Source organism: Algoriphagus taiwanensis (assembly GCF_036245645.1).
GTDB classification, from domain to species: Bacteria; Bacteroidota; Bacteroidia; order Cytophagales; family Cyclobacteriaceae; genus Algoriphagus; species Algoriphagus taiwanensis.
Genome location: NZ_BTPE01000007.1, coordinates 1 through 115343 on the forward strand (window position 1 = coordinate 1; position 115343 = coordinate 115343).

General features: G+C 44.7%; 105 protein-coding genes and 1 tRNA gene (1 of these 106 running past the window's edge). 59 read left to right on the forward strand and 47 right to left on the reverse strand.

The window, feature by feature from the left end; translation table 11 throughout:
- Positions 1-179: 179 nt before the first annotated feature.
- Positions 180-1832 carry a hypothetical protein gene (locus tag AAA938_RS10915; RefSeq protein WP_338228764.1) on the reverse strand — a complete coding sequence of 551 codons (1653 nt, stop codon included), beginning with the start codon at positions 1830-1832 and terminating at the stop codon, positions 180-182.
- A gap of 193 nt (positions 1833-2025) precedes the next feature.
- Between AAA938_RS10915 and metK the strand changes: the two genes are divergently transcribed.
- The 5 genes from metK to AAA938_RS10940 all read left to right on the forward strand — a co-directional run bounded on the left by metK (position 2026) and on the right by AAA938_RS10940 (position 7335).
- Entirely contained in the window at positions 2026-3279 is a 1254-nt protein-coding gene (gene metK / locus AAA938_RS10920; protein ID WP_338228765.1) for a methionine adenosyltransferase, read from the forward strand.
- A gap of 92 nt (positions 3280-3371) precedes the next feature.
- On the forward strand, positions 3372-3863 hold the full coding sequence (locus AAA938_RS10925; protein WP_338228766.1) for a hypothetical protein: 492 nt from the start codon (positions 3372-3374) through the stop codon (positions 3861-3863).
- A gap of 65 nt (positions 3864-3928) precedes the next feature.
- On the forward strand, positions 3929-4414 hold the full coding sequence (locus AAA938_RS10930; protein ID WP_338228767.1) for a hypothetical protein: 486 nt from the start codon (positions 3929-3931) through the stop codon (positions 4412-4414).
- A 3-nt stretch (positions 4415-4417) separates the two neighbouring features.
- A complete protein-coding gene (locus tag AAA938_RS10935; RefSeq protein WP_338228768.1) occupies positions 4418-4933 on the forward strand; it encodes a hypothetical protein in 516 nt (171 codons plus the stop codon).
- A 230-nt stretch (positions 4934-5163) separates the two neighbouring features.
- Positions 5164-7335, forward strand: coding sequence for a bifunctional alpha,alpha-trehalose-phosphate synthase (UDP-forming)/trehalose-phosphatase (locus AAA938_RS10940; RefSeq protein WP_338228769.1), 2172 nt, complete (start codon positions 5164-5166; stop codon positions 7333-7335).
- Positions 7336-7375: 40 nt separating this feature from the next.
- Here AAA938_RS10940 and AAA938_RS10945 read toward each other — a convergent pair whose 3' ends face one another.
- The 6 genes from AAA938_RS10945 to AAA938_RS10970 all read right to left on the reverse strand — a co-directional run bounded on the left by AAA938_RS10945 (position 7376) and on the right by AAA938_RS10970 (position 13216).
- Complete coding sequence (locus AAA938_RS10945) at positions 7376-9154, reverse strand: glycoside hydrolase family 15 protein (RefSeq protein WP_338228770.1); 1779 nt, start codon at positions 9152-9154, stop codon at positions 7376-7378.
- A 195-nt stretch (positions 9155-9349) separates the two neighbouring features.
- A complete protein-coding gene (locus tag AAA938_RS10950) occupies positions 9350-10924 on the reverse strand; it encodes a M1 family metallopeptidase (RefSeq protein ID WP_338228771.1) in 1575 nt (524 codons plus the stop codon).
- A gap of 96 nt (positions 10925-11020) precedes the next feature.
- Complete coding sequence (locus AAA938_RS10955) at positions 11021-11512, reverse strand: GNAT family N-acetyltransferase (RefSeq protein ID WP_338228772.1); 492 nt, start codon at positions 11510-11512, stop codon at positions 11021-11023.
- 46 nt (positions 11513-11558) lie between these two features.
- Positions 11559-11996: a UPF0158 family protein gene (locus AAA938_RS10960; protein ID WP_338228773.1), complete on the reverse strand. Its 438-nt coding sequence runs from the start codon at positions 11994-11996 to the stop codon at positions 11559-11561.
- A gap of 88 nt (positions 11997-12084) precedes the next feature.
- Positions 12085-12735: an alpha/beta hydrolase gene (locus tag AAA938_RS10965; RefSeq protein ID WP_338228774.1), complete on the reverse strand. Its 651-nt coding sequence runs from the start codon at positions 12733-12735 to the stop codon at positions 12085-12087.
- A 1-nt stretch (position 12736) separates the two neighbouring features.
- The gene (locus tag AAA938_RS10970; RefSeq protein WP_338228775.1) at positions 12737-13216 is read right to left on the reverse strand and encodes a cytidine deaminase; all 480 of its coding nucleotides are present in this window, start codon (positions 13214-13216) and stop codon (positions 12737-12739) included.
- Between the two features lie 121 nt (positions 13217-13337).
- Between AAA938_RS10970 and AAA938_RS10975 the strand changes: the two genes are divergently transcribed.
- On the forward strand, positions 13338-14672 hold the full coding sequence (locus AAA938_RS10975) for a saccharopine dehydrogenase family protein (protein ID WP_338228776.1): 1335 nt from the start codon (positions 13338-13340) through the stop codon (positions 14670-14672).
- A 22-nt stretch (positions 14673-14694) separates the two neighbouring features.
- Here the strand turns inward: AAA938_RS10975 and AAA938_RS10980 are convergent, their stop codons facing one another.
- The 10 genes from AAA938_RS10980 to AAA938_RS11025 all read right to left on the reverse strand — a co-directional run bounded on the left by AAA938_RS10980 (position 14695) and on the right by AAA938_RS11025 (position 26745).
- Positions 14695-15762 (reverse strand): DUF4249 domain-containing protein, encoded by a 1068-nt coding sequence (locus AAA938_RS10980; protein ID WP_338228777.1) that lies wholly within the window; start codon positions 15760-15762, stop codon positions 14695-14697.
- The gene (locus AAA938_RS10985) at positions 15755-16810 is read right to left on the reverse strand and encodes a DUF4249 domain-containing protein (RefSeq protein WP_338228778.1); all 1056 of its coding nucleotides are present in this window, start codon (positions 16808-16810) and stop codon (positions 15755-15757) included. Before AAA938_RS10985 ends, AAA938_RS10980 begins: the two co-directional genes overlap by 8 nt.
- 4 nt (positions 16811-16814) lie before the next feature.
- Entirely contained in the window at positions 16815-19220 is a 2406-nt protein-coding gene (locus AAA938_RS10990) for a TonB-dependent receptor (RefSeq protein WP_338228779.1), read from the reverse strand.
- 8 nt (positions 19221-19228) lie between these two features.
- On the reverse strand, positions 19229-20689 hold the full coding sequence (locus AAA938_RS10995; RefSeq protein WP_338228780.1) for an IPT/TIG domain-containing protein: 1461 nt from the start codon (positions 20687-20689) through the stop codon (positions 19229-19231).
- A gap of 114 nt (positions 20690-20803) precedes the next feature.
- Positions 20804-21511, reverse strand: coding sequence for a tRNA1(Val) (adenine(37)-N6)-methyltransferase (locus tag AAA938_RS11000; RefSeq protein ID WP_338228781.1), 708 nt, complete (start codon positions 21509-21511; stop codon positions 20804-20806).
- A complete protein-coding gene (locus AAA938_RS11005; RefSeq protein ID WP_338228782.1) occupies positions 21511-22113 on the reverse strand; it encodes a DUF2179 domain-containing protein in 603 nt (200 codons plus the stop codon). The genes AAA938_RS11000 and AAA938_RS11005 overlap by 1 nt, the downstream gene beginning before the upstream one ends.
- A 74-nt stretch (positions 22114-22187) precedes the next feature.
- Positions 22188-23351: a CynX/NimT family MFS transporter gene (locus AAA938_RS11010; RefSeq protein ID WP_338228783.1), complete on the reverse strand. Its 1164-nt coding sequence runs from the start codon at positions 23349-23351 to the stop codon at positions 22188-22190.
- A gap of 194 nt (positions 23352-23545) precedes the next feature.
- Complete coding sequence (gene hemH, locus AAA938_RS11015) at positions 23546-24577, reverse strand: ferrochelatase (RefSeq protein ID WP_338228784.1); 1032 nt, start codon at positions 24575-24577, stop codon at positions 23546-23548.
- Positions 24578-24655: 78 nt separating this feature from the next.
- A complete protein-coding gene (locus AAA938_RS11020) occupies positions 24656-25906 on the reverse strand; it encodes a cation:proton antiporter (protein ID WP_338228785.1) in 1251 nt (416 codons plus the stop codon).
- Between the two features lie 8 nt (positions 25907-25914).
- On the reverse strand, positions 25915-26745 hold the full coding sequence (locus tag AAA938_RS11025) for a universal stress protein (RefSeq protein ID WP_338228786.1): 831 nt from the start codon (positions 26743-26745) through the stop codon (positions 25915-25917).
- A 203-nt stretch (positions 26746-26948) separates the two neighbouring features.
- Between AAA938_RS11025 and AAA938_RS11030 the strand changes: the two genes are divergently transcribed.
- The 4 genes from AAA938_RS11030 to AAA938_RS11045 all read left to right on the forward strand — a co-directional run bounded on the left by AAA938_RS11030 (position 26949) and on the right by AAA938_RS11045 (position 31911).
- The gene (locus tag AAA938_RS11030) at positions 26949-28535 is read left to right on the forward strand and encodes a M14 family metallopeptidase (RefSeq protein ID WP_338228787.1); all 1587 of its coding nucleotides are present in this window, start codon (positions 26949-26951) and stop codon (positions 28533-28535) included.
- A gap of 12 nt (positions 28536-28547) precedes the next feature.
- Complete coding sequence (locus AAA938_RS11035) at positions 28548-30284, forward strand: M14 family metallopeptidase (RefSeq protein WP_338228972.1); 1737 nt, start codon at positions 28548-28550, stop codon at positions 30282-30284.
- Positions 30285-30439: 155 nt separating this feature from the next.
- Complete coding sequence (locus AAA938_RS11040; protein ID WP_338228788.1) at positions 30440-31012, forward strand: flavodoxin family protein; 573 nt, start codon at positions 30440-30442, stop codon at positions 31010-31012.
- Complete coding sequence (locus AAA938_RS11045; protein ID WP_338228789.1) at positions 31009-31911, forward strand: lipid A deacylase LpxR family protein; 903 nt, start codon at positions 31009-31011, stop codon at positions 31909-31911. Before AAA938_RS11040 ends, AAA938_RS11045 begins: the two co-directional genes overlap by 4 nt.
- Before the next feature lie 85 nt (positions 31912-31996).
- Here the strand turns inward: AAA938_RS11045 and AAA938_RS11050 are convergent, their stop codons facing one another.
- From AAA938_RS11050 to AAA938_RS11075, 6 genes are all read right to left on the reverse strand, one after another.
- A complete protein-coding gene (locus AAA938_RS11050) occupies positions 31997-32566 on the reverse strand; it encodes a NanQ anomerase/TabA/YiaL family protein (RefSeq protein ID WP_338228790.1) in 570 nt (189 codons plus the stop codon).
- A gap of 517 nt (positions 32567-33083) precedes the next feature.
- A complete protein-coding gene (locus AAA938_RS11055; RefSeq protein ID WP_338228791.1) occupies positions 33084-33563 on the reverse strand; it encodes a DUF4252 domain-containing protein in 480 nt (159 codons plus the stop codon).
- 23 nt (positions 33564-33586) lie between these two features.
- Positions 33587-34132: a DUF4252 domain-containing protein gene (locus AAA938_RS11060; RefSeq protein WP_338228792.1), complete on the reverse strand. Its 546-nt coding sequence runs from the start codon at positions 34130-34132 to the stop codon at positions 33587-33589.
- Between the two features lie 2 nt (positions 34133-34134).
- Complete coding sequence (locus tag AAA938_RS11065) at positions 34135-34563, reverse strand: hypothetical protein (RefSeq protein WP_338228793.1); 429 nt, start codon at positions 34561-34563, stop codon at positions 34135-34137.
- Complete coding sequence (locus tag AAA938_RS11070) at positions 34560-35051, reverse strand: RNA polymerase sigma factor (RefSeq protein WP_338228794.1); 492 nt, start codon at positions 35049-35051, stop codon at positions 34560-34562. Before AAA938_RS11070 ends, AAA938_RS11065 begins: the two co-directional genes overlap by 4 nt.
- Before the next feature lie 262 nt (positions 35052-35313).
- A tRNA-Phe gene (locus AAA938_RS11075) sits at positions 35314-35386 on the reverse strand.
- 103 nt (positions 35387-35489) lie between these two features.
- Between AAA938_RS11075 and AAA938_RS11080 the strand changes: the two genes are divergently transcribed.
- From AAA938_RS11080 to AAA938_RS11095, 4 genes are all read left to right on the forward strand, one after another.
- Entirely contained in the window at positions 35490-36824 is a 1335-nt protein-coding gene (locus AAA938_RS11080; protein WP_338228795.1) for a 4Fe-4S dicluster domain-containing protein, read from the forward strand.
- 95 nt (positions 36825-36919) lie between these two features.
- Positions 36920-37711 (forward strand): (Fe-S)-binding protein, encoded by a 792-nt coding sequence (locus AAA938_RS11085; protein ID WP_338228796.1) that lies wholly within the window; start codon positions 36920-36922, stop codon positions 37709-37711.
- Positions 37712-37787: 76 nt separating this feature from the next.
- Positions 37788-38276, forward strand: a complete 489-nt coding sequence (locus AAA938_RS11090) for a hypothetical protein (RefSeq protein WP_338228797.1) — start codon at positions 37788-37790, stop codon at positions 38274-38276.
- A gap of 39 nt (positions 38277-38315) precedes the next feature.
- Positions 38316-40247, forward strand: coding sequence for a CHU_0125 family OmpA-like outer membrane integrity protein (locus AAA938_RS11095; protein WP_338228798.1), 1932 nt, complete (start codon positions 38316-38318; stop codon positions 40245-40247).
- A 210-nt stretch (positions 40248-40457) separates the two neighbouring features.
- On the opposite strand, the gene AAA938_RS11100 is transcribed toward AAA938_RS11095, so the two are convergent.
- The gene (locus AAA938_RS11100) at positions 40458-43400 is read right to left on the reverse strand and encodes a serine hydrolase domain-containing protein (RefSeq protein ID WP_338228799.1); all 2943 of its coding nucleotides are present in this window, start codon (positions 43398-43400) and stop codon (positions 40458-40460) included.
- A 434-nt stretch (positions 43401-43834) separates the two neighbouring features.
- Between AAA938_RS11100 and AAA938_RS11105 the strand changes: the two genes are divergently transcribed.
- The 4 genes from AAA938_RS11105 to AAA938_RS11120 are packed head-to-tail and all read left to right on the forward strand — an operon-like array spanning position 43835 to position 47807.
- Positions 43835-44233, forward strand: coding sequence for a hypothetical protein (locus AAA938_RS11105; protein WP_338228800.1), 399 nt, complete (start codon positions 43835-43837; stop codon positions 44231-44233).
- The gene (gene mutL, locus AAA938_RS11110; protein WP_338228801.1) at positions 44230-46074 is read left to right on the forward strand and encodes a DNA mismatch repair endonuclease MutL; all 1845 of its coding nucleotides are present in this window, start codon (positions 44230-44232) and stop codon (positions 46072-46074) included. The genes AAA938_RS11105 and mutL overlap by 4 nt, the downstream gene beginning before the upstream one ends.
- 1 nt (position 46075) lies before the next feature.
- The gene (locus tag AAA938_RS11115) at positions 46076-46867 is read left to right on the forward strand and encodes a rhomboid family intramembrane serine protease (protein ID WP_338228802.1); all 792 of its coding nucleotides are present in this window, start codon (positions 46076-46078) and stop codon (positions 46865-46867) included.
- 1 nt (position 46868) lies between these two features.
- Complete coding sequence (locus AAA938_RS11120; RefSeq protein WP_338228803.1) at positions 46869-47807, forward strand: rhomboid family intramembrane serine protease; 939 nt, start codon at positions 46869-46871, stop codon at positions 47805-47807.
- 189 nt (positions 47808-47996) lie between these two features.
- On the opposite strand, the gene AAA938_RS11125 is transcribed toward AAA938_RS11120, so the two are convergent.
- Positions 47997-48983 carry a D-alanine--D-alanine ligase gene (locus AAA938_RS11125; protein WP_338228804.1) on the reverse strand — a complete coding sequence of 329 codons (987 nt, stop codon included), beginning with the start codon at positions 48981-48983 and terminating at the stop codon, positions 47997-47999.
- Between the two features lie 177 nt (positions 48984-49160).
- On the opposite strand from AAA938_RS11125, the gene AAA938_RS11130 reads away from it, so the two are divergent.
- The gene (locus AAA938_RS11130) at positions 49161-51296 is read left to right on the forward strand and encodes a S9 family peptidase (protein WP_338228973.1); all 2136 of its coding nucleotides are present in this window, start codon (positions 49161-49163) and stop codon (positions 51294-51296) included.
- 121 nt (positions 51297-51417) lie between these two features.
- Complete coding sequence (locus AAA938_RS11135) at positions 51418-52179, forward strand: hypothetical protein (protein ID WP_338228805.1); 762 nt, start codon at positions 51418-51420, stop codon at positions 52177-52179.
- On the opposite strand, the gene AAA938_RS11140 is transcribed toward AAA938_RS11135, so the two are convergent.
- Together AAA938_RS11140 and AAA938_RS11145 are read right to left on the reverse strand one after the other, a co-directional pair.
- Positions 52180-52419: a hypothetical protein gene (locus AAA938_RS11140; protein WP_338228806.1), complete on the reverse strand. Its 240-nt coding sequence runs from the start codon at positions 52417-52419 to the stop codon at positions 52180-52182.
- A gap of 128 nt (positions 52420-52547) precedes the next feature.
- Positions 52548-53897, reverse strand: coding sequence for an MBL fold metallo-hydrolase (locus AAA938_RS11145; RefSeq protein WP_338228807.1), 1350 nt, complete (start codon positions 53895-53897; stop codon positions 52548-52550).
- 158 nt (positions 53898-54055) lie between these two features.
- Between AAA938_RS11145 and AAA938_RS11150 the strand changes: the two genes are divergently transcribed.
- Entirely contained in the window at positions 54056-54544 is a 489-nt protein-coding gene (locus tag AAA938_RS11150; RefSeq protein ID WP_338228808.1) for a C40 family peptidase, read from the forward strand.
- A gap of 54 nt (positions 54545-54598) precedes the next feature.
- Here AAA938_RS11150 and AAA938_RS11155 read toward each other — a convergent pair whose 3' ends face one another.
- The 6 genes from AAA938_RS11155 to AAA938_RS11180 are packed head-to-tail and all read right to left on the reverse strand — an operon-like array spanning position 54599 to position 61341.
- A complete protein-coding gene (locus AAA938_RS11155) occupies positions 54599-55204 on the reverse strand; it encodes an HmuY family protein (RefSeq protein WP_338228809.1) in 606 nt (201 codons plus the stop codon).
- An 18-nt stretch (positions 55205-55222) separates the two neighbouring features.
- Entirely contained in the window at positions 55223-57526 is a 2304-nt protein-coding gene (locus tag AAA938_RS11160) for a TonB-dependent receptor plug domain-containing protein (RefSeq protein WP_338228810.1), read from the reverse strand.
- A gap of 41 nt (positions 57527-57567) precedes the next feature.
- On the reverse strand, positions 57568-58617 hold the full coding sequence (locus AAA938_RS11165) for a hemin-degrading factor (protein WP_338228811.1): 1050 nt from the start codon (positions 58615-58617) through the stop codon (positions 57568-57570).
- Between the two features lies 1 nt (position 58618).
- A complete protein-coding gene (locus tag AAA938_RS11170) occupies positions 58619-59434 on the reverse strand; it encodes a heme ABC transporter ATP-binding protein (protein WP_420915739.1) in 816 nt (271 codons plus the stop codon).
- Positions 59422-60474, reverse strand: coding sequence for a FecCD family ABC transporter permease (locus tag AAA938_RS11175; RefSeq protein ID WP_338228813.1), 1053 nt, complete (start codon positions 60472-60474; stop codon positions 59422-59424). The genes AAA938_RS11170 and AAA938_RS11175 overlap by 13 nt, the downstream gene beginning before the upstream one ends.
- Before the next feature lie 3 nt (positions 60475-60477).
- Complete coding sequence (locus AAA938_RS11180; RefSeq protein WP_338228814.1) at positions 60478-61341, reverse strand: heme/hemin ABC transporter substrate-binding protein; 864 nt, start codon at positions 61339-61341, stop codon at positions 60478-60480.
- A gap of 274 nt (positions 61342-61615) precedes the next feature.
- On the opposite strand from AAA938_RS11180, the gene atpD reads away from it, so the two are divergent.
- The 14 genes from atpD (at position 61616) to AAA938_RS11250 (ending at position 74792) form a co-directional block, all read left to right on the forward strand.
- The gene (atpD, locus tag AAA938_RS11185; RefSeq protein ID WP_338228815.1) at positions 61616-63118 is read left to right on the forward strand and encodes a F0F1 ATP synthase subunit beta; all 1503 of its coding nucleotides are present in this window, start codon (positions 61616-61618) and stop codon (positions 63116-63118) included.
- Positions 63119-63202: 84 nt separating this feature from the next.
- Positions 63203-63451, forward strand: coding sequence for an ATP synthase F1 subunit epsilon (gene atpC / locus AAA938_RS11190; RefSeq protein ID WP_338228816.1), 249 nt, complete (start codon positions 63203-63205; stop codon positions 63449-63451).
- Between the two features lie 122 nt (positions 63452-63573).
- Positions 63574-63768: a 30S ribosomal protein S21 gene (gene rpsU / locus AAA938_RS11195; protein WP_338220684.1), complete on the forward strand. Its 195-nt coding sequence runs from the start codon at positions 63574-63576 to the stop codon at positions 63766-63768.
- 119 nt (positions 63769-63887) lie between these two features.
- Positions 63888-64772, forward strand: coding sequence for a tyrosine-type recombinase/integrase (locus tag AAA938_RS11200; protein ID WP_338228817.1), 885 nt, complete (start codon positions 63888-63890; stop codon positions 64770-64772).
- A gap of 36 nt (positions 64773-64808) precedes the next feature.
- Positions 64809-65114 (forward strand): ribosome hibernation-promoting factor, HPF/YfiA family, encoded by a 306-nt coding sequence (gene hpf, locus AAA938_RS11205; protein WP_338228818.1) that lies wholly within the window; start codon positions 64809-64811, stop codon positions 65112-65114.
- 61 nt (positions 65115-65175) lie between these two features.
- Positions 65176-66693 (forward strand): ArnT family glycosyltransferase, encoded by a 1518-nt coding sequence (locus AAA938_RS11210; protein ID WP_338228819.1) that lies wholly within the window; start codon positions 65176-65178, stop codon positions 66691-66693.
- Between the two features lie 97 nt (positions 66694-66790).
- On the forward strand, positions 66791-67783 hold the full coding sequence (locus tag AAA938_RS11215; protein ID WP_338228820.1) for a glycosyltransferase family 2 protein: 993 nt from the start codon (positions 66791-66793) through the stop codon (positions 67781-67783).
- 10 nt (positions 67784-67793) lie between these two features.
- Positions 67794-68678, forward strand: a complete 885-nt coding sequence (locus AAA938_RS11220; protein ID WP_338228821.1) for a lysylphosphatidylglycerol synthase transmembrane domain-containing protein — start codon at positions 67794-67796, stop codon at positions 68676-68678.
- A 67-nt stretch (positions 68679-68745) separates the two neighbouring features.
- Complete coding sequence (locus tag AAA938_RS11225) at positions 68746-69930, forward strand: ATP-binding protein (protein WP_338228822.1); 1185 nt, start codon at positions 68746-68748, stop codon at positions 69928-69930.
- Positions 69931-69968: 38 nt separating this feature from the next.
- Complete coding sequence (pyrF, locus tag AAA938_RS11230) at positions 69969-70784, forward strand: orotidine-5'-phosphate decarboxylase (RefSeq protein ID WP_338228823.1); 816 nt, start codon at positions 69969-69971, stop codon at positions 70782-70784.
- A 74-nt stretch (positions 70785-70858) separates the two neighbouring features.
- On the forward strand, positions 70859-72154 hold the full coding sequence (locus tag AAA938_RS11235) for a DUF2851 family protein (RefSeq protein WP_338228824.1): 1296 nt from the start codon (positions 70859-70861) through the stop codon (positions 72152-72154).
- Between the two features lie 57 nt (positions 72155-72211).
- A complete protein-coding gene (locus AAA938_RS11240) occupies positions 72212-72847 on the forward strand; it encodes an acetyltransferase (protein WP_338228825.1) in 636 nt (211 codons plus the stop codon).
- A 102-nt stretch (positions 72848-72949) separates the two neighbouring features.
- The gene (gene trhO / locus AAA938_RS11245; protein WP_338228826.1) at positions 72950-73960 is read left to right on the forward strand and encodes an oxygen-dependent tRNA uridine(34) hydroxylase TrhO; all 1011 of its coding nucleotides are present in this window, start codon (positions 72950-72952) and stop codon (positions 73958-73960) included.
- Positions 73932-74792: a nucleoside phosphorylase gene (locus AAA938_RS11250; RefSeq protein WP_338228827.1), complete on the forward strand. Its 861-nt coding sequence runs from the start codon at positions 73932-73934 to the stop codon at positions 74790-74792. Before trhO ends, AAA938_RS11250 begins: the two co-directional genes overlap by 29 nt.
- 13 nt (positions 74793-74805) lie before the next feature.
- On the opposite strand, the gene AAA938_RS11255 is transcribed toward AAA938_RS11250, so the two are convergent.
- From AAA938_RS11255 to AAA938_RS11265, 3 genes are all read right to left on the reverse strand, one after another.
- Positions 74806-75081: a hypothetical protein gene (locus AAA938_RS11255; RefSeq protein ID WP_338228828.1), complete on the reverse strand. Its 276-nt coding sequence runs from the start codon at positions 75079-75081 to the stop codon at positions 74806-74808.
- A gap of 103 nt (positions 75082-75184) precedes the next feature.
- Complete coding sequence (locus AAA938_RS11260; protein ID WP_338228829.1) at positions 75185-75820, reverse strand: response regulator; 636 nt, start codon at positions 75818-75820, stop codon at positions 75185-75187.
- A complete protein-coding gene (locus AAA938_RS11265) occupies positions 75813-77831 on the reverse strand; it encodes an ATP-binding protein (RefSeq protein ID WP_338228830.1) in 2019 nt (672 codons plus the stop codon). Before AAA938_RS11265 ends, AAA938_RS11260 begins: the two co-directional genes overlap by 8 nt.
- Before the next feature lie 122 nt (positions 77832-77953).
- On the opposite strand from AAA938_RS11265, the gene AAA938_RS11270 reads away from it, so the two are divergent.
- Positions 77954-78670, forward strand: coding sequence for a DNA alkylation repair protein (locus AAA938_RS11270; protein ID WP_338228831.1), 717 nt, complete (start codon positions 77954-77956; stop codon positions 78668-78670).
- 144 nt (positions 78671-78814) lie between these two features.
- On the opposite strand, the gene AAA938_RS11275 is transcribed toward AAA938_RS11270, so the two are convergent.
- Positions 78815-80725, reverse strand: coding sequence for an ABC-F family ATP-binding cassette domain-containing protein (locus AAA938_RS11275; protein ID WP_338228832.1), 1911 nt, complete (start codon positions 80723-80725; stop codon positions 78815-78817).
- 175 nt (positions 80726-80900) lie between these two features.
- Here AAA938_RS11275 and AAA938_RS11280 point away from each other — a divergent pair, with 175 nt between their 5' ends.
- On the forward strand, positions 80901-81386 hold the full coding sequence (locus AAA938_RS11280; RefSeq protein WP_338228833.1) for a peptide deformylase: 486 nt from the start codon (positions 80901-80903) through the stop codon (positions 81384-81386).
- Between the two features lie 248 nt (positions 81387-81634).
- Positions 81635-82582, forward strand: coding sequence for a pyridoxal-phosphate dependent enzyme (locus AAA938_RS11285; RefSeq protein ID WP_338228834.1), 948 nt, complete (start codon positions 81635-81637; stop codon positions 82580-82582).
- Positions 82583-82752: 170 nt separating this feature from the next.
- Here AAA938_RS11285 and AAA938_RS11290 read toward each other — a convergent pair whose 3' ends face one another.
- The 5 genes from AAA938_RS11290 to AAA938_RS11310 all read right to left on the reverse strand — a co-directional run bounded on the left by AAA938_RS11290 (position 82753) and on the right by AAA938_RS11310 (position 89439).
- Complete coding sequence (locus tag AAA938_RS11290; RefSeq protein ID WP_338228835.1) at positions 82753-83286, reverse strand: hypothetical protein; 534 nt, start codon at positions 83284-83286, stop codon at positions 82753-82755.
- Entirely contained in the window at positions 83264-84787 is a 1524-nt protein-coding gene (locus AAA938_RS11295) for a hypothetical protein (protein ID WP_338228836.1), read from the reverse strand. The genes AAA938_RS11290 and AAA938_RS11295 overlap by 23 nt, the downstream gene beginning before the upstream one ends.
- 230 nt (positions 84788-85017) lie before the next feature.
- Positions 85018-86727: a GMC oxidoreductase gene (locus AAA938_RS11300; protein ID WP_338228837.1), complete on the reverse strand. Its 1710-nt coding sequence runs from the start codon at positions 86725-86727 to the stop codon at positions 85018-85020.
- Positions 86720-87292 (reverse strand): gluconate 2-dehydrogenase subunit 3 family protein, encoded by a 573-nt coding sequence (locus AAA938_RS11305; RefSeq protein ID WP_338228838.1) that lies wholly within the window; start codon positions 87290-87292, stop codon positions 86720-86722. Before AAA938_RS11305 ends, AAA938_RS11300 begins: the two co-directional genes overlap by 8 nt.
- A 95-nt stretch (positions 87293-87387) precedes the next feature.
- On the reverse strand, positions 87388-89439 hold the full coding sequence (locus AAA938_RS11310) for an alpha-L-fucosidase (protein ID WP_338228839.1): 2052 nt from the start codon (positions 89437-89439) through the stop codon (positions 87388-87390).
- Positions 89440-89572: 133 nt separating this feature from the next.
- Here AAA938_RS11310 and AAA938_RS11315 point away from each other — a divergent pair, with 133 nt between their 5' ends.
- From AAA938_RS11315 to AAA938_RS11345, 7 genes are all read left to right on the forward strand, one after another.
- Positions 89573-91804, forward strand: coding sequence for a TonB-dependent receptor family protein (locus tag AAA938_RS11315; protein ID WP_338228840.1), 2232 nt, complete (start codon positions 89573-89575; stop codon positions 91802-91804).
- Positions 91805-92009: 205 nt separating this feature from the next.
- A complete protein-coding gene (locus AAA938_RS11320; protein WP_338228841.1) occupies positions 92010-93521 on the forward strand; it encodes a S10 family peptidase in 1512 nt (503 codons plus the stop codon).
- A gap of 5 nt (positions 93522-93526) precedes the next feature.
- Positions 93527-93709: a hypothetical protein gene (locus tag AAA938_RS11325; protein WP_338228974.1), complete on the forward strand. Its 183-nt coding sequence runs from the start codon at positions 93527-93529 to the stop codon at positions 93707-93709.
- Positions 93710-93719: 10 nt separating this feature from the next.
- On the forward strand, positions 93720-93938 hold the full coding sequence (locus AAA938_RS11330) for a DUF433 domain-containing protein (protein WP_338228842.1): 219 nt from the start codon (positions 93720-93722) through the stop codon (positions 93936-93938).
- On the forward strand, positions 93931-94563 hold the full coding sequence (locus AAA938_RS11335) for a hypothetical protein (RefSeq protein ID WP_338228843.1): 633 nt from the start codon (positions 93931-93933) through the stop codon (positions 94561-94563). The genes AAA938_RS11330 and AAA938_RS11335 overlap by 8 nt, the downstream gene beginning before the upstream one ends.
- An 81-nt stretch (positions 94564-94644) precedes the next feature.
- Positions 94645-95253: a nitroreductase family protein gene (locus AAA938_RS11340; protein WP_338228844.1), complete on the forward strand. Its 609-nt coding sequence runs from the start codon at positions 94645-94647 to the stop codon at positions 95251-95253.
- A gap of 54 nt (positions 95254-95307) precedes the next feature.
- Positions 95308-95655 (forward strand): hypothetical protein, encoded by a 348-nt coding sequence (locus tag AAA938_RS11345; RefSeq protein WP_338228845.1) that lies wholly within the window; start codon positions 95308-95310, stop codon positions 95653-95655.
- 78 nt (positions 95656-95733) lie between these two features.
- Here AAA938_RS11345 and AAA938_RS11350 read toward each other — a convergent pair whose 3' ends face one another.
- Together AAA938_RS11350 and AAA938_RS11355 are read right to left on the reverse strand one after the other, a co-directional pair.
- Positions 95734-96342 (reverse strand): thiamine pyrophosphokinase, encoded by a 609-nt coding sequence (locus AAA938_RS11350; protein WP_338228846.1) that lies wholly within the window; start codon positions 96340-96342, stop codon positions 95734-95736.
- A complete protein-coding gene (locus tag AAA938_RS11355) occupies positions 96342-97328 on the reverse strand; it encodes a dipeptidase (RefSeq protein WP_338228847.1) in 987 nt (328 codons plus the stop codon). Before AAA938_RS11355 ends, AAA938_RS11350 begins: the two co-directional genes overlap by 1 nt.
- Positions 97329-97540: 212 nt before the next feature.
- Here AAA938_RS11355 and AAA938_RS11360 point away from each other — a divergent pair, with 212 nt between their 5' ends.
- The 4 genes from AAA938_RS11360 (at position 97541) to AAA938_RS11375 (ending at position 101104) form a co-directional block, all read left to right on the forward strand.
- A complete protein-coding gene (locus AAA938_RS11360; RefSeq protein ID WP_338228848.1) occupies positions 97541-98053 on the forward strand; it encodes a 3-hydroxyanthranilate 3,4-dioxygenase in 513 nt (170 codons plus the stop codon).
- 96 nt (positions 98054-98149) lie between these two features.
- Complete coding sequence (gene kynU, locus AAA938_RS11365) at positions 98150-99436, forward strand: kynureninase (RefSeq protein WP_338228849.1); 1287 nt, start codon at positions 98150-98152, stop codon at positions 99434-99436.
- A gap of 24 nt (positions 99437-99460) precedes the next feature.
- A complete protein-coding gene (locus AAA938_RS11370) occupies positions 99461-100813 on the forward strand; it encodes an FAD-dependent oxidoreductase (RefSeq protein ID WP_338228850.1) in 1353 nt (450 codons plus the stop codon).
- 72 nt (positions 100814-100885) lie between these two features.
- Positions 100886-101104, forward strand: coding sequence for a hypothetical protein (locus AAA938_RS11375; protein ID WP_338228851.1), 219 nt, complete (start codon positions 100886-100888; stop codon positions 101102-101104).
- Between the two features lie 14 nt (positions 101105-101118).
- Here the strand turns inward: AAA938_RS11375 and AAA938_RS11380 are convergent, their stop codons facing one another.
- The 3 genes from AAA938_RS11380 to ruvB are packed head-to-tail and all read right to left on the reverse strand — an operon-like array spanning position 101119 to position 103893.
- Positions 101119-102171 carry an RES domain-containing protein gene (locus tag AAA938_RS11380; protein WP_338228852.1) on the reverse strand — a complete coding sequence of 351 codons (1053 nt, stop codon included), beginning with the start codon at positions 102169-102171 and terminating at the stop codon, positions 101119-101121.
- A 3-nt stretch (positions 102172-102174) separates the two neighbouring features.
- Entirely contained in the window at positions 102175-102843 is a 669-nt protein-coding gene (locus AAA938_RS11385; protein ID WP_338228854.1) for a hypothetical protein, read from the reverse strand.
- 18 nt (positions 102844-102861) lie between these two features.
- Positions 102862-103893 carry a Holliday junction branch migration DNA helicase RuvB gene (gene ruvB, locus AAA938_RS11390; RefSeq protein WP_338228855.1) on the reverse strand — a complete coding sequence of 344 codons (1032 nt, stop codon included), beginning with the start codon at positions 103891-103893 and terminating at the stop codon, positions 102862-102864.
- Between the two features lie 108 nt (positions 103894-104001).
- Between ruvB and AAA938_RS11395 the strand changes: the two genes are divergently transcribed.
- From AAA938_RS11395 to acs, 10 genes are all read left to right on the forward strand, one after another.
- The gene (locus tag AAA938_RS11395) at positions 104002-105063 is read left to right on the forward strand and encodes an FAD:protein FMN transferase (RefSeq protein ID WP_338228856.1); all 1062 of its coding nucleotides are present in this window, start codon (positions 104002-104004) and stop codon (positions 105061-105063) included.
- A 90-nt stretch (positions 105064-105153) separates the two neighbouring features.
- Positions 105154-105909: a ZIP family metal transporter gene (locus tag AAA938_RS11400; protein WP_338228857.1), complete on the forward strand. Its 756-nt coding sequence runs from the start codon at positions 105154-105156 to the stop codon at positions 105907-105909.
- A 228-nt stretch (positions 105910-106137) separates the two neighbouring features.
- The gene (locus AAA938_RS11405) at positions 106138-106557 is read left to right on the forward strand and encodes a transposase-like zinc-binding domain-containing protein (RefSeq protein ID WP_338228858.1); all 420 of its coding nucleotides are present in this window, start codon (positions 106138-106140) and stop codon (positions 106555-106557) included.
- 133 nt (positions 106558-106690) lie between these two features.
- Positions 106691-108112: a porin gene (locus AAA938_RS11410; protein ID WP_338228859.1), complete on the forward strand. Its 1422-nt coding sequence runs from the start codon at positions 106691-106693 to the stop codon at positions 108110-108112.
- A gap of 13 nt (positions 108113-108125) precedes the next feature.
- Positions 108126-108389, forward strand: coding sequence for a DUF4212 domain-containing protein (locus tag AAA938_RS11415; RefSeq protein ID WP_338228860.1), 264 nt, complete (start codon positions 108126-108128; stop codon positions 108387-108389).
- Between the two features lie 24 nt (positions 108390-108413).
- The gene (locus AAA938_RS11420) at positions 108414-110099 is read left to right on the forward strand and encodes a sodium:solute symporter family protein (protein ID WP_338228861.1); all 1686 of its coding nucleotides are present in this window, start codon (positions 108414-108416) and stop codon (positions 110097-110099) included.
- An 84-nt stretch (positions 110100-110183) separates the two neighbouring features.
- The gene (locus tag AAA938_RS11425; RefSeq protein WP_338228862.1) at positions 110184-110384 is read left to right on the forward strand and encodes a hypothetical protein; all 201 of its coding nucleotides are present in this window, start codon (positions 110184-110186) and stop codon (positions 110382-110384) included.
- The gene (locus AAA938_RS11430; RefSeq protein WP_338228863.1) at positions 110374-113103 is read left to right on the forward strand and encodes an ATP-binding protein; all 2730 of its coding nucleotides are present in this window, start codon (positions 110374-110376) and stop codon (positions 113101-113103) included. The genes AAA938_RS11425 and AAA938_RS11430 overlap by 11 nt, the downstream gene beginning before the upstream one ends.
- Positions 113096-113452 (forward strand): response regulator transcription factor, encoded by a 357-nt coding sequence (locus AAA938_RS11435; RefSeq protein ID WP_338228864.1) that lies wholly within the window; start codon positions 113096-113098, stop codon positions 113450-113452. The genes AAA938_RS11430 and AAA938_RS11435 overlap by 8 nt, the downstream gene beginning before the upstream one ends.
- Before the next feature lie 24 nt (positions 113453-113476).
- A protein-coding gene (gene acs, locus AAA938_RS11440) for an acetate--CoA ligase (protein WP_338228865.1) crosses the window boundary here: on the forward strand, positions 113477-115343 show its 5' portion. Its footprint extends 26 nt past the window's final position; the window shows 1867 of its 1893 coding nt (coding positions 1-1867); it begins with the start codon at positions 113477-113479; the stop codon falls past the right edge of the window.

Consider the following 115343-nt stretch of genomic DNA (forward strand, 5'->3'; position numbering starts at 1 on the left):
GAAGAATGAAGCATGAAAAAAGGGCTCCGAAAAACGAAGCCCCTTCATTCCACTTGGCAGATTCTATTGCTGGTAAGTTGCTCCTCAGCAGAGCTTATGTCCTCTTCAAACCTGCACGGGATTTTAAGAAATTTTCTAATCAAAGGCACCAACTATTTTTGACCACATTACCGGAAATACTATTTCCCTCCCATCTGATCCACTCCCGTCATTTCCCAATGACCCAAGGCAATCGGAATACTTCCAATTCCATTCAGCTGATCAAAAAAGTCCCGAAGCCGAAACTCCTCTCCTTTTTCTTCTTTGATTCTGGCGTAGTCAGCCAAAGCATTTTCCAAAAGATATTTTCCGGTAATGTAGCTCGAGCCATAGCCAGGCTGACGCATGTAGAGATGTTGCTCAAAAAGCAGAAGCTCTTTCTCCGTCTTCATCCAGCCTCTCGGAGTGTAATTTGAATGAATTCCTCCGGCTTCCACCATCGTCATTTCATTGGCTTGGGCATACAGGGAACCCAGACCCCGAGCTGCCCGCTGAGCAATCATGATGTACACAATCTCCCGAGAGCGAGGCGAGTCTGCATACAATCCCGCATCCATAAACATCTCTTCCACGGCTGTAGCAGTCCCTTCATTTCTGCTGTCGAAAATATTATACAAAAGCGGTCCTCTTCGAATGAGACTTTTGTAAGGTTCGTTGTCCATAATAGCCAGCTCAAACCAATGGTAGAAATGAGAATAAAGTGGAAGCGGATCGATATGCATTCCGATGTAAAAGAAGTTTCGCTTTTCCTCAGGAACAAAGCTGCCTCTGTGCTCCCGCAAAGCCGGTTCGAAATAATCCTTGACGGTCAAAATCTCCTCTTTCTCCAAGAAATCCATCATTTTCTGAATGGACTTTTCGGTCAGTTGCTCAAATTCCTCCGGAGTATTGGCGGCCTTTAAAGGAGGAAGGTTCCGGTTTTGATGTTCTTCCAGTTTTAGTGAATTCCAAGCTCGAGCCAATTCCCTTTTGAGAATCATCACCTCATCCTCCCAAGTCAAAGGCACCAAGTGTACATTTTGGAGGTACCAGGTATAATTCTCTTTCCCGATTCCAGAAGGTCCGTCCTTCTTCGGAGCCTCTTCTTCCAGCCACTTGACCAAGTCCTCCGTGGAGCTAATGGCTTCTTGAATGGCTTGGGCCAATTCTTGATTTTCTTTCACTCCCGGGAAATCCAAAATCTCCTTTAAGTCTAGGACCTGCTGACTGATGGTAGGAATTCCCGCAGCCCAGAGCTCTTTTGCATTTCCAGTCAAGTTCTCTTTAGCCTGGGTATTCAGGGAGGAGACGGCTTTTATTTTTTCCAAAAACTCTCCGCTTTTTTCAGCTTCTAATGGAAAGGAATACTGCCAAACTTCCACTACACCATGATGAGTCGGACCTTCATGGGCAGGCACATCACTTCGCTCCATCCAGATGGACTTATAAAATGCAGGGTCTCGCTCCCAAGGTTTCAAGATTCGATGATTGAAATCAAAGCCGTTCATTTCCGCCCATACAATCCTCCAATCTACCTGTTCGGGAATGCTCCAGCCTGAGGTATCCATTTGAAGAAGCTGGCTTTGCAGGTCTTTAAATTCAGGAATGCGTTGCTCAAAAGTGGATTTTCGATAATCCGGTGCACCTTCAAGCTTCGGAGGATTTTCAAATGTCCGCCATTCCGAAAAGAGAGCCTCTAAGTCTGCGTAGGTAGCCGGAGATTTGATATCTGCGTTTGCAGTGTTGTCTTTTTTCTCACAACTGAACAAAAGCACGGAAAAAAGGAAAAGGGTAAGAAAGGAAAGGTTGCGCATAGAATAGAATGGTGGTAATTGGGAAAAGGAAAGATAAGCCCTGAATTTTCAGGATGCAACCCTCGAACCTTAAAGCAAAAGCCTGCTTTTATCCCTTTGCCAGAAAATCCTGCCCGATTAGAATTCAGGTTTTTTATTTCCCTCAGTTCCTGTAATTTTGGGCTTCCTAAAAATTGAATCAATTATCTAGTTTATGGCATATTTATTTACCTCAGAATCAGTATCTGAGGGGCATCCTGACAAAATCGCTGACCAAATCTCTGACGCGCTGATCGATAATTTTTTGGCTTTCGATCCCAATTCCAAAGTAGCCTGCGAAACCTTGGTGACCACAGGTCAGGTTTTTTTGGCCGGAGAAGTGAAATCTGACATTTATCTGGACGTACAGAAGATCGCACGGGATGTCATCAACCGAATTGGCTATACAAAGAGTGAATACATGTTTGAGGGTAACTCCTGCGGGGTGCTCTCAGCCATCCACGAACAGTCTGCTGATATCAATCAGGGTGTTGAGCGAAAGAATCCCGAGGAGCAAGGTGCAGGTGACCAGGGGATGATGTTTGGCTATGCCACCAACGAGACGGAAAACTACATGCCTTTGGCTTTGGATCTGTCCCACATGATCCTTCGCGAACTGGCTGCTCTCCGAAGAGAAAACAAAGAAATCACTTACCTCAGACCTGACTCCAAGTCTCAGGTGACCATCGAATACAGCGATGACAATGTACCTCAGCGAATCGATGCGATTGTGGTTTCCACGCAGCATGACGACTTCGATACAGAAGAGGCCATGCTGGCAAAAATCAAAGCTGACATCATCAATATTCTCATCCCTAGAGTAAAGGCTAAGCTCAAGCCAGAGTTGCAGAAGCTGTTTACATCCGAGATCAAATATCATATCAATCCCACCGGGAAGTTTGTCATCGGTGGACCTCATGGGGATACCGGCTTGACCGGAAGAAAAATCATCGTGGACACTTACGGAGGAAAAGGAGCTCACGGAGGGGGAGCTTTCTCCGGAAAAGATCCTTCCAAAGTGGACCGCTCTGCGGCCTATGCCACTCGCCACATCGCAAAAAATATGGTTGCGGCAGGTATTGCTGATGAAATGCTCGTGCAGGTATCTTACGCTATCGGAGTGGCAGCCCCTATGGGTATCTATGTCAACACCTACGGCACTGCCAAAGTAGGAATGAGTGACGGAGAAATCGCCAGAAAAGTGGAAGCTATTTTCGATATGCGACCTTACGCAATCGAACAGCGACTGAAGTTGAGAAACCCGATCTATGAAGAGACTGCTGCCTATGGACACATGGGTAGAAAAAACGAGATGGTGGAAAAAACCTTCTACTCACCCTACAGAGAAGCTGTTACCAAAAAAGTTGAACTTTTCACTTGGGAAAAGCTGGATTATGTGGACAAAATCAAGGCTGCATTCGGAATCTAAGCGATTCTCAAATGACTTAAAAAACCTGGCTTTTTGCCGGGTTTTTTGCTTTTTTACTCTAACCTTTTGGACTTACGATTTAGCCCTTGTACATGAAACATCTTTTTCTTTTCAGTTTCTTCCTTGTTCTGGCTTTTAATGGCTTTGCCCAACAATCAATTTTGATTCAGGAGAATTGGATCAATTCCAGAAAATACTATTCCCAGGGAATACATCTGTCCAAAACGGAGGTTGCCGATGTGATGAAGGATTACCCCAAATTGCAGGAGGAGTACATCAAGGGGAATAAAAAACTCAATACGGGTATGTGGTTTATGATCTCCGGGGGAGTAGTAGCCACGAGTGCAATAGTCTGGATCTATTCCTATCCGGATTTTGGGCTGGAGGGACTATTTATACCTATGGGAATAGCTGCCGGACTGCCCTTTTTCCTGATAGGCAGGCAATTCCGGGTAAGTGGTAGATCCAAAATCGATTTTGCCATCTCTACATTTAATGACTCCCAGATGGATTTAAAGAGGAAAAAATCAGAAGTATACTTGAATATCTCCGCTGCGGGTATTGGTCTTGGACTTTCTTTTTAAAAAAACTTTAGTCATCTTAAACTTATCTCAAGTTCATCCCGTAAAAATTGAATTAAAAAGAGTTTATGGGCAAAACAGTTTTTACTCTCCTTTTCCTCTTAGCTGTTTGCGCCAGCGCCCAAGGTCAAAACCCCATTCAGATAAGGGAAAACTTTTTCAACAACCCTAAATTTTTCAGCCGAGGTCAAGAGCTTTCATCAGCACAGGTTTCGGAAATGCTCGTTCCATTCGCCCAAGAAAAGCGGGATTTTGATGAAGGAATCAAGCAAATGAAAACGGGCTCGGGATTGAAGATAGTTTCATTTGCCACTCTTGCTGTAGGATTGGGAGTCCTATTTGCCAATGCAGATGATCCCTATGCCTGGAGAATACCCCTGATTACTTCATTTGCTTCTGTTGGATTGGGATTTACCGGATTTTCTCTCCGAAAAAAAGGATATAACCGGATCAATTCTTCCATTTATCGATACAATTATCAAAATAACATACCTCCTCCCTCCGCCTCTTTGGGATGGACCGGCAATGGTCTTGGGCTTTCCTTTAAATTCTGATCTATGAGGACTTATCTACTCGTCTGTGCATTTTTCTTAGGAATAATCACCACCCAGGCACAAGAAACTCCAATTCTAAGAGTTGACGTGAGACAGAATCTTCTCACCCAAAAGATTGACATTCTGGATGGTCCCAAAATGCTAAGCCAACCTGAAATCAGAACTATTCTTCAGACCAATTCCGATGCCCTTTACATCTATGAAAAATCTTTAAACAAGCAGAGGATTAACAATATTTTATCCTTCGTTGATTTGGGTCTTTTTGTAGGCACCACTGTTTTGGCCTTTGCCCCTCAGCAGCAATCCTCTCAGGTGAGCAACTTATTCTGGCCTTTCTTAGTGGGAAGCTTGGCTGTGGGAATCACTTCGGGTTTTTTCCGAAGGGAAGCCAGAAATCTGGCAAGAGAGGCAGTCGACAGCTATAATTTTGGTTTGACTCCCAATCGTCCATCCCTTTATTTCGAAGAAAATTCAATTCCTCAACAAGCTATTTTTTCGTTTCATATCCCAATCCGGTAAGTCTGTGTCAGTTAAAAGTCCTCCCTTTGACCTTTTTTATGTCGGACTGAAGCTATTTTTTTCTGAAAAAATCAAAGCTGTTCTAAGGGCTCAACCTGCCATCTAAAAAAGAATTGGTTACAAAAAGGCCTAAAATCCTGCGATTTTGGGCTTTTTGATGTATATTAGTTGATCACCTTTTAATACAAAGCAGCTTACATGCTGCATTTCTGTTTTTTATCTATTCCCTTATGGCAAAAACCATCATCGTCTCCAACAGACTTCCTATTTCACTCCGTCACCGAAACGGAAAATTTGAATTCAAACCCTCAGCGGGAGGATTGGCTACCGGCCTTGGCTCCATCTACAAATCCGGAGAAAATATCTGGATAGGATGGCCGGGCAATACCATAGAAGACCCCGAACAGCGAGCCGAGATTATTCTTGAGCTTCACGAGCTAAAAATGGCTCCGGTCTTCCTCTCCAAAGAGGACGTAACCAAGTTTTATGAAGGCTTTAGCAACGAGACCCTTTGGCCTGCCTTTCACTATTTTACGCAATACATCGAGTACAACCCTGATCACTGGGAATCTTACAAGGAAGTCAATCGGAAGTTTTGTGATGCCATTCTGAAAAAAGCCGACCCGGATGACACCATTTGGGTTCATGACTACCAGTTGCTTTTGCTTCCCCAAATGCTCAGGGAAGCTTTGCCGGAGGCTACCATTGCTTTTTTCCAACATATCCCCTTCCCATCCTATGAGATCATGCGAATGATTCCCTGGAGGAAAGAACTTCTCGAAGGAGTCTGCGGGGCGGATTTGATTGGCTTTCACACCTACGATGATATGCGTCACTTCCTTAGTGCAGTAGGAAGAATTACAGGCTTATCCAGCGAGAGTGGCTATATCCAAGCAGAAAACCGGATTATTAATGTAGACTCTTTTCCTATGGGTATTGACTATGGGAAATTTGTCAAGCAGGCAAAAAGCAGAAAGACTCAGAACATAGTCAAAAATTTCAGGAATCAGGTTGGAGATCAAAAACTCATTTTAACCATTGATCGCCTGGACTACTCCAAAGGCATTCCCCAACGAATTCATGCATTTCACGATTTACTGAAAGACCATAAGGAACTCCACGGCAAGGTATCCATGATCATGATCGTGGTGCCGAGTCGTGACAAAGTCAAATCTTACAAAGAGCTTCGGGAAGAAATCGATCTGCTAGTGGGCAGAATCAATGCGGAATATTCCACCCTCAACTGGGTGCCTGTCCATTATTTCTACCGAAGTTTTCCATTTGAAGAGCTCAGTGCCTTTTACAGCATGTCAGATATTGCTTTGGTCACCCCACTTCGGGATGGGATGAACTTGGTATGCAAAGAGTATGTGGCCAGTCGAGGAGATCAGGGGGGTGTTTTGATCCTTTCTGAAATGGCCGGTGCATCCAAGGAGCTCCGAGATGCCATCCTTGTCAATCCCAATGATCGGGAGGGAGTAAAATCAGCCATCTATCAAGGTCTAAAGCTCGATGAATCAGAGCAAAAAACCCGGATGGCTTCCATGCAGGAAGTCCTGCAGCGGTATGACATATTCCAATGGGTCAAAGTATTCATGGACCGACTTGAGCATGTCAAATCCAAACAAAATGAACTCACCTCCAAGGAAGTGGACTCCAAGGTGGAAAGAGAAATTTCGGATAAGTTTCAAAGTGCCAAAAATCCGGTTTTATTCTTGGACTACGATGGTACGCTGACGGGCTTTGTGGGAAATCCACAAGATGCCAAGCCGGACACAGAGCTTCGAAATCTGGTCAAAAAACTCAGCCAAAAGGCTCAGGTCGTGATCATCTCAGGAAGAGACAAGGACACTTTGGGCAAATGGTTTGAAAACCAAACGGTAGACCTCATAGCCGAACATGGGGTATGGGTGAAGAGAAAAGAGGACCCCGCCCAGTGGGAATTGTATGCTGAGGTAGATGATTTTTGGAAAGAGGATATCCGAAAGGTGATGGAGTATTACGTGCAGCGGACTCCAGGCGCATTTATCGAAGAAAAACACCACTCTCTAGTTTGGCATTACCGAAAAGTGGAAAGTGGTCTCGGAGATTTGAGGATGAGAGAACTTTTTTCCCACCTCAAATACATGGCTCGTGGACACAACTTGCAGGTATTGGAAGGCAATATGGTCTTGGAGATCAAGCGCCCGGATATCAATAAAGGACGGGCTGCGAGTGCCTTGATGAAAGGGGAAACTTACGATTTCATCCTGGCAATCGGCGATGATTGGACGGATGAAGACACGTTTAAGGCTATGCCAAAAAATGCCTTTACCATCCGGGTAGGCTATGCCTATACGCAGGCCAATTTCAACATCAAGTCTTTTCAGGAAGTCCGAAACTTGCTGGGAAAGCTGATTTAAGCCTTTTCATCTTCAGCACTAAATCACCAAAAGCCCAATCTTAAAGAAAATTGGGCCGATCCAGCTTTTTCCCAATCCGGAAAGCAGCATTCATCAATCCTACATGGGAATAGGCCTGAGGGAAATTGCCCCACTGACTTCCGGTGGCTTGATCTACATCTTCAGAAAATAGGTTAAGGTGATTGCAATACTTGGTCAGCGTCTCAAACCCTTCAATCGCCTCGTCCAGCCTATTCACACAGGCCAAGGCCTCAATGTACCAAAATGCACAAATCAGGAAGGTAGTCTCCGGTACACCGAAGTCATCCATGTGTTTGTATCGGTAAAATAGGTAATCTTTTGCCAAAAGATCCTCTTCCAAGGCCTTGAGATGGTCATTGGCCCGCTGAATATCTCTTCCAAAATACCCCATCGTGATCAACTGAAGCGTAGATGCATCCATATGCTTGGACCCTATGGCCTGCGCATAGGCCTTACGGTCAGGAAGGTAGCATGCCTCGATTTTTTTCACCGCTTCATCCCTCAGCCGAATTGCCTTGTCGTACATGAGATTGTTTTTCAGGCGAGTGCCGATCTTGGCGGCGGCACAGGCTCCTGCCCAGTGGAAAAGAAAGGTATAGCAGTGCTCCTGAGCCAGATTTCTGAATTCCCAAAGCCCCGCATCCTTCTCGTGCATGGTCTTTTCGATTTTGTCCAAAAGATTCATGATCATCGGTTCGGAATAGCTCTTTTCCTTTGCTGTAAAGCGCTGATCAGAATATAAGGGAAGCAAGGAAACCAAGACCTGACCGTAGAGGTCGTTTTGGATATGGGTGTAGGCCTGATTGCCAAATCTCACCGGCTGATTGCCGAGATACCCCTGAAGATCAGAAATCTCCTCCGTCAGCAAGCTGTCTCCGGTAATCGAATACAAAGGCTGATACCGTCCATCCGCCCCAGTTGGAAGATTCTGGATGTATTCGAAATATTTCTCCAACTCCTCGAAGTGCCCCACGCTGTTAAATGAAGTAAGGGTATAGTAGCTGTCCCTAATCCAGCAATAGCGGTAATCCCAGTTTCGGGTAGATCCCGGAGATTCTGGAAGGGAGGTGGTAGAAGCGGCGATGATAGCACCCGTATCCTCGTATTGGTGGATTTTTAAAATAAGGGCTGACCTCAATACCAGTCTTTGGTGAAAGGTGGAAATACTCGTGGACTTCACCCAAGATTGCCAATATTCAGTGGTGGCTTGCAGGAATCGCTCGCTGGTAGATTCCACAGGAGCCTCAAGGGGTCTTCCATAGGTAAAAACCAGATAAACCGGTCGCTGCAGCACAAAAGCTTTCCCCTCGCAGATATAGCTCAATGGAGCATTGGTGGTCAGGCGAATTTCCTGATCCTGCCCCATGTAGCGAATATGATTGCTGCCCATACTTGGAGTAAGTTGCTTCGCTCCTCTTTCCCATACAGGCTTGCAGGTGATTTTCACTTTTGGCGCTCCTTCGAGAGGCTCTAGCTTTCGGATAAGCATCAGGGGCTTGAAGTATCGGTCAAAATTCTTGAACCGAGGAGCAAAATCAGTCACCCGATAGCTTCCTTGCTTACTCTTAATCGTCGTCTCAAGGATATTGGTGTTTTCCAGATAGTTCTGTGTGGATTCAAAGTCCTCCTCGGGCAAAATGGTAAATTCCCCACCCCGCTCTTTGTCGAGCATACTGCCAAAAACAAAGTCCGAATCAAAACGGGGAAAGCAGAGCCAGGAAACATTCGTATTCTTCTGAATATGGGCGATATAAGAACAGTTTCCGATTAGCCCAGAGTCATAAATATGCGAGTTCATCAATAAATAATTAAAGTGAGAAAATGAAAAAAGGCTACTGGGTATCCGGCAATAAATAAAAATTAAGCCCTGAATCCAAAAGAAACAGGGCTTTTTAGTCTTGCATTACTTTCTTGAAAAAGGATTTTTTCCCAAAAACTCCTAAAGAAAATGGGGGAAGTAACCACCTAAATTCCTTGAAGAAAAGCCAAGAAATTACTTCTCCAGCATCAGCCAACCCCTAGGGTCTACCACTATGGTTGTGCTACTTTTCACTTCCGCACCTTTTTTCCCGACACTCACACGCTGAATTCCCTCGGAGGTCTCCACCTCCACAGGCATTTCAAAATCAATGCCTTGCAAAGAAACCACATAGCCGTCTTTTCCCTTTTTGGACACTTTTACTTTGGGAAGGGAAGTGGTGTAGAGATACAGATCAAAAAATCCGCTTAGGTCTTGACCGGTGAAACTCTGGATGAAATCGGTGAAATCCCGGGTATTGACCAGATTTTGATAAGTAAATCTTTCATCCATGACAAATGCCTTGACCGCAGGAAAAAACATTTCATCTCCTAGCACGCCTCTGAGAGAATGAATCACCATGGCGCCTTTGGTATAGATCTCTGGATGGTAGGCCTGCTCCTCGGTCGAATTGGGTGGACTCACCACCGGCTTGGCATGGGGAATATTCCGGGATTCGGATTTAACCTTAGCAAAGTAGGCTTCTGGGCCTCCATGCTCCCAATAAAACAGCCAATCACCATAGGCAGTCAGTCCCTCGTGAATCCACATATCGGCCCAGTCTCCCACCGATACCTTGTTGCCAAACCACTCGTGACCCAGCTCATGATGAAGCAGCCAATCGTAATTGACCCCTCCCATTTTCACAAACTGAAAATTATTCCCGTATGCATTAATGGTCTGATGCTCCATGCCCAAATAGGGAGTTTCCACGACCGCGATTTTGTCCTTGGGAAAAGGAAAGGGGCCAAAATACTTTTCCTGAGTTGCTGCACTGATTTTCAAAACCTCCAAAAGCTCATCTGCCCTGGCCCGGTTTTCCTGCAGGACCCAAACATGCATGGGAATCCTATCTCCGGAAATGGACTCAAACTCCATTTTTGCCTCCTGAAATACTCCCAGCGTAAAATTGATATTGTAATTATTGATCGGATAGGCAGTAGACCAGTGATAGGAAACCTTATCGCCTTGGTCTTCTGCTTTCGTCAGACGACCATTAGATGCTACAAAATAGGGTTTGGGAGCTGTAAAAATCAGATCAACCCCTTCTCTGGGCTCGCTGGAAGGATGGTCCAAAGCAGGCATAAAGATTTTCGCTCCTTCTCCCTGACTGGAGAGCCCCATCCAGTGATTGTCCAGTTGGTCCTTCTCCCAAGTAAACCCACCTGTCCAAGGCGGGTTTTGTGCAATTGGTGTTTTCCCTCCATAAAAGACCTGTACTTGATCGCAGGTACAATCAACTGGTAGGACATCCAAAATGTCATTTTGATGGAAAAATTTGACCTCTTTTCCATCCATCAACACTTGGCTTACCTGATAGACATCGATCAGCTGAAACCTCAACGTGTCTAATTTTTCTACGGTGGAAAAAGTGATTGTATTGGACCCTTGGATGGATTGACTCTCCGGGATCAGTTCCAATTCCAATCGGTAATGCCTGATTTTCATCTTGGCCTGAATCGGATCAATCGGCCCTCCCCAGTCCCAATTTTGAGAAAAGGAAAAAGGAATAGTTGCAAAAAAGAGGAGGATAGAGAGATACTTTTTCATCTGTTTATACTTGTTTTTCACCTATCAGATTAAATCTCACCTGATTTACTTTCATTGTGGTGGGTGTCGACTCTGATTTATTGATTGGAAAAAGCTTCAAGATAGCCTGAAAAGCATTTCTTTCAAGTGTACCCCGAAATTCTCTGAGTATTTTTCTGACACTTTGCTGAAGCCGAACTTCTCATACAGGTGCACGGCTGGGTCCAGGCCTGAAGTGGTGTAAAGGTAGGCTCCGGTGTATCCTTTTTCCTTATAAAAATCCATCCAAGCCTTCATCAGCTGATTGCCCAACCCCAATCCACGAAATTCTTTTTCCAACACAAAATACCGGAGTTGAGCCTGATGGTCCGGCCTATGCATCAGGCAAAGAAACCCCACCATTTTACCTTCTGCCTCTACGACCCAAGCCCGGTCTTTATCCGGATCATATTGCCCATAAAACTCCACCAAGCTCTCCAGCACATAGGCCTCAAAGCCCAATCCAAAGCCCTGCTCCTGGGAATAGATTTTGGCATGGAGCCAGGCTACCTGACTGAGGTCACCGGGAAGGAGAGTTGTCCGTATTGAATAATTTCTATTGCTAACCATTCCAGTCCAATAAAAAACCGCCTGAGTGAATCAGACGGTTTCGTTTTTAGTCTTCAGCGTAGTTAAAGGAATCGACTTGCTCCTTTACCCAGTCGTGGTATTTGCTTTTGCGGTAAGTGACCCATTCTTCCTTGTACTTGGATCCATCGATCAGAAACTTAAAACCAGTTGCTGCTTTTGGTTTGCTCAGTGCATCGACCAGATCTTCTGCGAGATTTCTTTCTTTGACTTTGCGATCGATGAAATCCTGCATCATCTGATGCTCCTGAGCAGGCTCCATTTTGGTGAATTCCGCAAAATTGTCCGGGTTTTCTTCGATCTCATCCAGGATGTCTTCTTCGTCTTCTGTCAGATCGTAATTGAAATAATCCTCGTCGTCAGGCATCTGATGGACCTTTTTTCTATCGATTTGATAGAAGCAGACCATTCCTTTGAGAAGTTGGGAGGCTATGTAGTCTACCTCCTGATTAGAAAGGGAAAGCATGTATGGTTTTCAATGGTTGTTGAAAAATAATGAAAGTCGAAATTTCATCAAATTGTTTGACTCATTACAATCAGCGGGCCAAAAAAGATCATCCCTCTTTTTTAATGATTTTTTGAAGCAGAGGGATATTCAGTTCGTGTCCGCCTTCAAAGGTAAGCTCGCGGACTTCTTTTTCCAATAGGCCGAAAAAAGCCCTTTGGGATTCTATACTCTCCGCGGTGATCAATTCATCTTGGGTGCCAAAGACCATCTGAATTTCCGTATTTCGGAATTGATCTCTTGCCTGCTCCAAGATCAAATCATGAGCAAATCCTCCTGCCCAAAGAATCATCTGCTTTACGGGCTTGGTCCATCGCCCTGCCCATCGGGTAGCGGTGGCTGCGCCCTGAGAAAAGCCTAGCACGTGGATTTCGGGTGTTTGGGAGAATTTTTCCAAAACTTCCTCCATCAATAGATCCAAAAACCGGTGATTGTTGGCAATGGCTGTTTCACGTTCATATCGGGTCATCCAATTGGCCCCCACCCTCCCTTGAAAGTCTTTCAAATACCCATAATTGGTGCCTTCTGGAGCCAAAATCAGGCGGTTTTCATCAGCGAACGGCAAAAATTTTCGGATAAAAAACTCCGACAGCTGTCCATACCCGTGAAAAACAAGCCAGATTTCCTGCTCTTTTCCTGTAGGTTCATGAGAAATGGAATAAAAAGCCTCGTAGGGAAAAGTCAGTTTCTTTTTGTCCATTTTACTGGTTGAGGTCATCAAATTTTAGGGGCAAAAGATGCGAGATCCCCGGGATTCGCAACACATTTCCATCTGACTTCAGGATCAAAAGCGTAATCGGCTTGCCAAATCGGTTTTCCACTTCATTGATCGTCTGTCGGCAAATGCCACAGGGAGAAACACCCGCCCAATCTTCCTCCCCTCTCCGCTGAGCCACAACGGCAAGCATAACAGGTGCGGAATCGGGAAAATTAGCCCCTGCATAGCCCAAAACCAATCGCTCTGCACAAACACCTGTGGGGAAGCTGACATTTTCCTGATTGGAGGACTGAAGGATTTGCCCATTTTCCAGAAGAACTGCAGAACCCACATGAAAGCCCGAATAAGGCGCGTAAGCCCGCTTGGAAACTGATTTTGCACTTTCCAAAAGTTCTCTCTCAGCAGAGTTTAACTCCTCCGGAAGCAGTTCCTCCAGTTCGGAACTCAAAGTAAATTTTTTCACAAGTACATTTTTGGTTGAGGGAAAACCTAACGATCAAGGTAAGGAAATGTTCAACAATTCTGAGCTGATCCCCTTTTCGGACAGAAAAATTATGCGAATTTTCAGGAGAAATCCAGAATAGATGAAGACCATAGTGATTCTTGGGGCCGGAAAGTCCTCGACCTACCTGATTGATTACCTCGCTGGCACTTGCGGCCCGGAAAGGCAGCTTATCCTGGCTGATCTTGACCTCAGCAATGCTCAGGCTAAAATCCAAAATAAGCCATTCACCAGCGCAGTGGCCATCCATACTTCCGAGGAAAGTCAAAGAAAGGCATTGATTGCTCAAGCGGATGTGGTGATATCCATGCTGCCGGCATTTATGCATCCCATTATAGCCAAGGACTGTCTGGAGCTGGAAAAGCATTTTTTCACCGCCTCCTACGAAAGCGAGGAATTGAGAAAAATGAAGCCGGAAATCGAAAGAAAAGGGCTTCTTTTTCTCAATGAATGCGGCTTGGATCCAGGGATTGACCATATGTCTGCTATGAAGATCATCGACGAGGCGAAAAGCCGTGGAGAGGAAATTTTATCCTTCAAGTCCTATTGCGGAGGTCTCTTGGCCCCCGAATCGGAGGACAATCCCTGGAAATACAAATTCACCTGGAATCCTAGAAATGTGGTCTTGGCAGGTCAAGGTACTTCCCGCTACATTGAGAAAGGAGACTACAAATATGTTCCCTACCATCGCCTTTTCGGACGAAATGAAACATTAAGCTTTCCTGGTCTAGGAAACTTTGATGGATATCCCAACAGAGATTCGCTAAGCTATCGATCAATATATGGCTTGGAAAACATCCCGACTTTGCTCAGAGGCACTTTGAGAAGAGAGGGGTTCTGCAAGGCTTGGGATGTCTTTGTCCAACTCGGGATGACTGAGGACAGCTATTCCATGGAGCTACCCAAAGGATGCACTTTTAGGCAGTATCTCAATGCCTTTCTTCCTTGGCATGAAGCCCTCACCGTGGAAGAGAAGCTCGCCGATCTGATTCCGGATTTGGATTTCCCCACCTTCGAAAAGCTCCAATGGCTGGGACTATTCGATGATCGGCCTCTACCGCTTGCAGAAGGAAGCCCCTCCAAAATTCTTCAGGCCATTCTGGAAAAGGAGTGGGCACTGAGACCGGAAGACAAGGACATGATCGTCATGCAGCATCTTTTTGAAATCAAGACTAACCATGGCATCAAAAAAGTGACTTCGAGTCTGGTAAGCTTTGGGCAAGACGCCAACCTGACCGCTATGGCCAAAACAGTGGGATTACCTTTGGCTATCGCAGTCGATCTGTTTTTGAAAGGAGAAATCAGCCTATCCGGACTCCAAATCCCTGTCATTTCTGAATTGTATGAGCCGATTCTTTCTGAATTGGAAAAATTCGGGATTCGATTTGAAGAAAAGACGGAACTGAATACTGACTAATTCCCAATCATTAGGAAAAAACTCAGGGTCTCCAGTCTAATGGAGCATCTACCACTGCCCCCGGCACTTCCCTGCAATCATCAGGGATAATGGATTGGTTTTGGACAAAGCTCAACTCGTCTTTCCTAACATAAATCCTGGAAGTCTGCTCGGAAGCCGCCATGAAATACCCCAATACCACCTCATCGGGATCATCCAAGCTGATCATATTTCCACGGATAGTAGCCGGCGGCGGATCAAAAATCGACCCGCTGATCTCAGCCTGCTGCTTAACCAATCTCAAAAATCGATAGGCTTCCTGAGAAATTCCATACTGACTTACATCCACCCGATAGGTATCCAAAAATCTCAATCCATCGTCCTCGATGAAGGCCACAGGAACTCGGGTATTTAGTCCATTAAAGTCATCATCCACAGCGATGAAAAGACTTTGGTTATTTGAAATCTCAGTTCGATAACAGACACTACAACAGTCCTTGGGCTGAGGATCGCGGGATGGATTCGTTTCTGTAGGTCTGGGGGTGAAAAGATCTGGACGCGTCTGAAGAATGTAAACGGCAGGGCCTGTTCTCCAGAAGTAATAGTTGTTTTGATCAGCGGGATCGTCGATTTCTGCGATGAGTTGGACTCCAGATCGAGGAGGGTTTCCTCCCGGCTGAGTGATGACCAAGGTTCGGCTTTGAAGGTTTTGAATCGGAGGTACTGCTTCCACTCGCTCAGGAAAAGAGGAATATAATTTCCCCTCTGGAGTCTCAATAAACAGCGTATATGATTTGCCTACTTCTGCGGAAAAATCCGCTGGAGTAAAGTATGAACCTCTAGACTCTTCACTTTCGGTCAGAAACACCACTTTTCCCTCCTGATCCCTTACCAAGACAGTAGCGCCCGTAATTGGCCTAATCAAAGCCTCAAAGCTACTCCCGTAGGTGGCACTTCTCGTCAAGGTGACCCGATGGGGACCCGGCCCCGAGTGAATCAATGCATCCACAGTAAGCAATTGCTCCCCTTCAGGTACTTCTACCGGAAATGGATCAATGCAACCTCCAAGGAGCATCAGGAACAAAAAGTATAGCTTTAATCTCTTATTCATTCGGATTCCAATCGAAAGGCGGGTCTATTGTAGCGTTGGGTACTACTCTGCAATCATCAGGAATAATCGCCCTGTTTTGCTTGAAGGTCAACTCAGCCTGATCCACGTAAATTCTTTTTGAAGCCTCTCCTGCAGCCATGAAATAGCCCAAAACCACCTCATCAGGATTATCCAGAGAGATCATATTGCCTCTGATATTTGCAGGAGGAGGATCGAAAATGGACCCGCTGATCTCAGCTTGCTGCTTGACCAACCTTAGGAAGCGAAAGGCGTCTTGAGAGATGGAGTACTGATTGACATCTACCCGATACTTATTGACAAACCGTAGCCCATCATCCTCCACAAACCCTACTGGAATTCGTGTACTCAACCCATTGAAATCATCATCTACTGCAATAAACAAGCTTCGATTGTTGGGAATATCTGTGCGATAACACACCACACAGCAATCTTTAGGCGCGGGATTTCTTTCAGGTGCAGGGGTGGTATATAAGTCTGGTCTAGTCTCAAGAATATAATTGGCAGCTCCCAATCTCCAGAAATAGAAGTTGTTTTGATCTGCCGGGTCATTGATATCAGCGATAATCTGCACTCCTGAGCGCTCGGGGCCACCCCCGGGCTGAGGAACTACAACTGTACGTATTCCCAAAGATTGAATCTCAGGTACTGACTCTACACGCTCTGGAAAAGAAGAATATAATGTTCCTTCGGGAGTTTCGATGTATAGCGTGTAAGCCTTACCAATCTGTGCTCTCCAACCTTCAGGAGTAAAATAAGCTCCACGTACTCCTTCTCGTTCACCTAAGAAAGTCACTTCACCATCATCACTTCTCACAATGACTGTCGCACCCACCACTGGCCTAATCAAACTCTGTAAGTCACTGCCATAGGTCGCACTTCTAGACAATTGAATAATATGCGGTCCCGGTCCTGAATGAATCAAGCCCTCCACAGTGAGTAATTGCTCTCCCTCCGGCACTTCCACCGGAAACGGATCGATGCATCCGAGAAGGAAGAAAAAAACCAGGTAAATCCAATTTTTTGACATCTTCTCAGAATTTAATCGCATAACTCAAACTAGGTAATGGCACACCCAAAAGGGCAAGTCGCAAGGACTGAGGAGGTAATCCTGGTGCATCTCCAAAGAAAATCGAATACGGGTTCTTTCTTCCCAATACGTTCAAAACTGAGAAAGTCCAATCTCCCTCAAAGAATTTACCGCTACCTTTTAGCTTGAAATTGGCAGCAAAATCGATCCGGAAAAAGTCCGGCATCCGGTCTTGATTTCGGTTGTCAAAATATGCCAAACTATTTCCTGAATAGTCAAACTTAGCCTCAGGGAATGTCACCGGTCTACCCGTACTATAGGCTACTGTGGCCGAAATAGAGGTATTGGTGCTGACTTTATAATTTCCGATGACAGTCAGGTCATTAGGCTTGTCAAAGTTGGACGCATACCATTCCCCGTCATTGATGTTTTCCTCTTCATAAGGAGTAATTACTCTTCTCAGGGCTCTGGAATAGGTGTAGGAAATCCATCCCGTCAATCTTCCTAGATTTTTCTTGATATATAGTTCTGCTCCGTAGGCTTGTCCCTGAGCAGGAACCAGTTCGGTCTCGATATGATTTCTCACGATGAGATTTGCTCCATCTTTGTATTCCACCACATTCTGCAAATCCTTGTAGTAAAACTCAATCGAGGTTTCGAAGATGTTTCCTTTGAAGTTTTTATAGAATCCCAAGGAATATTGATCTGCTATCTGAGGCTTGAGGTAGTTATCGCTGAGCTTCCATAGATCGAATGGAGCTATGGTAGCTGTATTGGATATCAGATGGATAAACTGATACATTTTATTGTAACCTGCCTTGATGGAAGTAGACTTGTTGAAAGAGTAGCGAATGGAAGCTCTTGGACCTAGGCCGTCATAGCTTTGAATCACTTCTCCATCGGCATAGTTGATCTCACCGATGGCACTTCCATCGGAAATGGGCTGATTTTCTGCATACTGCCTTACAGTCCGGGCACCCAAGTATTGGTAGAAATCATAACGTAGCCCGTAGGAAAACCCGAGCTTTTCTCCCAGCTCAAATTCATGCTGAAAGTGTCCCGCCATTTCTCTCCCGAATTCATTCTGCACTTTCCTTGGCAAGACTTCCCCTTGCTCTCCCGGTATCAATTCTCCTGGCTGAATCTCTATTTGCTTATATTCTCCCCCGAAAGTAACCTTGTTGGTTGGTGAGAAATTATAGCTTACAAACAGCTTCCCTCCTAAATCCAGAATGTCTGAATTGATCTGAAAATCGTTGATTCCAGAACGGTTGAAAACCCCAAAATTATAGCCTGAGTAGAATCCCAAAGCCTCCATGCTTAGCTTTTCGCTGAGCTTACTCTTCCACTGAAGGGAGTGAGCTGTATTTTTCCAGGAAATAGTAGTGTCCGATGCAAAGGCGAAGTCATCGTAGCTGGTATAGTAGCTGTACATGAATTCGTTATTGTCTGAAATCGGAGCACTGATCACCAAATTCCCATCATAAAAATTCGCATTGGAATTGTTCAAAACCGGGTCAGTCAGGGTCTGAAGGAGCCAATTGATGTACGAAATTCGGAATCCACCCAAAATCGACACTTTGTCCTTGATCAATGGGCCATTTACTGAGACTTTGCCGGTGTAAGTTCCTGCCATCAAGTCTACCCCCCATTTGTCTACACTTCCAGCCTTAGGGATGATATCTAATATCGCCGAACTCCTCCCTCCAAATCGCGCAGGAACTACAGCTTTGTACAGGGTCACATCATTGACCACATCTGGGTTGAATGCTGTAAAAAGACCAAACATGTGGGAAGGATTGTAGATCGGTGCTCCTCCAAACTGAATGAGGTTTTGGTCAACACCTCCACCACGAACGTTCAGCCCAGAAGACGCTTCTCCCACTTGGCTTACCCCTGGCAAAGTCGCCAAGGACCGGACGATATCCACTTCCCCGAAGAATGGAGGAAGCTCCCTCATGGTATTCATACTTAGGGTGACAGCACCCATATCTGTGGACCGGATGTTTTTCTCAGGATCTCTACCATAGATCACGACATCATCCAGCTGAAAATCTTCCTGAATCATCCGAATGGAAATACGCCCATCACCTACCGCTGTGATTGGGTAATCGATCGTCTCGTATCCGACATATCGGAAGGTAAGGTTATACTCTGCCCGGTCAAGCACCAATTCAAAAAAACCATTGGTGTCGGTAATTCGGGTAAGGTCTAGCTCAGGTACGGTAATCGTGGCGCCAACCAAAGCTTCCCCTGTAATCTCATCGATAATTCTTCCGGAAATACGGATTCCTTTGAGCTGACCAATGTCACGACCTACCACTATCCGTTTTGGTGGTTCCGCATTTTGCTGGGCCAAAGAAGCAAAGCCCGAAAAAAGGAAAATCAGAAATAGTATTTTTTTCATCATGGCTGTGCTTAAAGACCGTTTGGATCGAATTTGAATAGTTCCAGTGGCAAGTCTCCGGTGACGGAAACTTCTGGACCTCTGAGGATGTAGATTTCACCTTGGTAGACGAAAGAACCCAGGTTAATGCTTCTTGGGAAGCCTTCAAAAGAATTTTTTGCTTTCCAGGAAAAGGTAGTAAGATCCAGCTCGAAAAATTCCTGACTTCTTCTGTAAAGGCCTACCCAAGCTTTGGCTCCATCTACAGCAGCCATTCCATAGCCTTCTCCCAAACTTCCCGGATATACCGCTTTAAAGGTCCAGCTATTGGATACCGGATTGAATTCATACAGTTCTCCGCTTGTGTTCACCACATACCCTTTGTTTTGATAGACAAAATGAGGTGTGCCTAAAAAAACTGAAAAAGGAGTATTTCCTATTTGAGTCCATGATTGGGTAGCAGGAGAATATTTCCAAATTTGATTGCTCCCAGGATCAATTCCTCCCATCACATACAGGTCGCCGTTGATTTCCATAGCAACCTGCTCTCTTCCTACAAATGGAAGATCAGGCAATCGCTCAAAAGTACTTCCGTTGACCTTAAAGAAAGACTGGTCAAAAGAAAATGAATTAAACCCAAGTTCTTCAGCTCCTCCTCCCAGATATCCAGAAGTAGCAAAAGCAAAAGACCTGGAATTCCCTGGAAAATTAACTTCTGTCCATGAATCTGTAGCCGGGTCAAAGCGTTGGATTTTTGTGTAGGCTGAGGAAAGCCTTATACTTCCCAATCCCACATGAAAGCCTGCTTGATTGGTGAAGGATACGGTATTGTAAATTCTGACTGATTCGGGAAACTGACCGATTCGGGTAAATCTCCCCGCTTGATACTCGAATGGCTGGGTAAATTCCACGGTTGCTCCCTGGATCTGAATACGAATCGGCACTAAAGTATTTCCTGTAGCAGGAGGGATTCTGACCGTAAGTCTTGATTCAAATTGATTGCTGATGATCTGAGCCTCCTGATCTCCAAAAAACACCCGGGTATCTTCTGAAAGATTTCTTCCCCGAATAGTCATTATCTCCCCTGCTCTGGAAAAAGAAGGAGAAAAATCATCCAACTGTGGAGAAAGAGTCTGGATGGTAATGGCCTCTCCAAAGAGCTGCTGACCATCTACTTCAGAAAAAGCTTTTACCCAATATTGTTGATCTATATTCAGTCCGAAAGTTTCGCCGATGAATCGGCCCGGACCGTCTTTAGTTCCCAGAGAAATGGTAATGGGAGATGTGAAGGCTTCAGTCTCGGCTATCAGAAATCCGTGGTCGGTAGCAGTGACTTCTCGATTGGTAATCAATCTACCTGAAAGTCTGACGTTGCTCCCTCCGACGAAAAGCACATCCTCGGTTGCCACGATGACAGGCGTTTCAATTTCTTCAGTACAAGCCCATCCTCCAAAGAGCGCTAGTAAAAGGCTCAAGGATAGTAATTTTCGCATGGAATTCGGTAATTAAATAGCTGGCAAAAATAGAAAAAAGATTATTCTTGGGTCATATTTGACTTAAATAGAAGGACATTTTAGCATAAATCAAAAAATCTGTTTGATTTTGGATCAAAATCCCAAAAGAAATCCTGAAATCAGTCGGGAATAAGACGAAGAAAAACCTCCATCCCTGTCTTTTAAGACTAATTCTTCTTCGGTTTTACAAACAGATGTCTTTCGGAACTGAGCCACCTCTCTGATTATCCGGGAATCTGCCGAGTCCTTTACCGAGATTATTTTGCCGGGAGAAAAGGATTTCTTCACTGCCAAGCCTTCAAATTCTTTCATCTGTGCCGGAGGTAAAATCACCCAAAGACTCCCTTCCTCGGTCAACAACTTGACGGCTTTTTCCAATAAATCCAAAAAGGACAACTCATCGGTATGCAAAGCCTGATTTCTTCGGGGATCACTGGCTTTGAGATGGTTGGGAAAGTAGGGAGGATTGCTGACCAAAAGGTCAAACCGATCCTCTTCCGGAAATTCCTGAAATCGACCTTTGACCAGTTTGAGCCTGCTCGAGAATGGGCTTTGGGCAAAATTTTCAGCAGCCTGATCTGCAGCATCTTCATCGAGTTCAACAGCCTGGATTTGGGCTTGAGGGTAGCGCTGGGCCAAGATCAAGGCAATCACACCTGTGCCCGTGCCGATATCCAAAATTTGACTTGGTGACTCTTCCTGTATCAACGTGCCAAGCAAGACAGAGTCTGTGCTGATCTTCATCGCACAGCGGTCTTGCTCAACCCGAAATTGCTGAAACTGAAACCAAGTATTACCCATCAGGTCCTGGCACGGCTAAATAGACGGGAACGGAATCTTGGCTTATCTTCCATGATATTCAGGTCCTCTTCTGACACCCGTTTTACACTCTCTATGGTGTAAAAAGCTCGCTCGTCGCACTCCTTCACCATTCCGATAAAAGTCTGCAGCTGGTCTCGCTTCATTACGGTAAAGAGAAGCGTGACTTTGCCATATCTGCCCTCCGCGCCCACACTGGTAAAGCGATAATTCTTTTCCTTCATAAAATCCATCAATTTGGGAATGGGATGAGGGGTAATCACTCTCACCAAAACCCGGCCCAAAGCTAGCTTTTCATCCAAAGTCATCCCCACATAGGTCCCCATGGCAAATCCTCCCGCGTAGGCGATGTAAGAAAAAGGATTGTTCACATTCTGAAAAATCTGCCCTATCGCCAATAACCAAATCATGGCTTCAAAAAAGCCTAAAACGGGGACTATCGACTTCTTTCCGTTCATCATAAACATGATTCGGAGTGTATTGATAGACACGTCACCTATCCTTGCAAAAAATATCAGCAAAGGCATCAGGACGTAATTGAGCAACTGATCAGAAATACCCAAGGAATGGAAGAAATCTTGCATGGGAATAGAAAGATGGGATGTGCAAAATTAGCCCTTTCGGCGGCAAGGAAGGCAAAAGCTGTCAAGAATCTGAATTAGATTTTCCGATCTCTCCCGGCAGGCAGTCCAAAAAAGATAAACTGAACCGTCATCACAAGGAGAAATCCAATGAGCAAATTCCAATTGGAAAATAGGTCCAGCGAAATCCCAAAAAGCAGAGGGCCCAAGGCTGCCAATACATACCCGGCAGATTGTACCATACCAGAAAGCCTCGAAGTGGTCAAGTCATCGGATGTTCGTAGAGAGATCAAGGTGTAAGCGATGCTAAGACTGGCCCCACTTCCTATTCCAATAATGGTCAAAGCCAAAAAGGAAATCCATTCCTGATGCAAAAAAAGCGCAGAATAGCCCAGCAAATATCCGATACCTACGATCAGTATCACCCTCGACTGCTCCTTCAGCTTCATCAGCAATCCAGGGATGAAAAAAGTACCGATCAAGGAAATCAATTGCAGATACGACAAGGCCAAGCCTGCTTTGGAAGGAGACATTCCCCGGGCAATAAACATATCCGGCAGCCAGGTGATCATGGTGAAGTACATCACAGACTGGGCTCCCATAAACAGGGTCACCTGCCACGCCAGCTTGCTTTTCCATACATTTTTTCCAGTTGAGGCACTACTTCTTCGGGGATTGGTGCTGGAACTAAGTTGGGGAATCCAAACCACCAAAGCCAAAATCATCAATACCACCCAAGAGGCCAAAGAGCCCCTCCAACCCCAATCCCAAGCTTGAGCCAAAGGCACACTTACCCCGGATGCAATGGCGGCAAAAAGGGACATTCCGGTAGAGAGAATAGCGGTGAAAAGCCCGATTTTCTCAGGAAGGCGAGCTTTGAAAAAGGGAATCATCAGCACGTTGGCGATCACGATCCCAATCCCTGTCAAGGCAGTTCCAAGATAGAGCAACTCAATGCCACCCAAAACCCGAATGACCACCCCTACTGCCAAAAGGGCTATGCCTGCAAAAATAGCCCTCCCAAGCCCCAGCCTCTTTCCAATAGCCGGAGCAAAAAGAGAAAATACAGCAAATGTGATCAGGGAAAGGGTGGTGAGAAATCCTGCCAGACCATTGGAAATCCCCAAATCTTCCCTGATAAATGGGATCAAAGGCCCAACCGATGCAATCGAGGTTCTCAGATTGATCGAGATCAAAATGATTCCGAGAAATAGGAGGGCTTGATTGGAGGGTTTGGACATGAAACGAAGTTCGATTTTGGATTTACGATTTACGATATTTTAAAAAACCTCAACCCACCTATTCAATGCTTTTATTTTCGAAAAGGAGAGTTGAAGTTCCTATTGATGTCGTAAATCGTCATTCGTAATTCGTAAATAATTTCGAACATCGAATGCAGAACGTTGAACTTTGAACCTTGGACTGTTTGGTCCACTCAAGATCTACTTTCCACCAAGTCCTTCACACAGTCCACCCAAGTGTCGTTGGAGTTGAGACTTGGTACCAGTTCCCAATGCTCGCCTCCTAGCTCCTCAAACTGCTCCTTGTATTCTTCACCCACTTCGACGGTAGTTTCTAAACAATCGGCCACAAATGCAGGAGAAAAGACCAGTACTTTTTTCACTCCTTCTTTTGCCAAATCCTTGATCATATCCTCGGTGTAAGGTTTGATCCAAGGATCTTTACCCAATCGGGATTGGAAGCAAGTCACCACTTTTTCCTCAGGGAGTCCAAGCTTTTCGGCGACCAATCGGGTGGTCTGAAAGCATTGCGCCCGATAACAGAATTGGTTCTTCAGCCCATACTTGTTGCAGCAGGCGCCGAGCTGGCAATAGCCCTCCACGCTTCCTTTTCGGATTTGACGCTCAGGCAAGCCGTGATATGAAAAAAGGTAGCGATCGTATTCCTGCTTTTGCATAGCTTCCCGACCCAATTCGGCCCAAGCCTCAAGGAAAAGCGGATGATCGACATAATTGCTGATAAAGGAGATTTCAGGGATGATCTGCCAGGTGCGAACTATCTCCATCACCTTATCGATCACCGAGCCATTGGTAGCAGAAGCATACTGAGGGAAAAGGGGAAGAACAATGATCTTCTTTACTTTTGCCTTCATCAGTACTTCCAGCCCCTTTTCAATGCTCGGATTCTGATAGCGCATGGCTATGGACACCAGATATTTTTCGGGATCCAGTTTTTGGATGAGTTTATCTCGGAGATCTTCTGTGTGAAAAAGCAAGGGAGACCCTCTGTCAGTCCAAAGTTTTCTGTATTCTCCGGCGGACTTGGGAGCCCGGAATGGGGCAATGATCAAATTGACCAGCATCCACCGAGGTATCAATGGAAAGTCGATCACTCGTCCATCCATCAAAAACTCTCTAAGATACTTTCGTACATCTCCGGTCTTGGTACTGTCTGGAGTTCCTAAATTGACCAATAGAACTCCGATTTTTGCTTTGCTTTTACTCATGGGTGATTTCAGATTCCCTAGGAAAAGCCCAAAAATAGGCCCTTTGTTCGAAAAAAACCGATGGAAACTTTCAATGACCTATTTTGAAGAGGAGGACAGCTTGAGATTTTCGGCCCAGCCCATCAGTGGACCGGAAAGGATACTGGACAGAAGCGCCAAAATCACCAATCCAATAAACAGGGATTCAGAAACCAAGCCATATTCTAAAGCTATCAACCCAAGAATGATGTCCATACTTCCTCTTGTACTCAATCCAAAACCCACTACCATGGATTTGTTCCTTTTCAGTCCTGCAAAACGGGCTCCCAGGTAGGCTCCAAAATATTTGGTCAGCAAACCTACAATTACCACCACACCCACTACTCCAAGGTCAAAAGCTTCAATGAAATTGACCTTCAATCCGATACTCACAAAAAAGATCGGAGCGAAAATATTGTTGATAAACTGATGGAGAATCTCCTTGGCTTTCTCTGTCAAATGCTCTGAATCGCCCAATGCCACCCCAATGATAAAAGCACCGAAAATGGCATGAATCCCGATGAATTCCGTGAAGGAGGCGGCCAAAAAGCAAATCGCCAAAGAAAGAGAAAGTAAGCCTCCCGGCCATGCCAGGTTTTTATTGGTCCAAGGCAAGACTCTGTTGATCAGCCCTTTGCCTCCGGTCAGCATAAATACAGTGAAAAACAGCGTAAGCCCTATGGTAGGCCAGACTCCCAATCCTTCTTTGCCCGATTCCGAAAGAGAAAGGATCACCGAAAACACGATCCAACCCACCACATCTACTACCATGGCACCTGCAATAATGAGCAAGCCTGTTTTGGTTTTGAACAGGTTCAAATCCATAAGCACTCTCGCCACTACCGCCAATGCTGTAATAGAAATGGCCAAACCAAAAAAGGTAGAAGCCACTATCCGGTCATTGATATTGACCCCCAAAAACTCCGGGAAGGCATAGGCTACCACAAATCCGGCGATAATGGGCAAAGCCATAGAAGTCAAAGCGATCTTGAGGGCATTTTTCCCTTGACTCCAGACCACTTGCAGCTCCACTTCTATCCCTGCGATGAATAGGAGTAAGACCACTGCAATCTGGACAAAACCATCCAAAGCGATATTGGTCATGGTATGCGAGCTGAAAAGACTCGAATAAAAATCAGGCATCAGCATACCCAAAATAGTCGGCCCAAGGATGATTCCAGCTAGAATCTCCCCCACTACGGCAGGCTGCTTGAGCTTTCGGGCTATTTCAGAAAACACCCGTGCCATGATGAGCATAGATGCGAGTTGAAGCAGAAGGTTAATGACCTCCTTATGGTTTAATGTTTCCATGGAGGCAATTAACTTTTAATCATCAATAGGTTACAGGGCAGATTGCCCAATAAATCTTCCAAATCATGCGGAAATAGTCGGTCGAAAAAATTGAGTTTTCGATCATCTCCCATGACCAGAAGATCTGCATTTATTTTTTCACAGTATCTGGCAAGCTCTGTGGCCCACCTTCCGCCGGTCACTTTGATGTTTATTTTCAATTCACCCAAGTCCAATCCTTTTAAATTCTCCTCCACATAATCAATTTCATCCTGCACAAGTTTTCTCCGGGTGCCAGAAACTTCATCTTCCGAATCTTCACTGGCAGTACCCATCACCAGCCCGTACATCTTGATCTCGTTTAGGATATGGACGTTTTTGGCTGCGATTTTTTTAGAAAAATCGATTCCCTGTCGGATCACTTTTGGCGTGATTTCCAGTTGGGTGCCGTTGATGACCACCTGAGAAAAATCGGTGGTTTCCAGCTTGGGCTCAATCAAAGTGAGTAGGGAACAATTGGCCTTTCGTATGATTTTTCTGGCCACGGAACCAAGGTAATAAGTCAAAAGACCTTCTTTTTTCAATGCCCCCAAAATGAGCAAATCTACCTTTTCTTCGGCACAAGTCTCCAGGATTTGTTTTGCAGGCTTGCCTTCTTTCCAAAGTATCTTGACTCTTCTCAGGGAAGAACAATGCTTGTCAAAAATCTCACTCAATCGGGACTCGAGTTCGGGAGTTTTTACCCCAACATGTATTAAAATCAATTCCCCGTCAAAGAGATCCACCAGCCTTTTTGCTTCTGCTATCAAGGCCTCCATTCTTGGGGAAAAAGCCAAAGCCAATCCTATTTTCTGATACATGGTATTCTGCTTCAATCCCTCAAATAAGGAAAATTAAACGAATTGGCAAACCACTTCTTTCCTTCAGCCATTTATCCCAAACCCAATCCGATAGAGAATCTTTTCCCCCACTTCAAAAAGGACTTCTCGATAAACCGGCATTTTTTAGTAAACTTCCCTACTCATTCTTAACCCGATTTCAGAATCAACCCAATCTTATTTCTATGAGAAAATTCTTACTCACCGGGCTGATATTTGGGGCATTACTTGGGGGCCATGCTTTTGCCCAAGGTGACTACCCCACACTCAGTCAGGTCAATCAAAGACTCCAAAAACTCGGAGGTAATCCTTCCGTGGAGCTCAAAACCCTTACCCAAACCCTTGGAGGCAAGGACATCCAAGTCCTCAAAATCGGCAAAGGAAATCTGGATCAGAAGCCGGCCATCGCAGTAGTCGGTGGAGTGGAAGGCTTCCATGTACTCAGTGTAGAATTGGCCCTGCAGTTTGCCGAAAAGCTGATCGCTGAGCATTCAGACGCTTTGGAGACCACCACATTTTACGTCTTCCCCAATATGTCGCCAGATGCCTATGAGCAATACCATGCGGCGCTGAAATATGAGCGGAGAGGAAATGCCAACTCTGCAGACCATGACCGAGATGGCACACCCAATGACAACGGCTATTCAGATCTCAACGGAGACGGAATGATCACCTGGATGCGTGTAGAAGATCCGATGGGAGATTGGACCGTGTCCAAGGAGGATGAACGAGTACTCGTCAAAGCTGACCGATCCAAAGGAGAAGCAGGAAAATACCGGGTCTTTAAAGAATCGAAAGACGAGGACAAAGACGGAAAATTTGCCGAAGATCTGAAAGAAGGCATCGCTTTTAATAAAAATCTCACTTACAAATTCCCGGTTTTTGAACCGCTGGCTGGAGATATTGCCGCTTCGGAAAAGGAAACACGAGCGCTCTTGGACTACCTATTTGAGCAGTGGAATATTTTCGCATTTGTGACTTTCTCTCCGGCAAATAATCTGAGCGCGCCGATGAAATACAATGCGGGAGATGCCAGAAAGCGGGTGGTGACTTCAATTTTGGAAAAAGATCAGGCCATCAATGCCATGGTGTCTGACATTTACACCAAGACCGTCAGCCAAAAAGCATTTCAGCAAAGCAATCAGGGCACGGATGGAGACTTCTTCCAGTGGGCCTATTTCCATTTTGCCCGACTGAGCTTTTCCACTCCCGGATATTGGACTCCTGAATTCAAGGGAAAAACCAATGCGGAAGCCAACTACCTGGCTTGGGCTGATTCCTTGGGTTGGGATTCTTTTGTCCCTTGGACGGAAGTAAAGCATCCGGATTTCCCTAACCAAAAAGTAGAAGTGGGCGGAATCAAGCCTTTCGTGATGGTAAATCCTCCCTATGAAAAAGTGGGAGAAATAGCCCAAGAGCATACAGACTTTATCCTAAAACTAGCTGCCATGCAGCCCAAATTGGAGCTTCACAACCTGAAGACCGAGGCCCTAGGCAATGGTTTGACAAGAATTACAGTCGATCTCTTCAACAACGCAGCCCTTCCCACCCATTCTGAGATGGGTGCAAGGTCCAGGTGGTTGAGAAAAATCCGGATAGATATCGATGCATCTGGTGACAAACTGATCTCAGGTGACAAAATCAAGTTATTGGACTCCATGGGTGCTTATGAAAAAGTGACCCTATCCTGGATAGTGAGAGGAAGCGGCAATGTAAATATCAAAGCAGGTGCTGCCCATACTGGATTTGTAACCCAAACTGTCAAACTCTAAGCCATGAAGATGATGAATACCAAGAAAATACTAGCCACCCTGGCTTTGGGAGCATTGAGTCTGGGAGCAATGAAGGTAAATGCCCAGCAGGAAAATTTCTTCCGGGCCATCGGAACCCCCCATAAACCCAAAGTAGAAATCGCCTGGAACCGCTATTACAGCGCGGAAGGCCTTTGGGATTGGATGAAAAAAATCGCTGCTGCACATCCGGGCTTGGCCAAAGTGGAGTCCATAGGCAAATCTGTTGAAGGCCGGGATATCCTGACTATTACGATTACGGACTTTTCCACCGGAAAAGACACAGATAAGCCAGCCATGTGGATTGATGGAAATATCCATTCCAATGAAATCCAAGGCGGGGAATTTTCCCTGTATCTGGCTTGGTATCTGACGGAAATGCACGCCGATAATGAATTTATCAAGCAGCTTCTTCGGGATAAAACCTTCTACATCACTCCGACCATTAACCCAGACGCCAGAAACAATTTCTTCAAAGAGCCCAATACGGCCAGTTCTCCCCGCTCGGGCATGCTCGTACTGGACAACGATGGCGATGGAGAAGCCGGAGAAGACCGCATGGACGATCTGGATGGAGATGGCAATATCACGATGATGATCCGCAAATCTCCAACGGGGAGATTTATCAAGGACCCTCTAGATCCAAGAAAACTGATGCAGGTCGGACCGGATCAAGTGGGAGAATACGAAATGATCGGTCAGGAAGGATTGGACAATGACGGGGACGGTGTGGTGAATGACGATGGCATCGGCTATTACGATCCAAACAGAGACTGGGGCTGGAATTGGCAGCCGGATTACATCCAGCGGGGAGCACTCAAATATCCCTTTACCCTACCGGAAAACAGATCCATCATGGAATTTGTGATGAAGCATCCAAACATCGCAGCTGCTCAAAGCTTCCACAATTCCGGAGGGATGATCCTGCGAGGCCCAGGGGCTGAGGAGGATGTCAATACCTACAACAGAGAGGATATCAGAATCTATGACGCTATAGGAAATGTGGGCGAAGAGATCATTCCAGGCTACCGATACATTGTTGTCTACAAAGATCTCTATTCTGTATTTGGCGGGGAATTGGATTGGTTTTATGGAAATCGGGGGATTTTCACCTACTCCAATGAGTTGATGGTTTCTTATCTCTACTTCCACAAAAATGCAGGGCGAGGCAATCAGGACGAACAGCTGAAAGTGGATCAATTGCTGACCTTCGGAGACGCTTTTGTAAACTGGAAAGAATATGAGCACCCACAGTTTGGCACCGTGGAAATCGGCGGATTCAAAAAGACCTTTGGCAGAGCTCACCCAGGATTCTTGTTGGAGCAGGATGCGCACCGAAACGCCGCCTTCACCATTTTCCACGGATATCACACCCCCAAGCTTTCTGTAATGGATGTGAAGGAAGAAGATCTGGGCGGAGGACTGAAGGCAATCACAGCTACCATATTCAATGAGCGGATGATTCCAACACACGCCAGCCAAGATCTGAAATACAATATCGAGCGACCGGATTACGTGACCCTTACCGGAGCAAAAGTTCTTGCCGGTTTTGTGGTGGAAGACGAGGACATGAAGAAATTCAAGGAGCAAAAGTCTTCGCCTGAAAAAATCGCGGTGGACAATGTTCCTGGTATGGGTGCAGTAAAAGTCCGCTGGATTGTTTCTTCTGCTTCCAACTATTCCATCACGGTGGATTCAGCCAAAGGAGGAAAAGCCAGCTGGAAAAAATGATTCATTTGATAAAAAAGTAAATAGAAATCCCGTCAGCTGAGTTGACGGGATTTTTTTTGACTTTCTATTTTACCCGAAATATCATTTTTTTGACACGGTTCCATTTGATTACCTTACAGTCTGAAAAGGCCCGACCCCTACTCGATCAGGATAAAATGAAACAAGCGCTTACTCTTCTTAGCCTATTTCTGTTTTTTGGCTTTCAGGCCTTTTCGCAAAACCAGCCCACCGTTCTGATCACTTATTTTTCCCAGTCGGGAAATACGAAGATACTCGCAGAGGCAGTCGCTGAAGGTGCAAAATCTGTAGAAGGGATTGAGGTAAAACTCCTGACGATAGAAGAAGTGAATCCAGTGGAATTGCTAGAGGCTGAAGCAATTATTGTTGGCTCTCCTGTTTACAATGGCAATCCGGCTCCTCCTGTTTTGGAGTTTATCAATTCCTGGCCATTTGAAAACAGGCCTTTGATGGATAAACTCGGGGCGGCGTTCGTCACTGGAGGGGGAATTTCCATTGGGGAGGAGGGAGTCATGATCGATATTCTTCGGGCCATGTTGATTCACGGAATGATTGTGATGGGAGGTGAAGAGGTAGAAGCAGCTTTCGGTGCATCAGCCATTACCGGTGAGGGGCCGTTTGAAAATGAAAAAATGGAGGATATTTTTTTGAAAAAGGCCTTTGGACTGGGTAAAAGAGTGGCCGAAAAAGTCATCCAAATCTCAAAATGAAGCTGCGGGCTTGCTTTGTCATCCTACTTTTCATCACCGGAATCCACGAAGGGATTGCTGTTCAGGATTCGCTTCGCAAATCCCAAGCTTCCATCAGGCTGGAAAATGACGCATACATTCCTGGTAGGATGGATCGCTATTACAGCAATGGGATTAAGCTGGATTTTCACCACTACCTACGTGCTGGCAAGAGCTTTTCCTTCACTTTGGGAAAGGAAATGTACACCCCGGATTTGAGAGAAGATAAAATAGGCGCACCAATAGACAGGCCTTTTGTCGGACTGGTATTTTTTGAGACAGGAATACAATGGAGGAAGAATAGATGGTTTTATGAAATCAGCGCATTGGGAGGATTGATGGGACCACAGTCAGGTATCGATCGCCTGCATATTTGGTATCATGAACTGGCAGGATTTCCAAAGCCAATAGGCTGGGAGGAACAGCTTCCCAATTCAATTTTGGGTAACATTTACGCAGGGGCAAAATTCAATTTACTTGGGAATTCAATCGCTGATATCACCCTTTCCGGAAGGGCTGCTGTCGGAAATTGGGATCAAAGCCTACAAGTAGGCCCCATTTTTCGTTTGGGAAAATTACTACCTCTATCGGTATCCCAGCTCAATGGAAGCAGGGTGGGGTCTACAGGAAAAAGCCTCGAACAGTACTTTCAATTGGGATTTTTTGCGAGGCAAACTTTTTGGAACGGCAGTATAGATGGGGGAAATTTTAGACAAGAATCAGGCTTTCAGGCCTCATCCCAAAGCTGGTCCTGCACCGCGGATTTGGTTCTCAACTATAAGAATATCGGTTTTTCTTATGGGCTGAGCTTTCAAAGCAGAGATACCCCGAGTGCGGAAAACCACATATATGGCAAAATCATGCTGCACTGGCTTTTCTGAAAAATATGCCAATCCAAACAGGACCAAAAAAAAATCCCCACTCAAATTATGAGCAGGGATTTAGATAAATGTTGGTTTAGCTTAATTACTTGCTTGCTACGTAGGCAGTAAATCCTGCACCGGTAGACACTTTGAAGCTGATTGCTTCAGGGAATGCAGGCTTGGAGATGGTATATACCTTGTGCAATCCTTGAGGATTTTCCACTGTTTCGGTATGGATCAGTTTGTCACCGTCAAAAATTTGAACAGTTACGTCTTTGGCATCCAAAGCGGAAACCAAAAGTCTGAACTGATTATCACCCAAGACAGTCACTCTGGAATAAACTTCAGGCTTGGTCACCACTTCGGTATTTACAGTAGAAGAACTCAAATTACCGAAGGCATCCGCTACCTGAATCTGATATTTTCCTTCAGGAAGCGCGTTCAGATCATATCTTTTTGCAAAAGCTTCAGTTTTTGTGATTCGGTCTCTCAATACAAGCTGATTCTGCTCATCGAGAATTTTTACCACCATAGGACCTTGAGGTGCTTCTTTTACCGCTACCAGAACTTTGGATGGTTCAGTCTGACGGATTTCTACCGGCTTGTCTTCGTTGTAAGCAAACGCTCCTGTTACGATCCCCGCAACAAAAAGCATAGTCATGATTTTTTTCATTTTACTAGTTGGTTTAAATAGGTTTTTAATTTCAATTGCTGATCCTTTGACAGAGATCAGGGTACTTGGTTTAATAGGTGTTTGATTTGATGCGTAACCTCTGGATGGACAATTTCCATCAGGGAGTGATTTTGGGTTACCGGGCCAATTGGCTAATTCGAATTACATTACAAAGTTACTAAACGGAGCATTAATTGCAATAGTTTCAATAAATCAACCTTTATTTTTTCAAATCATTAATAATAAATGCATTTTATTATAAAAAGTATAAAATATAGCCGCAATCGATAGCGAAACCCCACAAATTCTGTATTTTTCTGTAAAATGAAATTTTATTCTGAAATATTGTGATTATAAAAAATCATGTCACTACATGAATTAGAATTATTCTCGATTCGCAATCGATTGTATCGTATGAAAAAAAATTAAAAAAATTTTCAAATAACCATTCCTTTTCAGGTTTTGAACAAAAAAAGCCCGAAAACGGGCTGATTTAGATTGGGAATTCGGCTGAATTTCAGTGGATTTGCTTTTGAGCTTTTGCCAGCATTTCCTGAGTAAAACTCCCCTTGAGCTCTACCACTATCAAATCTCCTTCTTTCTCATCCCCTACCAAAATAACCAGGTCGGAGAAGTTTCTAGATCCTTTTCCATAGATCATCACTCCGCTTTTGCCTTCAGCAGCCTCCATCAGGAGATCGTAATTTTCGCGGACGAGTCCCTTTTGAAGGTCTTTATATTCGGCCATGGCCTGAGCTCCTTCGGGTAGGGTAAAGAAGTTGAGTCTCTCAACAGATTTGGCCACGGTGGCCATGTCATTTTTATCCAAATCGATTTTGAAGCCTTCGGCAAAATTCATGAAGTTCCCTCCCAATTCCATGTGGAAGAAGTCATCGTTGCTTTTGTATTTGTCTTTAAGCGCGGCGATGCTTTTGCTTTGGGCTTGAACTCCAAACACCAGTGCAAATAAGGATAAAGTGAGAATTAGCTTTTTCATAAAATAGTATGGTTTAGTTTAAATTATTTACTGCCTTTCGGGCCCTTCGACCCTTTGTTATACTGCTCCATGCCTAGGATATTGGTCTTTTCGGCCAGCATATTCAGGTCTTCATAGGTAAAACTCCCCAACATGGAAATCAGGGAAAAACTTTTGGCGTCACCCGAAATCATCGTCAGTTCGCGGATAAGACCGGCTTCCTCCCGAATCATAAATTTCAAGCTGCTGCTTTTGTCCTGCACATCCATCAGCTCCTCGTACTTATTTTTGGCCAATGTACCCATTGCCTCTGTATAGAGTGCCTTTCCATTGACCTCCTCGGAGGACAGAATCCGTATCCCTTTGATTTTCGCAATCAAGGCTCCGAGTTCTTCGGCATCTTTGTCTCCCTCCGCGTTATTTTTCAGGAATCCACCTGCCATCTGCATCATTTTAGGCGAGATGTACACCCTGGAAAATCGCTCATCTTCCATGTACTTGGAGAAAAAACGCTGAATTGCGTCCTCTTGGGCTATTGATTTAAACCCAAATCCCAGAACAAGTACGGCTAGTAGAAATATCTTTTTCATTGTTAAGGCGCTGGATTGAATAGTTGATTGGTTGTATTAAGGTATTTTAAATCCTGAAGTGGCTCCATTTGCTCTTTTCCTTTGGAGAGGTTGTTCTGGATCAGAGCCAAGGCCTCAGTCACCTGCTCGAAAGCTTCCCGCTGCTCTTGTTTTTGCTCATAATCCCTCCAAATCCACACTGAACTGATTAACAGGATCAGTGAAGCTGCCCAACCCAGCCATTGCAACCTTGCCATACGAGCTTGGGTTATTTTGGGCATCCTGATCTGAGTCGGTTCTGTAGACCTGTATTCCTCCAGAATTCCGAACAAGCGCTTTTCCTGATCAAATCCATCAGTTGCCCTAAGAAGTTCCCTCAATTCTCTTTCCTCTTCGAGTGTAGATTCTGCCTCCCAGTATTTTTGAACGAGTATTTCAATTCTTTCCTTCATGGGGTAATTCCTTGTTTGATTAGTTTTTCCCGGATTTTCGTCCTGGCGCGGTGCAGGTTTACTTTCACTTGATCCATTGGGATTTCCAAATAGGTGGAGATTTCCTCGTAGCTCATCTCTTCCACCTCACGGAGAAGGAACACATCCTTTTGCTTGGGTGAAAGCTCCTCCACGAGTTCCAAAACCAGCCGATGCTCTTGCTCGATCTCCAACTTTTTGGATTCCGGCTGAGAAAGCTCTTCGGCATTTTCCAGACTATCCAAAGGTTTGATTTTGCGATAATGCGTCAGCATTTCATTTTTCAGACTTTTGACCAGCCATCCGCCCAGATTGGGATGGGATTGGAGCTCATGCTGCCTGATCACCGATTTTTCGAAGACATTTTGTAGCACATCCTCAGCGAGGTCCCGGTCCTTGGTCCACAGATATACCATGCGGTAGAGTCTGCCTTTCAAAGGCCAGATGTGTGTCTCGAAAAATGACTTCATTCGGTAGGATGATGCAGATAGGCGAGAAAAGTTACAGGCTAGGAAGAAAAAAATTGCATTTTCTTCAAAACCATAAGCCAAAAACAGGGATTCTAAGCCTAAACAATCCTTGGAAGATTAGATTCATTTTAAATTCAGTTGAAAAAATAGTATGCATGCAGACTATTTTATATTTTGCACAGGTGAAAAACAGGAGTATTTCAGTGGCAACTAGAAAATCAATGGGCAAAAAAAATCCCGATCCTTTGAGGGATCGGGAGGGTGGTGATGAGTGGACTCGAACCACCGACTCACGGATTTTCAGTCCGATGCTCTACCAACTGAGCTACATCACCTTTTCGTAAAGTGATGCAAAGGTAGAAATATGCCGAATTGATACAAATGGTTTTCAGAAAAAAATAAACCCAAATTCTTGAAAAAACAGCTAATTAAAACACTATGAGCATCTTACCTCAACTTGCATTTCTCCTGATTTTGGGCGTTGCGGGCTATATTTTGAGTAAAAGGATCAAATTTCTGAGAAGAAATATCCTTTTGGGCAAGGGCGAGACCAGGAATGACCAACCTGAAAGACGCTGGCAGACGATGCTGCTTGTGGCTTTCGGGCAGCAAAAAATGTTCGCCCGCCTGACCCCGGCATTTCTTCACCTTCTCATTTATGTAGGCTTTTTGGTGATCAATCTTGAGGTCCTCGAATTTATACTAGACGGGATTCTTGGCACCCACAGGCTATTTGCCCCTGTCTTGGGAGGAGCCTACACCGTGGCGATCAATATTTTTGAATTTCTCGCTGTTGCCGTGTTGATTTCCTGTGTGGCCTTTCTGATTCGTAGGAATGTGATGAAAGTCGAGCGATTCACCAAACCTGAGATGAAAGGTTGGCCTGCTTTGGATGCTAATTTGATTCTGGTGATTGAAATCATCTTGATGTTTGCTATTCTCACCATGAATGCCACCGATCAGATTCTCGCGGCTCGGGGCGACGAGCACTATTTGGCCTTGGGAACGCTGTTTTTCAGCAGCATGCTTCAGCCTCTTTTTGAGGGATTTTCCAATGGGGCTTTGGTTGCTATTGAGCGCTTTGCGTGGTGGTTTCACATCGTAGGCATTCTTGCTTTCGCAGTATATGTCACCTATTCCAAGCACCTCCACATCTTCTTGGCTTTCCCGAATACTTGGTATTCCAACCTAAAGCCAAAAGGAGAAATGCAAAATATGCCTGAAGTTACCAACGAGGTGAACATGATGCTGGGAATCCAAGGGGAGACCTCCTCCGAACCTCCGGCAGAGATTGGTCGATTCGGTGCCAAAGACATCAATGACCTTACTTGGGTCAACGTGATGAATGCCTATTCCTGCACCGAGTGCGGAAGATGTACTTCAGAATGTCCAGCCAATCTGACTGGAAAAAAACTTTCTCCCAGAAAGATCATGATGGACGTCCGTGACCGTGCAGAAGAAGTAGGAAAAAGTATAGATTCCGGCGGACCAGGCTTGGAAGACGGCAAGTCTCTTTTGGGTGACTACATCACCAAAGAAGAAATCAACGCCTGTACCAGTTGCAATGCCTGCGTAGAAGCCTGCCCGGTCAACATCGACCCGCTTTCTATCATACTCCAGCTTCGTCGCTATGTGGCCATGGAGGAATCAGGCACCCCAGCTCAGTGGAATGCCATGTTCCAAAACATGGAAACCAGCTTCTCTCCCTGGAAATTCAGTCCTTCGGATCGATTCAACTGGGCTGATAAAGTGAAAGAGGAGGAAATGAAGTAATCAAAAGTCTGATGCTTGATGACCGATGTCCGGTGAAATTATCTTCCCGCTTCTTGGTTCTTGCATCTTATGTCTAACGTCTAAAATCTGAATAAATGTCTACCTATAAAGTCCCTACCATGGCCGAAATGGCCGCTAATGGCCAAACCCCCAAAGTTCTTTTTTGGGTGGGATGTGCCGGCTCTTTCGACGAGCGATACAAAGCCGTCACTCAGGCTTTTGTGAAAATCTTAAATAAAGTCGGAGTAAGCTTTGCTGTTCTGGGTCCTGAAGAAACCTGCACTGGCGATCCAGCCCGGCGTGCAGGAAACGAATTCCTATTCCAAATGCAAGCAGTCGCCAATATTCAGGTCCTGAATGGATATGAAGTCAAAAAGGTGGTTACTGCCTGTCCTCACTGCTTCAATACCATCAAAAACGAATATCCTGCTTTGGGAGGTAATTACGAAGTCATCCACCACTCTCAATTTCTCCAGCAGCTGATCAACGAAGGCAAAGTAAGGCTACAAGGAGGAGGAGAATTTAAAGGAAAGAAAATCACCTTTCATGATTCCTGCTACCTCGGCAGAGCAAATGATGTCTACGAAGCCCCAAGAGAAGTGATCAAAGCGCTCGATGTGGAACTAGTCGAAATGAAGCGATGCCGAACCAAAGGCTTGTGTTGCGGAGCCGGTGGAGCACAGATGTTTAAAGAGCCTGAGGCCGGAAAAAAAGACATCAACATTGAGCGAACTGAGGAAGCGTTGGCTACAGGAGCTCAGGCGATTGCTGTAGGATGTCCTTTTTGCCTCACCATGATGACTGACGGAGTCAAAAACAAAGAAAAGGAAAATGAGGTGGCCGTGTATGACCTCGCGGAGATGATCGCCAAAGATATGGGCATATAAGATTGATCTCATTGAATCAATTCGACCCTTTTTGCCGTTATGCAGAAAGGGTTTTTCTTTGACCAAACAAAACACCATGTACATTCCATTTGATCAGCTGCCCGGACATGCCCGAGTCTGGGTTTACCAGTCCAATAGAACGTTGAATGAAAAGGAACTGGAAGTTATCCAGCAAAAACTGACTAGATTTTGCGAAGGCTGGAACACTCATGGAAACCCAATGCCCACCTCATTTCAAATCTTAGACTCGCAAATTCTGATTTTGGCAGTGGATGAAAGCAACTTGGGAACCAGCGGATGCTCCATAGACAGCTCAGTCCGAACGCTCCGGGAATTGGAATCTCTGCTTGGAATCAACCTTACCGATCAGGGAAAAGTGACGGTGAAAAATGCTGCCGGCCAGGTGAATGTACTTCCTGCTTTGGGACTCAAAAGTAAAGTTCAAGCTGGGGAGTTGACCTTGGAGCAGGAAGTAATCAATCCTCAAGTCCAAAGCAAAGCCGATCTTCACCAACTCTGGCAACCTGTCCGAAATAGCTGGCTGAACAAATATTTTCCGAATTAAATTTGTATTATTCAGAGCCCGAACATGCATTCGAAATCCATGAAATATTATTTTTTCTCACTTTCTCTTCTTTTCACCCTCGTTTTGGGAGGTTGCAAAAGTATGTTGGAGAAAGGCAACGATCAATTCCTTTCCGGACAATATCAATATGCCATCAATACTTTTGGAGGAATATTGGAGCAGGACTCGACGGATTTCAGAGCTAACCAAGTAATGGCAGAGAGCTACCGCCTTTCCAACCGGATAGAAAAATCAGAGCCCTACTACCGTCAGTTGGTGGAACAGGAGCCTTCTTTCAATCACTATTTTTTCCTTGCCCAAAGCCTAAAGGCCCAACAGAAAAACGAGGAAGCCAAAAAAGCCTTTGAATCTGCCAAGCAATACACCTCCGATGAGGCCCTTTTGGCAAGAACCCAACGGGAAATCGAATCCATCAAACTGGCAGAAGGAATAGAAAACTACTGGCCCAATCATGTCTTGGTCAACTATCAGGAACTGAATACTCCCGGACCGGATTACAGCCCGGTAGTCAGTGAAAACTTCCTCTATTTTACAGCCGGGAGACAGGCCTCCGGTATCTATCCTGCCACAGGAACTCCCTATACCAAGCTTTTTAGAACCAGAGCAGAAGGCGTGAGAGTGGATGTTGGCGGAATTCAGGCCCTGCCGGAATTCCGAAATGAGGAAGGCCTAAACCAAGGTGCCATCGCTATCAGTCCGGATGGAAATACCATTATTTACAGTCGAGGAAACTCCACTTCCCCGAAAGACCTGCCTGAAAATGCCCTTTTTGCCTCCTATTTTAGAGGTTCTGGATTTACTCAGCCAATTTGGATGCCGGTAAATGAAGATGAGTTTTGGTGGAATTCCACCCCTGCCTTTAGTCCGGATGGTTCCGAATTGTACTTTGCCTCCAACCGCCCGGGAGGATATGGCGGAATTGATCTTTACAAGGCAACAAAACTGGCCAATGGAGACTTCGGAAACGCCGTCAACCTTGGCCCTACCATCAATACGCCGGGAAATGAGCTTTTCCCAAGAATGGCCCCCGACGGAAAATTTTTCTTTTCATCCGATGGTCATCCGGGATATGGAAAGCTTGATCTTTTTGTAGCTGAAAAAGATGAAAACGGAACTCAGGTGATCAAAAACCTGGGAGAGAACTTCAATACCAAAGACGACGATTTTGGCATTTTCTTTACCGAATACCCCAAAACAGGGTTTATTTCCTCCAATCGAGAAGGTGGGGTAGGAGATGATGATATCTACTATTTTGAAGACAAAACCCCCAAGCCAAAAATTATCAATGTCCTCTTGAATGTCTTTGCCAAGGAAACAAAAGAAGACGGCTCGGATAGCCCAATCCCTCAGACCAGAATAGTCCTGTATGGCTCGGACAACAAGCAGCAGGGAGGAGACTTTTCCAATGCCAACGGGCGGGTAAGATTTACCATGGCTCCGGAATCCGATTATACCATCATCGCTTCCAAAAACGGCTACTTCTCCAAGTCTGTCCCTTACACGACCAAAGGAAAAACACCGGATCCTGCCACTCTTATCCAGGATGTGACCAACGTGACTTTGGACACAACCATCTATCTGGATCAGCTGATTTTGGAGAAATCTATCGTATTAGAAAACATCTATTACGATCTGGATAAAGCGGATATCCGTCCGGATGCTGCTATTGAGCTGGACAAATTGGTCAAAATCCTTGCTGACAATCCAAGCATCCGAATCGAGCTTAGCTCACACACCGATGCCCGGTCCAGCGATGCCTACAACTTGGATCTTTCCCAGAGAAGAGCGCAAAGTGCGGTTGACTACATTGTCTCCAAAGGGATAGCGGCTGATCGATTGGTGGCCAAAGGCTATGGGGAAACTCAATTGATCATCAAAGACGCCCAAACCGAGGAAGAACATCAAGTCAACCGAAGAACCGAGTTTAAGGTGATTGAGATTAAGGAGTAAAATTAGATCCAAGACGCTAGAATCAAGACACAAGACTTATAGGTTCTGGAATCTTTCTTCTGAAGAATTAAAAAAGTGCCATCCGGATTGAATATCTGAATGGCACTTTTTTGTTAAGGCGGTGGATTATGGAATTTCATTTGACCAAGCCCACCCTATTCTACTCAAATAGCTTGATCTGTTTAGTTTAAGGGATTTTAAAATTATCTCTCAATTCTCCATCGCCTCGTAGATCAAATCATGAATCTCAGTCCGGATTCCCTCAGAGAGCAGCTTATTGTTGTTGGCATCCGGATAGACCCGATTGGAAAGAAAGACGTAAATCAGATCATTTTCAGGATCCGCCCACACACAAGTTCCGGTAAATCCGGTATGACCAAAAGTGGATTTGGGAGCTAACTTCCCTGCAGACCCTCCCTTTCCGACTTCGGGTTCGGGCTTATCCCATCCCCATCCTCTGCGGCTCATATTGGATTGCCTTTTGGTAAACTCCTTCACCGTCTCAGGGCGGATCAAATTGACGTCTCCATATTTCCCTTGATTGAGCATGAGTTGCATCATGACTGCCAGATCATTGGCTGTGCCAAATAAGCCGGCATGTCCAGCTACTCCTCCAAACATAGCTGCTCCGGGATCGTGGACATAGCCTTGGACCTGTCTTTTTCGAAAAGCCACATCATTTTCAGTAGGGGCAATGGACGTGATCGGCATTTTTTCCCCAGGATTAAAAGTGAGGGTATGAAGTCCCAATGGTTCGTAGAAGTTTTGAGCCAAAAACTCATCCAAAGGCTGATTCACTATCCGCTCGATGACTGCCTGCATGAAGTACATGGTGAGGTCTGAATAAACGTACTTCACCGGCTTGGGAAGAAGGTCAGATTTGACTGTCCAGCTCCAGATACTGTCCCTCAGCCCATCTCTGGCAAACATATCGTTGGAAACTGGTCGAGAAAACCCGGGTTCTGAGGAAGGCTTATAATACTCGGATCTCCATTGACCACTTTCTACCGTTTTCACATAGTGGGGAATAAAAGCCTTTAATCCCGCCTCATGCGCCATGACATTTTTCAGGACAAGGTTGGCCTTATTGGTCCCCTTCAACTCAGGAAGGTAATCTCCCAAGGTTTTGTTCATGTCGAGTTCACCCCGACTTTCCAAAAACATGGCTGCTTGGGTAGTAGCCAAAACCTTGGTAATCGAAGCTAAATCATAAACTGTATTGGGAGTGACAGCCGCACTCCTTTTGTAATCCAGATATCCATAGGATCGCTCAAATACCACCTTTCCATCCTTCACAACCAAGACATTGGCACCCGGGGCCGCTTGAATCTTGATCATTCGCTTAGCGACCTCATCTATCCGGTCCAGCTTTTCACTGTTAAGTCCCACACTTTCCGGCATCCCGTAAGAAAGCTTGCTCAAGCCTGGAAGAAATCCCCCAACTCCCTGAGTATATCCACCGCTTACGCTGACCGGCATAATTCCTTTTCCGGGCCTTCCCCCAAAGAGAAGCTGGGGAGCAAGCATTTGTGTGATTTCATTGTTCTCGTAGGCCAAGACCACATTGCCCATTCCCTGCACGGCTGTCGCCGCATAGGCATTGCCAAAGAGGACCGTCACTACCTTTTGTCTTTTTTCCAGAGCTTTGATCAGCTGAATATCCATCGGTGCTATGCCAAATGCTCGATTGGGACTGTTGGTTACACCCATCAATCCCACGATGACTACATCAAAGTCTTCCAACTTTTTCATCAGGGCATAGTGTTCAGATTGGGAGGCCGCTTTGCTTATCGAAAAGTGCTCGACTTTCGTGTATTTGTTCAGGTATTGGGAGAATTTTTCCCCTGGATCACCTATGGTCAAGCTGGCAAAACTCTTTAGATCGAGCTGCTTAAATGGCAAAAGATCTCCTTTGTTGGAGGCTACGGTGAAGGCATCAGCGTAGAGCTTTTCTAAAATAACTTTAGATGCGGCGGGATTCAAACGGTCGGCAATTTTATGGGTATCGATGGGTTTTCTTTTGTGCAGTCCTGCCCAATATTTTGCCTTTAGAATTTTCTTTACCCGGCGGTTGATTTCTGCTTCCGAAATCAAACCCTGACTGACTGCGTCTTTGATCAGGACTTTGGCTTTGGGAACATCCTGAGAATACAAAAGCACGTCATTTCCTGCCAAAAGGGCTTTGACATCAACTTCTCCCGGCCTATTGGAAACAGCAACCCCTCGCATATTTAGCGCATCGGTAAATACCAATCCCTGGAAATTCATCCGCTTTTGGAGCAAATCCGTCACTACCGGTTTGGAAAGACTCGTCGGAACATTAGTTCCTTGACTCAGGCTGGGCACATCAAGGTGAGCCACCATCACGGACATCAGATTTTCTCTGAATAACTCCTGATAAGGGTAGAGATCGACATTCCAGATTCGGTTTTCTGCATGCTTGATCACAGGCAGGGTATGGTGGCTGTCAGTCTCGGTGTCCCCGTGACCGGGAAAATGCTTGGCATTGGCTATGACTCCATGGTCCTGAAGCCCCTTCATGTAGGCCAACGCCTGTCGGGTCACCAAATCCTTGTTTTCCCCGAAAGCACGATACCCGATTACCGGATTATTGGGATTGGAGTTGACATCCACTACAGGGGCAAAGTTGATGTGCATTCCCAATTCCTTAAACTGTAGGGCAATCTGCTTCCCCATTTCATAAATCAGCTGATCATCCTGCACTGCCCCCAAGGTCATTGCTTTGGGAAAATTGAGAACAGAATCCAAACGCATACCCACTCCCCACTCTGCATCCATAGCAATAAAGAGAGGGGTTTTGGCTTGGGCTTGATAGTAATTGGTCAATCTCGCCTGCCGGTTGGGTCCTCCTTGGAAAAAAATCAGCCCTCCCAAATTCTCCGTTTTGATCAGATTGCTGATCTCATCCACATGTCTTTGGTCCTTGTTGGAGTAGGCAGCTACCATAAACAATTGCCCCAATCTCTCATCAAAAGTCAGAGAATTGAACACGCTGTCTACCCAGGACAATTGCGTAGTACGGTCAGGACTGAGAAGTGGGTCTTCGATCGTTAAAAAAAGATCGGTCCTTGCCGAAGAAAAAAGGCCTAAGACCAAAAAAAAACTGAGAAGCTTCCAATGCTTCTTTCTCATCCCATACATGATTTTAATTCCTTAACTTTTGAAGTAAATTTGTGTTGATACATTGGAAAGGTAGACTAACCCTACCACCTTTTCATCCATCAAACGCTTTCATTCTGCTTAAATTTCAATTTAGTAAAGTTTGACGTAGAAAGCTGTGAAATCCCTGCCAAAGTCCAATAAAACATGATCTACGGCCAAAAGGGATGAGATGGACTCCCTTTGACGGGAAGTGAAAGGCAAGAAAAGTTACTTCAGGAATTCATATTTCTTCGAAAGAGCTCACCTACCTCCTCCAATGAATTGGGATTTATTATTTATGAATCCTTCGATTAGTAGATTGAAAATAAAGACAGATCAAATCGAGTATGACCTAGTTGTTACCCACCGGAATGACTATTCACCATGCGAGATTCTAGGTGACTGCTGAAAACATTTATAGACACATGAAATTTCCTTCCATCTTCCGAACTTCAGCTCCACAGCGCTTCGATATCAAACCCAGATATTATGATCCTGTCAAGGAAGAAATTGAGGAAAGAACCTCCCGGATCAAAAAAGAGCTACAGGAGGAAGGGCTGATCAGTGGAGAAAATGAAAATCCTATGGGCTATGGGGCGGGTATTCGTGGGTCCTTTACCAATTATCGAGGAATCAAACAAAGGGATACCAGTCTGTTTAGCTCCACTGCCATGATCCGGACTCTGATCTTCTTTGGGTTAATCGCGGCTTCATTTGGATATATCTACATCGGACCTGAAATATTCACTTATCTCACCTACGGGGCAGTGATTGTAGGTGCTGTTTACTTTTTCTTTCGCATCAAAAAGCAAGGAAAAAGATGAACAATGTCATCCAGCTCCTTCCGGATGCCATAGCCAATCAGATTGCTGCAGGTGAAGTCGTCCAACGACCCGCCTCCGCACTCAAGGAATTATTGGAAAATGCCATTGACGCAGGAGCTTCCCATATTCAGGTTTTGATCAAAGATGCGGGCAAACAACTCGTCCAAGTCATTGACAACGGGAAGGGCATGTCCCCGACCGACGCCCGGATGAGTTTTGAGCGGCATGCCACTTCCAAAATCCGAACTTCCCAAGACCTCTTTGCCATTCGGACCTTTGGGTTTCGTGGGGAAGCCTTAGCCTCCATTGCTGCGGTGGCACAAGTGGAAATGAAAACCAGGCAGGCCGATTCCGAGCTGGGTACGCTTATCCAAATCGACGGATCTGAAGTCAAAAAACAGGAACCGGTGGCAGCCCCTGTGGGTACCTCCATTTCCATGAGAAACCTGTTTTTCAATGTCCCTGCACGAAGAAACTTTCTCAAATCCAACCCGGTGGAGATGCGCCACTTGGTGGAAGAGTTCCAAAGAGTGGCTTTATCCTATCCAGAAGTGGCTTTTACCCTGTATCAGCAGGATTTGGAAACTTACAATCTTCCGAGTGGCAAACTCAGTCAGCGGATTGTGGGTCTTTTTGGCAAATCCTATCAGGGTCAGCTTGTTCCCTGTGAAGAACTCACTCCCCATCTCAATGTAAAAGGGTACATCGGCAAACCCGAAAGTGCCAAAAAAACCCGGGGAGAGCAGTTTTTCTTTGTAAACAACCGATACATCAAAAGCTCCTATCTGAGTCATGCAGTCAGTTCAGCATTCGAGGGCCTGATTCAGGCAGATCAGCATCCCTTCTATGTGCTCTTTTTGGACATTGATCCGGCACACATCGACATCAATGTGCATCCAACCAAGACCGAAATCAAGTTTGATGACGAACGGACAGTCTATGCGGTGATCCGCTCAGCGGTCAAGCAGGCCTTGGGTGCTCATCACGTGGCCCCATCTCTGGATTTCAGCATGGATGTGAATTTTCAGGAAAATTGGACCAATGACCCGGAAAAGAAAGCCCAAGTGGACCGGGAATACAGCTACAAGACATTCAATACCCCGGAATTCAAAAAATCTTCCGTGTCAGGATGGGAGCGCTTGTTTGAAGGAAATTTATCTTCCACTCCTAGTCCAAGCCAGCCTAAAGACGAGGGGGAAACAGAAATCCTGACTTTCCCTAGCCGGGCGTCCATGGACGAACCCAGATTCATGATTGTACCGCAGGAAGCTGAATCCACCGGAACTACCTTTCAGGTGGAGCAGAGCTATATCGTGGCTCAAATGTCCACGGGTTTGATGATTTTGGATCAGCAATCTGCCCATGAGCGGATTCTCTATGAGCGGTATCTCAAAAATATCCAAACTGCCAAAGGAGCTTCCCAGCAGTGTCTTTTCCCTGCCACAGTCCAGCTAAATCCCTCTGATTATGCCTTGGTGATGGATATGGTGGATGAACTTCACAGCTTGGGATTTATGGTAGAGCCCTTTGGAAAGGATACCTTCCTAATCCAGGGAGTACCTGCAGATGTGACAGTGAAAAACGAAAAGGACCTGTTCGAAGGCCTATTGGAACAGTTCAAGAATTTCAAAAATGAGCTTTCTCTGGACAAAAGAGAAAACCTTGCCCGGTCTCTTTCCCGTAGATCATCGATCAAGAAAGGACAAAAACTTACTCCTCAAGAAATGGAAAATCTGGTTGGGCAGCTTTTTGCCTGCCAAAATCCAAACTATTCGCCGGCAGGGAACAAAACTTTTGTCAAATTGGATTTAAATAGCATACATTCTTTTTTCGGAAAATAACATGTTCAGAAATATCACACCGGTAGTCCAAAATCTCCTCCTGATCAACGTGGTTGTCTTCTTGGTGGCGAGTTTTATCCTTCCGGCCCTCAATCAGTGGTTTGCCTTGTTCAATATCCAAAGCGAATATTTCAAACCTTTCCAGTTTTTGACCTACATGTTTATGCATGCTGACTTCTGGCACTTGTTCAGCAATATGTTTGGTCTTCTGATTTTCGGACCGCTGCTGGAGCAGTTTTTGGGACCCAAAAAACTGTTTACCCTTTGGATGGTCTGTGGAGTAGGTGCCGGGGTACTTTATACCGGATACAGCGTTTATCAATACAAGTCTCTGGAAAGCAAAGTTTTGACCTTTGAAGCCAATCCCGATCCGGAATATTTCAATAAGCTGGTGGTTCAAAACAGAGGGTATTTCTCCCCGGAGGTTTTTGACTTTGTCGATGCCTATAGCAGAAATCCCAATGATCCGGTCTATGTAGAACGGGCCGAAAAAACCCTTCAGGCTATCCTTAGACTGAATGTCAATCAGCCCATGGTCGGAGCTTCCGGAGCTTTGTTTGGAATTTTGATTGCCTTTGCGATGCTTTTTCCCAACACCCAGCTCTTTCTGCTCTTTCCGCCTATGCCGATCAAGGCCAAGTATCTGGTCGGGGCTTATGCCGTATATACCATTTACAACGTTATGGTGAACAACCCTACGGATAATGTGGCCCATTTTGCCCACCTGAGTGGCCTGATTATCGGGGCAGTGTTGGTTTACAACTGGAAAAAAGACAGAAACAGTTTTTATTGATATGTACGGTAGCTTTTGGGAAAATCTGAGGAACGCCTTCCGGCACAGTGACAACAGCCTTTATAAGCTGATCGCGATCAATTTGATCGTGTTTTTTACCCTGTTGATCAGCCGGGTGATTTTGACTATTGGTGGATTGGGAGAGCTGTACCGAGCCGGACTAAGCTGGCTGATGATGCCGGCTTCTTTGGAAAAATTGGCTTTCCAGCCCTGGACTCCCCTCACCTACATGTTCCTTCACGAAGGGGTATTCCATATCCTCTTCAATATGCTTTTTCTGTATTGGTTTGGGATGGTCGTTCATCAATACTTAGGAAGTCGGAAACTGGCCAACCTCTACATCTTGGGTGGCTTATTCGGCGCTGTTTTTTACGTTTTGATTTACAATCTTTCCCCCTATTTCAATGACTCGGTGAGCTCATCCATGATGCTGGGAGCAAGTGCCGGAGTATTTGGAGTGGTAGTAGGGGCGGCTACATTGGCACCAAATACCACCTTTTTCCTGATTTTGATCGGCCCTGTTAAGATCGTCTACATCGCTGCATTTTATGTAATTCTTTCTTTTGCCAATTCCATCGGGGCTAATGCAGGCGGAGAAATCGCCCACTTGGGAGGAGCGCTTTTGGGGTACCTCTATGTGGTGCAGCTTCGCAAAGGAAATGATTGGGGGAAACCGGTACAGAAAGTGGGTATCTTCTTCGAAAACCTCCTTTCCGGAAGAAGAAACAAGGTCAAAGTCAGCTATCGCAAAGCAAAAACAACTTCGAGTGGAGGGGGATTTTCAGGTTTTGGAACTGCTAAAAAAGGGACAAGCGGACCTAAGACAGAAGAAACCAGCCAAGAAGAAATCGACCGGATTTTGGACAAAATCGCAGAAAAAGGCTACGATGCTTTGACCAAAGAGGAAAAAAGGAAGCTATTTGAGTTTAGTAAAAAGTAAATCAATAACAGATAGAAATACACTCCGCTTCGCTCCGTGAAATGCAGTTGAAATAGTATTGGTCTGCTACATTTAGAAAAGAGGTATTTCTACTGTATTTCTACTGTATTTCTACTGTATTTCTACTGTATTTCTACTGTATTTCTACTGTATTTCTACTGTATTTCTACTGTATTTCTACTGTATTTTTCACCCAAACATCTCCTCAATCAACTGGGTATAAAAGTCCCTGACTTCCATCCCAATCGCCCGAACCTGCTGAGAGATTAAGCTGGTTTCGGTTTGTCCAGGAACGGTGTTGATCTCGATAAAATAGAACTTGCCCGTCTCGTGCTGCAGAAAATAATCGATGCGCACAGCCCCCTTGCAATTCAGCTTTTCATAAACCTTGGTCACAATCCGACCGACTCGCTCCACTTCCTCTTCATTCATCCGTCCGGGCGTAATTTCCTCGGTAACTCCAGGAATGTACTTGGCTTCATAATCAAAAAACTCTTTGCTGCTGACGATCTCGGTAGCAGGCAAAACGGTGATTTCTCCTTTTCCCTTGAAAACTCCAATCGAGAACTCCCGGCCGCTCACAAACTCTTCCACCAATACCTGTTTGTCTTCTGCAAAGGCCTTTTCCAAAGCCTCCGGCAATTCTTCCCGGGTTTTCACCTTACTCATTCCGATCGAGCTTCCTCCGTTATTCGGTTTGATAAAAAGGGGAAGAGTAAGCTCGGATTGAATTTTTGAAGCATTGGCAGGGGAGTTTTCAAACAGCTGAATGGACTTGGCCACGTTTAGTTCGGGAATGTCCTGCACGATGGCCTTGGTGTAGCCCTTGTTCATCGTGATCGCCGAGGTCAGCTGATCGCAGGTCGTGTAGGGGATTCCCAGCATATCGAAGTAGCCGGCCAATTTTCCATCTTCTCCCGGAGAACCATGGAGGATATTGAATACCCCGTCAAACTTGATTTTTTCATCCCCAATAGAAATACTGAAGTCATTCAAATCCACCGGAATCTTCTCTCCGGAAGCGCAGATAAAATGCCAATCTCCGGGATAAATCAGAATCTTGTAGACATCATACCGATCCCGATCGATGGTTTTTTCGACGACAGCGGCACTTTTGAGTGAAATGACGGACTCACCGGTAAATCCACCGGTAACCAAGGCAATTTTCTTCTTCATAGCGGGGAAAAATCTAAGTACGAAATAGCTAATTTTCCGTTTACCCTCCAAGGGTTTCCATTGGGTCCTCCCGTTTTATATATTCGCCCACATTTCAGAAAAGAATTTTACCCAAATCGATAAAATATGATTAGAAGTTGGAAAGTGCTCAGCCTCGCTTGGATTGCAGTGATCGGAATGGCTCTCAGCACACAGGCCCAAAGCCTGAAAAAAGTAATGCTGGAAGATGTCTTCAAAAAAGGCTCTTTCAATCAAAAGTCCGTCTATGGCATCAACTGGATGAAAGACGGGCAATTTTACAGTTCACTCGTACAACGTGGCGGAGCTCCCGCAGTCGTTAAAATCAATCTGGCCACCGGTGAAGAAGCCGGAGTCCTTTTGGATGGCGCGAAGTTGGGTGTGAATTTTTCCAGCTACTCCTTCAATGCGGATGAATCCAAGGCACTGATCGCCACAGACGTGGAATCCATCTACCGCCGATCCTCCAAGGGGGTTTTCTATGTGGTGGATTTGGCCACAGGAGAAAAGCAACAACTGATGAACGGAGAGAAAATCTCCTACGCCACTCTTTCTCCAGACAATGACAAGGTAGCTTTTGTCCAAAACAACAACCTGTTTATGGTCGAATTGGCCAGCGACAAACTCACTCAAATCACCTCCGACGGGGAATGGAACAAAATCATCAACGGATCGGCAGACTGGGTGTATGAAGAGGAATTTTCCATGGCTCAGGCTTTCAAATGGTCTCCAGACGGCAAAAAGATCGCCTTTATCCGATTTGACGAGACCCAAGTACCGGAATTCAATATGCAGACTTGGGGACCGCTTTATCCTCAGGATTACAAATTCAAATACCCGAAAGCGGGAGAAAAAAATTCCATCGTCAGCATTCATGTCTATGATTTGGCAACTGCCCAAACCCAGAAAGTTGATGCCGGAACTGAAACGGATATCTACCTGCCAAGAATCTATTGGACTCAGGATGCAAACACTCTGGCCTTTATCCGAATGAATCGCCTGCAAAATCAGCTAGACCTGTTCCATGCCAATGCGAGCACTGGAGAAAGCAAGCTCATCGTCTCTGAGACAGCCAAAACCTATGTGGACTTGGACTACAACGACGATCTCCAATACCTCAGCGATGGAAAGACCTTTATCCGTACTTCCGAGCAGGACGGCTTCAAGCATATCTACCATCACAATCTGGATGGATCTCTGATTCGTCAGATCACTTCCGGCAACTGGGAAGTGACTTCCATGGTGGGAATCGATGAAAAAGCTAAAAAACTCTATTTCATTTCCACAGAAGCCTCCCCTCTGGAGCGCAATTTCTATGTGATTAACCTAGACGGGAAAAGCAAGAAAATCCTGACTCCTGCCAAGGGTAGCCACACCATCAACATGAGTCCGGACCACAAGTTTTTCATAGATTACTATTCGACTTCGGATACTCCCGTCAAGGTGACATTAAATGATGCCGCTGGAAAAGAACTGAAAGTTTTGGAAGACAATCAGGCCTTGAAGGATCGTTTGACTAGTTTTGCTTTGGGTAAAAAAGAATTTTTCACCTTCCCAACGGTAGATGGCACTGAGCTGAATGGCTATATCATCAAGCCGGCAGACTTTGATCCAAACAAGAAATATCCTGTGCTGATGTATGTCTATGGAGGCCCTGGCTCTCAGAATGTCCTGAATTCCTGGGGAGGAACCCGCGACTTCTGGCATCAGGCCTTGGCTGCGGAGGGAATCATCGTCGCCTGCGTGGACAATCGCGGAACTGGTGCGAGAGGAAGAGATTTCAAGCACGCTACCTACGCCAATCTAGGCAAGCTGGAAACAATCGATCAGATCGAGGGAGCCAAGCATTTTGCAAAAATGCCTTTTGTGGATCCATCCCGAATCGGAATCTGGGGTTGGTCCTATGGAGGCTATATGTCCTCGCTTTCTCTAATGATCGGAAATGAGGTTTTCAAAACTGCCATCGCTGTAGCGCCTGTGACGACTTGGAGATATTATGACACGATCTACACCGAGCGCTATCTGCAAACTCCTCAGCTCAACCCTGCAGGATACGACGACAACAGCCCGATCACGCATGTGAACAAGCTGAAAGGCAACTTCCTCCTCATTCATGGCACCGGAGATGACAATGTACATTTCCAAAACTCAGTAGACTTGGTGGATGCATTGATCAAAGCTGATAAGCAGTTTGAGACGTTTTATTATCCCAACCGAAACCATGGCATCTACGGAGGCAATACCACTTGGCATTTGTACACCCAGATGACCGATTTCTTGAAGAGAAAGTTGTAAAAACCTCCCGATTCAAAACAAAAAACCGCAGGATGAAAATTCTGCGGTTTTTTGTTGTAGCGCTAGCTGAGAACTAAACGTCCTGACTCAAAATACTTTTTCTTAACCAAAATCAGCCTTTATGAAATATGCTTTGAAAATTTTCCCGACACTGCTTTTATGCTTTATCCTTTTCTCTTGCCAAGACAATGAAGAACCTGAAAACCTAATTGATCAAGTGGGGTTTGAGGGGACTCTGCCTGATGGCGAAACCTCAAGCTTTGAAAGCAACTTTGAGGCAGAAAACACTCCAATTGTGTTTAATTTCCGAACCGGCGCAGATGGAAATGGAACCATTTACCAAGGTAATGTGGTCACCCATCTAATGAAAATTAAAGAACCTACTAGGGGTTTTGAGATATACATAAGACTTCCTGAGTTGAAATGGTCCGATCAAGCCACAAGCGAGTTTAATTCCAAATTCGTCTTTGAAGAAATCTATTCTTTTGACAAAGTGAAGGAGGTTTTGGAAGTAGGGGAAAAGAAAATAAACGTGATAGATTTCAACTACAATAAGGAGGATTTTGGAGCCGTGCCAGATTTTATTCAGGTTTATTATGTTCCAAATGGAGCCGAAAGACCTTTTGAGTCAGGGCTGTACAATCCTTTCTTTCATGAAGGAAAATATGAAATACCAACTGACAACTACCTTCGAGTAATAAACCAAAGAGAGGGAACTTTTATCAATGACAAAGGAGAGCAAAAACGTCTGCTGCTTGTAGAATTTGAACTTAAAATCCAGATGTACGAGATGGTAAACGGAGAAGGTTATGTATTTCGGGAGCCTTTGGAGGGGAAACTAAGAATGGCTTTCCGAGAGGACATTCCAGATTGGGCGAGGTAATCAATCAATCTTAATCTGATCCAGATAGAATTTCATCCGACTGTGATCTCTCGGCAAAAAGTCAATTTTGTCAATTTTATCCTCTTTGTGGTTGTAAAAAACCTCCACGTATTCATCTTCCAACAAATACAAGTTGACCTTGTGCCGGTAGTACCGAATGCCCACCACAAAAGTACCCTCTAGATAGAGGGTTTTGATCTTTTGAAAGAGAGGCAACTGATTGAATTCTTCCCGGCTCATGAATTGGCATTTCTGAGAAAGACATGAAAATACCCATTTTGGTTGGCTTTTTCTCAAAAAATCTACGCACAGGCATCAAAAAAGCCCCTGAAAATTCAGGGGCTTTGAGGTGAATTACAAATTACTCCTTAGTGAGCAACAGGTACCTGAAAGTCCTTAATCGCTTCACTGAAATCAAAAACTTCAACGCTTTCGACCTTGCCTGCCACAATACTGGAGCCTGCCGCTGAGCGGTATCCTCCTGCACAGTGGATCAAAACAGGCTTTTCTGTCGGGATCTCCTGAGCCCTTTCTCTCAACTCCTGAAGCGGGATATTCAAAGCTCCCTCGAAAATCGGAGAGTTGGCATGCTCATCACGGCTACGGATATCCACGATGGTAAAGGCGTCCTGATTGGCTTTGAAACCTTCCACATCAAAAGAAGTCCCTTTTTCGGTCATTCCTGCCGGATTGACCACGGCGCCATGGATCAATTGCTCGTATCCGATTTTGGCAGATTTGGTGATCAAAATCTCCAATTCTGCAGCTGAATCAGCGACTAGGAAAAACTTCTCCTCAGGACCTACAATGGATCCCAACCAAGTCTCGAACTTGCCGCCATTCATGATATTGATTGCTCCGGGGATATGACCCTGTACAAACTGCTCGTTCTTTCTGGCATCGATGACCAAAGCTCCCTCAGGAAGTTGGGATCCTTCCGGCCAAATGCTTACCTGAGAAAGTGAACGCTGGTAAGATGGTGCACCTTTCTTGTTCATATCCACATCATAGCCGAAGTATTTTGGGATATACGGCTGTCCTTGGAGCAAGGAGTCCATGAAGGTCTTTTCGTCCAAATCAGAAAACGCCCAGTTGGTGGCACGCTGCTCACCGATGGTAGACTGACGGGCATCGCTTAGATTTTTTCCGCAAAGTGATCCCGCTCCATGTGCCGGGAATACCAGGATATCATCGGCAAGAGGCTTCAGCTTATTCTGAACGGTGTGGTACATCATTCGAGCCAATTCCTCCCGCTGAGCGGTCATATTTCCTGCTTTTTCTCTCAAGTCAGGACGACCCACATCTCCGATGAATAGGGTATCTCCTGAGAAAAGGGCATGGTCTTTTCCGTTTTCATCCTTCAGCAAAATGCTGATCGAATCCGGAGAATGACCTGGAGTGTGAAGGGCATGGAAAGTAACTTTTCCCATGGCAAAGGAATCTCCCTCATCAAATCCGGTATGAGGATACTCAGCACCCACCATTTTGGAAACATGGATCGTCGCTCCTTCATTTTTGTGAAATTCCAAGTGTGAACTCACAAAGTCGGCATGAGGGTGAGTCTCAATGACTGCCACGATTTGGGCATCATTTGCCTGGGCAAAGTCATAGTATTGCTGTGGATTTCTTCCCGGATCCACTAGAGCTACTTTTCCTTCAGATAGGATGGCATAACTTGCGTGAGCTAGCCCTTCGTCATAAAACTGTTTGATATTCATGGTCGTGTAATTTTTCTGTTTTGATAGTACAAAGGTAAAACATGACAAAAATCAGTTCCGGTGATCGAAATCACTTAAGAAAAATCCAAGTTCCCCAGAGAAATCCTTGAAAATTAACCTTTGGAGAGGTAAACTTGAATCAAGCAAAACAAATTCCCTTGAGACCCAAGAATTTTTCCCATCCCTTTTCTTTCCTTTTTCTAGTTCTCCTTGCCCTGATTTCCTTTTCCTGTAAATCAAAAAAGAAGCTGGCTGAAGAAAGCCCGGCATTCACTGTAATCCAGACAGCCAAGTCCTACCGGGGCACTCCCTACAAATTCGGAGGAACCACACGAGCCGGAATGGATTGTTCTGCTTTGGTATTTCATGCCTACTACTCGGTAGGCATCAATCTCCCCCGAATGTCTGCCGATCAAAGCAAAGTAGGCCAAAAAATCAAAATCCAGGAAGTGCAACCCGGTGATTTGCTGTTTTTTGCCACAGGTAGGCGGAAAAATCAAGTTTCACATTCAGGAATCGTGACAGAAGCCGGCAAAGAGGATGTCCGGTTTATTCATGCCTCGACATCTCTTGGAGTCACTGAGGACTATCTCAGTAATTCCTATTGGAAAAAAGCCTTCCTTTTTGCCACAAGGATATTGGAATAAAAAAAGAGCACCGAAGTGCTCTCTCTTACCCAGTTAAAAAAATCTATCCAAAACTCAGAAATTCATTGATCCATTGGTCTGGAGCACATATCTGAACGTGTAATGTGCACTTGGTGTGGTCATGGGGTTGATTTCGGCTACCGGAGGATTTCCCTTGTAGTAGCTCAAAATTTCAATCTTGGAGTAGTTTCCAGCCGCAGTCTGGACCAAAATCACCCGGCCGGGAATAGGAGTCACGGTAAATGTGGCCGGATTGTAATTGTACCATCCACTTCCACTTCCTGTCGGAATTGCAAAGGTAGATTGAGTGTCTGTCGCAAAAACGGCACTGGCAGGCACCGAGGTGATCTCCTCGAAAATCCCTGTTACTACAGCAGCTCTCACATTTTTAGAGGCATTGACCCGGATGGTCGTGCCCTTGAAGGCCAAATCCCAGTCTTCGGATTCACTCACGAGTGAATTGGTCTCAAGACTGAAATATTGGAAAGGTCTTTCTTCTGTCACTTGTCCGGTCACCCGGTCGATCACATCGTTTGGAGCGGCTAGGTCGGTCACTAGGACAGCTTCCAATGCCACAGTAGGCTCAGGAGTATCTTCACTACAAGAAGCAAATAGTCCAAGAGATAGGAATAGAAATAGCGGTTTTACTAACGTTTTCATTTGTAATTGAGGTTTGATTTATTTTTGAATAAGGTTTGCAAAAGGGATTCTCAGCCCGGCGAAGACGACTCTGCCGGGATTATTGGGTTGTTGAGGAGTTAAAGTTCCCAAGAGATTGGTCGCTCCAGCCTCAAGGAAAATTCCTGAGGAAAGGGTCTTGGTCACTGTGAGGTTTAGACTCACCCAACCCTCGGCATATTCTTGATCGTCATCGAGAATTAGGTTGCCGTTCAGGTCAGCAAATCCAAAACGACCTCTGTAGATAGCACGAAGGGCCCAATCCGTTCCGGTCCAATTTTCCCGGTAATTGATCTTGAAGTTTCCACTGTGACGGCTTCTGTTGAACAAGCCCCCATAATCTGACCTTTCCACACGGGTAGTCCTGTTTTGATTGTCTCTTTTGAAGACTTCTCCTGCTTCTATCCTATCCAGTACGTCTTTGTCATAAGAATCCAGAAAAGCATAGCCTAGACTCAGATTAAGGTTGGGAGTAGCCTGAAAGCTGATGTCAGCTTCCACACCTTGAGTGACTACTTGTCGAATGTTGAAATAGGAAAAGGCATTTTGGCCGGTGACCAATTGTGCGATAGGGGCGGTTTCGATAAGGTTATCAATGTTGTTCCGATAAGCATTGACCTGGATTAGCCATTGAGTATTCGGCTTCCAGCGAAAACCTGTATTGATAGCCACCGAGTTCTCAGCAGTGAGCTCTCCCAAGGTCTCCGGCTGAATCAGAACTCTTGCCACCAATCCTTGATCCTGAAGTCGTTGAATTCCCTCTTCTGCCAATAGGGCACCGAAGACAAAGTACCCGGATGCGGCATTGTTGAAGTTGAGCAACAGCTGACGAAAATCCGGCGCCTTAAATCCAGCCCCAAAGGAAGCCTGCCAGCTGAATCTGTCAGAAAAGCGATACTGCCCTGAAATTTTTGGGCTGAGTCTATTTCCATATTGGCTATGAAAATCCGCTCTCAAACCGGTGACCAAATTGACTCGGACATGCGGGTCCCACTGATGCTGAAGGAAAAAGTACCCCGCATCAAAACGATTCAGATCGTCGTATCTGGTGGCTTCCACCGTTTCTACCAAATGCCCCATACCCAGGGTAATCAGATTTTTGGAATTCGCCTGCCAGTCTGTTTGCAATTCTGTTCGGTGATAGAATTGATTAAAATCCTGGAAATCAAAGGCGCTGCCATCACTCTGAAATCGAGTATCTGAAACTGTGGAAAACCAAGAACTCATGCCCCGAAGGGTGAAAAGAAGGTTTTCACTGGGTCTAAACCGAAGTGTTGGGTTGAAGTTGAAATCCCGTCTTGAATTCTCCATTACCAGCATTTCAGGAGAAGCGCCGGAGGTTTGCATTTGCCCTGAGGAATTTTCGGAGTAGCCTCTGAGGAAAAGGTTCAGGTCAAATTTTTCGTTGATTTTACCTCCCAATTTGACTTGGGCAGTTTGTGCTTGATAGGGGTTTTGAGTTTGTCCAATAGTCTCCGGAGTGAGATCAAATCCTGCTGTAGAAAAATAATCATAGAGGATTTTTGCCTTCCATTTTTCACTTCCCAAACCAATCTCTGCATAGGGATTCCAGGTATTGAATGAACGATGCCTTACTCCTAAGTCTACTTGAGTGCCTGAATCCGTGGGTTTGGTGATGATATTGATCACGCCTGCCATGGCCTCGCTTCCATAAATCGCACTTGAGGGACCTCGAAGGATTTCTATCCGCTCGATGGAGGAGACGGAAATTCGGTCCAAATCAAAGGTACCCGCCGTCCGGCCGATCAATGGTTCGCCGTCAAGCAGAATCAGAATGTAATCCGAATCCAAGCCTTGCATTTGCAATCCTGCCCCATGGTCTGAAGTGATCTGAAGGCCGGTTTGCTCGCGCAAAACTTCTGAAAGTCTCAATCCCCCGGTTTGTTGGATTTTTTCCGAATTGAGGACAGTGACCGGCATGGGAAGATCTTCCACCGTTCGGTCAGTACGGGTGGCAGCCACCACCACTTCCTGGAGTGTCCCTGTTTTTTCCTTCAAAACCACCGCATCTGCCTGCCTCCATTCCTCCGGGCTCAGTTTTTTTGTCTCAAAACCCATCGCAAATACGAGGATTTCTCCCTCCTGAACCGGAATGGCAGGTATCTCTCCTTTGTCATTCACTGGAATGGGAGCTGTCCCATTTACCTTGATGAGTGCATGAGGAATTGGGTTTCCCTGAGCATCCAAAATTTTCTTGGCTCCATCACCCGCCCAAGCCAATCCAACTAGGGTGAAAAGGAGAGAAAACAGAAGCTTGAATTTATTTGGATTAATTCTAAACATAAGTTGAAAATTTTGGCGGAGGGGAAGCCTCCGCCGGTATTTTAATTGAGGGTATCCAGTAGGGCTTTCCACTCCGGCTTTTGGGGGATTCCCGGCTTTCTCAGTCCGAAAAACTGAGCGATCATTTCTCCTTCTTGATCAAACAGTTCCAGAGAGGAAACCAAACCTTCGGTCGTATTCTTGTGCACTACAAAGGCTCTTGCTATCTCTTTTTCATTCAAATGCATATTGAATTCCGGGTCCATCACATTCAGCCAGTCGCCCATAAGTCGGATCGTTTTTACCTTTCCCTGATGGATCTGAATATTCCCCATGTTGCCTGCAAAAATCATGATAGGAAGTTGAGTCTCGGCAGCGGATTCCAGAATCTTTCGGGTAGAAAGTCTGTCCACTTCATAAGCCCACTTGTCATCGATCCACTCTACTGCGTTGAGTCGGTTGAGTTTGTATTTACGCAGCATTCCAAAGAAATCATGGGTGTCCTTCATGTTTTCCCAGTCGGATTTAAACCCTTCCTGATCAAGCTCTTCCTTGCTGACATATTCTTTGGCTGGGAAAGATTCCAAAGTCAACTCCGGGTTTTGCTCCTCTGCCTGATGATCTCTGACCAATTGCTCAGCAACTTCCAGATTCGTCTCATCCTGAAAAAAGATCTTCATCACCGCATTTCCCTCCTTGTCAAAATACTGAAGGCTGTTTTGAGGTCCTCTTGGAGTGTCATTGGACACCGCAAAGCCGAATTTCCAAGCCCCGAAGAATACGCGCTGCTCAATAGGCCCGATCACCGTGCCGATATGCTGAGGGCCTGCCTGCATGATATCGATCTTTTGAAACGTGCCTTTGTGCTCTAAAACGCAACCTTGATTTCTGGTCAGGGACATGACTTTACCCAGTTTTGGAAACTTCTGAACCTGATCTACGAAGTCTTCTTTCAATCGGATCACATTTTCCCCGATTCCGGTTGCAAGAAGTTCTGCTTCTGATACGCCTAGCTTTTGTGCCGCATCGCGGATTCGGAGTTGAGGCTCTTTGGATTTTAACTCTTGCCAGGCATTTTTTAGGCTGGATGTAGTGAAGGTTGCAGTTTCCATATTAGGCTTGTTTAGATTTTGAAAGATTGGAAAAGGAATGAGCAGAAGTACCCACAATCCAGTTGCCGTTGAGTGGATTTTTCATCAATTGGACCGGATAATCGAAAACCTGAGAAAGCAGCTTTTCTTCCATGATTTCATTGACCGGACCCACTTTGGCTACGAGTCCATTTTTAAGCAAAGCAATTCGATCGGCGTATTGCGCTGCCAGGTTGAGTTCATGAAGGATGACTAAAATCCCGATGTTTTTCGATTTGAGTTTTTCAAGAATTCCCAGCACGGCATGCTGCTGCGCAATGTCCAGGCTGGAGGTAGGTTCGTCTAAGAGGAGGTATCTGGGGAATGGTTTGCTTTCCCAAATCTGCACCAAGACCCGGGCCAGCTGTACCCGTTGTTTTTCTCCTCCCGATAGGTGCTGGTAAAGCTTATCCTGAAGATGAGCTGTGCCGGTCAATTCGATTACCTCCTCGAGGATTTTTCTGGGATTTTTGGCTTTGACGGCAATCATGCCGAGTTCAATGACTTCTTTGGCAGTAAATGGGAAATTCACGGAAGAATGCTGAGGCATTACTGCTCTTACTTCGGCCAATTGTTGGGGCTTGAGGGAGCCAATCTGCAGGCCGTTGTATTCCACCTGTCCATGACTGCAGGGGATTTCTCCCGAAAGAATCTTAAAAAGAGTCGATTTTCCCGCTCCGTTGGGACCGAGCACAGCCAGAATTTCCCCGGGCTGAATCACCATATTCGCCTGATCTACGATTGGCTTTTTTCGAATGCAAAAATGGATGGCTTGAGCACTAAGCATTAGTTTTTGGATTTATGAAGTTGGAAAATCAAAGCGATGAAAAACGGAGCTCCCAATAGGGCTGTAATCACACCAATGGGCAATTCGGCAGGAGCGACCCAGGTCCTTCCGATCAAATCGGCCACGTTGAGTAAAATAGCCCCGAGCAGGAATGAGGCCGGCAAAACCAAGCGATGATCCGCACCAAAACCGATACGAATCAAATGGGGGACAATGAGCCCCACAAAACCAATCATCCCGGTAAAGGCCACCCCTACGCCCACGATCAAAGCCGTCAGCGTGAGCAATTTGATTTTGGTTTGTTTCACGTTTACCCCCATGTGGAAAGCCTCCTGCTCGCCCAAAGACAGGGCATTGAGGTTTTTGCTTTCTCCAAAGAGAATCAGGGAAGGCAAAAGGATCAGTAAAGCAGCCAAGGGAACTTTGGCCCAGGTAGAACCTCCCAAATCACCTAAGCTCCAAAAGGTGAAGCTTCTCAAGGCTGCATCATCTGCATAAAACAAGGTCAAGCCAATCAGGGCTCCTGCCAGAGCATTGATCGCCACTCCAGCAAGTATTAAGGTAGCGGTGTCGCTTTTTCCTCGTCCTCCTAAATAATAAACAGCCAACACATGAACCAATCCTCCCAAAAAGGCAAAGAAAGGAAGGCCAACAGTGCTGATCAGACCAAAAGCTTGAGTGAGCGTGGGGATCAATACCAGGAAGATCACCGCAAACAAGGCGCTTCCGCTACTGACACCGATCAGCCCTGGTTCCACGAGAGGATTTCTGAACAGCCCCTGCAAGGAAGCTCCCGCAATTCCTAACCCTCCACCGATCAAGGTCGCCATTAGAATTCTGGGTAAACGAATCGAATACAGTACATTGACTTGCTGTGCCTCATAGGGTGCCCAGTCGAGTGGAAAAAGAATAGAGACTACCTGAGCAAAGGAGATGGTAAACGCACCTTTGGACAGGGAAAAAAGTCCCAGAACCAATAGAAACACCAGCATCCCCCCTATCAATAGGGAGTGGACTTTAGATTTGCTATGGGTCAAGGACAAATTATTCATGACTTAGGGTCTTACTGCTTTTGCCAACTCCAGGGCCGCCTTACCCGCTCTTGGTCCGAAGGCTGATAAATAGTGTCCGTCAAAAACAAGGATTCGGTCATTTTTGAATGCCTCTGTCTCCTTAATTCCCTGTACTCCGGCAAGGCCATCTTTTCCACCCAGACTTTCAATTCCTGATTCGAAAAGCACGAGATAATCTGGGTCGATCGCAACCAGAGCTTCGGGAGTAAGAGGGATAAAATCTTTAAATCCTGTGGAAGCAGACTGAATTCCAGCCATTTCAAACATTTCCGTAGCGAAAGTTTCATCACCCGCAAGAAAAACTGTCTCAGGGCCTCTAGCCATAATAAATGCTGCTGAAGGATTTCCGCTTTGGGAGCTTAAAAATTCCTTCAATTCCTTTTGGTCTTGCTCTATTGAAGAAATGAGCTCATTCCCCTTTTCTTCCGCCTCAAATAACTTGGCCAAGTTGCTGATGAGGAATTTGGTCTCCTCGAGATTTTTGGGTTTGGGGAAAAGCTTAACCGCGATGCCCGAGCTTTCTAATTGGGCAATTACCTCCTCATTAAGATATCCCTCCTCAATTAGGACCATTTCAGGTCCGAGCGAAAGAATGCCTTCTGATTTGATCTGGTTTCTGTAACCGATGCTAGGCAAAGCCTGCATGGATGCCGGATAGGTAGAGGTCCGGTCTGTGGCAATAATTCGATCGCCAAAACCCAAGGAATGGACAATCTCGGTAATTGTGCCACCCGCTGTGATGATTTTTTGAGGGACAAGAACAGACTCCTTTTTGCTCTCCTGAGGTCCAGAACAGGACATGATCAGGAAAAGTAAGGATGTGAATAAAGAATAGTTGGCTTTCATTTATTTAGACTGAATCAAAACATGGGCAAAATTATACTTAATTAGATTCAGTCCAAATAAATTTTAATGAAATAATTTTATCAATCCCCTAGGCCGGATTTATAGATTAGAGAAAAAGGAAAAATCTTCGGCTGAAAAGGCTAGGTGCAGGTCTGCTGAGGAAAAGAGAGACATTCGGGATTAATTTTCCAAATATCCTTTGGGATTAGCTGTTTATGACTAATTTTGCGCACGAATTAAAAAAGCGTATCCTTTTTACATTTCATCTAATCAAATGGCAAATATTGGAAAGATAACTCAGGTAATCGGGCCCGTAGTGGACGTTTCCTTTGAGGACGGCAAGTTACCCAACATCCTGGATGCATTGGAAGTAACCAAAGAAAACGGCCAAACCGTCGTTTTGGAGGTTCAGCAGCACCTGGGAGAAGACCGAGTGAGAACCATCGCGATGGACTCCTCCGAAGGTATGGTAAGAGGTATGGAAGTAAAAGACATGGGTCAGCCCATTTCTGTTCCTACCGGTGAGGCAATCAAAGGCCGTCTTTTCAATGTGGTAGGAGAAGCAATCGATGGATTGCCACAGGTACCAGCTGGAAAGCGTCTACCGATCCACCGCTCCGCGCCAAAATTTGAAGATCTTTCCACCTCTACCGAAGTATTGTATACAGGTATTAAAGTAATCGACTTGATCGAGCCTTACGCAAAAGGGGGTAAAATCGGTCTTTTTGGAGGTGCCGGTGTAGGTAAGACCGTATTGATTCAGGAATTGATCAACAACATCGCAAAGGCTTACTCTGGTTTGTCCGTATTTGCAGGTGTAGGTGAAAGAACCCGTGAAGGAAACGACCTTTTGAGAGAAATGATCGAGTCTGGAATCGTAACCTACGGTGAAGACTTTATCCATAGCTTGGAAGAAGAAGGTGGTTGGGATCTATCGAAAGTAGATTTGAAAAAGCTGGAAGAGTCCAAGGCAACCTTCGTGTTTGGTCAGATGAACGAACCTCCAGGAGCCCGTGCACGAGTGGCTTTGACTGGTTTGACTTTGGCAGAATACTACAGAGATGGTGATGGTACAGGTCAGGGACGTGATATCCTTTTCTTTATTGACAACATCTTCCGATTTACTCAGGCTGGTTCCGAAGTATCCGCACTTTTGGGTCGTATGCCATCAGCGGTAGGTTATCAGCCTACTTTGGCTACCGAAATGGGTGCCATGCAAGAGCGAATCACTTCTACCAAGAACGGTTCCATCACCTCAGTACAGGCCGTTTACGTACCTGCGGATGACTTGACTGACCCGGCTCCTGCGACTACTTTCGCTCACTTGGATGCCACTACCGTATTGTCCCGTAAGATTGCTGAATTGGGTATCTATCCTGCGGTGGATCCTTTGGACTCTACTTCCCGAATTTTGGACCCGGCTATCTTGGGTGATGATCACTACAACTGTGCTCAGCGAGTGAAGGAAATCCTTCAGCGATACAAAGAATTGCAGGATATCATCGCCATCTTGGGTATGGAAGAACTTTCCGAAGAAGATAAAATGGTCGTACATAGAGCTCGACGAGTTCAGCGATTCCTTTCTCAGCCTTTCCACGTAGCGGAGCAGTTTACCGGCTTGAAAGGGGTATTGGTTGATATCAAAGACACCATCAAAGGCTTCAACATGATCATGGACGGTGAATTGGATCACCTTCCAGAGGCAGCTTTCAACTTGGTAGGTAGCATCGAAGATGCCATCGCTAAGGGTGAAAAGATGTTGGCTGAAGTGAAATAAGAAAATTAGTTACGGGTTATTAGTTATTGGTTTCAGAATGAGACCAATAACTTTTCAACTTACTAACTCAATAACTATACAAACATGCAATTAGAAATCATCACTCCTGACAAGAAAGTCTTCGAAGGCGAGGTATCCGAGGCCAGCTTCCCCGGTGCATCAGGATCTTTTCAGGTGCTGAATAATCACGCGCCGATTGTGTCTGCTTTAGCAAAGGGTGCTGTATCCTACACTGCAAAAGATGGTGGAAAACAGTCTCTGATTGTAGAAGGTGGCGTGGTTGAGGTAAAAAATAACGTGATCGTGGTTTTGGCTGAAAAAGTAATCAGCTAAACCCATTCGATATAAAATAGAAAAGTCCAACTCGGGAGGGTTGGACTTTTTATTTTTCTTCATTCATAGTCTTTTAAAAATTATTCCCTTACCTTTGCCCCCACGAAAGGGGGTGTACACTTATGATCATAGTAAACGTAAAAGAAAACGAATCCATCGAAAAAGCGCTGAAGCGCTTCAAAAAGAAGTTTGACAAGACCGGTGCGGTTCGCGAACTAAGAGCCCGTCAGGCTTTCACCAAACCTTCCGTAAAAAGAAGAGATCAAGTCATCAAAGCGGCTTACAAGCAAAGACTTCAAAACGAAGCAAACAAGTAATCCCATTTGAGATGAACCATAGAAACCTGCTCCCGCGAGCAGGTTTTTTTTGTATAAATGATTTTTGTCACTTGATCTTCCTGATTTTTCGTCTACCTTAAATCAAGTAAGAGTAGTTTATGATCGATTCTTTCATTAATTATCTGGAATTCGAAAAGCGCAGCAGCGCACATACTGTTTTAGCCTACAGAAAAGACCTGGAACAAGCTGCAGAATTTGTTAATCTGTCTTTCGGGATTTCCGACTTGGAACAGTGCACCCATGCCGAGCTAAGAGCATGGATCATTGACTTGGTAGAGCAGGGATTAAGTGCCACCACGGTCAATCGAAAATTGGCCACGCTACGCTCCTATTATAAATTCCTGCTCAGATCCAAGCTGATTACCAAAGACCCCACCTATAAGTTAAAATCCCTTAAAACGCCTAAAAAACTCCCCGATTTCGTACAAGAATCTACCTTGGAGGACGTTTTGAAGGAAGAAGTTTATGAACCCACTTTCGAAGGCCAGCGAGACCGGATGGTATTGGAGTTTTTGTATCTCACGGGCATCCGACTCTCTGAATTGGTCAATTTGAAATGGAAAGACCTCAACCTGATTGAAAAGCAAGTCAAGGTGCTAGGGAAAAGACAAAAAGAACGAATCATTCCCCTCACCAATGGCCTGCTTCAGAATATAATTCTGTATCAAAAAGTATTTGAGGAAAGGTTTTCAAAACTTGATGGGAATGCCTATTTTATCGTAACCAACAAAGGGGAACAAAGCTATTCTATGATGATCTATCGGATAGTCAGACATTACTTGGATCTTTTTGCGCAGAATACGCGACGAAGTCCCCATATCCTACGTCACACCTTTGCCACCCATCTACTCAACAAAGGAGCGGATCTGAATGCGGTCAAGGACCTTCTTGGCCATGCAAATCTAGCCGCGACTCAGGTGTACACCCACAACTCCATGGAAAAACTGAAGGCTGTGTTTGAACAGGCACATCCTAAAGCGTAAATAAATCAATTGTTCAACCACTAAATGCAAATCGTTATGAAACTGCAAATGCACTCCATCCACTTCGACGCTGACCGAAAGCTGATCGACTTTATTCAAAAGAAGGCTGATAAACTGGATACCTTCTACGACCGGATCATTGATGGAGAAGTTTTTATGAGACTGGATAAACATGAAAAAAATGAGAATAAAATTGTCGAAATCAAACTGAATGTACCCGGCAAGCAGTTTTTTGCAAAGCATCAGGATGATTCCTTCGAGGCCGCCGCTGATGAAGCAGTAGAAGGTCTCCGACGACAAATCAAAAAGTATAAAGAAAAAGTAGTCTTGGCCAAGCAATAAGTTTTAGCCAAATTTGCATCAGACCCTCAGGAAACTGAGGGTTTTGTTTTTCAAGCAGGTTATGAAAAATCCATCTCCACAAAAGTATCTCCTCATTTTTTGGTCTGTGAATCTGGCCCTTGCAGTCATTAAGCTGTTTTTTGCCTTTCGGCCGGAATTGGACCTTTTCACCGAGGAGGCCCAATACTGGCTCTGGTCCAGAAATCTGGATTGGCATTATTATTCCAAGCCACCTATGGTAGCCGTGCTCAATTTCATCAGTACAGGTATCTTGGGGCATAAGGAAGTGGCCATACGAATGATTCCTATTCTAGCCGGATTGGGGACAGCCTGGATTGTATTTCGCTTCACCGACTACCTCTACTCTTCCAAAAAAACAGCCTGTCTGGCTGGACTACTTTTTTTGGGTATGCCTATTCACCTGCTGGAATTCACTTTTCATACCACGGATACGTCCATGACCTTTTTCTGGACTTGGGCTTGGTTTATGCTTTACCGAGCTATTCAGGAAAACAAAACCTCACTTTGGGTCGCGGCAGGACTCATCACAGCATTGGGAATCATGTCAAAGGCAACGATGATTTTGATCTTCCCGGCTTCTCTAATTTTCCTTTTCCTTTCAGGAAAGCTAAAAGAAGCGGGAAAGCAGTGGCTGATTTTGCTTGGCATTTCTCTTTTGGGATTTCTTCCAAGCCTAATCTGGAACCTGCAAAACGATTTCTACACTTTTAAGCACCTAGCTGCCTTGGGAGGAGCCTCCGGAGGAGAACCCAAGCCCTTTGATTTGGGCCTTTTGGTGAGTAGGACCTCGGAATACCTAAGTGGACAATTGGCCATGGTATCTGTATTCTTCCTGCCTTTTTTCTTTTTTGCAGTGAAAAAGACAATCCGATCCAGAGAGCTTTCAAGTTTTTACGTAGCACTTCCGGGACTCCTTACCTTTTTGGGATTCGGAGGACTTAGTCTCTTTACCTGGATAGAAGTCAACTGGCCCGGCTTTGCCTATAGCACCTTTCCGGTCTTCTTAGCACCTGTGGTGGCTAATATGGAATCCGGATGGAAAAAATATACCTCATGGGCTGTGGGAGTCAGTTTGGCTCTTCAGATACTCCTGCTTTCTCCCAATATCTTCCAATGGAAAAGCCAAGGCCCCATTTTCAAAGCAGAAAAGGCTATTTTCAAACGCATGGTCGGCTACGAGGATTTGGGCAATCGGATAGACTTTCTCCAAGACAGTCTTGGACTTTCATCCCCAGTACTTTTCAGCGAAAGCTACCATGTGGCCTCCGAATTGGCCTTTTATGTGGATGGGCATCCTCAACCTTACACAATAAATATGGGCTCCCGCAAAAACCAATGGGACCTCTGGCCGGGAATGGATCAGTTTATTGGTCAGGAAAGAACCTTCATTTTTGTGAGTAGAGGTCAGGAATCTCCTGAATCGGTTACGAATTTTGGACGACTGATTTATGAGGAAAAGTACCCCCATGCATTCCGAAGTGACACTTTGGGATTTACCAAGATTCAAATTTGGGAGGACCTTCTTGATTATACTCCAGTAGATACAGGAAAATTTTAGGGGTTAAAAATCAAAATAATCTTTGGCAATGGTCTATTTAAGGCCATGATTTTGCCCACCCAAGGATTTCTGGGTATTTTTGACCAAATTTTATCTCATGAACCAGCCACTTTTATCCGTAGTCATCACGGTCTACAACGAAGAAGAAAATATCAAGCCACTCTTGGAGGCTACCTATGCCGCGCTTTCGGAAATCGACTATGAGGTGATTTTGATTGAAGACGGATCGACTGATGGTACGGTAAAAGAGGTCAAGAAGTACGCTAATGACCGGACCCGTCTGATTATTTTCAACAGAAACTATGGGCAAACCACCGCCTTGGCAGCCGGTATCGACAGTGCAGTAGGTACCTACATAGCCACCATGGACGGGGATCTTCAAAATGACCCTACAGACATCCCAACCATGCTTCAAAAGGCTATCGATGAAGAATGGGATGTGGTGGCTGGTCGCCGGGCTAAACGAAAGGATGGATTTGTCCTCAGAAAAATTCCTTCCAAAATCGCAAACTGGGTCATCCGAAATACCACCAAAGTGTATCTCAACGACTATGGCTGCACGCTTCGGGTCTACAAGGCTGAAATCGCCCAAAATATGGGGCTTTATGGAGAACTGCACCGCTTTATCCCTGTTTTGGCTAAGCAGCAGGGTGCAAAAATGACCGAGGTGGATGTAAAGCATCATCCAAGAATTCACGGCACTTCCAAATACGGTCTGAGCCGGACATTTAAGGTTTTGGCGGATTTGATCCTGATGCTCTTCTTCCAGAAGTATTTTCAGCGTCCGATCCACCTTTTCGGGGGCTTGGGCTTGATTTCCTTTTTCTTGGGTTCTTTGATCAGCTTATATCTGCTCATTCTCAAAATCATGGGCGAAGACATCTGGGGCAGACCGATCATGATTCTTGGATTTATTCTGATTTTGGGGGGTATTCAGATGATTACGACCGGAATCATCGCGGAAATTATTGTCAGGACTTATTTTGAATCTCAGAATAAGAAAACCTACACCATTCGCTCCATATACCAAGGTTTGCAAAGCTCCAAGGTAGAATCTCCCCAAGTCATTCCCTCCACTGAGGAAAAGTAAAAGCAAGGTCTTGGAGAGGAAAAGCCCACTTTCAAAAGAAGTCAAAACAGCAGGAAAACTCTTGCTGACCGGCTTGGCTCTTTTTCTGGTTTTCCGAAAAATTGATACCGATCAGCTGTTGGATTTGGCGGGTGAAATCCAGCTCATCTGGCTTATTCCTGCTGTTTTCCTATTTATCCTGAGCAAAGTTGCGACTTCCATCCGACTCAATCTATACTTCAAAGACATCGGCATTTACCTTTCAGAAAGCCAAAACTGGAGGCTTTACCTCATTGGCATGTTTTACAACCTCTTTCTTCCTGGAGGAATCGGAGGAGACGGATACAAGGTGTATTTGCTAAATAAACACTTCAAAACACCGGTAAAAAAATTAATTCAATCCGCTCTTCTGGATCGGCTAGGGGGGTTAATCGCCATTTTTTTCTTGCTATTTGTGCTCTTTCTTATGGTGGATATACAGCTTGATTTTTTGGAGAGCCGTCTTTGGAACGGGCTGATGATTGCTGGTTTGATTTTGACTATTCCTGCCTTTTGGTTGCTTCAAAAGTTCCTCTTCAGGGACTTCCTACCCTCCTTCTGGCCGGCTAATGCCTGGTCCTTTGCCGGGCAGCTCGCTCAGCTTTTCTGCGCTTGGTTTATCTTATTGGCATTGGGGATTTCCGAAAATATCCTCGCTTATCAACTGGTATTTTTACTTTCCTCCATTGTAGCCGTACTTCCTTTGACGATTGGCGGGGTAGGTGCAAGAGAGCTTGTTTTTGTCTATGCTCATACCTATGCAGGAATCGAGGAGACCGCCGCGGTAGCTTTCAGCTTGATTTTCTTTCTGATTTCGGCTTTAGTTTCCCTTTCTGGAACCTTTATTAAGGTTGATTTAGCTAAAAATCACAACTAGCTGTTTTCCAATCATTTTTACAAAAATCATCCTTGCAAATTTAAAATGTCATTTTAAATTTGCAAGGATGATTAAGAGATTACTTTTCAATAGACTTGGAGAATTGATGCCGGATTTTCCGGCTATTGCCATCTTGGGTTCAAGACAAGTGGGGAAGACTACGCTTGCTCAAGTTTTGGCAGAACAGGTTGATCAGGAGTCCATTTATCTTGATTTGGAAAGTCCAAGTGATCGATCCAAACTGACTGAGCCTGAGCAGTATTTTGAACTTCATGGGGGCAAGTTGATGATTTTGGATGAAATCCAACGGATGCCAGAATTATTTCAAGTGTTAAGAGGCATCATTGATCGCAGAAGGAAGAAGGGATTTCGGTCTTGTCAATTTCTGATTTTAGGATCTGCATCATTGGAATTAATCAGACAATCATCCGAAAGTCTTGCAGGTCGAATTGCCTATGAAGAATTGCCGGGCTTTACGATTTTGGAAATAGGAGATGAAGAAAAAAATCTTGAAAAATTGTGGCTTCGCGGTGGATATCCGGATTCTTTTCTGGCGAGTTCGGACAAGGCTAGCTTGACTTGGAGACAAAACTTTATCACCACTTATCTGGAGAGGGATATTCCGCAAATTGCCCAGTTTATGCCAAGCAGCCGTCTCAGAAGACTCTGGACAATGCTTGCCCATGAACAGGGGCAAATGATCAACCATTCCAAGTTTGGGGCAAGCCTCGATCTTAGCTCCCCTACGGTCAAATCTTATATGGATCTTTTGGAAGACCTGCTGTTGATTCGCTCCATTAGACCTTGGATGAGTAATGTAGGCAAGCGCTTGGTCAAAAGTCCCAAAGTATATATCCGAGACTCAGGCCTCACTCATGCACTTTTGCAAATCGGGACTATGGATAATCTATTGGCCCATCCGGTAGCAGGATTCAGCTGGGAAGGCTTTGTGATCGAGCAGCTACTATCGGTTTTGCCTAAAAATGCTGATTTCGGGTTTTACCGCACTTCAGCAGGTGCAGAATTAGACTTGGTCATTCAGATAGGGAGTCAGATTTGGGCAATCGAGATCAAGCGGACCCTCAGCCCCAAACTGTCGAAAGGCTTTTCTATCGCAGCTGAAGATGTGGAAGCGACTCATCGCTTTTTCATTTATGCTGGCAAAGAAGAATTTCCTCTTTCAGACAAGGTCTTGGCCACAGGAGTGACTGAAATGATGAAAAGGATAAATCTGCAAAGGGAAAATGGATAAAGTCCATTTTCCCTACCTTTGCCCAAAATCCCCAACCCATGACCCGATCCGAACTTTTCACCCAAATCCAGAAAAAATCCTCTTTCCTTTGCGTAGGTCTTGATCCGGATTTGGAGAAAATTCCCGCCCACTTGCTTTCGGAACCTGATCCTATTTTCAGCTTTTGCAAAGCCATCATTGAGGAAACAGCTGACTTTGCGGTAGCATACAAACCAAACATCGCTTTTTTTGAGGCTTTGGGAGCCAAGGGCTGGGAGACTTTGGCAAAAGTCGCTGAGATTATGCCAAATGACGTATTCACCATTGCGGATGCCAAGCGAGGGGATATTGGAAATACTTCCAAACTCTACGCAAAGGCCTTTTTCGAGTCCATGAAGTTTGATTCGGTGACTGTGGCACCCTACATGGGAAAGGATTCGGTAACGCCATTTTTAGAGTTTGAAAATAAATGGGTGATTCTTCTGGCCTTGACTTCCAATGCGGGTTCCTTGGATTTTCAGTTGATTGAGGACAAATCCGGAAAGCCACTTTATCAATCTGTATTGGAAAAAAGTCAGGAATGGGGAAGCCCGGAGAATCTCATGTATGTCGTTGGCGCTACCCGGGGCGAATTGATTGGAGAAGTGCGGAAAGTCGCTCCTAAACATTTCTTTTTGGTTCCGGGAGTGGGTGCACAAGGAGGAAGTCTTGCAGATGTAGCCAAGTATGGGATGAATTCCACCTGCGGTCTTTTAGTGAATTCCAGTCGGGGGATTATTTATGCTTCCGGGGAAAAGGACTTTGCAAAAGCTGCAAGAAATGAAGCGAAAAAGCTTCAAGAGGAAATGGAAAATCTCCTGAATAAGTATCTCTAAAGTCCTGTTTATTTTGGGGTTGACTCATTTATTTTTTCTCCCTAAATTCCATAAACTTTTAGTCAACTACTTTTATGAACTTCAGGGAAGACTTTTTACAGCTGGTCTGGAAGTATCAATACTTCGACCGTAAAGATCTACAAACCGTAGACGGTCAGCATTTGCAAATCCACAATGTAGGGTTTCACAACCAAGGAGAGGGACCAGACTTCCGAGATGCTTCTCTAGTCTTAGACGGAGTTACTTTCCATGGACATGTGGAAGTACACCGACTGGCATCGGAGTGGAAGCAACATGCCCACGGAGGAGACCCGGCTTACAATTCGGTCATCCTGCATGTAGTTTGGGAAAATGACCGGGAAGTATTTCGAAATGATGGCACACCAATGCCGACTCTGGAACTGAAAGGGAAGATTTTTTTGGAAATCTGGAGGAATTATGAAAATCTGCTCGATTTTAAATCTGACCTTCCTTGCGCACACGCTTTACAGGGTGTACCGGAAATCATCCGTTTTTCTGCCTTGGAAAAGGCTTTGGTAGACCGGTTGGTCGAAAAGTCCAAGCTTATCCTTTCCGTACTCGATCAGACCAAAGGAGACTGGGAGGAAACGGCCTACCGCTGGCTTTTTACCTGCTTTGGATTCAAGGTGAATTCACTCCCTATGAGTGAGCTGGCAGCTTTGGTTCCTTACAAAACCCTTCAAAAACACCGGACTCAAGTTTCAGCTCTGGAAGCTATGCTTTTAGGGCAAGCAGGACTTTTGCCCGAAAAATCGGAGGAGCCTTACGCCAAGCATCTGATTCGGGAGTATGATTTTTATCAGAAAAAGTTCAATTGGTCTCAAAAACTCACCCGGCAGCATTGGTCTTTTATGGGTGCCAGGCCCACCAATTTCCCCACCCTTCGAATCGCCCAGCTGGCTTCTATTTTGTCTCATGCACCCAACCTTTTGCAAGCCGTAATGGAAGACAGTCGGGAGTTTTCTGCTTTCAAAAAACTCCTCCAAGTCAAGCCCTCCGACTACTGGCAATATCATTACAATTTTGGCAAACCCTCTGAAAAAACAGCTTCCAGAGGTATTTCGGGGCAGGCTTTGGAGTTGTTGATCATTAATTTTGTCATTCCTCTGTGGTTTTCTTATGGTCGATATTTTGAGCAATCAGAGTGGCAGGAGCGCTGTTTTGACCTAATGCAGACCATTCCGGCGGAGAATAATTTCATCATCCGAAAATTCGCTGAGAAGTCCTGGAAAGCTGAAAATGCTTTTGATTCGCAAGGTATGATTGGACTGTTTCGAAGCTATTGCCAACCCCAAAAATGCCTCAGCTGCAAGGTTGGGCAAAGCCTGCTCAAGGGACAATCTAAGTGATTCATTGCGCAAGCGGGTGATTTGCCGTACTTTTGCAGGCCAAACTTCAATTAATTCATGGAAAATCCAGTGATTATTCTGGGGGCTAAAGGAATAGCCCACCCCGCCTTGGAAATTTTCAACAGTAATCAGGTTATTGTCTATGGCTTATTGGATGAGGACGAGGCACTTTACGGCACGGAAATCAACAATGTCCCGATACTAGGCCATACCGAAGACGATGGGTTTCTAAAGCTTATTGGTAAAAAGACAGAAGCTTTTGTGGCCGTTGATGATTCCAAATACAGGAAATTCCTGGTGGAGATGCTTCATGAGAGAAGAAAAGTCCAACCCGTCAATGCTATTCATCAGCGGGCCTATATTTCCACAGATGCTGAAATCGGGCACGGAAATTTCATCAATGCCCAAGTCACGGTAGGAGCTGGAGCCAAAGTGGGAAGTCATTGCATCTTCCACACCGGTGCGATTATTGATCATCAGGCAAAAATCGAAGACTTTGTCCAAATCGGTGCAGGTTCCATTATCAATGCTGAAGTGAACATTGAAGAAGGAGCATTTATCGGTTCGGGCGTGACTATCGTAGCCGGAGTGACCATCGGCAAAGGTGCCAGAGTGGGTGCTGGGTCAGTAGTGATTTCCTCTGTTGGGAAAAATGAAACGGTATTCGGAAACCCCGCTTCAAAAGTGAAATAATAGTAAGGTTTACGAATTTTGGGTTCCATTTCCTCAAATGCGTAAATCAAATATCATAAATCAAATATCCCCAAAACACCCTGCCGAAACAGGGCTCTAGTTATGGAAAACACACAAAACAAACCCTACAGCGTACTGCTGTACTACTGCTACGCGCAGATCGAAAACCCGGAAGAATACCGGGAAGAACACCACCTATTTTGCGTAGAAAACAACATCCGTGGTAGGATCATCATCTCTGATGAGGGCCTAAACGGAACTGTTTCCGGCCTTATCGAAGACTGTGAAAAGTACATGGCCTATGTCAAGTCGGACCCCCGATTTGCCAAGACCGAATTCAAAATCGATTATCACGACACGCACACATTTGCTAAAATCCATGTGCGCTACAAGCCGGAAATCGTACACTCATCCCTCCGCCATTTGGATCCAAATGTGAAAACCGGCAAGCATCTTGAGCCTGAAGAATTCAAAAAAATGAAGGATCAGGAAGACGTGGTGATTCTGGACGTTCGATCCAATTACGAGCATGAACTCGGTCGATTCAAAAATGCCATCACGCTGGATATCGACAACTTCCGGGATTTTCCTGAGAAAGTAAAGGAACTCGAGCACCTGAAAAATAAGAAGGTACTAACCTATTGTACAGGAGGAATCAAGTGCGAAAAAGCCTCTGCCTTCCTTTTGGAGCAAGGATTTGAAGATGTGTACCAGCTTCACGGAGGGATCATCAAATACGGGATGGAAGCCGGTGGAGAAGACTTCGAAGGCAAATGCTATGTCTTTGATAACCGAATCGCAGTGGATGTCAACAAGGTCAACCCAACCATCATCTCCACCTGTCATGTCTGCGGGACTGCCTCCGATCGCATGGTCAACTGTGCCAATCCAAGCTGCAACGAACACTTGGCTATCTGTGAAAAATGCGGTTGGGAATTGGAAGGTGCTTGTTCGGTAGAATGCAAAGAACACCCGGAAAAGCGACCTTACGACGGCACCGGCTACTACCAAAAAAACACCAACGGATACAATCCTTACAAAGGACTTCATCGTAAGCCAAACAAAGACCTTATCCAAAAACTCCATGGAGAATCAGCCAATTCCTGCGTCTGAACTGATCATCAACCCTGACGGGAGTATTTACCATTTGCATTTGAAGCCAGAACACCTGGCTTCAACTGTTTTTACCGTAGGCGATCCGGACCGTGTTCCCTTGGTTTCTCAATATTTTGATCAGATTGATTTCAAAACTCGCAAACGCGAATTTGTAACCCATACTGGATGGAAGAGTGGAAAACGGGTAACCGTGATGAGTACAGGAATGGGAACCGACAACATCGAGATCCTGATGACCGAGCTAGATGCCTTGGTCAATGTGGACTTGGAAACCCGACTGATCAAACCTGAAAAAACCAGTCTTCAAATCATTCGAATAGGCACATCTGGCAGTATGCAAGCGGACTTGCCTGTGGGAACGATGTTGGCCTCTGAGATTGGAATCGGAATGGATACGCTGATGGCTTACTATCCAGAATTGGATGAGGGTCAAAGCATCGCAAAAGCCATTCAGGCTGAGCTAAACTTGTCCTTTTTGCCTTATCAGGCCTCAGCTTCTTCCCTCCTTCTAAGCAAGCTTGATGAGGAGGTAGTAAAGGGAGTGACACTGACCTGCCCGGGCTTTTATGCCCCCCAGGGAAGAGAGGTGAGACTCAAGCCGAGATTTGACCGGATGATTGAGCGGCTTTCTGCTCTGAATTTGGAAGGAAAAAGGCTCACCAATTTTGAAATGGAAACTGCTGGATATTATGCCATGGGGGCTCTGCTAGGACATGAAATGCTGAGTTTGAATGCTATAGTGGCTAATCGCCCGCTTAAAAAGTTTGATAAGGAGGCTGAAAAATCCATAGATCGGTTGATCCAGGCAGCGCTCAAGTTGCTCGTCTAAAAAGTCATCACCCTTACGCTAGATATCTGCTGGTAGGAGTGACTTTTTCCAGACTAAAGTCCTCCCACTCATGGTAATCTATATTTTGGACCAAATAGGCCAAGAGATCTGCACACTCTTGTTTACATAGATAGATGCCGAAAAGGCCTTTTTGCTTGTCTACGCAAAAGGTTCTCTTGCTGTCAAATATCTTAATTAGATCTGCCCAGGAGCCCAATACCAATAATTCGTCCTGATTTTTTACGGTCTGAATAATTTTAAATGTCCCGTTTAGAGAAGAAATGTTCATGGCTAAAAATGAGTTATTACTCTTGTAAAAGTAAAGACAAGCATCTCCTGTCTCAATACGTATAATCACGTATTTTTCGACTTCACATCTCTTTTTTTGAATTTTATCCTATGATATCCCGATTTCTCTGAGCCCAAAGAAGCAAAGAATTGTGCTTTTTCTCCAGATTCAGCTTTGAAATCACATTGCTCCTGTGCTTATCAACAGTCCTTTCAGAGATGAAGAGTTTGTCCGCGATTTCCTTGGAGGATAGCCCATCAGCAATTAGGCGGAGAATCTTGGTTTCTGAGGGCGTTAATGGCTCGGAAAGCTCCTTCAAAGGTTGTTTTCGATCATTTTCCCAAATTTTTTCACTAAAAAACTTTCCCCCTTTTTTAATGATGCTGATAGCATCTGTCAATTCTCCCAAGGCAAACTCTTTCAAAATATAACCTGAAAACTGAAGTTCCTTGGCTTTCTGAAGAATGAAAAGCTCTTTGTGAAGAGTCAATAGAATCTTTTTTGTCGACAGACCGAGCTCATTCATTTTCTCTCCTACTTCGAGACCAGTCATTCCGGGCATTTCCAAATCCATCAGAACAATTTCCGGTTTCAATTCCAAAACCTTTTCCAGCAACTCTTTTCCATCACTGGCTGTGGCCAAAACATGAAGCCCCAAGTCCTGAAGAAAATCTTTTAATCCTTTCAACAGAATCGGATGATCATCTGCGATGATTATGGTAGTGATTGACTCAGGCATAAACCGTAAATGTAAATTGACTCCCCTTCCCCTTTTCGCTGCTTACCTTCATTATCCCCTGAATAGCCGCAGTTCGCTCCTTTAGGGTCTTTAATCCCAAACTCTGGAAGTCGTGGTACCTCTCTGAAAAATCAAAGCCCTTTCCATTGTCTTCGATTTTTAGCTGAATTTCATTTTCCTTTTGGCCGAGACATACCCGAATTGCAGTAGCCTCCGCATGTTTGAGAATATTATTCAGACATTCCTGCAAAATCCGGTAGAGGTGGAGTTCCTGCACCTTGGTGAGAGAGTCATCCAGCTGATCAATCTCAGCGCTGACAAATAGCTCTGTTTCCCGGTCTATCTGATCCAAAAGCTGCTCTGTAGCTTTGGACAAGCCCAATTTCTCCAACTGCATGGGATGAAGAGACCTTGCAATCGCCCGCAACTCAGAAATAGCCGTATCCAGCATTTCCCCTGTATTTTCGTCTCGGCTAAGGGCTACTCTGTTTTTGATCAAAAGGAGACTTTGGCCCAAGCCATCATGCAAATCCTTGGATATTCGTTTTCTTTCCTCTTCTTGACTGATGAGCAACTCATGGGAAAATCTTTCCTGAAGTTTTTTCTCTTTTTTGGCTTGCTGAAGGCTTTTAGTCAAAAATCCCCCACCTCCTACAATAAGCAATCCACCGATTACGAACAGAAACAAGCGGGTTCTTGCTTCGGATTTGAGACTGACCTCTTCCAATTCCCTGGTTTTGTCCAGAATTTCCCTTTCTTTCTTCTCTGTCTCATAGAGCGTCTGATAGTAGGCAAATGTGGTGGTTTTATTCGCTGAGTTGAGGGAATCTTTAAAGCTGTTTAAGTTCTTCCAGGTGGCTGCGGCCTCCTTCGTTCTACCAAGATCCTCATAAGTTTGAGCCACTATCTCCATGCCTCGGATAATGTGGTCCATATCATTGGTAGGTTTGACTTTTTTCAAGTAGGCGATAGCCAGTTGATTAGCTTCTTCAGTTTTTCTTTGGTTTCTCATTAACAAAGCCTCCGTATAGAGCCAAGAGGGATTGTTTTCGAGAAATTGCGGAACGGAGGGGATCAGCTCCTTTGCCTTTTGATAATAGGAAAGTTGCTGTTGAATATCCTCTTTTTTCCCAAAATAGTTAGCAAATGCAATAGTAAGCATAAGGTCAAAATAGGGCCTCTCAGGCTCTAGAGGCCTCATTTCTTCAATTTGGAGAAGTGTGGCCAATTGTTCATCGTATCGGTTTTGCTTTCGCAAATCCTCTGCTCGATTGTAAAGCTGGATTCCGATTTCCCCAGACTCATTTGATTCCCGATAGGCTTCAATCAAGGTCTCTCTTATCTTATCGGCTTCTTCATAAATGCCAAAACGGCTAAAAAGAATGGCCATCCCTCCAGTCACATAGTTTACATAGTCTTTATCATCCAGCAACTCATAGATATCTCTGGCTTGCTGGTACTTTTCCATCGCATTGAGCAAATCTCCCTGGTAATCATAAGCTTGACCGGCAAAAAACTCTGCATCCGCAACAAATATTGAATCCCCGGGTCCAAATCGTGAGATAGATTCCTGGTAATAATAAATGGCAGAATCAAATCGGGAAAGGTTAAAAAAAGCGCCCCCTAGTTTGAGGTAAACATTTCCTTTGACCCGGGAATCCTGAATTTTTTCTTCTTGGGATGCGGCTTCCTTCAGAAACTTAATTTTCTCCTCTACAGATTGTACTCCTGGGGATTGGGAGTGAAAAAAAGCAACCGCCCAGCTTCCAAACTTATCCTTATCATCCAGTTTTCGGGTCAATTCCAAAAGCCTTCTCAAGTAAACTCCAGAAAGAGAATCTTCTTCAGGAGTCTCCTGATAAAGCATTTCGAGAGTAGAAAGCTCCTCTTGGCTAGTAAGATTACCTCCTTCCAAAACTTGTTCTAAGCTGTCTCTTTTTTGGGCAAAAACAGCAGCTAGAGGAGCAAAAAAAAGGCAGCAAATAAAAAGTTTGATATTATTCAATTGCATAGTTAAAGATATCAATTGAAATATAGGAAAACAGATTTTTTAACTCAGCAGCTAAAAAAAGGTTACTTTCAACCTCATTCCAGCAAATTTATTCGGAGAAGTATCCTTATTAATTCCAATCAATGTCTCCAAGCCTTGCCTACGTGATCGAAGAGTTGAAGAATCACTCTTTCCCCGAAAAAGCTTCTTTCTTTCCCAAATTTTTTAAAGCTTTCCCAGGAGGATACGGAGAAGGAGATCTCTTTTTGGGAGTCAAAGTACCCCATCAGCGAAAAGTGGCAAAAAAAGTTTATCGATTTATCGAATTGGATGAGCTTTCAAAACTGATTCAACACCCCTACCATGAGGTCCGTCTCACCGGACTTTTGGCCTTGGTCTATCGGTATGAAAAGACCAAGTCTGAAGCGAATCAAAAGGATTTGGTGGACTTTTACCTTTCCCATTTGGACTATGTCAATAACTGGGATTTGGTGGATAGCTCTTGCCATCACATTCTTGGTCATTTTTACCGGAAGCAGGACAAATCCCTTTTTTACGAATTGGCTGATTCCGGTCACCTTTGGAGGCAGAGAATAGCAATGATCAGTAGCTATTTTTGGATCAAAAAAGGAGAGTTTGCCGATGCCTTGGCCTTAGCCGAAAAGTTAAAAAACCATTCCCACGACCTGATGCATAAGGCGGTTGGCTGGATGCTTCGGGAGATCGGTAATCGGGATTTTGAGGTAGAACTGGGGTTTTTGAAAGAACACTACCAAACTATGCCTAGGACGGCTTTGCGTTATGCGATTGAGAAGTTTCCTGAAGAATTAAGGCAGGATTTTTTGAAGGGAAATATCTAGAAATACGTTTGAAATAGACTCCGCTTCGCTTCGTGAAATACTATTGAAATAAGAACTTCGATACTTTTGATACCTTCCAAAAGTGCAATATTACGCCTGACGCAGGAAGACTTATTTCTACAGCATTTCCACTGTATTTCACTTTTATTCAATCCCTTCCAATTCACTCAGTTCCAACCAAGCCAGTTCCAATTCTTCCAATTCTCTGTCGATGGCTTGCAGACGATTGGTCCAAGTCATCAATTGATCCATATCTGAGGTACCGGCAGCGATTTGATCCGTGATCTTGACCTTTTCCTCTTCAAGCTTGGCGATGGTCTCATTGATTTTTTTGAATTCTTGCTTTTGCTTATAGCTAGCTTTTGCCTTCGAAGTAGACTCAGATTTCACGACACTTGCTTCTTGCTTCTCGCTTCTTGCTTCTTCGGTCTTGATACTTGAGTCTTGATACTTGATACTGTTTTCTTTTTCCCATTCCCTGAAATCGGTATAATTCCCTGGAAAATCCCGAATCACTCCCTCTCCTTCAAAGACAAACAAGTGCTCCACCAGTCGATCCATAAAGTATCTATCGTGCGACACAATGATCAGGCAGCCTGGAAAATCATCCAAAAACTCCTCCAGAATATTCAAAGTCATCAAGTCCAGATCATTGGTCGGTTCGTCGAGGATGAGGAAGTTGGGATTCTTAATCAAGACCATAAGCAACTGCAATCTGCGCCGTTCTCCTCCACTCATCTTTCCGATCGGAGTAAACTGCTGCTTGGGAGGAAAGCCAAACTGCGTCAAAAACTGACTCACGGTGATCGTCTGTCCTTTGTCCAGTACCACGACTTCTGCCACTTCCTTGACCACATCAATCAACCGTTTTTCCTCATCAAATCGGTCCTCTTCCTGACGATAGTAGCCAAAAGCAGTCGTTTGACCAGCTGTTACTTTTCCAGAATCCGGATCAAGAAGTCCGGTGATCATTTTGAGAAAAGTCGTCTTTCCAGCACCATTTGGCCCGACTATCCCCACACGATCTTTCTTTTTGAAAATATAAGAAAAGTCTTTTATGAGGGTTTTGTCATCGAAAGACTTGCTGATTTTATCAATTTCGAGAATCTTATTTCCAAGCCGTTGTGTCGAAACAGTTAACTCAATATCCCGCTCCTCGCGCTTGGTAAAGGCCTTTTCCTTGGTTTCTTCGAAAGCATCCACCCGATACTTGGCCTTGGTGCCTCGGGCCTTGGGCTGTCGGCGAATCCAATCGAGTTCTTTTTTGTATAGGCTTTTTGCCTTTTCGATTTCAATATCTTCAATCTGAAGTCGCTCAGCTTTTTTATCCAAAAAGTAGCCGTAGTTGCCTTGGTAACGGTGGATTTTCCCTTGATCAAGTTCCAGAATTTCGTTGGTCACTTTATCCAAAAAGTACCGGTCGTGGGTGACCATAAAGATGGACAGGTTGGCCTTAGCTAAATAATCTTCCAGCCACTCGATCGTCTCCAAATCCAGATGGTTAGTAGGTTCGTCGAGCAGGAGCAAGTCCGGCTTCTCCAAAATGGCTTTGGCCAAAGCCACCCGCTTGCGCTGACCCCCCGAGAGGTTGCCCACAGGAAGCTCGGTGTCGTGAAGACCTAACTTTCCTAAAACCTCTTTCACCTGATATTCAAAATCCCAAGCCTGAAGCGCATCCATTTTCTCGAACAGTTTAGCCATCTGAGCGGAATTGTCGATGCCACGCTCGGAGTCCAACATGGCTTTGTGGTAGTCCTCAATCACACGCAGTACCTCTGAATTGCTCTGGTCAAAAATGGTCTGATAAATGGTCAGATTGGATTCAAAAACCGGATTCTGATGCACATAAGCAATCTTCACGGAGTTGTTAATTGCCACTTGGCCAGTATCAGGGATTTCCTGACCCATGATGATTTTCATCAGCGTGGACTTTCCCGCCCCGTTGATTCCCACTAAGGCGATTTTTTGACCTTGGGAAATACCGAAAGAGATATTTGAAAAAAGCTTCCGTTCCCCGAAAGCTTTGCTGAGATTTTCAACCGAAAGGTAATTCATGCCGCAAAAGTAAGGGAATTACTCTTGAAACACGGTAGAAATACAATCGAAATAGGGCCTCCTTTATCAAACGAAAAAACTATGGAAAACTCCTTATTTAAGGCTATAAGTATTTCACCGACCGTAGGGAGGTTTATTTCTACTGTATTTCGCAAAGCATATTTATTTTAGTCCCATGAAAACCATCCACGACATCCTCAAACTCGGCGATCCTAGACTCTACGAAGTATGCGAACCAGTCCTGAAATCAGACCTCACTTTGGTACCGGAATGGACTCAACAGCTGCACGAAGCTATGGAAGACATCCGTCGGGTGTATGGATTTGGCAGGGGAATCGCCGCACCGCAATTGGGGATCATGAAACGGATGTTTTACCTGAATTTGGATCGTCCATACATCATTCTCAATCCGGAATTGAAAGTACTCAGCGAGGAGCTTTTTGAGCTTTGGGATGATTGCATGAGTTTTCCCAATCTACTGGTGAAAGTAAAGCGCCACCAAAGCCTAACCTTGGAATACTTGGATGAAAACTGGGAAAAGCAAAGCTGGACGGTAGAAGGTGCGGTCTCAGAACTCATTCAGCACGAATACGATCACCTTGACGGAGTGCTGTGCACCATGCGGGCTATTGATGAGAAGAGCTTTAAGTGGAAGGGATAGAGGGAAATATGATTGAAATACAATAGAAATAGATCCGACTTCGTAGGATGAAATATCAATTATCGGCTCATTTTTCTAAGAAATAGAGTTCAAAATCAGATAAAATTGAGCCGTATTTAATCGATTTTTTGAAATTTTTGAGCCGATCTGATCTCAGGGTTTCATTTTTTTACGGAGCGAAGCGGAGTGTTTTTCAATTGTATTTCAACTGTATTTTCATTGTATTTCCCTTCTCCTATCTTTATCCCATGAACTTCCCGACCCTTTCCGATATCCGAGCGGCACATGCCCGCATTCAGCCCTTTATCCATCGCACGCCCATCTTGACTTCCTCCGCGATCAATGAAATTGCAGGCTGTGAGATCTTTTTCAAATGCGAAAATTTCCAAAAAGTCGGTGCCTTCAAAGCCCGAGGCGCTGCCAATGCGGTCATGAAACTCAGCCCTGAAGAACGAGCTAAGGGTGTGGCTACGCACTCTTCGGGAAATCATGCAGCCGCCCTCGCCCGAGCCGCAAGCGTGGCGGGAATTCCTTCCTATATCGTGATGCCCTCCAATGCGCCCGAGATCAAAAAGAAAGCAGTCAAAGGCTACGGAGGAGAGATCATCGAATGCGAACCCAATCTCAAAGCCCGGGAAACTACCCTCGAGGCAGTCGTAGATCGTACAGGAGCCACTTTTATCCCTCCTTATGATTTTATGGATGTGATCGAGGGTCAGGCCACCTGTGCCTTGGAACTTCTAGAAGATCAACCTGATTTGGAAATCGTCATGGCACCTGTCGGAGGAGGAGGGCTTTTGGGAGGAACAGCTCTGACAGCTCACTACTTGAATCCAGAGATCGAAGTTATCGCCGGTGAACCTGCCGGAGCGGACGATGCCTATCGCTCTTTTCATGCTGGACATATTATTCCACAAACCGGGCCCAACACCATCGCTGACGGACTCTTGACTTCATTGGGTAAGCTCAACTTTGAGTTGATTCAACACTATGTCGATGATATGCTGCTAGCCACTGACCCGCAGATTATCGATGCCATGCGATTGGTCTATGAGCGGATGAAGATCGTGATCGAGCCCTCCTGCGCGGTTCCCTTGGCAGCCTTATTGGCAAATAAAGACCGATTTGCTGGCAAAAAAGTCGGAATTATCCTTTCTGGTGGCAATGTGGATTTAGGGAAGTTGCCGTTTGATTGAATACTCTTTTAAAAAAAAGAAATTTAGAAAAGTGGTAAGCACTAAAGGAATGCCCAAAAACATCAAACCACCAGCATTTTGCCCCCATCTTTTTGAAACCAAGAATAACCAAAATCTAGAAATAGAAAAGGCCCAAATCTCTCGAATTGGGCCAATCATTTACCAAACTCTCAGGAAAAACCTAGTAATTCTTCGTAAACACACTCCCAAGAATCTGATTGTCTCACAAATACTTTCAGCTTAATTTCACTGTTTAGTTCAAAAGTTTTTTGTTCCAAAACAATCCCATAAAACTCTTGATTTTTCCCCTTTAATAAGATGGGATACGAGTAAGAATAAATGGTCTTTTTAGGTATAAAACCTTGGGCTTTATATAGCTTTTCCTTGCAAGAAAGTTTATCCAATTCGATTTTTAAGGTGGCTTTGGATGCTAAAATATGTTCAATTTTTTCTTTGTCTTTTTGAGTCAAAGAGCTATCTAAATCAAAGGTTTGAAATCCTCCTCTTGAATTAATATTTTTTGTAGGTAAATCTGAATAAGAATCAAAACCCCAGTCTTTCCAGATAAGTGACTCTTCGTCTATTAATATATTATTATTTACCCCGCAGGAGAGATAGTTGATTAAATCATATTCGCTAGAATTTTTGCATTGCATTACTCCAAATCCAAGTAGGATCGAGTTAACAAGGATCAGTTTTAGCATCACTATTATTAACATATTCATTTATTATATTATTATGAATTCTAATCCGCTCACTTTCAGAAGGCACTAAAACTTTATAGGACTCAAACCATACATATTGGTTATTGCTTGAATTGAAACTTTTTGCAGATAATCCTCCCCATGCTATTTCCTTAAAGTAACTGGAAGGGATATTACTTGCCCCCCCATTTGCAAGGTGCCATTGTTCGAGTGAGTACCCAATTGCATCCACATACTGAGCCATAAAATTATGGTGAATATCTCCAAGATCTAATCCTACTGTTAAAGCATAATTCATTAACCCGTTTTGTATTACTCCTTCCTCCAAAGGAGCACATCCTACATACAATAAATATGCATGAACAATTTCATGAAGAATGGTTCTAGCTATAGATAATTTTGTTGCAGTCTCCAAATAATTATTATTTAGATTAATTGTTACTTCATTTTTCCCCGTATAAATGTTGAACTTAATATCTCGATCAGTAGAATTACTTATATTTGAGTTTTTAATTATAAACTCAAAACCATTGGCATTGTCTAATAAATCAATAATTTCATTCATTTGATTTAATTGACCAATGCTAGATCTTAATTTTGAAGTTTTTAATACATTTTTTAGGATCGAACTTGCGCAGGGATTTGAAAGGTGGTTTAAAATAGTGGTTGTTGGATTATTAATTATCGGTACATTATAATCACAATCAGTGCAGCCTTCATTTCCATTCGCAAACTCATAATAGAATTCTCCATCAATATTTATTGCTCCAGGAGGAGGATTATTATCCATTGAACCAGAACAAATTACTTCTACAATAGTGATTGAATGAAGAGTTACTCCAAGCCCTAGAGGATCATCATCAGCCGGACCTGGGGAACTACTTGTCCAAACAACTTCTCTAGTGATTTGTCGGCAATCACTTAGAACACGAGAACTTAAATTACCCGGAGTCCCAAACCTATTTGTTTGGGCTATTTGCCCTTCATTTATTTGGAATCCTATAAAATGATGTTCATCGTAGGTGAAAATATCAATTTGGCCAGACCAATATTGGTTCAGTCTATTGAACGAGATATTTTTCATTTTTCCAATAGAATACTCATCATTAGGAAAGTATCTCGCAATCAATGGATCAAATCTATCCTCAGTCGGATGTTTGATAAAAATTATATTTTGAACTACAAAATTGGCTGGATTTTGGTTAGGAAAGCTATCTAGCATACTGGCGGGGAAATATTTGGTTGCATTTTCCAAGCTTACTTCAAATACTTCCCTTCCATCTGGAAAATAGTAATGATGAAACTTGTTCCAGTCTGGTTCTTTTTCAAAAAAAGGAAGGATAAGTTCTTGGGATTCTGTCCGATAGTTGGAACCCTGTTCAGGAAGCCGGAGTTTAGTTTTGTTTTCTTCAAACCAAGTCTTAACCTTGGCGAGCTGATTGATTTCAGTTATCTCGATTTTAGGCGCCTCTGGCTCTGGTATACAAGAACTAAGAAGCAAATTCAAAGTGATCAAGAGCGCTAGAAAACCTAAAAATCCGGATCTACCTACTTTTTTGTACTGGGGGGGGGGGCAAAAGTGTTTTTCATAAAATAATGTTAGATTAATAATTAAAAGATTTCATAATGTAAAAATTACCTCAGTAACTCACAAACTGAAACTAAAAAAATTAAAGCCCAAATCTCTCGACTTGGGCCCATTTTCAGATTTCATACTTTATACTTCTTCATTTACTTCTTGCTTTCCGCCACTGCATGATGCGCAGCTCTTGCAGCAAAAGCCATATAGGTCAAAGATGGATTTTGAGTAGAAGTAGAAGTCATGGAAGCTCCATCCGTCACATAGACATTCGGCACGGCATGAAGTTGATGGTTGGCATTGAGTAGGGAGGTTTTTGGATCCTTACCCATTCGTACCCCGCCCATTTCGTGAATGTCCAAGCCAGGTGCCTGCTTGCTGTCGCTGGATTGGATATTGGTAAATCCAGCTTTTGTAAACATCTCGGTCATCTGCTCGATGTAGTCCTTAACCATTTTCTCATCATTCTCATCGTAATCCACGCTGATGCGAAGTTGCGGCATTCCCCATTCGTCTTTCAGATTGGGATCGAGGGCGACAAAGTTAGATTCCTTAGGAATCGTCTCCCCCATCATGTGCGAACCCACTCTCCACGGACCGTACTTATCCGGATTGAGGAGGCTGTTTTTCAAGTCCATTCCGATACCGCTGGTATCCGGACCTACCCCACGGCTGGCAGAGAATCCTGCAGCATAGCCTCGAAGGAAGTCCGTCTCCTGCTTGTACACGTTTCGGAATCTTGGGAAATACCCGCTGGTTGGTCTACCGCCTGAAGTGGTGTATTCGGAATGTCCCTCGTATTCACCCGAAACTCGAGCTCTGTAATTATGGAAAGCGACGTATTTACCCAAAAGCCCATTGTCATTTCCAAGTCCATTCGGGAATCGATTGGATGTCGAATTCAGCAAAATCGCATTGGTGTTTAATGCCGCTGCATTGACAAAGATCACATCGGCATAAAACTCTTCCGTCTCTTTGGTCAAACGGTCAATGATACGAACGCCGGTAGCTTTTCCTTTTTCCTCATCATAAATCACGGAGTGAACCACTGCATCAGGGCGGATGGTTAGATTACCCGTCTTCAAAGCCCAAGGAATGGTCGAGGAATTGGAGCTGAAATACCCCCCGAATGGACAACCACGTTGGCAGAGGTTTCGGTTTTGGCAAATGGCCCGACCTTGCTGCGCATAGTATTCCGCATTGCCGTGAATGTGTGCACAGCGGGCAGAGATCATGTGACGGTCATTGCCGTAGTGCTTTTTGAGTTGCTCCGCAAAGTATTTCTCCACCACATTCAGCTCATAACCCGGTAAAAACTCCCCATCCGGAAGGTGAGCGATGCCGTCTTTGAAGCCTGAAACTCCGGCAAATTTCTCCACATGGCTGTACCACTTTTCGATGTCTTTGTACCGAATCGGCCAATCCACAGCAAATCCATCCCGTGCCGGACCCTCAAAATCAAAATCAGACCAACGCTGCACCTGTCTTGCCCAAAGGAGGGATTTTCCTCCCACCTGATAGCCCCGAATCCAGTCAAAAGGTTTCTCCTGCACGTAAGGGTGATCGGTGTCTTTCACAAAAAAGTGCATCGCATCCTCACGGAAAGCATAGCATCGGCTGATGACTGGATTAGCTTCCTGAATCTCCTGAGGAATCTGATTCCGATGAGGAAATTCATAAGGAAGCATATTCGTAGTGGGATAATCTACATTGTGCTCCACGTTGCGGCCGCGCTCCAGCATAAGGGTTTTTACTCCCAAATCGCAAAACTCTTTGGCAGCCCAAGCACCACTGATGCCCGAACCGATGACGATGGCTTGATAGGTTCGCTCCTGTTTGCTTCGGATATTCAGATTAGCCATTGATGCGAGGTTTTTGAAGGTCAGAGATTAGCACGGCGCCATTGTATTCGCCGGGAATAAGGGAGTAAGGAATGATTTCAGTTTGGATGTACTCGGAAGCCATATAGCCTTGGATGGTAAATCGCTTGGTGGAATTGACAAAGTAGGCGATGGCTGCTTTTCGCTTGCCCTCCTCGGTATCATCCCCTTCCAATTTGGCGGCATCGAGGATCAGCTGCTCTTTTTCTTTCACAGAAAGGGCTTCATATTTTTTGCCTAGCGTTTGATTCACATAATCCGGGAAAGCCGATAAACCAGCGGTGAATTTCTCCTGATTTTCCTTGGTAAAGCAGTCATTGACCATGACCAGGATAAAATCAGCTACATCCAGATCCAAGGCCCCTTTGATCTCCCCTGCAGGGATTATGGTATCAGAAATGGCTCCGAGAAGGGCTTTTTGGGAAGCAGTAACTTTGAGTTTTTGGTACGCGGCGAGGATGTCTTCTTTACTGAAATCGCAGGAAGGAATCAGGGCAAGTCCTCCGGAGATCAGCGCAATATGCCGCAAAGCATGACGTCGGTTCATAATTAAGGAAATAGATAGATTGGGTTTAAAGCATTTGAAGCTAGAAAGTAGGGATTTTATGGAAAAATCCCTACCTGAATTTGACGAGAAGCGGCTTATCGGGTGATTATTCCAAACTCTCCGTAGGTTGCCGGATTTCCGTCTGTAGTCCGAAGTGCCTTCAGCTTGGCAAATCGTGCCTTAACCACATCCAGCCGAATCATCTGTTCGATCGGGCTATTCTGGATATTGGCAAATTCCCCCCGGGCAATCTGAATCCAATTTTTCCCATCGTTACTTACTTCCAAGGCATACTCTGCGATGTAACCGGTTGGGTATCTGGCTTGCATAGGCAGATAGATAAATCCTTTCAAGTCCACTTCTTGACTTAAATCGATTGTCAAATCATTGGTTTTGGATGTCCAATAAGAATTGGGCCGCTCGTCGATGGCTCGAATGGCTAAAGAATCGGATGACATGACTTTCCAACTCCCTTTGGCCAAGTCAAAATCCATTCGGGCAGGATCGGAAGATTTACCTGATTTGGGATCGAATACAATCGCATGAACCGTAGTTGGCTGAACAACTTCAAATTCTCCCAAATAGGCATTTTCACCTGATTTTGGAGTGCTTCCATCAGTGGTAAAATAGATTTCCAAATCACTCTCAGGAGCTTCTATGCTGACTTTCCCTGCAGGAGTTCGGGTAATCTTGGGAGGAAAAAGCAAAGCCGGAGCAGAGTAAACCCCGATCTCGGAAATCACGGGAATCCCTTTTCCATCCAGGAAATTGATGCGGATTTTCTGTGCTTTGGTATCAGAAAATCTCAAAATCCGCTTGTAACCTATCGTCGTGCCTTCTGCGATTTTTTCCCAGTTTCCGTTTACCTCTTTTTCCAGGGAAAAAGCTTTCACGCGTTGCCCCAGATTCACAAACTCCTGGATCAAGAGCCGGTTGAAGGAAACTGATTTTCCAAAATCCAGCTCTACCGAAGCCTGCATCTCACCATCGGGAATCGTCCAATAAGTATTGAAATCCCCATCGCTAAGATTCTCCGCTTTATAACCTTTCCCTCGGTCTGAACTTGCTGTAAAGGTTGCTTCTGTGGCAAGATTGACCGCAAAGTCTTCCTTAATCTTGGCGGCCATTTTCAAGATCGCTTCTTCGTCTTTTTCATGAATCAACCCTCGAGTATCTACCGGGAAATTGATGAGCAAAGAGCTGTTTTGCCCGATGCTTTTGTAGTAAATCTCCATCAGTTCGGGCAGTGTTTTCACCTTGTGATCCTCATAGGCATGGTAGTACCATCCCGGACGGATGCTTACATCAGACTCGGTAGGCACCCAGTGGGTTCCGTTTTCCTGACCTGTGGCCCATCGGTCAAAATCCTGCATTCCGGCATAAACTGAATCCCGCATGAGATTAGACCAAGTAGTCTCGTAAGCGAATCCATGCTCATTTCCCACCCAACGCACATCGGGGCCCGCATCGGAAAACATCATAGCATTGGGTTGCAGCTCTCGAACAAGCGCTTGGGTAGTCGGCCAATCGTAATAGCTGAATTTATCGACTTTTCGCTCCTCATTTGCCCCGCCGTACCAGCCTGTTCCTCCATTGGCCCCGTCAAACCAGACCTCGTAGATTTCTCCATAATTGGTCAGTAACTCAGTCAGCTGATTGCGCATGTAGGTGATGTACTCGGGCTTGCCATAGTCAGGGTGATTGCGGTCCCAAGGGGAATAGTAAATCCCGACTTTGAGCCCATATTCCCGACAGGCATCTACAAATTCTTGAATCAAATCCCCCTTTCCATCCCTCCAAGGACTGTTTTTCACTGAATGTTCGGTGTATTTGGATGGCCAAAGGACAAATCCATCGTGGTGCTTGGCCGTGATGATCAGCCCTTTCATTCCAGCTTCTTTGGCAATTCGTGCCCATTGCCTTGCATCCAAGGCAGTGGGGTTGAACTGCTCCGGTTTTTCATCTCCAAAGCCCCATTCCCGATCGGAGAAGGTATTCATGTTGAAATGAACAAAGCCGTAAAACTGCAGCTCCTGCCAGGCGATCTGACGCTCGGTAGGAATGGGTAAAATGGGTTCTGGAGGGGCGGCTTTTTCGGCACAAAAACTCAATCCAAGCGCTAAAAGTGGCCAAGCGTACTTCTTCATAATTGGGAAATTAAGCTTAAAACCTACCGATTTTGCTTGGGAATCAAAAACAAAAATTGACCACCGGGTAGGTTTGGAAACCTTTGCACAGAAAATCGGCTTTTGTCTAAGTCTTTCCTTGTAATTTTCCTTCATGAAAAAAGCATTCACCCTACTCTTTTTCCTGATTTCTTTTGGGCTACAAGCTCAAATCCAACTCAAAATCACCGATCAGATCAGCGGACTTCCTCTGGAAAATGTCCGGGTAAAAGCAGACAAAACCATTCAAAGAACCAACGCATCGGGCATCGTCTCTTTTCCGGGAGAAAACCTGAAAATCTCCTTCGCCTTGGAAGGCTATGAAAGCTTGGAACAATCTTTTTCCAGCGGAGAGTTTGAGGTGCAACTGATCCCAAGCGTGCTCAATCTTTCTGCAGTAACCGTGACTGCATTCGAATCCGAGCGTCCTCTTTTGGAGCAATCGGCAGCCGTGGTCCGAGTTTCAGAACGGGACTTTAGTCGCTTCAATGAGATTTCTCCTGTCAACGCGTTCAATCAAAAAGCAGGGGTCAGAATCGAAGAGCGGGCACCGGCCAGTTATCGGGTTTCGATCAGGGGTAGTTCGCTTCGATCACCTTTCGGAGTGCGAAATGTGAAAGTCTATTGGAATGAGGTGCCTTTTACCTCACCCGATGGGACTACGGCTTTAAATCTGTTGGATTTGTCCAATATCCGTACCTCGGAAGTGATCAAAGGACCTTCCGGCAGCATTTATGGTGCAGGAAATGGGGGAGCCATTTCACTGTATAGTCAGCCGAATTTGGCAGAAAACCGCATTTCCACCGATTTTTTAGCTGGAGATTTTGGGCTTTCACGATTTCGATTGGGAATTTCCCAGCAAGTGGGAGAAGGTGGGATCGAAGCTTCTTTTGTCAGTCAAAAATCGGATGGCTATCGGGAGCACTCTGCAGTAGACCGTCAGGTATTTCAGTTGGGGGGATTTTTTCCGGTTTCCGAAAAGCAGGAAATCCGCACCCAACTCTTGATTTCAGACCTCGATTACCAGATTCCCGGAGCGCTCAATGCAGACCAATTGGCGGAAGATCCAACCCAAGCCCGCCCGGGTTCGGTCAACCAAAACAGCTCTATTTCCCAACAGGCAATCTTGCTTTCTTTGGGGCATTTATACCGATTTTCAGAGAAAACGAGCAACAACACGACGATCTATCTCAACACCAACAATTTCGAAAATCCATTCATCCTGGATTATAAAAAGGAATTGGGCTTTGGGTATGGACTCCGTACCAAATTCACTCATGAGGGCAGATTGGGCGAAAAAGCGCTTCGCCTGATTGCCGGGGCGGAATACCAAAATGGAATCACAGATGCCCAAAACTTCGGCAACCGCAACGGAGTGGCTGACACAGTTCGATTTGCTGACAAGCTTCGGGCTTACCAAGGCTTCTTTTTCCAGCAAGCTGAATTGAATTTCACAGAAAAGCTCTTGTTCACTTTAGGTTTAAGTGAAAACTTCTCCGGTTACGAAATTGACCGGCAGATCGATGCTGCAGGAGGGCCGACTGGGCTTCAAACCCGAACTTTTGACCCGATTGTAGTACCAAGAGTTGCGCTGAATTATCGTCTGAACTCATTCAGTTCGGTCTATGGCTCGATCAGTAGCGGCTTTTCTCCTCCTACGATCGACGAAGTCCGAACTAATGAAGGAAGTGTCAATCTTGACTTGGAAGCAGAAAAAGGGATCAATTACGAAGTCGGCTATCGCTTGGGAAAAGAAAAGTTCAACGTCGAGCTGATTGCTTACTATCTCAAACTGGACGAGACAATCACCACCTTCACCAATGAAAACGGGGTCGTTCTTTTCCGAAACGCGGGTTCGACGGACCAAAAAGGGATCGAAGCCTCAGTGGATTATGCCATCCTAAGAAATGCCAATGGATTCCTCAAGGAATTTCTGGTCGGAACCGCCTACACCGGGCAGTTTTTCACCTTTGCGGACTATTCAAAAGGAGCCAATGACTTCTCCGGAAATGACCTTACGGGTGTGCCTCCTCATACCTTGGTGAGCCGAATCGACCTAAGAACCCATGCAGGAATTTACCTGAATTTTACCCATCAGTTTACCGAAGAGCTTCCTCTCAACGATGCCAATACGATCTATCAGGAAGCCTACAACTTGGTTAATTTGAGAGCAGGCTGGGTGAAAAGTCTGGGGAATTTCGATCTCGAGGTTTTCGTGGGAGTGGATAATTTATTGGACGAAAGCTACAGCTTGGGTAATGACCTGAATGCTTTCGGAGGTCGATTCTTTCAGCCGGCACCGACTAGGAATTGGTATGGGGGAGTGAAAGTTGGATTGAATTATTGAACGGACCGCAGTAGAAATACGCTGCGCGAAATACACAAAGTTGAAATAAGCTACGCGAAATACAATAGAAAAAAACTTCGCTTCGCTCAGTGAGATAGAAAGTCGACATGATCCCAAGTATTTCATCCTGATTTATCAGGATCTATTTCCATGGAATGTTACGAAGTATATTTCCACTATATTTCAATTGTATTTCAGCAAAATCATGAAGCAGCTAACCTTATTTATCTTTGCGTTTTTTATTTCTTTTTTGGCTTTTTCCCAAGAAGAAAAAACCGAGACCAAATGGGTTCCTCGGGATCCAAAGAAGTTTGAAACGCCTCACTCCGGCACTTTCTATGGCCAGAAAATCACCTACAAGGCAGTGGTCGGAGAGACTTTTTTGAAAAACAGCAAAGGGGAAGTCACCGGAGCGCTTTGGTCTACTTCCTACATCCGAGAGGGTGTTGACACTTCCAAAAGACCGGTGCTGTTTATATTCAACGGAGGACCGGGATCAGCCTCGATTTGGTTGCACATGGGTTTTTTTGGACCAAAAGTAGTCAAGACTGACTCCGAAGCCAAAACTGATGACGGGGCCGCGCCTTATCGATTTGTGGAAAATAATCAGGCACTTTTAGACATCACAGACCTGGTTTTCATCGATCCGATTGGGACGGGATTCAGCCAAGTAGAAGGTGTGGGAAAAACCTCCGATTTCTGGGGTTTGAATGAAGATGCGGCTTCAGTAGCTCAGTTTATGCGGATTTGGGTGACTCAGCATGGAAGATGGCAAGCTCCAAAGTTCATAGCTGGAGAAAGCTTTGGCACCACCCGGGCAGCTAAGGTTGCGGAAGTACTCGAAGAAGGCGGACAAACCATGGCTTTGAACGGAATTATCCTCATCTCTCAGGCCTTGGATTATGCCGGTTCTTCGAGTTGGGCGGATAACCTCACCTCCTTTTTCACTTATCTCCCTTCTCAGGCAGTGACCGCTTGGTATCATGGAAAAGCCGGAAAAGGCAAAACCATCGAAGCCTTTGCACAAGAGGCTAGGGAGTTTGCCTATGGAGAATATTTGGAGGCATTGTTCTTGGGAGAAAAGCAAACCCAAGCCCAAAAAGAGGCAATCGCTGAGAAATTGGCCTATTTTACAGGTTTAGACAAAGGCTACATTTTGCGCTCAGATAATCAAATTCTGATGCACCGATTCAAGAAGGAATTGCTTCGGGAAGAGGGAAAAGCTATTGGAACCTTGGATGGAAGATATTTAGCAACCGAAACCGACAAAGTAGCCGAAGGACCTGTTTTGGGAGACCCAGCAAGCTACATGACCGGAGCGGCTTATACGGCTGTGTTTAACGACTACCTGATGCGGGATTTAAAGGTGACCATGGACCGACCCTATTTCACATCTGCCGAGGGAATGGGTGGCAATTGGAACTGGAAACCTGTTCCGGATGGAGCTTACTGGGAACCGAGCTATGTGAGTACAGCACGGGCTTTGAGCGAAGCCATGCACCGAAATACGCAGATGAAAGTGATGGTGGCCAATGGGTATTACGACTTGATCACTCCGTTTTTTGATTCGGAATACACCTTTGCCCGACACAATTTTCCTCAGGATCGCATCGAAATGACCTACTACGAAGCCGGCCACATGATGTATAACCGACAGGAAGATTTTGATGCTTTGGCCAAGGATGTAAGGAAGTTTTTGGAGGGGATGTTGAAGTAAAGATCATGGAAGATTTGCAAAAAAATCAACCGCGAAAAGGATGGGCTGAGGCTTTTAAGGAAATGCATGAGGCGGATGATGACCAGCTCTTAATCCCTGATGTTTTCGAGGACGAATCATTTCTTTTGGATCCGGAAAACGATTGGAAAGACGATGAAATTTCAGACCAATCCAAAAAACATCCGTAAATTATAGCCTATGAATTATTTGGTTTACATAAGCATCGACCCCAATATCCGATTTGGAAGACCCTTTATTAAGGGGACTCGCATCAGTGTGTCTGATGTCCTAGGCTGGATGGCTTCTGGAATGAGTATGGAAGAGATAATGGCTGATTTTACAGAGTTGACAATAGATCAGCTAAAAGCTTGCTTAGCATTTGCAGCAGATCGGGAGCAGAAGTTGAAATATGCCTAGTCAAACTTATGGCTTTACTTTTTGTAATAAAATGAAAACAAGATTAGGACTGAGATTAATTCTAAACGTGGAAATGGTAAAAAGACCATTCAATTTGTTAGTCTTTTTCAGTCTTTATTTTTCCCTTGGGATTAACTTAAACTTTGCCTTCGCACAAAGTGAGTCCACCTCTAAAGAGCTGACTGATGATCAATATGAATTGCTAAACTTGACCTATCATCGTCATGAAAACGACGAATTTAAACTTTATCATCAATCCATTGGAGATCCTTCCTGGATAGATCGCTTATTGGAACTAAAATCGGAGGAATTTTTATTGCTTTATAAATTTACTGATGAGGAATTACCAGCTGTATTGGATAGGCTTCCGGAGTTAGGTTCAGAGCTCTCTGCCAAATTTTTAGATAAAAATAAACTTAGCTCAAAGACAAAATTGAAAAGAAAGAGAGAGGATGAGTCGATGGTCTACATAGCAGAACCCATCATTTACTCGAATTACGCCTTTGTTCTTATTCGCAAACCAAAATCTGAAACGGTATATGTTTATTATCGTAATCCCGAATCAGGTTGGACAGAAGAATGTGTGATACCACTTGCCTTTGTGATCGAATGCTATTTTGGCTAATTGAATTATTCTAAATGGAAAGGAACCTTTTTTCAATCAATCTCGCTTAATTTTCCAACAGTGTAAATCCAAACCATCACCATGCAAAAACCCGATTTCAATACCGAAGAAGTAACCAAAATTATCCGTGGACGTCGATCTATGTTTGTCGCCCAATTCAAAGAAAATGATCCAGTAGCCGACTCCATCATCGAGGAAATGCTCGAAAACGCCAACTGGGCCCCAACTCACAAACTCACCCAACCTTGGAGATTTATTGTCTACACCGGTGAGGGCTTGAAGAAATTTGGTGACTATCAGGCCGAAATGTACAAGATGCGGGCCGAGAAAAATGGAACTCCCTTTATCGAAGCCACCTACCAGAAATTCAAAGAAAACCCAACCAAAGCTTCCCATGTGATTGCCATTTTGATGAAGCGAACTGAAGGTTCTGGCATTCCGGTGATGGAAGAAATCGCAGCGACTGCCATGGCGGTTCAAAATATGTACTTGACCGCTTGTGCCCATGGATTGGCTTGCTATTGGGGAACAGGAGGTCCGACATTCTGGCCGGAGGCTCGAGAAGATTTCGGATTGGAAGGAGAGGATATTCTGATGGGCTTCTTCTACGTGGCTAAACCTGCTACCGACAACTGGCCTGCCGGAAAGCGCGAGCCGATTGGAGAAAAAGTCAATTGGGTGAGGGAGTAGGCTCTTGACTCAAAACAAGATTGGCTTTAACTTAGAATTTAAAATTCTAAAGAGATGAGATTTTTGAAGGAGAATGCGATTAGCATTTACAAAACACTTTTATGGATTGTTTTAATGGGACATGTTGCAGATTGGTTTTTGGATTTCACCGATGAAACCAACCGACTCCTAAGTACAGCCATGTTTTGCCTTATTGGAATAGCTTATCTCACCTTCGCTTGGGCTTTTGATAAAATCTGGTTGAAGACCATTTTCTTGTTTTGCGGGATTTATGTGATTCTGATGAATTTCATTCCGGATTTTGGATGGATAAAAACCATCATCGGAATCGTCTGCACCTTGACTCCTTTAATCATCCAGAGATTCATCCCGGAAGAAAAAGAAGAAGTCATTAATTCATAATTCAATAAAAAAGGAAGGTGATGAGCCTTCCTTTTTTTGACTTGCCAGTTTATCTAGGAAAAATAAAATTTTTCAATCTTACACCTCTTCCCCCACCCAAAAAATCTCTGCTCCTTTGATCTCGGTAATCCCTTCTGGAACTTCCACTTGGGTAAGGTAAATAAGAGGCAAAAACAGTTTCCCATCTGCATTGCTGATTTCCAAAGGCATTCCTTCTTTTCCTAAAACTCGGATCTTCGAGGCTACAAACCACTTTTTAAATTCCTGGGTCTTGACCGGATAATATTTCCATCCGGCATCCAAAAGGGTCAAATCCATGAACTCCAGTTCTGGAGCCAAATCCTCCCAATTCTGATGCGCAAATCCGACCAAATGAGCTCCTTTGTGCTGGGTGGCTTTCAGGTAAAGCAGGCCTTCATTCAAAAAGCTTCCTTTTTCCGCCGTCAGAAACTTCACCGGATATTGCTCCTCGAGCAGGTGTAAGTTTTCCCGCTGAAACCGATCCTCCGCCAAAATCACATCCACCTTAATTCCCCAGCTGAGCACCTGCTCCAAGCATTCCTGCCAAACCAATACCGTCGGCACCCACTCCAATAGCGGAGAAACCAAATCAAAGCTTAGCCCCTCCGTATCGAGAATCAACACGGCAGGCTCCTGCTGCTCTTTGACAAAATGGTGGCTGGACATCAGTTCCAGAGTTTTTGGTAGAAGTTAAACACATTTTCAAAAGCTAACTTGCGAAGTTGAGCCTCTGATAAGCTTTGGCTCAAATGCTCCAAAATATCTGGGTATTTACTGGAGTTTTCTGCCAAAGGAAAATAGAATGGATGCCGCTTCGGATCAGGAAAATCTTTCGTGTAAAAGAAATCCGCCCCAAAGCTGATGGCATTTTCACCCATTTTGGCACCATAGAGCAGGTGTTCGTACAATCGCTCCGGCACTTCCCGATCCAAAAACTCTCGCAAGAAATTCACTCCAATTATCCCTTCCCGATGGATGATTTCCTGGGCAAATTCATCGCTGAGATTCCGCTTGTGATCCCAAATCGCCCGAAAATTGGAATGGCTGGCGATGACAGGTATGGGGAGATGATGTCTGTCAATATGATTCAAAATCCCTTCCGCAAGCAAGTCCGAAGTATGGGAAAGATCAATCGGAATCCGCTTTCCCGCCATGTAATCGAGCAGTCGCTTTCCATCTTCTTTCAGCCCAATTCCCTCGGTATAATTTCCACCTCCGAATCGGTTTTCGGTATGATGGGTCAGACTGATATAGGCCAGACTTCCTGCCTTTTCGACAATTGAATCAAACTGACTGTAGATTTCCGGCCAAGTAGCCGACTCATTGCCAAAACCAGCCGCATTCTCAACCGAGGCGATGATGCCGATTGGTCCTTCAGGAGTTTGATTTTTTATAAAATCAGCATCAAATCGGGTGACGGTTTCACTCTTTTTGCGAAGCAAATCGGAAAAAATCTCCGCCTGACGGGTAGCCAACTGCATACTTCCAAGTTCCACCGTGGTGTAAATGGCCATTACCTGCATTCGGACTCCACCCTCTTTCATCCATGGAAAAGCACAGGCAATTTGATCTTTGGAAAAAGGGTCTGCCCTAGGAACATTCGCCAGGAAGGACAACAGATCACAATGCAAATCGGCTATTGGGTATGTCATGGGTTTTGGAATTTTTATAAACAAAAGTACGATTTACGAAGTACGAATTACGAGGAACTGAAGATCCTCGAAGGTTTTAGCAATTTTTACCCTTTTAAAATGGTTAAGAATTTTACCGCATTATTTGGACAATTGTTCAAAATCTAATTGACCACTGATTATAGATTCAATACCTATATTTGGAAGGAATCTTTACTCAAACCCGATCAAACATGGCCATTGCAAAACCCTTCAATTTCAAAAAGTGGATCGATGAAAACCGTCATTTGCTCAAGCCTCCTGTAGGTAATCAGCAGGTGTACAAAGGCAACGATGACTTTATCGTGATGGTCGTAGGTGGTCCCAATTCCAGAAAAGACTACCACTATGATGAAGGGGAGGAGTTTTTCTACCAACTCGAAGGCGATATCGTCCTGAAAATCATCGAAGACGGTAAGCCCAAAGACATCAAGATCAAAGAAGGAGAGATTTTCCTTTTACCTCCAAAAGTTCCCCATTCCCCTCGTCGCCCGGCCAATACGATTGGACTGGTGATGGAGCGCTACAGAAGACCCGGGGAGAAAGACGGCTTTATCTGGCACTGCGAAAACTGTGGCAATCTCCTCCATGAAGAATATGTCGAGCTGACCGATATCGTCACCCAATTGCCTCCGATTATGGAGCGATTCTGGTCCAACATGGACCTGAGAACCTGCAAAAATTGTGGGACTGTGATGGAAAAATGAAGGTTGGAAAGTAGAAAAGTTGGAAGGTTGTAAAGCTTACACTTGGAGTCCCAAACCTTACAACTTTGCAACCTTGCAACAACTCAATACTAAACTATGAACCCAATCCAATACCAATACTCCGAATCCTTTGCCCAAGAAATGGACGCCCAAGATACCTTGGCCCATTTCCGATCCCGATTTCATTTTCCCAAAGTAGACGGAAAAGAAGCCATTTATTTCTGCGGAAATTCCTTGGGACTTCAGCCCAAGTCTGTCCAAGATTACCTCGGAAAAGAATTAAGCAATTGGGCGGATTTGGCTGTGGACGGGCATTTTCACGGAGAGGATGCTTGGTATCACATCCGTAAAAAGTCCAAACCGGCTTTGGCCGAAATCCTCGGAGCCCAAGAGCACGAGGTCGTGGCGATGAATAATCTTTCAGTGAATCTTCATTTGTTGATGGTATCCTTTTACCGCCCGACAAAAGAGCGATACAAGATAATCGTCGAAGCAGGCGCTTTTCCATCTGACCAATACATGCTGGAAACTCAGATCAAATTTCACGGCTTGGATCCGGCAGATGCTTTGATAGAAATCAATCCAAGGCCGGGAGAGCATACCCTGAGGACAGAGGATATTTTAGCCGAAATCCGGAAACAAAGTGACTCCCTCGCCATGGTCAATATGGCCGGAATTCAATACTACACCGGTCAGCTTTTTGACCTCCAAGCCATCACCCATGCCGCACATGAAGTAGGAGCGGTAGCTGGATTTGATCTGGCTCATGCGGCTGGGAATGCCATTTTGAAGCTTCACGAATGGGAAGTGGACTTTGCGACTTGGTGCAGTTACAAATACATGAACTCAGGACCAGGCAATGTTTCGGGGATTTTTGTCCATGAAAAATATGCCGAGCGACCAGACTTGCCTCGATTTGCCGGTTGGTGGGGACACGATGAAGGCGAGCGATTCAAAATGGAAAAGGGCTTTGTGCCGATGTTTGGAGCCGACGGCTGGCAATTGGCGAACAGCAATGCGTTGGCTTTGGCTGCACATCAGGCTTCCTTGGATATTTTTCAGGAAGCAGGGATGGAAAATCTCCGGGCCAAAAGCGAAAAACTGACCGGTTATTTGGAGTTTTTGATCGAGCAAATCAGCGGAAAATCAGGAGTTTTGGAAATAATCACCCCAAAAAACCCGGCAGAAAGAGGCTGCCAACTATCTTTGCTGATTCATCGGGGGGGCAAAGCAGTCTTCGATGAGTTTTACAAACACGGCGTTGTAGGCGACTGGAGAAACCCCAATGTAATCCGTCTGGCACCTACTCCTCTGTACAACAGCTTCTTGGATGTGTACCGCTTCGCTAAGATTTTGGAACAATCCTTGGAGAAATTCGCTTAATAGAAGCGGTTCAATACCAAATTCATGAAAAACAACGAAGTGACCATTCTGGGCGCCGGACTTATCGGGAGCCTTTTGGCAATATATCTGAAGCGTCAAGGCCTGGATATCTCTGTTTATGACAAAAGGCCGGATACCCGCAAAACCAAGTATTTTGAAGGGGGCCGAAGCATTAATATGGCTCTCAGCTACAGAGGCTGGAAAAGTTTGGAAAAGGTAGGCCTCAAAGATCAGGTACTTCCTTTGGCTATACCCATGTATGGACGAAAAATCCATGATGAGCATGGAGGCACGACTTTTATCCCTTACGGAAAAGCAGATCAGGCCATTTACTCCATTTCCAGAGGAAAATTCAACCAACTTCTCGTTGAGGAAGCAGAGCGATTGGGTGCCAACATGCACTTTGAGCATCTCTGTCAGCAGGTAGATTTCAGAAGCGGTCAGATCACTTTCGAATCTCCGGAGGGAGAAAAGAAACTGGAGCCGCAGGTCATTTTCGGAGCTGATGGTGCTTATTCTGCGCTCAGAATGTCTATGATCCGTCAGATTCGATTCAATTACAAGCAGGAGTATATTTCCCATGGCTACAAGGAATTGACCATACCGGCGACTGCTGATGGAGAATTTGCCATGGATCCCAATGCCTTGCATATCTGGCCGAGAGGGAAGTTTATGCTGATTGCTTTGCCCAATCCTGACAAATCCTTCACTTGTACGCTTTTCCTTCCTTTTGAGGGAACGAAAGTCTGTTTTGACAAAATTCAGGATGAGCGGGATCTGGAATCCATCTTCAGAAACTATTTTGATGATGCCTATCATCTGATGCCGGATCTGAAGCAGGAGTTTTTCCGCAATCCAACCTCGGCTTTGATCAATATCGAATGCTATCCTTGGGTACAAGGCAATTCCCTGCTGATCGGAGATGCTTCCCATGCGATGGTGCCATTTTATGGTCAAGGTATGAATTGTGGATTTGAGGACTGTTTTATTCTCAATGAACTGATCGAAAAGTACGGAGACAGCGCGTGGAACCTGGTTTTTGAGAAATTCCAGAAAAAGCGCAAGCCGGATACCGATGCCATCTGCCAGCTGGCGATGGAGAACTTTATTGAAATGAGGGACAGCGTCGCGGATCCGAAGTTTTTGCTTCGCAAAAAAATCGAAGCCAAGCTCTACGATTTGTACCCGAAAGAGTGGATTCCGCTTTACACTATGGTGACTTTCTCCGACATGAGTTATTCAGAAGCGTATGCCCAAGGGAAGCTGCAGGAAGCCATCATGGACAAGGTGATGGCAGACCCGCTGATCACCGAAAACTGGAATAAACTCGACTACGAGGACATCATCAATCAGATGGAAACAGCAAAGGCGGTGTAATCACCGGCTTTTCCTATTCATCTATCCGAAACTGAATTTGAAATCGTTAAATCGAATAAAAATTTATCAGGCATGGATATCGAGATTATGAAAAGTCTAATTGCTGCTATCCCTCAGACCTATAATGAAAAGATTCTTGAGACAATAAAAAATCTTTTGATGATTGAGGATAAGGTTGATTTTTGGGATCAATTGCCACTTGAGGATCAAGAAGCCACGAATGAAGGAATAAGACAGTTGGATGAGGGTAAAAGTATCTCGATTGAAAAAGTAAAATTTATGATGAAGTAAAAATCAATTATGTTTTAATTTTTTCCATATCTCTTTAGTAATTTAGTTTCTTCATCTTTTATTTTCTGGGTATAAAGTTCTTCTTCATATGCTTTCAAAGAATTAAAGGTTGCAGTAATTAATTCTGGTTTTGAAATTGTGAAACAACTTAACAAGTCCTTGCAATAACCTTCTTTGGCAAATGATTTAACAGGTAAGGCAAAATTATATTTTCCAAATTTTTCAGGAAAACCTACAGCTCTTGTTGAAGGAAACATAATCCCATCAAAATTTTTATGATCTCTTATATAACTTAGAACCATTTGTGGTATAATATATTCTGGCTTAAAAGAATCACCATCTTTATAACATCTAATTAAGGAAGAAACAATTAAAGGAAAACTGAATAAGTAATTAGGTATTTTATGTAATGAAAGCTCATCTTGCAAATAGTTGCTTGAAAAATCTTTAGGACTTAAGAATTGTATGACTTTTATTGGCCTTTTTAGAAGTAACAAGACTCCAGCATAATTTTTTTCTAAGTTAATTCCAACCTCTTTTGCACAAATATCTAAACTTTCTCCAAGGTATAATGTTGGGAAGCCATTTATGCTAAATCTACAAGATGAAATTTTAGACCTCAAATGGAAAGGAGGATGAAATAATCTTAATTCATTGATTTCTTTATTCACTTCATTGCGATCTAGTTCTACTATTCGATAAAACTTTTTTCCTTCTAAAAAAGTTAAGCTATGAAATCTATCGACATTATATAGTGGGATTAGTTTCTCAGAAAAAAGATTATTTGATTTCAAAATTCTCCCATCTAAGTATAATTTTAGCACTTCAATGATACTATTACATATTTGTTTAATATCTTTTTGAAGATTCACCAAAGAATTTTCGGGATATTTAAATACATGAATTTCTTGAAATCTTTTAATAGAGAAAAGGTGATCAATAAAATCAACATATTTTTCAAGTCCGGTTCTGAGACAATCAAAATAATCTGAGTCCGAATTTATTTTTGGGATTTCTATAGCTTTATGAAGAATTTGAAATTCATTTTTAATCTCTAAACAATCCATTTTCTAAATTCTTTTTTCTAGGAATCCATTTATAACCCAACTAATAACTGAACCAAAAATCCAGAAAATCCAGAAGATAGCCAATGAAACTAATTGGAATTCAAGGAAGATATCTACATCCTCTTGGTCTCTAAAATAGGGATAGTCGAATATAAATTCCAAAATTGGAAAAAATATAAAGAACAACCATATTAATATCGGAATATTCAATAGAATTGACAAAATCCTTCTAACTCCTAAATTGAGTTTTAAAAACCACCTTAGTTTAAAAATTAAGTAATCTTTAGATAATTCATTTTTGGGATTTCTTATACAAAGAATTATAAATAATATGATTTGTCCACCTAGAAATAAATTAATTATAAAAATCCCATATTCATGATCAGTACTGTACATAGGATAATAATAGAAATATCGCACTAATTCAAAATCTTCGGGGAATTTTAATTCAGAATATTTATATTCTTTACCACTCAAATAACCAGGTTCATAAATTTTACTGGAATATTCTCTTATTTCAAAAGCAAATTTTTCAGAATTTCTATTTGGTTCTCCAGTCTTCTCAAATCTTTCAACATCATTTATAATTTGCTCTAAAAGAGAAATTCTTAAAGCTGATAAAAGAAGAGCTACTATTATTGAGAACTTTAAGATTTCTAATGCTTTTTCCATATTATTTGGATATCAACTTCAAATATCAAACAAAGTTCCACTGGCACCGGTAGGCTTGATTTTCAGATGTTTATAAGCCAATTCCGTAGCCATCCTTCCCCTGGAAGTTCGCTTCATATACCCTTCCTGTATCAGAAACGGCTCATACACTTCCTCAATAGTCTCGGCTTCCTCTCCGCAGGCCGTGGCAATGGTCCCCAAGCCTACGGGACCTCCTTTAAACTTTTCGATAATGGTCAGAAGGATTCTGTTGTCCATTTCGTCCAAGCCATTTTCATCCACATCGAGGGCATTCAAGGCAAACTTGGCAATCTCCAAAGTGATCGTCCCATTGCCTTTGACCTCAGCAAAGTCCCGTGTTCTTCTGAGCAGCATATTGGCAATTCGGGGTGTCCCTCGGCTTCTTCTGGCGATTTCGTAAGCGGCAACTTCATCAATCGGAGTCTGCAAAATTCCGGAAGATCGGGTTACAATGTCTGTCAACAGTTTGGCATCATAATACTCCAGCCTGGAATTGATGCCAAATCGAGCACGAAGTGGAGAAGTCAACAAGCCAGAACGGGTCGTAGCCCCAATCAGGGTAAATGGACTCAGTGAAATCTGGACCGACCGGGCATTTGGACCGCTGTCCAGCATGATATCGATGCGGAAGTCCTCCATGGCTGAGTAGAGGTACTCTTCCACCACGGGATTGAGTCGGTGAATCTCATCGATAAAGAGTACGTCTCCTTCTTCCAGATTGGTCAATAGACCTGCCAGGTCAGAAGGCTTATCCAAAACCGGCCCGGAAGTAATCTTGATTCCAGCCTGAAGTTCGTTGGCAATTATATTGGAAAGGGTGGTTTTCCCCAATCCTGGAGGGCCGTGTAAAAGCACATGGTCCAAAGGCTCATTTCGCTTTTTGGCGGCATGGACGAAAACCCGGAGATTCTCCACGATTTTGGCCTGACCTGTAAAATCCTCAAAGCTCAGCGGCCTGAGCGCGCGCTCAAACTCCCGGTCCTTGGGACTCAAATTCTCTTCGTCTCCTCTCAGGTAATCTTCTCTCATATTAGAATGGATACTCAACAAATATAGACAAAAGGCAATGCCCAAGCCTCCAAAGAAATCCGACCATTGCTAAAAATTGGACTAAATTTGAGCCAAACTTTGCCAACTATGGTATCCAATTCCAGAAAAAATCTAATCTACTCCTTGGTTCTTGTTGTTTTGATTGGTGCTGTTTACCTCTATAGAAACAGAGAGGCAGGTCCAGTCGAGAAACAAAACAACTCTCCGCTTTCAGGATGGGTCAACTTTTCCGGGCAGACAATGGGAGCTTCCTACCAAGTCAAATTCAAAACCAACAGGAATGAAAATTTCCAGTCAAAAATTGATTCCATCTTTACCAGGGTTACACTAGCTTTTTCATCCTATGAGGTAAACTCCGAGGTGAATCGGTTTAATTTGAACGATTCCTTGGCAAGCCCATCAGCTGATTTTCTTGACATGCTCGTTTTTTCAAAAGACCTCAATTCCAAAACTTTTGGAGCATTTGAACCCACCCAAAAGCCTTTGGAAAATCTTTGGGAATTCAGTAAAAACGGGCCTTTTCGAAAAGACAGCACGGAGATAGCCTTTGTGATGCCTTCAGTGGGCATTCAAAAGGTGAACGTTTCAGATACCTTGATCCGAAAATCCAATTCAGGTACTCTGCTGGATTTCAATCCTTCCGCCATAGGATGGGCTATCGAGGGAGTTGGAAACTACTTGGAAAAGCTGGGTATCTCTGATTATTGGATTCAAATAGGTGGACAAATCCGGGCCCATGGACTGAACGAACGTGGTGAACTCTGGAAGGCAGGAATTAGGTATCCTAACCCTGGAAGTGGAGAGGCAAAGGAAGGGGCTCTTGCTTTGGAAAACAAAACCATATCCCCGGCTGGAAATTGGGAAGCGTTTTATTTGAATGATTCTACCCGAATCAGTTTCACTCTGGATCCTAGAACAGGCATGCCTGTCAGACATGGCCTTTTGGCAGCTTGGGCCATCAACGCAAATAGCAAAAAAGCGGATGCCCTAGCCGAGGTATTGATGATCTTAGGGCCAAGAGAAGCCATGAAGATGGACTCCATGGACACAGACCTGGAAATGATCTTGATCTACAATGAAAAAGGAAGCCCTTTTAAAATCTACGCAAGCCCTGAAATCAAGCCCTATCTTTCCTTTCCGATTGAGTAAACAATAAATGCAACATTATTGAATTTTTTTACCTTTGTGCTCGTTAAGACCGGCAAGACTCTTTGAATTAAGAGTTAGCTAGAACCATTCATGATTTTAAACTTTCTGCTTCTTTTCCTGACTGCCATGGCCTCCGGCTTGGTAGTTTTCTTTTCTCCTGTTTTCAGAGAGCGGTACTTTAAGCTGGTCTTGGTTTTTGCAGGTTCCTATCTTTTCTCAATAACAGTCCTGCACATTCTTCCCGAATTATTCTCGGAGGGGCTTTCTCATGGCAGAATGGGATTATTTATCCTGATTGGTTTTTTGTTTCAGCAGGTATTGGAGTTTTGGTCTTCGGGAGTAGAGCATGGACACATCCACAAGCATACCTCTGAGACCTCCAGAGGAGTCTTTACGCTCATGGTAGGCTTGTTTATCCATGCATTCTTAGAAGGCACCTTACTCTCTCACGGAGCAGTGATGGGCATGGAAGGTCAGGAAATGGTCGGGCACAACCACAGCAATCAATCTGTACTTTTGGGAATCATCATGCACAAAGGTCCGGCTGCATTTGCCCTAGCGGCTGTTCTTTCGGCTTCCTTGAGTAAGCGATGGACAATAATCTTGCTTGCGATATTTGCGCTTGCTTCCCCATTGGGTATGTTTTTCAGCTCTTGGTTCATCAGTAACGGCCTACTTTCCAAGGAAGGAATCTCCATTTTGTATGGACTGGTGACAGGAGGGTTTTTGCACATTTCGACTACCATCTTTTTTGAAAGCAGCCCTCATCACAAATTCCAGCTCAATAAGCTTTTGGTAACCTTTCTTGCAGCCGGTCTGGCAATGGTGTCAGAATACCTCATTTGATCCGGTCTTTATCGTGTTTTTTCTAGAGAACCTAGAGAGGAAAGTCCTGACTTTTTCTTAAAAAAAAGATTTTACTCAAAATAAGAACCATTGGTTATTTGCTTAGCGAATGGATAATAAATCCAAATTTTATTTTGTTTTTAAACTCAAATCTGATTTTTATAAAGAACTATGCTAAATAAATATATTTATGCTAAATTGATATAGTAAATCAAATTCTGCATTAAGATGGAAACCCAGTGCCCCAAATGCCAAGGCAACCAAATCATCCGAAGTGGTGCCGTAAATAACCGTCAGCGCTATAAATGCAAAGAATGCGGATATCACTTTTCGGTAAATAAAAAGGGCAAATCCATCGACGCCTACTACGTGATCAAGGCCTTGCAACTTCATCTGGAAGGTGTTTCATTGAGAGAAATAGAGAGAATCCTAGGAATCAGCCATGTCTCGGTCCACAATTGGATCAAACAGTATGGAATCAAAAGCCCGGAGAACTACAACTACCGCCCCAGCTACCAAGTCTATTCCCATGAAGAATTGATCAAATATTTGAGCTCCAAAGATCAAATAAAGGGCATGGGCATGATGATCACCGAGTTGGGTGACAAGTACATGGTCATCCGCTGGGAGAGATTTAAAAAATTCTAAACCAAATTAAATTTGGATTACTATATTTTTTTAACAAAAATATAGCTCAATTTTTCCATTGATAATCAGACTTTTCATATTAGCTCCTGTTGTTCGGGCCCGACTTCCTAGTCAAGAACAATAACCCAAAACTATGAAACCCAAAATAATCGCAGGAATTCTCCTTTTCCTATGGGGAATCTCTGGTCATCTGTACGCTCAAAGGGATAAGTCTCAGGATCCGCCCATTGATCATTCGTACAAACCACTGACTCTCAAGATGAATGAGGATGGGTCCAAATACGTCCGATTCATCATTTGGAATCAGATCTGGGCACATGCTACCCAGCCCAACCCGGGCACTTTGGATATTCAGGGCAATCCCTCCGGAACCATCACAGATATCGGCATTCGCAGAGCGAGGGTTTTGGCAGTAGCTCAGGTATCACCCCGCTTTCTAATCCTTACCCATTTCGGAATCAACAATCAAACCTTTGCCAATGGTGGGGTTCCAGCCGGAGGAGCCACAGGAAATGGGGGCACCTTCCCCGTTGCTGTGAATCCGGATACGGGAACAGGCAGCATCGCGCTCAGCTCCTCAAAGAAGCCTCAGATGTTCATGCATGATGTCTGGACTGAATACAAAATTTCAGATTGGCTCTACGCCGGCGCCGGACTTCATTACTGGAATGGGATTTCCAGGTTTTCTTCTCACTCCACTCTCAATTTTATGGCTGTGGACGCTCCGATTTTCAATTGGCCAAACATTGAGTTGACCGATCAGTTTGCCCGCCAGTTTGGGTTTTATGCAAAAGGGAATCTGAGTAAAATCAACTATAGAGTTGCCCTGAACAAACCTTTTGCCGTCGGGGCGGGCGGTAAATATGACGAGGTAAACCAGCGCGAGGTCGCGTTTAACCTGGCTACCGACAACTGGGCTACACAGGGATACTTATCTTTTGAATTTCTTGAGAAAGAAAGTAATAAACTCCCCTACTTCGTGGGGTCTTACCTGGGTACCAAAAAAGTCTTTAACCTTGGCGCAGGATGGTATTTTCATCCAGAGTCTACTTCCTCAAAGGACGCTTCAGGGCAAGTAAAAATGCACGATACCCGATTGTATGGTTTGGACGCATTTCTGGACATGCCGCTTTCACCCAACGGGCTAGCTCTCACCTCCTATGCGGTCTGGTATTCCTATGATTTTGGGCCAAATTATCTCAGAAACATCGGAATCATGAATGTGGGATTTGGAGCAGGGACAACCCAAAATGGACCTGGAAATGCTCAGCCCACCATCGGTACCGGATCGATTTTTTACACCCTCCACGGACTCCTTTTGCCCAGCAATCTCCTGAAAGACAAAGGCAGACTTCAGCCCTTTGTGGCCCTCACATACAAAGACTTTGAATTTCACCAGGATTCCAGCCTGCAGTATGATTTGGGGATGAACTACTACATCAACGGACATCAGGCAAAAATCACCTTTCAATACAGCCAACGGCCTCTATTCGAGAATTTCATGAAGACGGGCTCGGCTGGAGAATTTATCCTTCAAACGCAAATATTTCTCTAAACCCAAAACCACCATGTCAAATCAATCGCAAAAAATGAAAGCCTATTGGAAAAAGAATCTTCAGACTCTGACGATTCTCCTTCTGATCTGGTTTTTGGTCTCCTTTGGATTCGGTGTCTTACTCGTAGACCCGCTCAACACCATCTATCTGGGTGGGTACAAACTCGGATTCTGGTTTGCCCAGCAAGGCTCCATCTATGTTTTTGTCATCCTGATCTTCGTCTATGTATGGCGGATGAACAAGCTGGACAAAGAATTTGATGTAAACGAAGATTAATCCCACCACTAAAAAATCAAAGAAATGGACATTTTAACCTGGACTTATATACTTGTCGGAGCCACATTCGCACTCTACATCGGGATAGCTATTTGGACTCGGGCAGGCTCTACCAAAGAATTCTACGTAGCCGGAGGAGGCGTCTCTCCTCTTGCCAATGGGATGGCTACTGCTGCAGACTGGATGTCAGCAGCCTCATTTATCTCCATGGCGGGGATTATTTCCTTTGCCGGATATGACGGCTCGGTCTATCTGATGGGATGGACCGGTGGATATGTTTTGCTGGCTCTTCTTTTGGCGCCTTACCTGAGAAAATTCGGGAAATTTACCGTTCCGGATTTTGTGGGAGACCGCTACTATTCGAAGACCGCCAAAATTGTGGCCGTAGTCTGTGCTTTATTCATCTCCTTCACTTACGTGGCTGGTCAAATGCGGGGCGTCGGTATCGTATTCTCCAGATACCTCGAGGTACCCATCGAGTGGGGAGTAGTAATTGGGATGTGTATTGTGTTTTTCTATGCTGTACTGGGAGGAATGAAAGGCATCACCTACACTCAGGTAGCCCAGTATTGTGTGTTGATTTTTGCTTACATGGTTCCTGCAATCTTTATTTCCATGCAGCTGACAGGCACACCGATTCCTCAATTGGGATTGGGAGGATCCTTGGCTGATGGTACGCCCCTTCTGGAAAAACTGGATGGAGTACTGACCGAGCTGGGCTTTGCGGAATATACATCAGGAAGAAAAGGCATGACGGATATCTTCATGATCACCTTGGCCCTGATGGTGGGTACTGCAGGTCTTCCCCACGTCATCGTTCGGTTTTTTACCGTGCCAAAAGTAAAAGATGCTCGACTTTCGGCTGGATATGCTTTGGTCTTCATCGCTATCCTATACACCACCGCTCCTGCTGTGGCGGCATTTGGTATTTATAATGCGATCAATTCCACCTCTGAGAAAAATATCAGTGAGCTTCCTACCTGGATTTCCACCTGGCAAAAGACTGATCTTATCCAAGTAGAAGACAAAAACGGAGATGGAAAAGTACAATATGTAGCGGACGCTGCATCCAATGAACTGACCATTGACCGAGACATTATGGTGTTGGCAAGTCCTGAGATCGCCCAATTACCCAACTGGGTAGTAGGCTTGGTAGCAGCCGGAGCCATGGCAGCTGCGCTCTCCACTGCTGCGGGGCTACTCCTGGTCATCTCCACTTCCGTCTCCAGAGACTTGTTCAAGACCTTCAAGCCGGAAATTTCAGAGAAAAAAGAATTGAGAATTGCGAGGATTGCGGCTGCAGGTGCTGTGATTCTGGCAGGTTACTTTGGTGTCAATCCTCCCGGCTTTGTAGCACAGGTGGTGGCATTTGCCTTCGGATTGGCAGCCGCTTCTTTCTTTCCTGTGATCATTATGGGAATCTTCTCCAGTAGGATCAATAAGGAAGGTGCTATCTCCGGGATGATCGTTGGGCTGGTATTTACCTTGGCCTATATTATTTTCTTCAAGTTTATCAGTCCGGAAATCAATAATGCCGAGCATTGGTGGTTTGGAATTTCACCTGAGGGAATAGGCTCAGTAGGAATGATTCTGAATCTGGTCGTTTGCATTGTGGTATCGCAGTTTACCCCTGCGCCTCCTCAATCTGTGCAAGACATGGTACAGGAGATCCGAATCCCAAGAGGTGCCGGAGCCGCTCACGACCATTAAGGAGCAAAAGGAGCGGAATTGACTTCTTCCGCTCCTTTTCTTACCCATCTAAAAACTATAAATTGGGTTCTACCTCAGCCAAAGATGAAAAAGCAAGCTTTGATTTTTGTGTTTCTTTTGGGTTTTGCCCTCTTGAACTACCCCATTCTCCTTCTCTACAATATCCCGGTGAGCATTGGGGGTATTCCGGCATCCTTCTTTTTCATTTTCCTTTGGCTTTTGATCTTGACGGGCTTGACATTTATAGCTGTGAAAAAATTCAACAAATCCTCCGATGCTGAGTAGGGATTGGATCATAGCGGCCACTTTTTGCTATTTGGGATTGCTGATCGCCTTGGCTTGGTATACCGAAAGAGAAGCCGCCAAGGGAAAATCCCGAAGTGCACATCCTTGGGTCTATGCCCTATCTCTTGCGGTCTATTGTACCGCTTGGACCTACTTCGGGTCAGTGGGCCGAGCTTCTACCAACGGCCTGGAATTCCTTACTATATATATTGGCCCTTGTCTGATTGCACCTCTCTGGTGGATAGTCCTTCGGAAAACCATCCGAATTTCCAAAGCGCTCAAAATCACCTCCATTGCCGATTTTATCTCTTCCCGATATGGCAAATCTGCTCACTTGGGAATTTTGGTCAGCATCTTCTGCATCCTCGGAATTTTACCCTATATCTCTATTCAGATCAAGGGAATTGAAAACTCATTGGAGGTATTGAACCTCACTGAATTTTCCCAAAGCGGGACTGATTTTTGGAATGACACTGCCTTTTATGTAGCGCTTGGCTTGGCAGGGTTTACCATTTTCTTTGGAACCAGAAATCTTGATGCCACCCTCAGGCATGAAGGGCTGGTCATGGCCGTCACCTTTGAATCCGTTTTCAAACTATTGGCCTTTCTTGCCATAGGGATTTTTATCACCTTCTTCCTTTTTGACGGATTTGGTGATCTTTTCACCCAGGCAAGTGCTGCGGGACTAGACCGCCTTTTTGTATTGAATGGAGATGCAGTATCCGATTGGTTTTGGTTGGGACTACTATCCATGATAGCTGTGATGTTTTTGCCCAGGCAATTTCACATGGCAGTGATAGAAAACACCTCCGAGAAGCACATCGATACCGCAATGTGGCTTTTCCCTCTTTATCTGATTTTGATTAATGTCTTTGTGCTGCCCATTGCATTAGCCGGGCTACTTCTTTTTCCATCCGGGACAGTAAATCCTGACACTTTCCTATTGGCTATTCCCATGTCGAAAAATGCCCATGGCTTGGCTTTATTGGGATATTTGGGAGGATTTGCAGCAGCGACCTCCATGATCATTGTCTCCACGATCTCACTCAGTACCATGCTGAGCAACAATCTGATTATGCCTATTCTGGTTTCCAATCGAAGGCTACAAGATCAACTTCGCACACAACTGCCTCAGATTTTGGTGTGGACAAGAAGGAGCATCATTCTGGGGATTATTCTGTTGGCCTATTTCTATTTCAGGAAACTTGGAAACAACGCGACACTGGTTTCTACTGGCCTCATTTCATTTGTAGCCGTCGCACAGCTTGCTCCATCCCTGCTGGGTGGAATTTATTGGAAAAGCGGTTCAAAGCTAGGTGCCATTTTGGGCCTATGGACCGGAATTTTGCTTTGGTTTTTTACCCTGATCCTACCAATTCTGGTTCAGAATGGATATTGGAATCCTTCTGTTTTGTCCGAGGGATTGTTTGGAATCTCATGGCTGAAACCTACCTCACTTTTTGGAATGCAGGGGATGAGTTCGATCACCCATTCTTTCTTTTTCAGTGTCTTTTTTAATACGCTGATTTATGCAGGAGTATCCCTGCTTGCCAATCGGACCTCAAGAGAACATAATCAGGCCTTGATTTTTGTGGATATATTCAAATTGGGAGATAATCCAGACCGATCCACCATCTGGAGAGGACAAGCCACTCAGGAAGCTTTGCAAAACCTATTGGAAACCTTTCTGGGAAAGAAGAAGGCCCAAAAAGCCATGGAAAAATTCTTTCAATCCAAAGGAATCCCCGCCAACGAAAGACGTTGGGCAGATCCCGAATTGGTCAACTATTCCCAACGCCTTCTTTCCGGTCACATCGGTTCTGCTTCGGCCCGAATCATGATCGAATCTATCGTGAATGAAGAGGAAATCAGTATGGATGAGGTCATGGGCATCGTCAGGGAAACTCAGGAACTGAAAAACCTCAATCTGGAACTAAAGGCCAAATCCAAAGCCCTCCAAAAAGCTACCGAAAACCTACAGGAGGCCAATGAAGCCTTAAAAATATCCGATATGCTTAAAGATGAATTTATCTCTACAGTCACTCATGAGATGAAAACTCCGATCACCTCCATTCGGGCTTTTTCAGAAATCCTTCAGGATGAAAGCATCCGGGAGGAGGATAAAAAGAGGTTTTTGCAGATCATCATTGACGAAACAGATCGGATGACCCGACTGATCGATCAGGTTTTGGATTTGGAAAGATTCGATTCAGGCCGCCAAAAGCTCAATTTCGAGCGCGTATTTCTTTCCGAAATTTTGGAAAGCTCCCTATCCAGTATGGCTCAGGTCTTTTCTGAAAAAAACATCCGTCTTATTCCCAGTCTAAAACTTCCCGAGTCCCCTCTCTTTTTGGATGAGGATCGTATCAAGCAAGTCATTCTCAACCTTCTGTCCAATGCGGCAAAGTTTGCCAAGTCTGAAGTCAGGCTATCCGCTTATGAATCCGAGGACCAGGTAATTGTGGAAGTGGTGGACGATGGTCCCGGAATACCCGAAGAGGATCAGCCTTTTGTTTTCGATAAGTTTTTCCAAGCCAAAAATCAAACTTCCAAAAAGCCCATAGGCTCAGGATTGGGATTGGCGATTTCCAGAAAAATTGCGGAATACCATGGTGGTCGGCTTGGTCTGGAAAGCAAGAAAGGAAAAACTAGATTTTGGATGGAAATCCCATTAGAAACTTCCATTAAAGTACCCCAAAACCAGCCTATTCATGAGTAAGATCCTGATCGTAGATGATGAACCCAACATCCTTTTGTCCCTGGACTTTTTGTTCAAAAAGGAAGGATATGAGGTGTATATCGGCAGAAATGGCGAAGAAGCCTTGGCTTTAGTTCAAGAGCATGAGCCCAATTTGGTGCTTTTGGATATCATGATGCCATTAGTGGATGGGTATGAGGTATGTGCCTTTATCAAAAAAGAATATCCAAAGATCAAGGTCGTTTTCCTGACTGCTAAAGGAAAGGCAAAAGACCGGGAAAAAGGCCTCAGCCTCGGAGCAGACCTATATCTCACCAAGCCTTTTTCTACCAAGGAAATTGTATCCAAAGTGAAAGAATTAGTAAACTAACCATAAATCCAAAAAACAGTAACCATGAGCGATAGACTACACACCCTGAGCGGGTATCTATATGAATACCAAAAAAGCATCGCCCAGCCTGAAGAATTCTGGGCTCGAATTGCAGACTCTTTTTTCTGGAGAAAACGCTGGAACAAAACCCTCAAGTGGAACTTTCAGGACCCGGATGTCCGCTGGTTTGAAGGTGGCAAACTGAACATCACGGAAAACATCTTCGAAAAGCAGCTTTTTACCCTGGGAGATACCCCAGCCATCATCTGGGAACCCAACGATCCCAATGAAGCCAGCCGAACCATCACCTACCGGGAGCTTTACGAGGAAGTAGGAAAATTTGCCAATGCTCTCAAAGCCAAAGGAATCCAAAAGGGTGACCGGGTCATCATCTACATGCCAATGGTCCCTGAGGCGGCCGTGGCCATGCTTGCCTGTGCCAGAATTGGAGCTGTTCATTCTGTGGTTTTTGCGGGATTCTCCAGCACTTCCTTGGCAGACCGAATTATTGACTGCAAGGCAAAGGCTGTGCTTACTTCAGACGGAAATTACAGAGGGAATAAAAAAATTGCCGTAAAAGCAGTAGTGGACGAAGCCTTGGAAAAAGCTCCGGTGGAAACCGTGATTGTCTACCAAAGAACAGGTCAGGAAGTCGTCATGGCACCCGGAAGAGACTTCTGGTGGCACGAGGTAATCGCAGGTGTTTCATCCGCAAACAAGGCCGAAGTAATGGATGCCGAGGACATGCTTTTCATCCTCTATACCTCTGGATCCACCGGAAAGCCCAAAGGAGTGGTTCATACCACCGCAGGCTACATGGTCTACACCAAATACTCCTTCGAAAACGTCTTCCAATACTCCCCAGGAGACATCTACTGGTGCACTGCGGATATCGGATGGATCACCGGACACAGCTACATTGTCTATGGACCGCTATTGGCCGGGGCTACTACGCTGATGTTTGAAGGAGTCCCAACCTATCCAGATGCAGGACGCTTTTGGGCCATCGTGGAGAAGCACAAGGTCAATCAGTTTTACACAGCGCCTACTGCCATTCGGGCACTACAAGCCTTTGGCACCGAACCGATTGAAGGCTATGACCTGAGCTCGCTGAAAGTATTGGGTTCAGTTGGCGAACCGATCAATGAAGAAGCCTGGCACTGGTACCATACCCATATCGGAAAAGGAAAATGCCCCATTGTGGATACTTGGTGGCAGACCGAGACAGGCGGGATTATGGTTTCACCTTTGGCTGGAATCACACCGACTAAGCCGGCTTATGCGACTCTTCCTCTTCCGGGTATTCAGCTTTGTATCGTGGACAGTGAAGGAAATGAGCTCACTGGCAATGGGGTAGAGGGAAATCTTTGTGTCAAATTCCCCTGGCCATCCATGATCCGGACTACCTATGGTGACCATGAGCGATGCCGACAAACCTATTTCTCCACCTATAAAAACATGTACTTCACCGGGGATGGCGTAAAACGTGACCATGACGGATACTACCGAATCTTGGGTAGAGTCGATGATGTGATCAATGTCTCCGGGCACCGAATGGGTACTGCCGAAGTGGAAAATGCAATCAACGAGCACCCATTAGTCATTGAGTCTGCAGTCGTAGGTTATCCCCATGAGGTCAAAGGACAAGGCATCTATGCCTATGTGATTTGCGACATGAAAAACAGGACCGAGGACAACCTGGTCAATGAAATCAAGGATACAGTATCCAAAATCATCGGCCCTATTGCCAAGCCGGACAAAATCCAGATCGTACCCGGTCTTCCCAAAACCCGTTCGGGAAAGATCATGCGAAGAATTTTGAGAAAGGTAGCTGAAGGAGCTCTTGATTCCATGGGCGATACCTCTACACTGCTTGATCCGGAAGTGGTAG

Excerpts from the sequence above, each read along its gene's own strand:
- AAA938_RS10915 (WP_338228764.1), bottom strand. The coding sequence starts at position 1,832 with ATGCGCAACCTTTCCTTTCTTACCCTTTTCCTTTTTTCCGTGCTTTTG.
- metK (WP_338228765.1), top strand. The coding sequence starts at position 2,026 with ATGGCATATTTATTTACCTCAGAATCAGTATCTGAGGGGCATCCTGAC.
- AAA938_RS10925 (WP_338228766.1), top strand. The coding sequence starts at position 3,372 with ATGAAACATCTTTTTCTTTTCAGTTTCTTCCTTGTTCTGGCTTTTAAT.
- AAA938_RS10930 (WP_338228767.1), top strand. The coding sequence starts at position 3,929 with ATGGGCAAAACAGTTTTTACTCTCCTTTTCCTCTTAGCTGTTTGCGCC.
- AAA938_RS10935 (WP_338228768.1), top strand. The coding sequence starts at position 4,418 with ATGAGGACTTATCTACTCGTCTGTGCATTTTTCTTAGGAATAATCACC.
- AAA938_RS10940 (WP_338228769.1), top strand. The coding sequence starts at position 5,164 with ATGGCAAAAACCATCATCGTCTCCAACAGACTTCCTATTTCACTCCGT.
- AAA938_RS10945 (WP_338228770.1), bottom strand. The coding sequence starts at position 9,154 with ATGAACTCGCATATTTATGACTCTGGGCTAATCGGAAACTGTTCTTAT.
- AAA938_RS10950 (WP_338228771.1), bottom strand. The coding sequence starts at position 10,924 with ATGAAAAAGTATCTCTCTATCCTCCTCTTTTTTGCAACTATTCCTTTT.
- AAA938_RS10955 (WP_338228772.1), bottom strand. The coding sequence starts at position 11,512 with ATGGTTAGCAATAGAAATTATTCAATACGGACAACTCTCCTTCCCGGT.
- AAA938_RS10960 (WP_338228773.1), bottom strand. The coding sequence starts at position 11,996 with ATGCTTTCCCTTTCTAATCAGGAGGTAGACTACATAGCCTCCCAACTT.
- AAA938_RS10965 (WP_338228774.1), bottom strand. The coding sequence starts at position 12,735 with ATGGACAAAAAGAAACTGACTTTTCCCTACGAGGCTTTTTATTCCATT.
- AAA938_RS10975 (WP_338228776.1), top strand. The coding sequence starts at position 13,338 with ATGAAGACCATAGTGATTCTTGGGGCCGGAAAGTCCTCGACCTACCTG.
- AAA938_RS10980 (WP_338228777.1), bottom strand. The coding sequence starts at position 15,762 with ATGAATAAGAGATTAAAGCTATACTTTTTGTTCCTGATGCTCCTTGGA.
- AAA938_RS10985 (WP_338228778.1), bottom strand. The coding sequence starts at position 16,810 with ATGTCAAAAAATTGGATTTACCTGGTTTTTTTCTTCCTTCTCGGATGC.
- AAA938_RS10990 (WP_338228779.1), bottom strand. The coding sequence starts at position 19,220 with ATGATGAAAAAAATACTATTTCTGATTTTCCTTTTTTCGGGCTTTGCT.
- AAA938_RS10995 (WP_338228780.1), bottom strand. The coding sequence starts at position 20,689 with ATGCGAAAATTACTATCCTTGAGCCTTTTACTAGCGCTCTTTGGAGGA.
- AAA938_RS11000 (WP_338228781.1), bottom strand. The coding sequence starts at position 21,511 with ATGGGTAATACTTGGTTTCAGTTTCAGCAATTTCGGGTTGAGCAAGAC.
- AAA938_RS11005 (WP_338228782.1), bottom strand. The coding sequence starts at position 22,113 with ATGCAAGATTTCTTCCATTCCTTGGGTATTTCTGATCAGTTGCTCAAT.
- AAA938_RS11010 (WP_338228783.1), bottom strand. The coding sequence starts at position 23,351 with ATGTCCAAACCCTCCAATCAAGCCCTCCTATTTCTCGGAATCATTTTG.
- hemH (WP_338228784.1), bottom strand. The coding sequence starts at position 24,577 with ATGAGTAAAAGCAAAGCAAAAATCGGAGTTCTATTGGTCAATTTAGGA.
- AAA938_RS11020 (WP_338228785.1), bottom strand. The coding sequence starts at position 25,906 with ATGGAAACATTAAACCATAAGGAGGTCATTAACCTTCTGCTTCAACTC.
- AAA938_RS11025 (WP_338228786.1), bottom strand. The coding sequence starts at position 26,745 with ATGTATCAGAAAATAGGATTGGCTTTGGCTTTTTCCCCAAGAATGGAG.
- AAA938_RS11030 (WP_338228787.1), top strand. The coding sequence starts at position 26,949 with ATGAGAAAATTCTTACTCACCGGGCTGATATTTGGGGCATTACTTGGG.
- AAA938_RS11035 (WP_338228972.1), top strand. The coding sequence starts at position 28,548 with ATGAATACCAAGAAAATACTAGCCACCCTGGCTTTGGGAGCATTGAGT.
- AAA938_RS11040 (WP_338228788.1), top strand. The coding sequence starts at position 30,440 with ATGAAACAAGCGCTTACTCTTCTTAGCCTATTTCTGTTTTTTGGCTTT.
- AAA938_RS11045 (WP_338228789.1), top strand. The coding sequence starts at position 31,009 with ATGAAGCTGCGGGCTTGCTTTGTCATCCTACTTTTCATCACCGGAATC.
- AAA938_RS11050 (WP_338228790.1), bottom strand. The coding sequence starts at position 32,566 with ATGAAAAAAATCATGACTATGCTTTTTGTTGCGGGGATCGTAACAGGA.
- AAA938_RS11055 (WP_338228791.1), bottom strand. The coding sequence starts at position 33,563 with ATGAAAAAGCTAATTCTCACTTTATCCTTATTTGCACTGGTGTTTGGA.
- AAA938_RS11060 (WP_338228792.1), bottom strand. The coding sequence starts at position 34,132 with ATGAAAAAGATATTTCTACTAGCCGTACTTGTTCTGGGATTTGGGTTT.
- AAA938_RS11065 (WP_338228793.1), bottom strand. The coding sequence starts at position 34,563 with ATGAAGGAAAGAATTGAAATACTCGTTCAAAAATACTGGGAGGCAGAA.
- AAA938_RS11070 (WP_338228794.1), bottom strand. The coding sequence starts at position 35,051 with ATGAAGTCATTTTTCGAGACACACATCTGGCCTTTGAAAGGCAGACTC.
- AAA938_RS11080 (WP_338228795.1), top strand. The coding sequence starts at position 35,490 with ATGAGCATCTTACCTCAACTTGCATTTCTCCTGATTTTGGGCGTTGCG.
- AAA938_RS11085 (WP_338228796.1), top strand. The coding sequence starts at position 36,920 with ATGTCTACCTATAAAGTCCCTACCATGGCCGAAATGGCCGCTAATGGC.
- AAA938_RS11090 (WP_338228797.1), top strand. The coding sequence starts at position 37,788 with ATGTACATTCCATTTGATCAGCTGCCCGGACATGCCCGAGTCTGGGTT.
- AAA938_RS11095 (WP_338228798.1), top strand. The coding sequence starts at position 38,316 with ATGAAATATTATTTTTTCTCACTTTCTCTTCTTTTCACCCTCGTTTTG.
- AAA938_RS11100 (WP_338228799.1), bottom strand. The coding sequence starts at position 43,400 with ATGAGAAAGAAGCATTGGAAGCTTCTCAGTTTTTTTTTGGTCTTAGGC.
- AAA938_RS11105 (WP_338228800.1), top strand. The coding sequence starts at position 43,835 with ATGAAATTTCCTTCCATCTTCCGAACTTCAGCTCCACAGCGCTTCGAT.
- mutL (WP_338228801.1), top strand. The coding sequence starts at position 44,230 with ATGAACAATGTCATCCAGCTCCTTCCGGATGCCATAGCCAATCAGATT.
- AAA938_RS11115 (WP_338228802.1), top strand. The coding sequence starts at position 46,076 with ATGTTCAGAAATATCACACCGGTAGTCCAAAATCTCCTCCTGATCAAC.
- AAA938_RS11120 (WP_338228803.1), top strand. The coding sequence starts at position 46,869 with ATGTACGGTAGCTTTTGGGAAAATCTGAGGAACGCCTTCCGGCACAGT.
- AAA938_RS11125 (WP_338228804.1), bottom strand. The coding sequence starts at position 48,983 with ATGAAGAAGAAAATTGCCTTGGTTACCGGTGGATTTACCGGTGAGTCC.
- AAA938_RS11130 (WP_338228973.1), top strand. The coding sequence starts at position 49,161 with ATGGCTCTCAGCACACAGGCCCAAAGCCTGAAAAAAGTAATGCTGGAA.
- AAA938_RS11135 (WP_338228805.1), top strand. The coding sequence starts at position 51,418 with ATGAAATATGCTTTGAAAATTTTCCCGACACTGCTTTTATGCTTTATC.
- AAA938_RS11140 (WP_338228806.1), bottom strand. The coding sequence starts at position 52,419 with ATGAGCCGGGAAGAATTCAATCAGTTGCCTCTCTTTCAAAAGATCAAA.
- AAA938_RS11145 (WP_338228807.1), bottom strand. The coding sequence starts at position 53,897 with ATGAATATCAAACAGTTTTATGACGAAGGGCTAGCTCACGCAAGTTAT.
- AAA938_RS11155 (WP_338228809.1), bottom strand. The coding sequence starts at position 55,204 with ATGAAAACGTTAGTAAAACCGCTATTTCTATTCCTATCTCTTGGACTA.
- AAA938_RS11160 (WP_338228810.1), bottom strand. The coding sequence starts at position 57,526 with ATGTTTAGAATTAATCCAAATAAATTCAAGCTTCTGTTTTCTCTCCTT.
- AAA938_RS11165 (WP_338228811.1), bottom strand. The coding sequence starts at position 58,617 with ATGGAAACTGCAACCTTCACTACATCCAGCCTAAAAAATGCCTGGCAA.
- AAA938_RS11175 (WP_338228813.1), bottom strand. The coding sequence starts at position 60,474 with ATGAATAATTTGTCCTTGACCCATAGCAAATCTAAAGTCCACTCCCTA.
- AAA938_RS11180 (WP_338228814.1), bottom strand. The coding sequence starts at position 61,341 with ATGAAAGCCAACTATTCTTTATTCACATCCTTACTTTTCCTGATCATG.
- atpD (WP_338228815.1), top strand. The coding sequence starts at position 61,616 with ATGGCAAATATTGGAAAGATAACTCAGGTAATCGGGCCCGTAGTGGAC.
- atpC (WP_338228816.1), top strand. The coding sequence starts at position 63,203 with ATGCAATTAGAAATCATCACTCCTGACAAGAAAGTCTTCGAAGGCGAG.
- rpsU (WP_338220684.1), top strand. The coding sequence starts at position 63,574 with ATGATCATAGTAAACGTAAAAGAAAACGAATCCATCGAAAAAGCGCTG.
- AAA938_RS11200 (WP_338228817.1), top strand. The coding sequence starts at position 63,888 with ATGATCGATTCTTTCATTAATTATCTGGAATTCGAAAAGCGCAGCAGC.
- hpf (WP_338228818.1), top strand. The coding sequence starts at position 64,809 with ATGAAACTGCAAATGCACTCCATCCACTTCGACGCTGACCGAAAGCTG.
- AAA938_RS11210 (WP_338228819.1), top strand. The coding sequence starts at position 65,176 with ATGAAAAATCCATCTCCACAAAAGTATCTCCTCATTTTTTGGTCTGTG.
- AAA938_RS11215 (WP_338228820.1), top strand. The coding sequence starts at position 66,791 with ATGAACCAGCCACTTTTATCCGTAGTCATCACGGTCTACAACGAAGAA.
- AAA938_RS11225 (WP_338228822.1), top strand. The coding sequence starts at position 68,746 with ATGATTAAGAGATTACTTTTCAATAGACTTGGAGAATTGATGCCGGAT.
- pyrF (WP_338228823.1), top strand. The coding sequence starts at position 69,969 with ATGACCCGATCCGAACTTTTCACCCAAATCCAGAAAAAATCCTCTTTC.
- AAA938_RS11235 (WP_338228824.1), top strand. The coding sequence starts at position 70,859 with ATGAACTTCAGGGAAGACTTTTTACAGCTGGTCTGGAAGTATCAATAC.
- AAA938_RS11240 (WP_338228825.1), top strand. The coding sequence starts at position 72,212 with ATGGAAAATCCAGTGATTATTCTGGGGGCTAAAGGAATAGCCCACCCC.
- trhO (WP_338228826.1), top strand. The coding sequence starts at position 72,950 with ATGGAAAACACACAAAACAAACCCTACAGCGTACTGCTGTACTACTGC.
- AAA938_RS11250 (WP_338228827.1), top strand. The coding sequence starts at position 73,932 with ATGGAGAATCAGCCAATTCCTGCGTCTGAACTGATCATCAACCCTGAC.
- AAA938_RS11255 (WP_338228828.1), bottom strand. The coding sequence starts at position 75,081 with ATGAACATTTCTTCTCTAAACGGGACATTTAAAATTATTCAGACCGTA.
- AAA938_RS11260 (WP_338228829.1), bottom strand. The coding sequence starts at position 75,820 with ATGCCTGAGTCAATCACTACCATAATCATCGCAGATGATCATCCGATT.
- AAA938_RS11265 (WP_338228830.1), bottom strand. The coding sequence starts at position 77,831 with ATGCAATTGAATAATATCAAACTTTTTATTTGCTGCCTTTTTTTTGCT.
- AAA938_RS11270 (WP_338228831.1), top strand. The coding sequence starts at position 77,954 with ATGTCTCCAAGCCTTGCCTACGTGATCGAAGAGTTGAAGAATCACTCT.
- AAA938_RS11275 (WP_338228832.1), bottom strand. The coding sequence starts at position 80,725 with ATGAATTACCTTTCGGTTGAAAATCTCAGCAAAGCTTTCGGGGAACGG.
- AAA938_RS11280 (WP_338228833.1), top strand. The coding sequence starts at position 80,901 with ATGAAAACCATCCACGACATCCTCAAACTCGGCGATCCTAGACTCTAC.
- AAA938_RS11285 (WP_338228834.1), top strand. The coding sequence starts at position 81,635 with ATGAACTTCCCGACCCTTTCCGATATCCGAGCGGCACATGCCCGCATT.
- AAA938_RS11290 (WP_338228835.1), bottom strand. The coding sequence starts at position 83,286 with ATGCTAAAACTGATCCTTGTTAACTCGATCCTACTTGGATTTGGAGTA.
- AAA938_RS11300 (WP_338228837.1), bottom strand. The coding sequence starts at position 86,727 with ATGGCTAATCTGAATATCCGAAGCAAACAGGAGCGAACCTATCAAGCC.
- AAA938_RS11305 (WP_338228838.1), bottom strand. The coding sequence starts at position 87,292 with ATGAACCGACGTCATGCTTTGCGGCATATTGCGCTGATCTCCGGAGGA.
- AAA938_RS11310 (WP_338228839.1), bottom strand. The coding sequence starts at position 89,439 with ATGAAGAAGTACGCTTGGCCACTTTTAGCGCTTGGATTGAGTTTTTGT.
- AAA938_RS11315 (WP_338228840.1), top strand. The coding sequence starts at position 89,573 with ATGAAAAAAGCATTCACCCTACTCTTTTTCCTGATTTCTTTTGGGCTA.
- AAA938_RS11320 (WP_338228841.1), top strand. The coding sequence starts at position 92,010 with ATGAAGCAGCTAACCTTATTTATCTTTGCGTTTTTTATTTCTTTTTTG.
- AAA938_RS11325 (WP_338228974.1), top strand. The coding sequence starts at position 93,527 with ATGGAAGATTTGCAAAAAAATCAACCGCGAAAAGGATGGGCTGAGGCT.
- AAA938_RS11330 (WP_338228842.1), top strand. The coding sequence starts at position 93,720 with ATGAATTATTTGGTTTACATAAGCATCGACCCCAATATCCGATTTGGA.
- AAA938_RS11335 (WP_338228843.1), top strand. The coding sequence starts at position 93,931 with ATGCCTAGTCAAACTTATGGCTTTACTTTTTGTAATAAAATGAAAACA.
- AAA938_RS11340 (WP_338228844.1), top strand. The coding sequence starts at position 94,645 with ATGCAAAAACCCGATTTCAATACCGAAGAAGTAACCAAAATTATCCGT.
- AAA938_RS11345 (WP_338228845.1), top strand. The coding sequence starts at position 95,308 with ATGAGATTTTTGAAGGAGAATGCGATTAGCATTTACAAAACACTTTTA.
- AAA938_RS11350 (WP_338228846.1), bottom strand. The coding sequence starts at position 96,342 with ATGTCCAGCCACCATTTTGTCAAAGAGCAGCAGGAGCCTGCCGTGTTG.
- AAA938_RS11355 (WP_338228847.1), bottom strand. The coding sequence starts at position 97,328 with ATGACATACCCAATAGCCGATTTGCATTGTGATCTGTTGTCCTTCCTG.
- AAA938_RS11360 (WP_338228848.1), top strand. The coding sequence starts at position 97,541 with ATGGCCATTGCAAAACCCTTCAATTTCAAAAAGTGGATCGATGAAAAC.
- kynU (WP_338228849.1), top strand. The coding sequence starts at position 98,150 with ATGAACCCAATCCAATACCAATACTCCGAATCCTTTGCCCAAGAAATG.
- AAA938_RS11370 (WP_338228850.1), top strand. The coding sequence starts at position 99,461 with ATGAAAAACAACGAAGTGACCATTCTGGGCGCCGGACTTATCGGGAGC.
- AAA938_RS11375 (WP_338228851.1), top strand. The coding sequence starts at position 100,886 with ATGGATATCGAGATTATGAAAAGTCTAATTGCTGCTATCCCTCAGACC.
- AAA938_RS11380 (WP_338228852.1), bottom strand. The coding sequence starts at position 102,171 with ATGGATTGTTTAGAGATTAAAAATGAATTTCAAATTCTTCATAAAGCT.
- AAA938_RS11385 (WP_338228854.1), bottom strand. The coding sequence starts at position 102,843 with ATGGAAAAAGCATTAGAAATCTTAAAGTTCTCAATAATAGTAGCTCTT.
- ruvB (WP_338228855.1), bottom strand. The coding sequence starts at position 103,893 with ATGAGAGAAGATTACCTGAGAGGAGACGAAGAGAATTTGAGTCCCAAG.
- AAA938_RS11395 (WP_338228856.1), top strand. The coding sequence starts at position 104,002 with ATGGTATCCAATTCCAGAAAAAATCTAATCTACTCCTTGGTTCTTGTT.
- AAA938_RS11400 (WP_338228857.1), top strand. The coding sequence starts at position 105,154 with ATGATTTTAAACTTTCTGCTTCTTTTCCTGACTGCCATGGCCTCCGGC.
- AAA938_RS11405 (WP_338228858.1), top strand. The coding sequence starts at position 106,138 with ATGGAAACCCAGTGCCCCAAATGCCAAGGCAACCAAATCATCCGAAGT.
- AAA938_RS11410 (WP_338228859.1), top strand. The coding sequence starts at position 106,691 with ATGAAACCCAAAATAATCGCAGGAATTCTCCTTTTCCTATGGGGAATC.
- AAA938_RS11415 (WP_338228860.1), top strand. The coding sequence starts at position 108,126 with ATGTCAAATCAATCGCAAAAAATGAAAGCCTATTGGAAAAAGAATCTT.
- AAA938_RS11420 (WP_338228861.1), top strand. The coding sequence starts at position 108,414 with ATGGACATTTTAACCTGGACTTATATACTTGTCGGAGCCACATTCGCA.
- AAA938_RS11425 (WP_338228862.1), top strand. The coding sequence starts at position 110,184 with ATGAAAAAGCAAGCTTTGATTTTTGTGTTTCTTTTGGGTTTTGCCCTC.
- AAA938_RS11430 (WP_338228863.1), top strand. The coding sequence starts at position 110,374 with ATGCTGAGTAGGGATTGGATCATAGCGGCCACTTTTTGCTATTTGGGA.
- AAA938_RS11435 (WP_338228864.1), top strand. The coding sequence starts at position 113,096 with ATGAGTAAGATCCTGATCGTAGATGATGAACCCAACATCCTTTTGTCC.